Source organism: Zafaria cholistanensis (genome assembly GCF_008580665.1).
Taxonomy (GTDB): domain Bacteria; phylum Actinomycetota; class Actinomycetes; order Actinomycetales; family Micrococcaceae; genus Zafaria; species Zafaria cholistanensis.
Window position 1 is genome coordinate 1 of record NZ_BKDJ01000010.1, and the last position, 109,905, is coordinate 109,905.

Sequence of the window (109,905 nt, forward strand, 5' to 3'; positions counted from 1 at the left end):
CCTTGCGGGCGTTGAGCAGCTCGCGGAAATTGAAGAGGACCTGCACGCGCCGGGCCAGCGAGGTGTCGCGCCAGGCCGGGAAGGCGGCGGCGGCGGCCGCGACGGCCTGACCGACGGTGGCGGTGCTCGCGAAGGCCACGCGTCCGCTCACCTTGCCGGTGGCGGGGTTGGTGATCTCGCCAAAGCGGGAATCCGCGGCCTGCCCGGCCGGGGCGCCGTTGATCCAGTGGGTGACGGTCTGCATGATGTGCGGGGCCTTTCTGCGTATGCGTGCCACCCCATGGCGGCGTTACTGTCCATCCTGAACCCCGGATCCGGCCTCTGGAAGAGACATCTTGTAATGGGTTGCCGACTGATCGATACACTCTGTAAATGACTATGCCGCTCCGGCCCACCACTCCGCCGGAAAATATTCCGAACGGCTTTTCCGGCACCGCCACGCCGGCTCTGACAGTGCGCACGGTCCTGGCGCTGGAGGAGATCCGTTCCGGGGAGCCCGAGCTCCTCTCCGGGGCCGACGCCCTCGACACCCCGGTGCGCTGGGTGCACATCGCCGACGGGGAGCGGGTGGGGGCCATCCTGGAAGGTGGCGAGCTGGTCCTCAGCTCCGGACTGTCCTTCCGTTCGCCCTCCTTCCACTCCGCAACGCAGGCGGCCGCACGGTTCCTCGAAGAGCTCCAGGCCGCGGGGGCGGCCGGCGCCGTCGTCGAACTGGTCGAACCCGACGGAACCCCGGCCACCGCAGCCGCCGCGGCACTGCGGGAGGCGGCCGCGGGCCGGACCCTGCCGGTGGTGCTCCTAAAACGGGCCGTCCGCTTCGTGCGGGTGACCGAGGTGGTGCACCGGATGCTGGTGGGCGAGCAGCTGGCGCGCGTGGAACGTGCCCGCCAGCTGCACGAGGTGTTCACGGAACTGAGCCTGCAAAACGCCAGCGAGCAGCAAATCGTGGACCGGACCGCGGAACTGGTGGCGGCCCCCGTGGTCCTGGAGGACGTGGCGCACCTTGTGCTGGGCTTTGCGGCCGCGGGGCGGGATCCCGAGGCGCTGCTGCGGCAGTGGACCGAACGTTCCCGCCGCGTCGGGTACCGGGAGCAGACCGGGCGGCGCGGGCAGGACGGACAGCGCGGACAGGGCGGGCAGGGCGAGGACTGGCTGCAGACGCCGGTGGGGGTCAGGGGGCGCCGCTGGGGCCGGCTGGTGGTCCCGGCCGTGCTCGAGGACGACGCCGACGCCTCCCAGGTCCTGGACCGCGCCGGGCAGGCGCTGACCATCGCCCGGATGGCCGGGCGCGACGAACGCGACCTCCTGGAAGCGGCCCGGGCCGGGCTGATGCACGAGCTGCGCCAGCCGCTGGCGATGGCCGAACCGGAGGCCCGCACCCGCGCGGTGGCCCTGGGGCTGGACCCGGCGGCGCTCTACGTTCCGGTGGTGATCCGGCTGGACCGGCTGCCCGGGGAGGAACCTACCGGCCTGCAGTTGCGCGAACGGGCCCTGCTGGAGTCCCTGGGTTCCGCCGTTCGATCCGCACGGCGGTCAATGCTTGCCGCGGGGCTGCATTCCGGGTCCTTGGGCGTCCTGCTGGGCGTTCCGGCACGGCAGCTGGAGGACCCGCTGCTGGAGCGGGTGTTCGGGGAACTGGCCGAATCCGCGGCGCCCTCCGGCCCGCACGGCGCCGGTCCGCGGGAACCGGAGGCGCAGTGGTCCGTGGGCGTGGGCCGGTCCCGGGCCTCCCTGGTGGAAGCGGCTGCGGGCCTGGACGAGGCCACGCAGGTGGCGGACATTGCCGCCACCCTGGAGTCCCGCCAGCGCCGGTACTACCGCTTCGCCGACGTGGGGCTGCGGGGCCTGCTGGCGCTGATGCGCTCCGACCCGCGGCTGCGCGCGTTCGCCGAGGCCGAGTTGGGCCCGCTGGTCGATCCCCCGGACCCCGAGGCCCTGGCCCTGTTGGAGCTGTACCTCAAGCACGGCGGAAACAAGTCGGCCCTGGCCCGGACCGGCTATCTCAGCCGTCCGGCGCTGTACGCCCGGCTGGCCCGGCTGCAGGACCGGCTGGGGGTTTCCCTCGATGACGCCGAGGCCCGCACCGCGCTGCACGTGGCCCTGCTGTGGCACCGCCTGCGCGAGGTGGGGCAGGCGGCGGCCCCCCGCTGAAGCGGTGCCGCAGGGCCTTGGAGGACGGAGGCCGGTGCAGGTCAGTACCGTCAGGCCGGAAACACGGTGGCCTGTGCGGGACACCCGGGTCTGCGACCGCCCGGAAGGCGGCCTCGGAGCGCGGGACTGGCGGAGCCCCGGGCAACGGCAACGGCAACTGCAACGGCGGCAAGCATGGGGGCTTCTGGCACGGCTCTGCATCGGGCTCCCGGAAGCGTCCTGCCGCTCCACCCTTAACGCCGTCGGGCGTAGCGCAGCACCATCCGGTCGCCTGAGAACTGGAGCGCCTGCACCAGCAGCACCTGGAGCGCCACGGTGACCACCATGACGTCGGTCTGGAAGCGCTGGTAGCCGTAGCGTATGGCCAGGTCACCCAGGCCCCCGCCGCCGATCACGCCAGCCATCGCGGTGTAGTCCAGCAGGGCAATCGCGGTGACCGTGCCCGCGGCGATGAGTGCGGGCCGCGCTTCGGGCAGCAGGATATGGATGATCGTCTGCCAAGTGGAGGCCGCCATCGCCTGCCCGGACTCGATCAGCCCGTTATCCACCTCGCGCAACGCGATCTCCACCAACCGGGCCAGGAATGGCACCGCGGCGATCACCATCGGGGGCACGGCCCCGCGCACGCCGAGCGTGGTGCCGGTCAGGAACGCCGTCAACGGCAGCACCGTGATCATGAGGATGATGAACGGGACCGAGCGGAGCAGGTTCACCACGAAGGACAGCCCCCGGTAGACGGGTGGGGCCGCCCGCAGGTTTCCGCTGGCGGTCAGATACATGAGCGTGCCCAGCGGCAGGGCCAGCAGCAGCGTGAACAACAGGCCGGCGGACAGCATGATCAGCGTGTCCAGGACCGCCTGGCCGATCTCGGGCCAGCTCACGTTCGGCAGCAGCGTCTCCATTAGGGCTCAGTTCCAGGAGTGGCGGGCCGGGCGCACGCCATTGAGGACGTAGTTCCCGATCAGGTGGAACTTCCAGCGCACCGGGTCGTGGAGGGTGTGGACGCGGGCGTTGCGCCAGAAGCGGTCCAGGCGCTTGCCGCCCACGGCGGAGCGGGTTCCGCCGAGTTCATTCAGCTTCGATCCGGCCGCGAGCGCGGCCTCGGTCGTGAGCACCTTGGCGCGGGCGACGGCGACCGAGGCGGCCGCGACGGAATCCTCCGTCGAGTGGGCCTTGGCCTCGTCCAGCGCGGCGGCGGCACGCTGGACCAGCGCTCCGGCGGCGGCGAGGTCGACATCGAGGCGGCCGAGTTCGGAAAGCGTGAGGGGATCCGCGGTGGCGGCCTCGACGTTCGCGTCGATCCACGGGCGGGAGGCCCGGACGGCCTCCAGCGCGGCGGCGAAGGCGCCGCGGGCAATGCCCAGGTCGATGGCAGCCGTAGTGATCTGCGCGAAGGGGCCCGCGATGGTCGGCTCCTCATATTCGCGGTACATCGGGAAGACGCGGGACGCGGGTACACGCAGGTCCGTGAGCACCACGGACCCGGAGGCAGTGGCACGCTGGCCGAAAGCGTCCCAATCCCCGACCACGTGCAGCCCGTCGGCATCGGCCGGGGCGAAGGCGAGCAGTTCACGGCCTTCCCCGTCGACGCCCAGCACCGGGATCCAGTGTGCGTAGGCGGTGCCGGTGGCGTAGAACTTGCGGCCGTTGACCACGTAGTCGCCACCGTCGCGCAGGATCCGGGTGGAAACGTCGGCGGCGGTCTTGCCACCGGCCTCGGAGAACGCGTTGGCGGTGCGGGCCCCGTCCAGGATCAGGTCGAAGAAGAAACGCTTCTGCTCCGCAGTGCCGGAGAGATTGATGTCCTCGACCAGGCAGAAGTGGTTCTGCGGGATCTGGCCCAGGGAAGGGTCGGCGGCGGAAATCCGGGCAATGACTTCGACCAGGGTGGCGGTGGAGGCACCGAGGCCGCCGTATTCGGCTGGGATGGTGATGGCCCAAAGCCCGGAGCCGGAGAACTCGTCAACCACGTCGGGGGGCAGGATGCCCGTCGCATCGATCTCGGCGCCGAGGGCTGCGAACTTGTCCGCGAGCCGGGCCGCGGTTTCCAGGGCTTCGGCTTCTGAACCGATGCGATGAGCCGGGGCGAGGGGCCCGGCGACAGGATGGGCGGGGGCAGGGGTGGGAAGGGACGGGTTCATGACGCTACTTCGCTTCTTCATCGGAGGGAGGCCGGGACTTCCCGATGATGGCCTCCGCCGGGCCCGCTGCCCGCACCGCCCGTCACATTTGCCGCGTGTGGGTCCTCGCAGGCTTAGCAATCAGTCACAAAATGCCACAAAGGCCTTTCCACATGACGCAATGTTCAGAAATACGCCGTCGCGTGACGCGAGGCCCGAAGGATATTCGATCCCCTCCTACCCTTGACCTCCAGCGGGACCGGGCCTGGTCCGGCCCCCTTCCCGTCCGCGTTCCACTCAGGAGTCCCCGTGTCCACCGACAGCAATTCGCCCGCACCAGGTTCCGCAGGACGCCTCGCCGCAGCAGCCGCGGAGCGCCGTGCCCAAACGAAGAAGCGCAATATCGTGGTCGGCTCGGTCGTCGCCGCCGTCACTGTCGCCGCCTTCGCCGCAGCCGCCATCATCCCCACCCTTGGGGGCAAGGAAACCGCTGCCGCCGCGGCGCAGCGCCAGACGCTGGTGATCGGTGCGACCCCCGTACCGCACGCCGAGATTCTGGAGCAGTTGAAGCCCGCCTTGGCGGAGCAGGGCGTGGACCTGGAGGTCAAGGTGTTCCAGGACTTCATCCAGCCCAACGCACAGCTGGCCAGCGGTGAACTGGACGGGAACTACTACCAGTACCTGCCGTTCCTGGACAACTTCAACAAGGAGAACAACCAGGACCTGGTACCGGTCGTGCCGGTGCATATCGAGCCGTTCGGTGCCTACTCCACCAGGTTCGCCTCGCTGGACGAGGTGTCCAAGGGCGCCAGCATCGCCATTCCGAACGATCCCGTCAACGCCGGCCGCGCCTTGGTGCTCCTGGAGGAGCAGGGCCTGCTCACGCTGAAAAACCCGGGCGACTCCCAGTCCAGCATCCGGGATATTGTCCAAAACCCCCGGGAACTGGATATCAAGGAACTCGAAGGAGCCCAGCTGGCCCGCTCCATCGACCAGGTGGACGTCGCCTTCGTGTTCGCCAACTACGCGCTGGATGCCGGCATCGACGTGAACACCGCCATCTTCACCGACCAGGCCAACCCGAAGTACGCCGAGTACCTGGTCACCCGCCCGGAGCTCAAGGGCGATCCGGGCATCGCGAAGCTGGGCGAGGCCCTGAACTCAGAGGCCACCCGACAGTTCATCCTGGACAAATACCAGGGCGACATCTCGCTGGGCTTCTAGGTGTCCGCCACTGCCGCCCGAGCGCACGCCCCCGCCCGCGGCGCGGTGCGCTTTGAGCACGTGACCAAAACGTACATGCCCAGGAACGGCAGGCCCGGGACCGGCGTCACCGCGCTGGACGACGTCACGCTGGACCTGCCCGCAGGACGCATCACGGGCGTGATCGGACGTTCCGGTGCCGGGAAGTCGACCCTGCTGCGCACTGTGAACCTGCTGGAGCGGCCCACCTCCGGGCGGGTGCTGCTGGACGGCGAGGATATCGCGACGGCGACTGGACCCGCACTGCGGGACCTGCGGCGCCGCATCGGCATGGTGTTCCAGCATTTCTCCCTTATGGCGTCCAAGACGGTGTGGGAGAACGTGCGCCTGCCGCTGCGGCTTGCCGGAGTGGGGGCCGCGGAGGCGGACCGCCGGGTCGCCGAGCTGTTGGAACTGGTGGGGCTGGACCACCGGGCGGATGCCTACCCAGGACAGCTCTCCGGCGGCCAGAAGCAGCGCGTGGGCATCGCCCGGGCGCTGGTCCAGGACCCGGAGATCCTGCTCTGCGACGAGGCAACGTCCGCGCTGGACCCGGAGACCACGCATTCGATCCTGGCCCTGCTGCGCCGGATCAACCGTGAGCGCGGAGTGACGGTGCTGCTGATCACCCACGAGATGGGCGTGATCCAGGAGATCTGCGACGAGGTGGCGGTGATCGACGGCGGCCGCGTGGTGGAGCACGGGCCGGTGTGGCGCGTGCTGAGCGCGCCGGCGCACGGCACCACGCGCGCACTGCTGCATTCTTTCCGCCGCAATTCGGCGGAGGAGCTGGAAGCCGAGGTCGCGGACGTCGAACACGGCGGCGGAGCACGCCTGGTGCTGCGCTTCGATGGCCTGCGTCCGGTCGACGTGGCGGCCGTGGTCGCCCACCTCCAGCACGACGCCGGCTCTCCGGTCCAGCTGCTGGCCTCCAGCGTCTCCCCCGTGCAGGGACGCCCGCAGGGGCATCTGGTCCTGGCCGCCCAGGCGCCCGATGCCGGGGCGCTGCTGGAACGGGCACGGGCGGTCGCGGACCGCGTCGAAGTCCTGTAGGGCCTGGCCCTCCGGCCGCCGCCGGCGGAGAAGAACCGGCGGCGGCCGGAGGATACCTGCGGTCAGAGGTTGCTGACGAACAGCGTCCGGTCGCCGCGGTGGCGGGTGAAGCCAAACTCCACCGGCTCACCGGAGTCGATGCAGTTGACCCGCTCGGTCATCAGCACGGCCGCGTTCTCCGGGATCCCCAGCAGCACGGCGGCGGAGGCGTCGGCGTTCACGGCCTCGAAAAGCATCCGTTTGCAGTGGGTCTCGCTTCCGGTGATCCGGGCGATCAGGTCCGGAATGAAGCAGTCCAGCGGGGCTGCCTCGATCCCCGGCACCCGATCCAGCGGCACCCAACTGGAGCGCAGCCGCTGGCGTTCGTTGTTCAGCGAGATGCCCACCTCCACATAGAGCACGGGATCGCCCGCCTGGATCTCCAGCATCCTGGCCACCGTGTCGGGGCACCCGGTGACCTGCGCGTTGATGCACTGGTAGGTCCCGTCCGGATAGCCCTCGATCCGGGTTTCCGCGTAGGCGGGTGCGGCGGTGCGCTTCTGGTCAGGCTCCAGCGTCACCATCACGCGGGACTCCTTGCGGTCCACGTTGAAGCTCGTCCCCGGGGCCAGCGCGAACGTCCCGGAGCCGGGGATGCGGCGCAGGAGGTTTTGCCCTTGCAGGATCGCCATGGCATCGCGCACCACGTTGCGGGTTGCCCGGTAAATCTCCACCAGGTCCCATTCGTACGGCAGGCTCACAGGGAACCGGTTGTTGACGATGTCCGACCGGATCAGGTCGGCCACCTGCCGGGCCGAATCCGTACGCCGGGTGAAACCGGTGAGCACTTGCGCTTTGGTCTGCACGGGCGGAGCCCCTCCTCAATATGTGCCTTGCGGCCCGGAAACGCCGGGAACTGGAACAGCGTATCGGCCCCGCAGGCCCCCGGTTGCGGGAACCAGGGTGGCGCAACAACAGATTTACCCTCCGCAAGACGGACGGAAACATCGCCGCTATTGCATGGTGTCCCGGGAGCACCCGGGGATCCACCAGGCGCCACGTTACCCCCGGGGCCCGACCAGCCAGCGACGCCGGCGGCGGAATCCGTCTCCGCCCCGCTTCCATCCGCACACCGATTGCCGAGGTTCCCGATGAAAACCACACGCCGCATCGTCCCCGCCCTGGCCGGCATGGCCACCCTTGCCCTGGCCCTGAGCGCCTGCTCCGGCAGCTCCGAGGCTTCCGGAGCCACCGCAACCGACACCGCCGGCGTGCAGCATGCCAGGGACCAGATCGCCGCCTTCTCCCAGGACCCCCAGTTCACCTTCGCCGGCACGCCGTTCGACATGTCCGGGATCAAGGGCAAGACAATCTTCAACATCCCCAACAGCAGCTCCGTTCCGTACATCGAGGTTGTCGACATGGAGGCCAAGCGGCTCGCCGAGTCCTACGGAGCCACCTGGGTGGAGTACTCCACCCAAGGCCTTCCCACCGAGCACACCGCGGGCGTGGACCAGGCGATCAGCCAGAAGGCGGACCTCATCATCCTGGCGCAGGGCATCAACGCGGAACTGATCATCCCCGCCCTCGAGCGCGCCAAGGCCGCGGGCATACCGGTGCTGATCACCCACACCTACCAGAACGGCACCGCGCTTCCGGCCGCCCTGGAGGGCCTGGTCACCGGGTACATCACGGCCCCCTTCAACGAGGCAGCCCGGCTGATGGCCGACTACGCCATCCAGGAGACCGGCGGTGACGGGGACATCCTGCTGGTCAACTCCAGCGAGGTCCCGCCCTCCAACGGCATGATCGAGGCCATGAAGGACGAACTGGCCACCCACTGCAGCGGCTGCGGCGTCAGCGAGGTCGACGTCCCGGTCTCCGCCTGGGCCACCGACATTGCCTCCACCGTGCAGGCCGAATTGCAGACCAACCCGGAGATCGACTTCGTCCTGCCGGTGTACGACTCGATGATGCTCTACGTGGAGTCCGGCGTCCTGTCCGCGGGCAAGACCGGTCAGGTGAAGACGGCCTCCTTCAACGGAACCCCCGCGATCCTCAAGCTCATGCAGGACGGGGACACCGTGGCCATGGACGTGGGCGAGGACGTCACCTGGCTGGCCTGGTCCACGCTGGACGAGGCCGGGCGCATCCTGACCGGTGCCGAACCCACCGCCGACGGCAACCAGCATACCCCGCTGAAGGTCATCACCGACGCCAACGTCGCCGACACCGGGACCCCGCCGGTCTCCGGGCAGGGCTACGGCAACGCCTACGTGGCCGGCTACGAGGCGCTCTGGGGCAAGCCGTGATCAGCCGGCGCCCGGTGGGGTCCGACGGCGAGCTCGTCGGGCTCCCGGGCCGGTCCGAGCCCAACGTGCGGCTGCAGAACGTGTCCATCACGTTCGGCGACAACAAGGCCCTGGATTCGGTCAGCCTGGAGATCCCCGCCGGCGAGGTCGTGGGCCTGGTCGGCGAGAACGGGTCGGGGAAATCGACCCTGATCAAGATCCTCAACGGCGTCTACCGGCCGGACTCAGTCACCCGCCTTTTCATCCGCGGCGAGGAGATCTTCCCCTACGAGGACCCGTCGGCGTTCCGCCGGCACGGCATCAGCTTCGTCCACCAGGACCTCGGCCTGGTGCCCGCCCTGTCCATCACGGAGAACCTGCTCCACGAACGCATCCTGCACGCCCGGGGCGCGTTCATCAACTGGCGTGCGATGCACCGCGAGGCGGCCGGCCTGCTGGCCCGCTTCGGCATCGCCGCCGACCCGCGGCAGCCCATCTCCACGCTGGCGGACACGGATAAGGCACTGGTCGCGATCCTGCGGGCCGTCGAGGAACTGGGGCCGAACAAGACGCTGCTGGTGCTCGACGAACCCACGGTGTTCCTGCCCCGTTCCGGTACCGAACTGCTGTTTGGCGCCGTCCGGAAACTGCTGGACGAGTACGACATGAGCGTGCTGCTGGTGACCCACGACCTCGAGGAGGTCATCGAAAACAGCGACACGATCGTGGTGCTCAAGGGCGGGCGGCTCCAGAGCGTCCTCCCCGCGGAGTCGGCCACCCCGGCCTCGCTCAGCGAACGCATCGTGGGGCGGACCGTGGGCACCGGCCGGCCGGTGCGCGCCGCGGGCCCGGCCGAAACCGTGCTGGACTGCACCGGACTGGTGTCCGGACGGGCCGCCGGGGTGGACTTCGAACTGCGCCGCGGCGAGGTCCTGGGCCTGACCGGCCTGGCCGGCTCGGGGTTCGAGGATGTGCTTCCGGCGATCTACGGCGCCGCGCCGCGGGGGGCGCTGGCCCGGGGCATCGTCTACGTTCCCGCCGACCGCAAGACGGAGGGCGGCATGCTGGAGGTCAGCGTCGCGGAGAATGCGCTCATGCCGCGGCTGGGCGCCCTCTCCGGCCCTTTCGGCCTCTCCCCGCGGACGCTGGCCCGCCACGGGCGCGACTTCGTGGAACGCTACGACGTGCGGCCCTCCGATCCGGGCAAGGACTTCCGGATGCTCAGCGGCGGCAACCAGCAGAAGGTGGTGCTGGGCAAGTGGCTGGACACCAACCCCTCCGTAGTGCTGCTGCAGGACCCCACCCAGGGGGTCGACGTCGGTGCCCGGGAAGGCATCAACCAGCGGCTGCTGGAGGCCGCCGACGACGGGACTGCCGTGCTGTGCGCCACCACCGACTATGAACAGCTGGCCCTGATCTGCGACCGCGTCCTGATTATCGAGGATGGCCGGGTGGTCGGCGAACTTGCCGGCGCCGACGTCGAACGCAACACCATTGCCATGCACGTGATGCAGGGACATCGCGGCACCGACCCGATCCGAAAGGTGGGCTGAACGATGACCGCCACCGCCGACCAGAAATCAACGGACAAGGCAACGCAGCAGGACGCCCCCACCGGCGCCCGGCGGGCGGCCCGGGGGCCGGCCTGGCTGTCCGCCCACAACCTGGAACGCTTCGCCCTGCCGGGGGCGTGGGCCCTGCTGCTGCTGGTCTTCAGCGCCATCCTGCCGGAGAACTTCGCGACCGCCGGAAACTTCCAGAACATCTTCGGCTCCCAGGCCGTCCTGCTCATCATGGCCGCCGGGTCCCTCATCCCGTTCACGGCCGGGGAGTATGACATGTCCATCGCCTCCACTATGTCCCTGTCCGCCATGACGCTCAGCGTCCTGAACGTCCAGCACGGCGTTCCGCTGGGGGCCAGCATCGCGGCCGCGATCGCCGTCGGGCTGGTGGCGGGGGCCGTCAACGGCTTCTTTGTGGTGGTGCTGAAGGTCAGCTCGCTGATCGCCACGCTCGGCTCCGGAACCCTGTTCCTGGGCATCGTGTACTGGATGAGCAACTCCTCCACCGTCACCGGGATAGACCGCGGCCTCTCCACCGCCACCGCGGGGTCCCGCGTGCTGTTCGGCCTGCAGCCGCAGTTCTTCTACGGCCTGGCCGTGGCCGGCATCATCGCCTTCGTCCTCTCCCGCACCCCCTACGGGCGCCGGCTGCTGTTCGTGGGCCAGGGCCGGCAGGTGGCGCACCTGAGCGGGCTCAAGGTGGACCGCATCCGGGCCGGTTCCTTCATCGCCTCCGGGCTGGTCATGTCCCTGGCCGGCATCGTCTACGCGGGCAGCCTGAACGGCGCGGACCCCTCCTCCGGGCAGTCCTTCCTGATGCCGGCGCTGGCCGCCTGCTTCCTGGGCTCCACCGCCTTCGTCCCCGGCCGCTTCAACGCCTGGGGCACCCTGGTCGCGGTGTACTTCCTGTACTCCGGCGTGGTGGGCCTGCAGATGCTCGGGGCCAAGAACTTCGTGCAGGACATCTTTTACGGCGGGGCCCTGGTCGCCGCCGTCGCCCTCTCCCAGGCCATCCGGCACAGGAACGCCGCCACCCGGTCCTGACCCTCACCCAGCCCTCCACTCCTCCCCAGAAAGACGGACCATGACCCACCTGCACCAGAGCAGCTCCGAACAGACCATCCGCACTTCCCAACGGAACATCTGCGCCTCCCAACGGAACATCTGCATTGTCCAGTCCGGTGGAATGGCCGGCGACCTGGCGCAGGACCTGGAGCGCCTGCTCCACCTCTTCGCCGAGGCGGCCGCGCCGGGCACCGGTCCGCGCCCCGACCTGGTGGTCTTCCCCGAACTGTGCAACACCCCCTACTTCGGCGCCACCGGAAACGATGCCTACAAGCTGTGGGCCGAACCCCTCGACGGGCCCACCCTCACCGCCTTCCGGCAGGCCGCCCGGGAGCACGGGACCGCCGTCGTGCTGGGCTTCTACGAGGCCGGTGCGGACGGGGCGCTCTACAACTCCGGGGCCGTGATCGAGGCGGACGGCACCCTGGTCCACGGCACCGGCCTGGACGGCCGGACGGTCCCGGCCTACCGCAAGACCTCGATCCCGCAGAGCCTGCTCGCGGACGTGCCGATCGATGAGAAGCACTTTTTCGCCGAGGGCTCCGGCCCGGCCGTCTTCGAGGTCGCCGGCATGCGGATCGCCCCGTTGATCTGCTATGACCGCACCTTCCCGGAGTACTGGCTGGGCGCCCGGGCGCTCGGCGCGGACGTGGTGGTGCCGCTGGTCAGTTCGCTGGGCAGCCGCGAAAAGCTCTTCCTCCAGGAACTCCAGGTCCGCGCCTTGGAGACCCAAACCTGGGTCCTCGCGGCCAACCGCGGCGGCCCGGAAACCCTGGACGGGCGCACCGTGGACTACTTCGGGCTCTCCTGCGTGGTGGACCCGTTTGGGGACCTGGTGGATCACCTGCCCGCCCACCACCACGACGACCTTCTGCGGACGGACATCGATTTGGATGCCGTTCCCCAGGCCCGCGCCGCGTTCCCGCTGGGCCGGGACCGCCGCCCGGACCTGCTGGAGCAGGCAGCCCGGAGGTTTGCGGCGGAGCCTGTAGGGGCGGCGGCGCTGGCAGGCCCGGCGCTGGCGGACTCGGCGGCGCTGGCATGACCGCAACGGACACCCGGGCTGACGGTTCCAGGGAGGCGATCCGACGCCAGGCAGAGGCCGGCCAGGCGCTGACCCGCAGCCGGGCGCTGCCCGCCTCCCCCGACGCCGGGGAGCTGGACCCGGACGCCTACGCGGCCCGGCTCGCGCGCCTGCGCGGCGCCGCCCGCCCGTCCGGCGTCGCGTCCTCCGGGGCGGTGGCGTCCGACGCCGGCACGCCCGCCACCTGGGAGGGTGCCCAGCGGGAGGGTGCCCAGCGGGAGGGTGCCGGCGGGGACACGGGCCGGCCGGACGTGGCCGGGCTGCTGGGCGTATTCGGCAGCGGCACCGCCACCCCGTCGGCCGTGCTGGAGCGGTACCTGGACCACTGGGCGGGATCCGCGACCACGGCCGCCGCGGTGCTGCACCGCATCGAGGGGGCCCGCGAGGCGGCCGCCGCCTCCGACGCCCGCTGGGCCGCCGGCACCGCGCGGCCGCTGGAAGGGATCCCTTTCGGGGTCAAGGACATCATCGACGTCGCCGGGGCACAGGTCACCTGCGGTTCCCTGCAGACCGGCGACCGGACCGCCACGGAAGATGCCGCCGTCGTGGCCCGGCTGCGGGAGGCAGGCGCCATCCCGGTGGCCATGGTGGCCACCACCGAGTTCGCCATGGGATCGGCGTGGAATGCCCGCTACGGCCCCGTGCCCAACCCGTGGAACCCGGGGCGCTGGACAGGGGGCTCCTCCACCGGTTCCGGTGCCGGGCTGGCCGCGGGCCTGTTTCCGTTCGCGCTGGGGACGGACACCGGCGGATCGATCCGCATCCCGTCCGCCTTCTGCGGAACCACGGGACTGAAGCCCACCTATGGGCGGCTGCCCCGCACGGGCGTGGCCACACTGTCCTGGTCCCTGGACCACGTGGGCCCCATGGGCCTGAGCGCGGCCGACCTGCAACTGCTGCTGCCGGTGCTCGACGGTTCCCCGCCCGCATCCGCCGCCCCGGTTCCCGCGCTCCCCGGCCCCGCCGGCGCCCCGCTGGCCGGTACGGGCCTTGGCGTGCTGGGCGGTTGGCACGGCGAACCCGTGGACGCCGCGGTCGCCGAAGCCTTCGCCAAAGCGCTGGACACGCTGCGCTCCCTGGGCGCGGAAGTGAAGGTCTTCGACGCCCCGGGCTATGACCCGGAACTGTCCCACGTGGAGGCCTGGAACGTCTTCTACGGGGAGATCGCCGCCACCCAGGAGGCCAACCTGCCGCGCCAGGAACTGTTCGACGCCGGCACCCGGGACCGCTTCGAGCAGGGCCGCAGGCTGGCCGCGATCGACTACCTGCGCGGGCTGCGCCGCCGGGCCGGCGTGCTGGAAGCGCTGCTTGAGGGTATGGACGCTTCCGGCGTCGACTACCTGGTGCTGCCCACCGTGCCGGCGGCGGCTCCGCGGCTGGCGGACATGACCATGCTGGTCAACGGGGAGGCCCTGAACATCCACGACGTGCTGCCGCGCAACACCCGCATCTTCGACTACACCGGCATGCCCGCGCTGGCCCTGCCCATGGGGTTCGACGCCGAGGCCATGCCGCTGTCCCTGCAGGTGGCCGGCCGGCCCTGGGACGACGAGGGGGTGCTGGCGGTGGGCGCCGCGTTCCAGTCCGCCACCGGATTCCACCGCCGCGTTCCGGGGACGGAATGCTGAGGCCGGGCCGCCCGGAGCAGCGGCAGCAGCAGCACCAGCGGCAGCAGCAGCACCAGCGGCACCAGCGGCAGGGCGCGCGCCGCTCCGAAGCGGCGCGCGCCTGGTCCGTGCTGGCCGTCACCAGCGTCACGGTGGTGCTGGTGTTCCTGAACTCGTCCAGCCTGAACGTGGCGCTGCCGGCCATGTCCCGGGACCTGGGCGCCTCCCCCACCCAGTCCTCCTGGTTCCTGCTCTCCTACATGCTGGTCACCACGGCGCTGATCCTGGTTTTCGGACGCCTCGCGGACCTGTTCGGGCGGCGCCGGCTCTACATCGGCGGGATCGTGGTCTTCGCCGCCGGCACCCTGGCCTGCGGCCTGGCCCCCACCGCGGATTTCATGATCGCCTTCCGGTTCGTGCAGGGCGTGGGGGCCGCCTCCGTCATCACCAACAACACCGCCATCCTCACGGACGCCTTCCCGCCGCGGCTGCTGAGCACCGGGCTGGGCATCAACGCCACCGCCGCGGCGGTAGGCCAGGTCCTGGGCCCGGTAGCCGGGGGCGTGGTCGTGGAACTGATGGGCTGGCGCTGGATCTTCCTGCTCGGCGTGCCGCTGCTCGCTGCGGGCCTGGCCGCCTCCCTCAAGCTCATCCCGGGGTCGGACGGGGGCGCCCGGACCGAAAAGCTGGACCTGTTCGGCGCGCTGCTGGTCACCTCCGGGCTGGCGGCCCTGGTGGTGGCCGTCAATGAGCTGCCCGGCTCCGGGGGGTGGACCAACCCGTGGATCCTGGGGGCGGGCCTGGGTGCGCTGGCGCTGATCGCGCTCTTCGTGCTGGTCCAGCGCCGCCGCACCGACCCGCTGGTGGACCTGGGGATCTTTGCCGACCGGTCGGTGGCCTACCTCTATGCAGCCGGATTCCTCAGCGCCTTCGCCACCTACGCCGTGGTGCTGCTGGCCTCCCTCTACCTGCAGTCGGCGCGCGGCCTGACGGCGCTGCACGCCGGGTTGATGGTGGTCCCCGCCCCGGCGGGCACTATGCTGGCGGCCCTGGTCGCGGGGCGGCTGACCGGCCGCATCCACCACGGGCTGCTCTCCGCCGCCGGCTGCGTCCTGATCGCCGCCGGAGCCGCCGCCGTCGGCGCCTCCATTTGGCTGGGTATCTCCATCTGGCCGGACAGGGCGACCGCGGGCCTCGCGGCGGGCCTGTTCGTGGTGGGGTTTGGAACCGGGCTGTTCATGACCCCCAATACCAGTGCCCTGATGCTCACCGTCGCCCCCGAACGGCGCGGCATCGCCAATGCCGTGCGCTCCACCCTGCAGAATGCCGGGTACCTGTTCAGCACCTCGGTGTCCCTGGGGCTGGCCACCGTCCTGCTCGGGGACGCGGACCGCTCCCTGGCCTATGCCGGCACGCTGTCCACCTCCGGTGGCGACGTCGGGGCCTTCGTGGGGGGCCTGATGGTTGCCTTGGCCGTGCTGGTCGCGGCGGCGGCGCTCGGGGCCCTGGCCTCGGTCCGCACGCGGCGCTTCCCCGCCGCCCCCTCCCCCCGGCCGGCCGCGGAGGGCGCCCCGGCCCGCTAAAATACCCTCCCGCCTCCCCTTTCGGCGGCGGCCTGCCCGCGACGGCGGGGCCGCACCCTGCACAGGGTGCGGCCCCGCCGTCGTGCGTGGTGCCTGCTCAGGCACCGCCGCGGGCCGTGGCGCGGCGGTGGGACGGCAGGGGCGGTGGGACGGCAGGGGCGGGCGCGGGTTTTTCGGACGCGTGGCGTTTGCCCGTTCGGATCCGCGGCTTTCCGCGGATCTTTCTGGCTTAACTGGGGGGCAATGTGCGCGCAAAAGGAATGTCCGCCGTATTTACACGTGCCTTACACGGGACACACGGGGGCGCAAAACAGCCTCCATAGATTGAAGGCAATCGCAGGACGCAGGTTCCCGTGAATCACCGGCAGCGCCCAGTCCCTGGGTGTGCCGTCCCTGATAGCAGCATGCGAAGGAGTCACATTATGGACATCGGCATCTTCATCCCGATCGGCAACAACGGCTGGCTCATTTCCGAGAACGCGCCGCAGTACAAGCCCTCCTTCGAGCTGAACAAGGAGGTGGTCCAGAAGGCGGAAGGCTACGGCTTCGACTTCGCCCTCTCGATGATCAAGCTGCACGGTTACGGCGGCAAGACCGAATACTGGGACTACAACCTGGAGTCCTTCACCCTGATGGCCGGCCTGGCCGCGGTGACGGAGAAGATCAAGCTGTTCGCCACCACCGCCGTGCTCACCATGCCGCCGGCCATCGTGGCCCGCATGGCCTCGACCATCGATTCGATCTCCAACGGCCGCTTCGGCATCAACATGGTCTCCGGCTGGCAGCGCGCCGAGTACGACCAGATGGGCCTGTGGCCCGGGGACGTGCACTTCGAGCGCCGCTACCGCTACACCACCGAGTACACCCAGGTCATGCAGGAGCTGTGGGCCAACGGGGAATCCAACTTCAAGGGCGAGTTCTTCACCATGGACCACTGCATGATGAAGCCGCAGCCGTCCAAAAAGATCGAACTGGTCACCGCCGGCCAGAGCCCGGCCGGCATCGACTTCGCCGCCAACTACGCCGACTACAACTTCGTGATGGGCCTGGGCATCAACACCCCCACCGCCCACGCCGCCGGCGTCAAGAAGCTTGACGACGCCGCCGCCCAGACCGGCCGCGACGTGGGCAGCTGCGTCCTGTTCATGGTCATTGCGGATGACACCGACGAGGCCGCCTTCGCGAAGTGGGAGCACTACAGGGCCGGCATCGACGTCGAGGCTATCGCGTGGATGACCGGGCAGGCGCTCGAGGACAAGACCGCCGACTCGACCTCCACCGCGAAGACCATCTCGCTGCCCGAAGGTGCCGTGAACATGAACATGGGCACCCTCGTTGGCTCCTACGAGTCCGTGGCGCGCATGCTGGACGAGGCCGCCGCCGTCGAGGGCACCAAGGGCATCATGCTGACCTTCGACGACTTCATCCAGGGCACGGAGAACTTTGGCCAGAAGATCCAGCCGCTCATGGCCTCCCGCGCCCACATCGGCATGGCGGCGGCCGCATGAGCGCGGACGCCACCGCGGAGGCGTTCGCCTCCGCCGGCTACGGCGGCAGCCCCGTCGGCTTCGGACGCAAGGCGGCCATCGTCGTCGTCGACTTCCAGCTCGGGTTCACGGACCCCGCCTACCGGATGGGACGCAGCCCCTACACCCAGGCCGCCGTCGGAACCGCCGCCGGGACCCTGGAACAGGCCCGCGCGCTCGGGGTGCCGGTGCTGCACACCGTGGTGGAATACGGGTCCCTGGCCGACGTCGGTAACTGGAAAACCCGCGGGCTGGAGGACTTCACGCCGGGAAGCGAGATGGTGAAGGTGGATCCGCGCGTCTGGGCCGAAGGCGACGTGCTGGTCAAGAAGCACTTCCCGTCCGCGTTCTTCGGCACGGACACCGCCTCCATCCTGCGCTTCTGGGACGTGGACACGGTGGTGGTCATGGGCTGCACGACCTCCGGGTGTATCCGTGCCACGGTGATCGACTCGTTCTCCCACGGGTTCCGGACAATCGTCGCCGAGGACTGCTGCGGGGACCACGACCCGGCCACGCACGCGTCCAACCTGCAGGACGTGGAGCGCCGCTACGCCGACGTGCTTCCGGCCGCGGAGATCCTGGCGCAGCTGGCGCAGGTCCCGGACGCGGTGGCGGCGATGGATCAGGTCACGGCGCTGGATCAGGTCGCGGCGCTGTAGCGGGCCGGCCGGCCGCGGCGGGGAGTGCACGGTGCCCTGGGGGCACGGTGCACTCCCCGCCGCGCTTTCAGGGGGCGCATTTCCCCTTCAGGCCCGCAGCAGCGGGGCCGCTTCCGGGCTATTTACGGCGCCGCCGGGCCCGGTCTAGGGTCGGGACATGCCAGTGACGATCCGCACCATCAAGACGGCCGTTCCCCCGACGATCCTCCACCAGGAGCAGGCCCGCGACGTGTTTGCCGCGCAGCCGGGACTGACCCGGCTGGGACAGCGGCTGATTGCCACTTCCTTCGACTCGGCTGCCATCTCCACCCGCCGCACCGCCGTCGCGGAACTCACCCTGGACCGCAGCTCCGAGAACCCCGTCTTCTTCGACGCGGCCACCCGGCTGCTGTTGAGCCCCAGCACCCGGGTCCGCAACGAACTCTTCGCGCGGGAGGCGGGACCGCTGTTCGTGGAGGCAGCCCGCCGGGCGCTCGAAGCGTGCCCGGACCTGTCCCCGGAGGACATCACCCACGTGGTGACCGTCTCCTGCACCGGCTTCTACAACCCCGGTCCGGACTACCAGGTGGTGCGCGCGCTCGGGCTGAACCCGCAGACGCGGCGCTACCACCTGGGCTTCATGGGCTGCTACGCCGCCTTCCCGGCCCTGCGCGCGGCCAAGAGCTTCTGCGAGGCGGAGCCGGACGCGGTGGTGCTGGTGGTCTGCGGCGAACTGTGCTCGCTGCACGTGCGCAGCTCCAACAACCCGGACACCATCATGGGCTCGGCCCTATTCGCCGACGGCGCCGCCGCGGCGGTGGTCACGGCCCGTCCGCCGGGCGACGGCGGGGGCGTTGCGCCGCAGCTGCTGCTGGACTTTTTCGAAACCACCCTCACCCCGGTGGGCGAGGAGTCGATGGCCTGGAACATCGGCGACGAGGGGTTCGAGATGGTGCTGGGAACCTACGTCCCCCACATCATCGACGACCACATCGTCGGTGCGCTGGAACCGCTGCTGGACCAGGACCCCACGCTTCCCGACGCATACTCGGAGATCCCGCACTGGGGCATCCATCCCGGCGGCCGGGCCATCCTGGACCGGGTGCAGCACCGGCTGGAACTGGACGACGCGCAGCTGGCCCCGGCCCGGCGCGTGCTGCGCGACTACGGGAACATGTCCAGCGCCACCGTCCTGTTTGTCCTCAAGGACATCCTCGACGGCAGCGGGCCGACGGCGGCCGCGGCCGGCGAGCGGGTCTGCTCCATGGCGTTCGGCCCGGGGCTGACGGTGGAGACCGCACTGATGACCCTGCTTCCCGGCCCCGCCTCCGGGTCCGGGTCTGTCACCGGAGCCGGACCTGTCACCGGGGCCGGACCTGTCCCGGGCCCGGGCCCGGAGGACCGGTAGCGGGGACGGGCGGGCGCCCATGCGACGCGCCGTGGACGCGGTCGAGGAGATGGACCGCCCCGACTGCGACCCGCTGAAGCTGCAGCGGACTTATGCCCAGTTTCCGCTGGTCAACCGCGCGTTCGCGCACTGGCACGGCATCTACCGGGACCTGCTGCGCCCCGTTTTGGCCACCGCCGCACAGACCCCGGCCTCCGGCACCTCCCTGCGGCACGGACGTACTGCCACCGTGCTGGACATCGGCTCCGGGGGCGGGGACATCGCACTGGCGCTTGCGGGCTGGGCCGCACGGGACGGACTCGCCGTACAGGTCACGGGCATCGATCCGGACGCACGCGCCCATGCCTTCGCCTCCGGGGAGGCGGCCCGGATAGCGGCCCGCGCGGGCTCCCGCAGTGCTGCCGCGCCGGGTGGCCCCGGCGTCGTGTTCCGCCGCGCGCACAGCGCGGACCTGGTGGCCGAAGGCGCCCGGTTCGACGCGGTGGTCTCCAACCACGTGCTGCACCACCTGGGGCAGGAGGAACTGGCCGGTCTGCTGGCGGATTCGCAGGCGCTGGCCAGTGGGATCGCGGTGCACGCGGACATCCGCCGTTCGCGCGCAGCGCTGCTGCTGTTCGGGGCCGTGACCCTGCCACTGGCGGGACGGTCCTTCATCCGCCGCGACGGACTCACCTCGATCCGGCGCAGCTACACGGAAGCGGAACTGGCGGCCCTGGCCCCTGCGGGCTGGGAGGTCCGCTCCCGGGCCCCGTTCCGGAACCTGCTCATCCACACAGCCGCACGGCCCGGCCGGCCCGGCACCCCCGGGGGTCCCGGTGCCGCCGGCGGCGCGAAGGACGTCCCATGACCGACGTCGACGTGGCGATTGCCGGGGCCGGACCTTCCGGACTGGCGCTGGCGATCCTGCTGGCGCAGCGGGGCGTCTCGGTGCGGGTGCTGGAGGAGCGGGCGCAGCCGGGGACCCATTCGCGGGCCATCGGGCTGCACCCGCCCGGACTGGAGGTCCTGGACCTGGCAGGCGTGGGGGCCGCGGCGGTGGAGGCGGGCGTGCGGATCACCTCCGGGGTCGCGCTCCATGGGCCGGGGCCGGACGGCGCAGTGGGGTCCGGCACAGTGCGGCCTGGCACCGTGCGGCCTGGCACCGTGCGGCCCGGCACAGTAGGGCCCGGCGTGTCCGCGGTGGCATCGATGGACTTCGGGGTGCTTCCGGGCCCGCACCGCTATGTGCTGGCGCTGCCGCAGACCGCCACGCAGGCCCTGTTGGAGGAGCGGCTGGCGCTGCTGGACCCCGGGGCGCTGCGCCGGGGCATCCGCGTGGAGGCCTTCCATCCGGGGCCGGACGGGGTGTGCGTGCGCACCAGTGCCGGCGGCGCGGGCCCCTTCCGGGAGGGCGGGACACCCCACGGCGAGACACCACACGGCGAGACACCACACGGCAGGCCACCGGTTTCCCCGGTCCTGACGGCAGGGTCCCTGACGGCACGGTTCCTGGTGGGGGCGGACGGGGTGCGTTCCGGAACCCGCGACGCGCTGGGACTGCCGTTCCGCGGCGTGGCCCATCCGGACCGCTACGTGATGGCCGACTACCCAGACACCACGGGCTTCGGCCCCACCGCCGCGCTCTTCCTGCACCCGGAGGGCATTGTCGAGTCCTTTCCCCTGCCGGGCGGGCAGCGGCGCTGGGTGGCACGGCTCCCCGGCGGGCGGGCCACTCCCCCTCCGCCCCGCAACGGCACCGGGGACGGATCCGCGCCGTGGGAGGCGGCGGAGGGACCGGCACCGGACAGGCTGCACGAAGCGCTGGCGGCGACCATTGCCCGGCGCACCGGACATTCCGTGGAGGAAGCCGGCGCCGTCCCCACCGTGTTCGGCACCGCACGGCGCCGCGTGCCGCGGATGGCGGATGGACCGGTGGTGCTCATCGGGGACGCCGCGCACGAGGTCAGCCCCATCGGCGGACAAGGGATGACGCTGGGGCTGCTTGACGCCGCCCAGCTGGCCGGGATCCTCTGCGCAGCGCTGGCCACGACTCGCGGGACGGGACGCGGGGCGGGACGCGGAGCGGTGCCCGATGCGGCGGCCCGGGCGGCGCTGGAGCGGTTTTCGGCGCGGCGGCTGCGGGCAGCGCGGGCCGCGGGCCGGGCGGCGCACCTGAATATGGTGCTGGGCCGGCCGCTGCCGGGTGCGCTGCTGCGCGGAAGGGACAGGGCGATCGGGGCGCTGGTGGGGCGCGGCGCCGTGCACGACGCCGTCGCCCGGCACTTCACGATGCAGGGCTAGCCGACCGGGCAGAACGCTGCTTGGGAAGTGCGCCTTATAGGCCGCCCATGGGGGCGCACTTCCCAAGCAGGCTGGCCCGCGCCCACGGCCCGTTGCCGCAATAAGCAGCAGGCACTAACGGGTACGATGGCGGGAGGCCGGGGCATGCGCCCCGGCCTCCCGCCGTCGTACCCGTCGCGGTGCGTACCCTAGCTGTCGCTGTCCCCGTCGGTGGACTCCGGGTTGCCACTGTCTTCGTTGCCGCTGTCTTCGTCAGTGGACTCGGGGCTGTCGCCCTCCTCCCCGATCGGCTCCAGGTCGGCGCCGTCCTCCTCCGCGGGCTCCAGCACCACCACCAGCGTCTGCCGGTCGGATTCGGTCAGGACCGCGGACCAGACGTTGCGCTTGGTCTTCTTCACCTTGTTGCCCTTGCCCTTGGTCTTGACCACAACCTGCTTGACCAGGGTTTGGTACTTGACCTCGATGGTGACCTGGTAGGTCCCAGCGCCCAGCCGGGCCTTGTGTGCGCCTTCGACCACCACGCGGTCACCCTGCATCACGGTCAGGGTCTTGGAGACCAGTTTGGTCCGCTTCCCGAGCTTGACCTTCGGCTTGACCGTGGCCAGCTCGCCGGCCTCAACGGTCCGGTCCGCGAGGTCCCGGATAACCACGGCCGGCTTGGACTGGGCCTTCGACTTGTGGCTTGCGACGACGATCGGCTGGGGTCCCTGGACGGCGGAGGCCGCCGGAGAAGCCGAGGCAATGACAGCGCTCCCCAAAACCAGCGATGACGCAGCAACAAGGGCCGCGGTGGCGCGGCCAAGGCGGATCAACATATTCCCCACTTTCAGGCCGGGTGCGTGCGGCCGATTGATTTTGACTGGGGGAATCATAGGCATCACTAAGGGGTAAAAACGAGGGGTAAGAGCCCACAAATTAACAGGGTTTGTGTAACCGCATGTCAGGGGCGAAACGGGATTCCGCGCGCCCCCACCGCGCGGTTCCCGGCCCGCGATTCCCGGCGCCGGGTGACGGGGCCCGGGATGCCCCGGCCACCGGGCCGGCAAGCCCCACCGGCCACTTCTGTGCCCGCCCGCTCTTCCCGCGCGGCCGTGGCCGTGCGTCAATGGGGCCGGGAGCACCCGCCCCACGGTCCATCGAACGATCCGAGCCAGCCATGAAAACCACAGCACTCCTTACGCCCCTGGCCGTCCTGGCGGCGGCCGCGGGACTGGTCGCCTCGTCGGCCCCCGCCCACGCCGCCGCCGACGAGGTCCAGTTCATCAACGCCCAACTGCTCGCCAACGGCGCCGCGATCAGCGCAGAGGTCGGCTTCGCATGCCAGAAGGGCTGGCAGAGCACCATCAGCATCGCGGTGTCCCAAGCCAACGGGCGCGAGGCCGCAATCGGCCGCTACTACCCCGGCCACCTCAACGAATGCACCGGGCAGCCGCAGACCCTGGAGGCCGTCATCCTGCCCGAGACCCTGGTCTTCCGGGAAGGCAGCGCCGCCATCTGGGTCACCCTGGACCTGTGTCCGGCCGCGCAGCCCATGGGCCCTGTCCCGGCTCCGGAGGGAACAGCTCCGGACGGAATAGCCCCGCCGGCAACCTGCCGCTCGGGGGACACGCTGGTGCTGGAAACCAACCTGGCCCAATAGCCCGCCCCGCCCACGCAGCCGTCCATCCCTGCCCCATCCCCCCGCTGCCCACGCTGCCGCGGTAGGCTCGGACCGGCCCCGAATCTCCCGCCGAAAGTGACCCATGCGCACCGCCACCATCAACCACACCGCCATCGCCTACCTCGATTCCGCCCCGGGCGCCGGAACGGACAGGGTCCTGTTGCTGCTGCACGGGCACGCCTTCGACAAGTCCATGTGGGACCGGCAGGTTCAGCACTTCGGCGCCCTGGGCTGGCGCGTCCTGGCCCCGGACCTGCGCGGCTTTGGGGAGTCGGAGGTGACCCCCGGGATCGTCTACACGGAGGAGTTCGCGGCCGACGCGGTGGGGCTGCTGGACGCGTTGAAGGTGCCCTCCGCCGTCGTGCTGGGCTATTCGATGGGCGGGCAGGTCGCCATGGAGATCCAGCACTCCCATCCGGAGCGGGTGCGCGCACTGGCGATCGTGGACACCGTGCCGCAGGCCGAGGACGCCGCCGGCAGGCGCCGCCGCAACACCACCGCGGACCGGCTGGTCGCCGAAGGCATGCACGCCTACGCCTCCGACGTACTGGGGGTGATGATTGCCGCCTACAACGTGCAGGCCAAGCCGGAGGTCGCCGCCAAGGTGCTGGAGATGATCCGCCGCTCCCCCGCCGCCGGATCGGCCGCCGCCATGCGCGGGCGCGCCTCCCGCCGCGACTTCGCGGAGACTCTGGCTGCGGTCACCGTCCCCGCGCTGGTGATCGCCGGCGCGGATGACGCGTTCGACGGCGGGGCCGCGGCCCGCATGCACGAACTCATGCCGCACAGCACCTTCGTGCGGATCGACGGCGCCGGGCACACCCCCAGCATGGAGCAGCCCGAGGCGTTCAACGCGGCGCTGGAGGAGTTCCTGGCCAAGCTGTAGGCACTGCGCCGGCCTGCCGGTTGCGCTGGCCTGCCGGTTGCGCTGACCTGCCGGTTGCGCTGACCCGAACCCTGCTGCCCTGTGGCTGCCTGTCGGCAGGCTCGGGGTTACGGGTCAGGACAGCGGCATTCGGGGACTGGACTGGCCCAGGTCCAGGGTGTGGGCGGTGTGGTCGCGCTTGGCGGTGAGGTACTGGATGTTGGCGTCGGAGAGGAACACCCCGGTGGGCACCCGTTCGGCGACCGCCACGCCGTGGAACTCCAGCTGGGCCGCCTTGTCCGGGTTGTTGCTCAGAAGCCGGATCCTGCCGGCCCCCAAGGCAAGCAGCATCTGGGCCGCGGAACGGTAGTCACGCTCGTCCTCCGCGCGGCCCAGCGCCACGTTGGCCGCATAGGTGTCCAGGCCGGCATCCTGCAGGGCGTAGGCGTCGAGCTTGGCGTACAGGCCAATCCCGCGCCCCTCCTGGCGCAGGTACAGCAGGAAGCCGCCGGTGCCGGCGATCCGTTCGACCGCTTCGCGCAGCTGCGGGCCGCAGTCGCACCGCCGGGATCCGAACACGTCGCCGGTCAGGCACTCGCTGTGGGGCCGCACCAGCGGCGCCTCCCCGCCCGCGGCGGAGCGGGCCAGCGCCTCCTCCCAGCCGCCCAGGCCCACCAGCAGATGCTCGCGGCCGTCGGCCAGGCCGTCAAAGGTGAACACGTCGGCGGTGGTGGCGTAGCCGTCGGCAAAACCCAGCGGAACCCGCACCCGCGTGCGCACCAGCGCGCCTGCGGGATCCGGTGCCGGCACGCCGGAGGATTCCGGGGAGGGATGCAGGGCGGGAACAGCTTCGGCGGCAACGGCCCGCCCGGATGCGGATGTGGGGCAGATGGTCGTCATCGTCGCTCCAATGCTCGAAGATTGAAACGACCCTACGGCAGATACGTTGATCCTTCAATAATATTTCGTGATGACCGGACGTGCGGTCTGCTCCGCGGCGCGGCATTCCCGGGACACGGCATTCCCGGGACACGGTTCGACGCCGGCACCCTTTCCCGGGTGCCGGCGTCGAACCGCATCCGCCCCCTACGGGGCCGAAGCGAGCCTTTCGCCGCGCCGGCCGCCGGCCGCGGTGCCGGCCGCGTCGGCCGGCCCATCAGTGCCCGGGGTCCGGCCGTCCAAGTCCTGGATCTCCTCCCCGGAGCGGTCCTTGGCCCTCAGCAGCGCGGCCAGGCTCATCCCCGAGAAGGCCATCCACAGCACGGCCACGAGCCACAGCGATCCGCCGCCGGCTATCACCAGGGCCGTGGCGATCATTGGGGTGAAGCCGGCGCCGAGCGTGGAGGCCAACTGGTAACCGATCGAGGTGCCGGAATAGCGCACGGACGTGGGGAACAGTTCCCCGACGAACGCGCCGTACGGGCCGGCGGTGAAGCCCTGCACCAGGCTCAGGCCCAGGAAGATGGCCAGCAGGAAGGCGGCGGTGGAGCCCATCTCCAGCAGTCCCATGACCGGGAAGGCCAAAAGCATGGCCCCGATGTTGCCCCAGATCAGGATGCGCCGGCGTCCCAGCCGGTCGGAGAGCTTGGAGGCGACGATGATCGCCACGATCGTGCTCACGCCGCCGATCGCCTTCAGGTTGAGCACCTCGGTGGGGGCCATGACGGCCTGCTGAACGGCGTAGGAGATGGCCCATGCCCCCATCAGGCCCTGCGCCATCTGGCCGGAAAGGCCGGAGACCACCGCGATGAGCAGGGATTTGGGATGCTCGCGGAACAGTTCGGCCGCCGGGACGCGGCTCTTCTTCGCCTCGCTCTTGGCGGAGAGTTCCTTGAATACGCGTGATTCGGAGACACGCATGCGGATGAAGATGCCCAGGGCCATCAGCACCGCGGAGAGCACGAAGGGAACACGCCATCCCCAATCAAGAAACTGCTCCTTCGGGAGCGTGGACATGGCCGAGAGCATCAGGGTGCCCAGAATGGTGCCGGCCGGGGCTCCCATGTAGGCGAAAGCGGCCGCGAATCCGCGGGATTCCTTCTTGGAGTTTTCGAAGGCCAGCAGCATGGCCCCGCCCCATTCGCCCCCGACGGCGATCCCCTGGAAGAGCCTCAGGGTCACCAGGAGAATGGGGGCCCAGACGCCGATCTGTTCGCTGGTGGGCAGCAGGCCGATGGCCGTGGAGGCCAGGCCCATCATCAGGACGGTCCCCACGAGGATCGACTTGCGGCCGACCTTGTCCCCCAGGTGCCCGAATATGAACCCGCCCAGCGGACGGGCGATGTAGCCGACGGCGAGGGTGCCGAAGGAGACGAAGATGGCCAGGCTGGGGTCCATCCCGGCGAAGAACACCTGGTTGAAGACGATTCCCGCCGCGGTGGCGTAGAGGATGAAGTCGTAGTACTCCACCGCGGTGCCCAGGAAGCTGGAGAAGAGAATGCGGCGCATCTCCTGCGGGCTCGCGGTGTAACCGGCGGCCGGGCCGGGCTCCGGTCCCGGTGGGTTGGCGCTGTTGGGGTGGGTGCTGTTGGGGTTGGCACTGTTGGGAGTCATGGCGTTCCTTGGGGTGGGTGGTCTACCAGCCGGTGGCGTTGCCGGCGGGAACGGGCTGCTTGGAATCGGCGCCGGCGCCGAAGGCGATGACGTCGAGGTCGTCCGGGATGGACAGCGGGCCGGAAAACGTGGTGCGGGCCTTCTGCCAAGCCTCCGGAGGGGAGTACGTCGGCACCAGGTGGTGCAGGGCAAGGTGGCGCGCACCGGCGTCCGTGGCGATTTGTCCGGCCTGTTCGGCGGTGGTATGGGCGCGGCGGTGGTGGTCCATGGTGGCCTGGAGCATTCGCGCGTCGGAGTATTGCGCGGCCAGGATGTCCAGGTTGATTGCCTCGTGCAGCAACAGGTCCGTGCCGCGGGCCAGGCGCACCATGTTGGAGCAGGGGGCGGTATCCCCCGAGATGGTGACCGAACCCTGCGCGGTGTCGAACCGGAAGGCGTAGGCGGGGGCGGTTGGGTGGTGGGACACCAGGATGGCGCTGACGGTGACGCGGCCGTCCCGGAACACCTCGAACGGCTCCATCTCCGGGGCCACGTTGTGGTCCGGGTCAAACCCGGTCCCTTCCGGCAGGCGGATCTCGCGTGCCTCGAACTGCTCCAGGGGCGAGGTGGCCAGGGAGTCGAAGATGCGGTCGTTGCAGTCGGTTGCGTAGGCGGCGAGCAGGCCCTCGACCAGGCCGGCGACGCCGGGGGTGGGCCGCCCGGGGGCGACCGGCACGGGCACGGAGGCGGCGCGGGGCGAGAGTGGAGGCAGCTTGCCGCGGTCGCCCGGGCCCACGATCGGGATGGGTCCGCGGGTGGTGTCCTTGAGCTCGAAGGCCCCGAAGAGCAGCAGCGAAGGCAGGTCCACGGTGTGGTCCGAGTGCATGTGCGTCACGAAGATCCCGCCGAGGTCCGCCATCTTCAGGCCGGCCGCGTTGGCTTGGCGTCCGGCGCCCTGGCCGCAGTCCACCAGGTACCAGGTCTGGCCGACGACGACGGCGGTGGCGATTCCGAAGCGCGGCGTCCCGGTGTGGTCCTTCCACCACCGCGGGCCGCCGGCGGTCCCCAACGTGACGACGTACGGGGCTCCGCTGGGGGGTACAGCGTTTGGAGGGACGCTTGCATGCGGGATGGCGGCCGCGCGGGGCGTTCCGGTCATGGGGTTTCTCCTTTGGATGCCGCCGCTTTTGGGGAAGGACGGCCAGTCGGGGTGGTGCCTGGACCCAAGTTTGGTGGCGCGCATCACATATGCCAAACTACAATTTCTGGTCAGTGCCATAAGAAAAACTCATGCAAGGGGAGCAGGCTTGAAGGAAATCACGCTGCGCCAATTGGAGTACTTCGCGGCCATCGCCGAAACGCAGTCGGTCACGGAGGCGGCGCGCCGCTGCAGCGTCAGCCAGGCGGCGGTCAGCCTGGCGCTGGGACAGTTGGAGGACGCCCTCGGCGCCACGCTGGTCATCCGCCGCCGCGGCAAGGGCGTGGCGCTGACGGCCGAAGGGCAGGCCATCGCCACGCGGGCCCGGTTGGTCGCCGACCAGGTGGCGGAGATGTCCACCGCGCTCCACCAGGTTCACGGGGAACTCTCCGGCCGCCTGGTGGTGGGGGTCTTCCGCACCCTGGCGATGCACGTGATCCCGCACTTGGTGGAATGGTTCACCACCCGCCATCCCGCCGTCGAACTGGACTTCACGGAGGGCACCGGACCGCAGATCCAGGAGGCCATGCTGGCCGGGCGTGCGCAGCTGTGCGTGGTCTACGAGGCGCAGGTCGAGCCGCAGTGCGCCACGCTGGTGCTCAGCGAAGAGCGCCGGAAGGTGGTGCTGGGGGCGGGGCATCCGCTGGCGGGAAGGGAGTCAATCCGGTTCCGGGACTTGGCCAGGTACCCGGCGGTGCTTATGGACGAGGAGCCCTCCCTGCAGCGGACCATCGCCGAGTTCCAGCGCCAGGGCGTGGAGCCGCTGGTGCGCTGGCGCAGTGCCAGTGTGCAGGCGATCCAGTCGATCGTGGGCCGGGGGCTGGCCTATTCGCTGCTGATGCAGGAAACAGCCCTCTCCCCCGAAGGACGGCCCCTGGTCTTCCGGCCGCTGGCCGACGATGTCCCCACCAACTCCGTGATGGCGTCACTGCCGGCCGGGGTGGCCAGGAGCGCACTGGTCGAGGAAACGCTGGAAGCGCTGCGGGCGCGCTGGCCGCAGAAGCAGGCGGGCCGGCAGGCAGGCAGGCCAGTAGCCGAGCCGGCAAACAGGCACAAAGCCGAAGGACTGACCGCCCCTACGCCGTCCGTTCCACCGCCGTCCGTTCCACCGCCGCCAGGATGGCCGCCGCCAGCTCCGCCGGCTTGGTGAACTGCGGCCAGTGGCCGGTGGGCAGGTCCACGAATTCAACGTCGTGGACGCGGGCCAGTTCGGCCACGTACGGGTGGCCGGAATCGAGCCACTCCTGCAGCAGCGAGGACGGGTAGGTGCAGGCGATGACGGTGGCCGGGACGGCGTACCGGCGCACGTCGTGGAGGTGCTGCGGGTCTTGGGCCACCCCGCGAGGTTCCGGGATGGCCCGGGCCCGCAGCGCCTCCCTGAGCTCCTCGTCCAGGTCCCGCAGGTCCGCCTCCTCGAAGCCGTCCCACGGCGGCAGCGGGACCTCGTCGCCCTCGGCGGGCAGGTCGGCGTTGATGGATTCGCCCTCGCCCAGCGGGCCGCTGTCGACGTAGATGGTGCGGGCGATCCGCTCCGGCCTCGCGTCGGCGGCCGCATGGATGAGGGCGCCCCCGGCGGAGTGCCCCACCAGCACCACGGGACCTTCCAGCCCATCGACCAGCCGCACGACGGCGGCCACGTGGTCCGCCAGCCCGATGCCCGCCCGCGGCGCGTCCACCGATTCCAGGCCGGGCAGCGTCAGCGCGTGCACCCGGTGCCCCGCCGCGGCCAAGGCCGGCACCACCCCGTCCCACGAGGAGGCGTCCAACCAGAACCCGGGAACCAGAACAATGTCCATGGGCCGACCCTACCGCCCGCCTACCCGACGGTGAAGCGGACCTCGTGCCAGCCGCTGGCCCCGTTCGGGATCGGGTCCGCGCGCTCGCCGGTCTGCTGGGCGCCGGTGGCGTCGTAGGCGCGGACCCGCGCGGTGTGGTCTCCGGGCTCGGCGTCCTCCCACCGGTAGGACCACTGGCGCCAGGAGTCCACCGTCGCCTCGGCGGCCAGGACCGCCTCACGCCAGTCGCCGCCGTCGAGCTGGACCTCGACGCGGGAGATGCCAATCCCCTGCGCCCACGCGGTGCCGCCAATATCCACCGTTCCGGCGGGCAGGCGGGCGAACCCCCGCGGGACGTCCACGCGGGAGGCCAGCTTGATGGGCGCCCGCTCGTCCCAGCCGCGGGCCGTCCAGTACGCCTGCTTGTCCGCGAAGCGGGTAACCTCCAGGTCCACCACCCACTTGGTCGCCGAGACGAACCCGTACAGGCCCGGGACCACCATGCGCACCGGGAAGCCGTGCTCCAGCGGCAGCGGTTCGCCGTTCATGCCCACCGCCAGCAGCGCATTGCGCCCGTCCCGCAGCACCTCCAGCGGGGTGGAGGCGCTGAATCCGTCGGCGCTGGTGGACAGCACCATGTCCGCCCCGGGCAGCGGGCGGGCCCGCTCCAGCACCTGCCGCAGCGGCAGCCCCAGCCAGCGCGCGTTGCCGGCCAGGTCCCCGCCGACGGCGTTGGACACGCAGGTCAGCGTCACGTCCGCCTCCACCAGCCCGGACTCCATCAGCTCCGCGTAGGACAGCTCGACCTCCTGCTCCACCATGCCGTGCACCCGCAGCCGCCAGCTGCCGGGGTCCACCTCGGGGACCACCAGGGCGGTGTCGATCCGGTAGAACTGCGCGTTGGGCGTGGTGTACGCCGGCATGCCCGCCACGGGCGCCTGCACCCCGGACGGCAGCGGCGCCGCGGGCCGGGTGGGGGCGGGCAGCCGGATCGCCTCGCGCACCTGCCGGACGCCGCCGCGGACCGCCTCCACCACCCGGCTTCCGGCGCCCAGCACGACGGCGCCCGCCGCCCCGAGCACCGCGGCCCGCAGGAACGAGCGGCGGTCAGCGGCCGGGCGGGTGCGGACCTCCCCGGCGTGGGTTGCCCCCGTGCGGGCCGCACGAGTGGTGAGCCAGCGCAGCGCGGCCAGGCCCAGGACCGTTCCGGCCGCGGTGGGCAGCAGGTCCACCGTGTTAGTGCCGGCCCGGGTTCCCACGGCCGCCATGAGCGCAGCGCCGATCAGCGCCACCATGAGCAGGCCCGCCCGCAGCCAGCGCCGGGACACGATCCCGATCGCGGCGGACCCAATCAGGGCCATGATGCCGATCGACACGCCCAGCGCCAGCTTGTCCGCCGTCCCAAAAAGGCCGATTGCCAGGTCTTTCAGCCACGCCGGGGTGATGTCGATGAACCAGGCTCCCGCCGCCACCAGCGGCGAAGACGCCGGGGCCAGGAACGCGGACACGAACTGCGCGCCGCCGAACATCAGGGCCGCGGCGACGACGCCGGCGAGCGCGTGGCGCCCCGTTCTAGCACTGGCCCGGGCGCCGGATCCGGGGGTGCCGGTTTGTGGAGTGCTCACGGGTGCCTCCTGGCGGGTCTGGCGGCAGCGTCGGCTGGCACCTGCTTCAATGGTCCTGCCTGGGGTTCGGAGCGGAAACGGTTCCGGATGGGTGCGGGGGCCGGTTTTTTGCCGGCGGACCGGCCAGGGTCCTAACAACAAGCAGGCCCAAATGACAGCAGGCACAAAGAACACAGCAGGCCTTAAGAACACAGGGGGAAGCACCGTGGGAAGACTGCGTGCCGTGAGGCGCATCGGGACCGTCGGCGCCGTGGCGCTGGCCGCCGCACTGTCCGCGCTCCCGCTGGGGAACGTACCGCACGCCTCCGCTGCCGGCACCACGGCGCCCAAGGCCTTCACCGCCGCCGGGACAACATCCCAGTACCGCGTGTACGCGGCCGGCACCGGGGATCCCAAGGGCATCCTCTTCTACCTGGACGGGGACGGACAGTGGGCCTTCAACCACCCCGCCAGCCCCTATGCGCTCGGCGGCAGCACCGGCATCGTGGCCAATGCCCGCACCCGCGGGTACATCACCGTTGCCGTGAAGACCCCCGACCGGAAGGGCACGCCCACCTGGTGGGAGGACGGGGCGAAGAACGCCGCGTACTTCGACGCGCTCCGGCGCAAGGTCCAGGGCCAGTACCCCAAGGCCGAACACATCTGGCTCGCCGGCTACTCGGGCGGCGCGGAGTTCCTCACCGAGTCCTACCTGCCCCGGTACCCCTCCGCGATTGCCCGCGGTGGCGGCGCCGTCCTGCTCGGTGGCGGAAGCGCGCCCTACCAGCGGGCCAAGTCCTTCCCTCAATCCAAGGCTGCCAGGTTCGCCATGCACTGGTACACCGGTGCGGCGGACACCGCGGCGAACTCCGGCGCCGGCTTCGACGCGCTCCGCCAGGCCAAGGCCGGCAAGGCCTGGTACGCCAAACGGGGGTTCCGCACCACCTCCCAGTACCCCGCCGGCGTCGGGCACGACCTCTCCGGGCGGTTCGGGCGCGTAATCGGCGCGGCCCTCGACCGCAACGGGCGCTAAGCCGCCCTTCCGGCGCGCGACTGCGCCTCCCCGGGTCCCCTTCCCCGCGCCTCTTCCCCGGGGGAAAAAACGGGATCATAATGGGATCTACCCGAAAAAGCTAGGGAAAGAGGCTTCCCGGCACCTCGGCGACACACGCATCACACATGATCCGGCCACCATGGCACCCCGCCTGGCAACTGGCGGTTCCCCCGCCGGATCAGTGCATCCCGCAATCGCACCAAATCCTCGCACTGTGAAAGACCCCAAGCCATGAAAAAGCTCCAGGCGTGGCTCGCGACCATCCTGCTGGTCGCGGGGCTGGGACTCGTCGCCCCCAGCACCGCCACCGCAGCACCCAGCACCACCACCGCAGTACCCAGCGCAGCCCCCTTCTGCGGCATCACTTGGGGATCCCTGCCCAAGACCTCCTCGACGAAGTACGTCCCGGTGGTCACCAACGTCCGGGCCGGCCGGCATCGCTGCTTCGACCGCCTGGTGATCGACCTCAAGGGCAAGCGCCCCGGCTACGACGTCCGCTACGGCGCGGTCTACACCGAGGGCCAGGGAGCGCGGGTGCACCTGCGTGGCACCGACATGCGCATCACCATCAAGGCCCCGGCCTACAACAGCAAGGGCCAGGCAACGTACACGCCGCGCAACCGGTCCAACATCGTCAACGTCAGCAACTTTGACACCTTCCGCCAGGTCGCCTGGGCCGGAAGCTTCGAGGGCCAGACCACCATCGGCCTGGGCGTCCGCGCCCGCCTGCCGTTCCGCGTATTCACCCTCGCCGGCCCGGGGCCGAACCAGACCATGCTGGTCATCGACGTCGCCCGCCGCTGGTAAACAAGCGCCGGCGTCCGCCCGGGCAAACGCTGCCCGGGCGGCCGCCGCTTGCTGGAGAGGGTCCCTGGCCTAAAGACGTGCAGTCTGGAAGGCATGCAGCCTAGAGGACGTGGGGCCTCATAGCGCGTGGAGCAGGATGGGCTCGGTGGTGGGCTGCGGGGAACATGATGACCCAGGCCGTATCACTGCCGCGCCCAATCCAACTCGCTGCGGCACTAAGCGGTCCGGGAACCAGCTCAGGGACGCACCCTACCCACCCGCTTCCGAGCGGCGGAAGGAAACCTGTGGGTCGTCACTTCTAATCCACGCGGCAAGGTCTTCCGTGACCCTTTCCAGCGACCCCCCCCTGTCCGCGCAGGGCACACTCCCATACAGTGGCGATTCGCCACCCAGCCTCGGTAAGCTGTTTAACAACCCGCTCGTCCCTGGCCTGATTGCCGCCAATCTTTTCTTCCCAGAACTCCTGCCTGGTCTTGGGCCAGCGGAAAAGTGGGCAGTCATGGCCATGCCAGAAGCAGCCATGGACCATGATCACGGCCTGATACCGCGGCAGGACGATGTCAGGTTTCCCCGGCAGCTGCTTCACATTGACGCGGTAGCGGAATCCCCTGCTGTGAAGACTCCGCCTGATGGCTACTTCGATTTTCGTATTGGTTGACCTGACGGCAGCCATGTTCCGGCTGCGGGCCTCTGGAGTGATCTTATCGGCCATACCTTATTGTCCATGCATGAGATTCCGGCTCCGGTCCATCAGGACGGGTACGGTACCGCTCTCTCTGCTGCGCTCATGGTGGGTTCGCGGACTCCAAAACCTTGATGCTGTCGACGAAGTCGGGCTTCCGGTCGGCGTCTTTACGGACGCTGATGTCCATGGCCAGCGTGACGCCCGACCGTTTCCAACAGGCGCCTTTCAGTCAGGGCTTCAGGGCCCGGTGGCCGCCTCGATACAGGATGCTGTGGCTCAGAGGGCATGGAGCAGGATCGGCTCGGTGGTGGGCTGCGGCGAACCCGCCGCCGGTTCCACCGTGATACCCAGGTGCGTGACGCCCTCCATCTGGCCCTCCACCAGCGCGACGCCGCTGCCGGGCATCATCCCGGCCGGGGTTGCCCCGTCCGCGGAGATCAGCCACAGCTCGTAGCCGTGCCCTTCCGGCGCGTCCGGCAGGTCCTCGCCGGAGACCGTCATGAGCCCCTCCGAGGGCGAGTAGGCCAGCACGACGGCGGCGCCGCCGACGGTCTGGGCCTGCGCGGCCCGCAGGTCCGGGGCCTCGAGGAGCCGGCGCATCTGCGCGGCGTCGTTTTGGGCCGCCGCCAGCTGCTGGCGCATCTGCTCCTGCTGGTTCTGCTGCCACAGCACGGTGCCGCCCAGGCCGGCGGTCGCCACCAGCAGCGCGGACGCGGCCAGGGCCAGGCCGCTGAACCAGCGGCGCTTGCCGGCGCGGCGGGAACGGCGGGTGGGGTCAAGCCACACCGGTGCGGCCTCGGGTGCCGGGACGGGTGCGGCCGCCGGAGCCGGTGTGCCGGCGTCGTGCTGGTTCCCCTGGTGCTGGTCCCCGTCCTGCTGGTCCGTGTGGGACCGGGCCGCGTCATCTTCCGCGGGCAACTGAGGAACGGAGCGGATCGCGGCCATGACGTTGCGCTTGAGGGAGGGCGGCGGGGTCTCGGCGACGGCCAGGCCCAGCAGGGCGGAGACGTCGGCGTCGAAGTCCGGCTCCGCGGTCTCCTGCCATTCACTGCCCTGCGAACCGCTGCCCCGCATACTGGGGTCCTGCAGGTTCTGGTCCTTGTTTTCCATCATGCCACCCCCATCCTGTTCCTCAGCTTGGCCAATCCGTCGCGTATCCGTGTCTTCACTGTTCCCAGCGGCACGCCGAGCCGCTCGGAGAGTTCCTGGTGGGTGAGCCCGTCGTAGTAGGCCAGCGCAATCACCTCGCGTTGGGCCTCGGGCAATTCGAGCAGGGCCCGGCGGGCCCGCTGTCCGTCGGCATTGAGGACGGCAAGATCCTCAACGTCGTCCTGCGCCTCCTGGAAGCCGCGAATACCCTCGCGCATATCGCGCGTGCGGCTGGCCTGTGAGGCGCGGACTCGGTCCACCGCGCGCCGGTGGGCGATTGCGGCGATCCAGGACAGCGCGGCCCCCCGGGCGGGGTCGTAGCGGGACGCTGTCTGCCACACCTCCACCAGGACCTCCTGGGCGACCTCCTCGGCTTGGGCCGCGTCGGCAAGAACGCGGCGGGCCAGGCCGTAGACCATGGGGGCGGCGGCGTCGTACAGGGCCTCGAAGGCGGCCTCATCCCCGCGTGCCGTGCGCGCGAGCAGGGCGTTCGGCGAGGTCGGAACGTCCGGCTCCCCGGTGGTCTCCGGTGTCCCGGGCGGCGCGTCCGCCCGGGAGGGCTGTGGCTCGTACATGGTGGTTAGCATCTCACGTCTTCCGCCTCGTGGGGTGTGAAAGCCGCGTGGGGCTGTGGCGTTGGGGCGCGGCCGCCGCCGCGTCCCCGCCCGCGGTCGGGGGCCGGGCCGTGCGGTTTTCCGCCCCGGCCCGGCCCCCGGCCGCACTCCCCTACCGCTCCCCTTGACCTGCCGGACAGGACCACCGGGCCTGGAGCCCTGCCGGTTCCGTGTCCGGCTGGTCCCCTGTCCTGCTGGTTCTGTGCCCGGCTGGTTCTCAGCCGGCTGCTTCCGGGCGGGCTACTTCTTGGCCGACGGCATCAGCACCGAGTCCACCAGGTACACCGTGGCGTTGGCGGTCTGGACGCCGCCGCAGATGACGTTGGCGCCGTTGACCTTGAGGTTGTCGCCGGAACCGGTGACCTCAACGTCCTGGCCCTGGACCGTGGCGTGGGTGCCCTCGACCTGGTCCGGGCTGAGCTGGCCGGAGACCACGTGGTAGGTCAGGATGGAGGTGAGCATGTCCGCGTCGGAAGCGACAGCCTTGAGGTCCTTCTCCGGGATCGCCTTGAAGGCGTCATCCACCGGGGCAAAGACCGTGAACTCGTCGCCATTGAGGGTGTCCACCAGGTTTACGTCCGGGTTCAGCTCGCCGGAGACCGCCGCGGTGAGCGTGGTCAGCAGCGGGTTGTTAGAGGCGGCAACCGCCACCGGGTCCTGGGCCATGCCGGCAACCGAGCCGTCCCCGTCCGGGACCTGCTTTGCGTAGTCCGCACAGCCGGGACCCGCCAGGTTGGCGGCCGGATCCATCATGGACTCGGACGGGCTGACGGAGGCGCTGGTGGGGGCAGCGGCGCTGGCCGGGGCCGAGGCGGCGCCCGTGGAGGAGGTGCCTCCGGAACAGGCGGTGAGTCCGAGGGCTGCGGTGGCTGCGAGTCCGAGCAGGGTGTTGCGGGCGATGGTCTTCATGGCGATCTCCTTCGATCCGCGGACCGGTGTCCGCTTCCCTTCCCGCCGGTCCCGGCGGGCTGTCGAAGGGGGTTCGGAGCGGAGGGGAAGGTGGATTGGAAGATTTTCGAGAGATTTTTTAGGCCTCAGCCCGGGCGGCCCTGAGAGTCGACTTTCGCCCCTCATGACTCCAACAGCCTGCCTGCCTGCCTGCCATCAGGCGCGTTGCATCTGGATACGGCTGCCGTTGCCATAGTCTCAGCGACATGAGCATCCCTCTACGGATCACCCTCACCATGGCCCAACGGCTCGCGGTGATGAGTCCTGCGGACAATATGCTGCGGGATCCCGCACCACTTCCACAGGCCGTGGTTCCGCTAGCTTCCTGGCTTACGGACGCTGTTACCCCGGATCAGCGTTGGGCGAAGCTTTTGATCGCGCAGCCGATGGCGGAACGGGTGGAACTCCAGTTGGGCGGTAAACGGACTGTTTCCGCAGCCGCCATCCCGGGCCTGAATCCGGCTGCCGCCCGAAAACTGGCACAAGTGATCGGGGCCGAGTGGGTGTGGTTGCAATCCAAGGCTGGGCGAACCGATGCCTGCTTCTCGGGTTCCCGGAGTCGCTTCACGCTGGGCAGGGCTGATGTGCTCGCGGCCCAGCACGGAGGGACCTTGGAGAAGACATTGCGCAATCGCGGCTTCGACTTCGCAATACCGCAGTGGACGAATGTCGATCGTCCGGGCTGGCACCTATCAAACCTCGGTGCGACCTGCCATTGCGGACGCAACCTCGTGCTCGTGGACTGGTGGCATGCCGAAGCCCCGCGGCGTGCCAACAGCCACTTCGTGGCCTGCTCTGCCCACGGCATCGTCGGTGCAGTGGAAGGCGCCCCATGGCGAAACCTAGTCCAACTCCGCCGCGAACTCGATGCGGCCTTAGCCGTCCAGGGCCCTGCCGCCCGCCGCTACAGCGTTTACGTGGTTGAGGTCCTTGGTCTTCCGCGCAGCAGCAAGCGTCCGGTGTACGTGGGCATGACCAGTAAGCCGATCCCGGTTCGGCTGGAGGAGCATGCCATAGAGGGTCATCCCCTTCAGGGAAGAGTCTTTAGGAAGGCCAAGGGAGGGCGGGTTGGTCAATTACTTGCCGAGGAGACCAAAAGCCTTCCCGAATTGCGTTCCCAATTGGCTGCCCGAACCGCCGAAGCATGGGTGGCCGAAGTCCTCAGGCTGCGTGGCTTCGACGTGCATGGCGGGCATTAACCACCCCAAGACCACCACGGCAAAACTTGAAGCCGGAGGGGACGCTATCTGCCTGCAGTCTCGGTTGATCAGGGTTGTCGTAAGCTTCTGGCCGCTTCTCCGACTTGCCGGTAAACCTTCCTGGCTTGCTCGCTTGACGCGACTCTATAAATGTCGCTGGCAGTCTTGACTGCCCGCTCAACCAGCAGCCGAGCTTCCGGGTCTTTGGCCAAGCGAGCTACGCGCTGTGCGACCGCGGCTGCCCTCTGCGCGGCCGGTAATGCCGCTCGAGCTGCACCGGTTGCAGCCCTCAATGGATTCTCGCTCATTCCGCATCCTTTTTGGCAGAGACTACAACAAGATTGGGGGTCCTGCAGATACGCTGCCCCACTCCGACATTGGCGCTATCGAAAGAACAGGGATAGTCGAAATCGAGCTTCATCTCGACGAATCGACAGTTATCCTCGACGGCAAAGTGGCGTTGCGTACCCCCTCAGTAGTGACTTCCGCCGATGAGCAAGTACTACGTACTACGGTCTATGGCCTGTGGTTGAATTGGTGCCGCTACCACCGTTTAGAGTGGATATCAGCTTGGGGAGGGGAAGACGTGACCACCGATAACACGGCGTCCGTGCCAGTATGGACACTCGCTACGGAGGCCGTGAGTGTGCCGAACGTGCTTGGCAATGAAAGCATGACACCGGCCCGGCTCGCAGAACTGCGAACTGTCCTCGCAACGCTTGCGGCTTCCCCCATCGCCACGCTGGAAGCGCATCCGATGCCGGCCACGCGCGAGCGCGCCGGTGGCATTGCGCTTCACGCAGCCAGTCCACTTGCCCAGCAGTTGTCGCAGCTCGTGGCCCGGACCGCGAAGTCAGTGCCTGCAGATCTGGACGTCGCCGCGACCGGTGAAGTGCTTTACCGGATGGTAGTACCGGCAAAGGTCGCCGCGCAGGTCGGTGAGGGACTCGTGAAGCCCATGGCTTCGAAGGCCGTGGCGGGAGGCGTATACAGCGCGCTGCGCGACTCCACCGGCATCGTAGCTAAGGCTACGTTTGTGCCCGTTGCAGGCAATACCGCTGTTGCAGGTGCGGCTACAGGTTCGGCTGCCACGGCTGGTGTGGCCGTAGCCAGCGCCGGGGCGTTGACAGTGGCCGCCCCTCTTGTGCTGATGGCCGTCGCGGTCAGCGTCAGTGCCTACGCCGATCACCAACGCCAGCAAGCGATCGAGCGAATCACCGACCTGTTGGAACAGTTGCGCGAAGACAACCTCGAGAAGGAACGCAACGGGTTGGACGGTTGCCGTGACGCGATCGACAAGGCAACATCGGTCCTCCTCGACCAAGGTAAAATCGGCCAATCTTTAGGACTGGATTCAGCCTCGCATGAGATCAGCACCGCGATCGCCGCAGCCAGGAATCGGCTCGCCAAATGGCAGGCTGCCCTAAAGGCGCTGCCCGAGGGCCCGGTTGATCTTGGTGTATTGACGAAATCATTCCCCGGGCTTGCCGAGGAAGGCGGCGAATTCCGCGCCCACTTAGAGCTTGCGCGACTCGCCATTGCTCTCAAACGCCGAGTGCTCGTGCTTCAAGCCGTTGAACACGCTCAGCGGGATACGAACAATCCGTTCAAGAGCTTCATCGGAGAATTGCGCGGCGACGAGCGTCGCGTTGACGAGTTGGAATCGGGCATCAACACGGTTCTCCTTCGACTGTCGGCTCTCGAGGTGAAGCGCCATGGCGGCTTCCGAATTCCCGCATTTACGCCGGGAGAGGTCGACTACCTGCTCCAGGCCGTCTATCGCCTGCGCGCCTTGGGCGATGGCCTCAACGCGGGAACCCAGCAAGCTGACGTAGTGATTGAGATCGAACGTAGCAGCGACGGATCGCTTGTAGTGTTCCCTGGAGTCGCTGCCTGACCGGGCGCCGTTCCCGCGACACAGCATCACGCCGGCGTAGTCGATTGCTTTCGTGCAAGAGGGAGTCATTCCCTGCAGGAAAGCAATCGACTATGCCGCAGTGCCCGCCAGGAATCGCCCGTAGGCCATATCCAAGAGTTCGCGCTTCGGACGTTCTCCGCGGGCTGACGGCAGCTTCATCAGAGGCTTACCGTGGAGTTCCTTAAGTCCATGCTGAAGCATCGGCCCGTCGACCTCTTCCAGTAAGTCAGGACGGATTTGCACGACATGGTCTGGCCGGATTCCCATGAGGAAAGAGTCAAAGGCAGCATGGTGGATCTTGCACAGGGCCATTCCATTCACGACGGAGGCGATGCCCAAGTCATGGGAATCTGGGATGATATGCGCTGCATCGAGGAGTTCCCTATGGCCCAGGTTGCAGACGGCGCATCTATCTTCGTAGGCACGCAAAACGGTCGAACGAAATACAGGCTGGTGCAACCTGACCTTTGTCTCGCGGCTCATGTAACGCTTGATCGTGGCCTGCAGGACGGTGTCTCCGTCGGTTGGCCGCCGTACGAAGGCCTCTTCATCCATGGGTGCAATGACGAATCGTTGGAGCTCGGGTTCTTCTTCGATGATGTAAACAGGACAAACTGCTTGAAACAGGGCGGGCTTCATCCCGACACCGATAAACCAGATCAATGGAAGTTCGAGCTCCATGGCCCGTCTCAGCGCACGGTTTTCCGCTAACGCCGGGTCATCTCCCCGCCACATGTATCGAATGAGACCATCAGCGCCAACGGTGTCATCGTAGGGCCTCTCTTTGCCCGGTGGTCGGTAGACCGTCTGGATCGATAAGGCGGCATCGAAGACCGCCGGCTTGCGAATCCCCTGTTGTGTGGGTTGCAGTCGAAAGGAATCACCCTCGAACTTAAAATCCAGAATTTCGTCCCTAGTCAAGGGAACAGCGCCATCATCGGTTCGAAATTTCAACCAGTCGATTGCCGTCTGCCGGAGCTTTAGTTCGCGAGCAGCTGCCCAAGTTCTTGCCACTGATACCTGCTTCCCTGCTGGGCGCCGCCTGCCCGGAGTCAGGTGACTCAGGGCAGGCGGGATACCGATATTGTCTCGCGGTAATGGATCTTAACTGGTGATTACCGCGCAGGTACGAGGGCCGGTGTCACACCGCGGACCGCGGCATCCAGAACTGGAAGTGCCTGCCGACCAAACTCGAAGAAATCGCTGGGGCACACCCGATAACCCGCTGCGGCCTCGATAGCGGCGCTCTCTGCCTCCAACTGCCTAGCGTCGGGCTCTTGCCGGTCCCGAAGCCACAGCGGATGCCCTACCAAAACGGCGACCTTTTCAGCATCTAGAACCAGCAGCGGTGCTGCGTCCGGCCCCACGAGCTCGACCCGAATCTCATTGTGGATTCCCTTGGCGACTGAACGGATCTCTTCGCTCCGTCCAAACCATCGGGAGAGATCCAACGACCGACCAGAAGACAGGTCGAGCATATCGAGCGCCAACCGCCAGTCCAGGACACCGTGCAATCGCTGGTTATCCCAGGATCGCAGGCAGTCGGGACAGGATGTGGAGCAGCTACTGTGGTCCGAGCCCTCGTATTCCTCCTGCAGGCCTGTTCTCGTTTCCTCGAGCAGCTGCCGGAAGACGTCTGCCTTCGCGATTTGAGCGGCATAGCCGGCCCCGTTGTCCAGGGTGTCTGCGAGGAATACGCGCGCCGTTGCAAGGGCGCCATTCATTCGGTGTTGCAGACCTGCCTGCATCTCCTGCGGATCAATATCCAGCTGCCGTTTTGCGGCTGTCCGCAAGACTTCCGCAAGCGACCAGAGGGCAGAGTGCCCTGCCGGAACGACGTGGCTCGCTGTTGGCATGAAACCACCGGGAGTCTTCAGCCGAGCGAAATCCACGGTCAGAGCGTCCGTAGTGCGGATCTCCCCAATGGCGCTCTTTCCGAGCTCGGTCCCGGTCGATGGCATGCCGTTCCACCCCCCACGGTAGAGGGAGGCGTCCGAAGCGACCACGGAATCGTCGTCGTCCGTCCTCACCAAATTGAACAAGCGTCCCCTATTGTCGTTGTACTGGAGAAGCTTGCCCTGTTCATACAGCCGGAGGTCCACGCTTTCGACTTCCACGAGTGAGGATTCCTCGTGCGCTGACACGAAGGTGGGCAGGCTCTTGGTCTGGGACCTCGACTGGTCGATGCGGTAGGGCCGGGCCTTGTAGGTGGTCCGGAAACCGAGCGGTTCATAGAGCGTGAACTCGTCCATTGCCGCACGGCAGTTTGGACATTCTGACATTGCGGGTCCATCGATCTTTGTGGTTGCGCATTGCGGGCAGCGGACGATCTCGTGCCGCTTGCCGAGCGGGTCAGTGGATGCCATAAACTTCCCCCTCCGCTCATAGTTCACAAAACCCGCGGCAACATGCACCATTCGGTCCCGGACAACTTCTGCTCCTGGTGCATAGTTGGTGATGGCCATGCTGAGGGGACGGTCTGAAACAATGTAGTGGTCCAGGTTCTTCACGCTGGGCTTCTTGTCCTGGTATAGGTTGCGCACCCTTGTGGGAAAACCAAACATCGGAAGCAGGCCGCCGAGCGCCAGCGATTTGCTGAGCTCTGGTTCCGAGATGTCGGGTTGGGCAAGAATCCGGTCGATTTCGGTGACGATGTCCTCCCGGGCCCAGCTCACGACGGCGGCCACGTCATCCGCCGACATCAAGGTATGTGACGCTAGCCGCTCCACGACCACGGAAATCTCGGGAGCTGTCTGCAACCATGCGGCAATTTCCTTGCGGTGACCTAGCCACGCGTCCACGGTCCCAAAGGTTCCGTGCAGGCTCTCCGGACCCCACTCCGGAGGGGCAGACAAGGAGGCGAACGCTCGTTTGAGCACTTCCGCTGCAACCACCCGCTGAAGAATTCGGATACGGCCCAGGTCAAGGAACGGCTGCGGCGGCAAGTCACCCGTCATGCGATAGGCGTGATTGAAGTAATACTCGTCATGGGCAGAGTCTCGGCATGACGTGATAGCGAACGAGAATGCCTGCCCTGCACGGCCCGCACGGCCGACGCGCTGCTGGTAGTTGAACCGCTGCGGCGGCATGTTGGCCATCAGGGTCGCGTTCAGCGAACCGATGTCGACGCCGACTTCCATCGTGGTCGTGACACTGAGAACGTCGAGTTCACAAGTCAGCTTGTTTTCCTTGGGCGCCGGAAGTTGCACGCCCTTGAACCACCGCTGGCGACGGCGCTGCTCCTCGGCAGGTTTCGTCTGGGCCGTCAACTCCGCAACGGCGATGCGGCGCACTTGCTGGTCAGCGAGCCAGCCGTAGTAGTCACTGCCCGCGTCGGCGCGTGTAGCGAGGGCAAGGTCGGTCGAATCACACCCCTTATTAGCGCAGACTCCCGCGGATCCATGTAGATGATTAAAGCCGCATCGAACACAGACCCATACTTCGCTACCGGCCATGGCGAACCGGACGCGACTTGTCCCCCCGTGAATTTGCAGAACCCAGCCGTCCGCCACCCCGGCATCCCGAAGGGTCGAGTAGACCCACAATTGCAGCGCATCCTGGTCCACGTCGTGGTGTTGAGCCACCTTGACCAGGAAGTCCTTGATCGCGGTGGGCGCCTTTGCATCCGGCTTGTCACCCGTCCACGACCCCTGGTAACGCCTTTCCAGTCCGAGCATACGCACGCAGCTCGCCAAGACTTGTGAGCCAATTTGCGACTCCAGGGGGCCAATGTTGCCCGCCGGGATATCTACACGGAACCATGCCAAGTGGGTCGATTCGACATCACGTCGGCCTGAATCGAAAATCTGCCGGGCCAGTTCGTCGTCGAGCATCTTCCTGAACCGGTCCTGCGCCTCGGCTGATGTCGCCGCATCGGCCTGGTCCCAAAGCCCCTTTTGAGGTGGAGTGAAGAATGTGTACCAAGGTTGGCCCGAGAATTGCTGCGCTGCCTGGGAGCTTCCTGCTGGGCTCAATCCCAGCTCGATCATCTGGGTTTCCACCCTCGCTCGAAGGTCGCCCCAGCCGATTCCGTCGGCGGCTTCACCCAGAGCCTTCGCAATCATCGCCTGCTGCTCATGGGAAGCGAATCCCTTGTCTTGAGCCATAACTGCCATCAGCAGAGCCGGGTCGGTAACGACGACATGCTTAGCCTGGGCCTGTTCCTGGGCAGACAGCGCTGATGGATCCTGGGAAAAGCGAGTTAGCAAATCGACGACGTTGAGCTCCGATGCCTCCTGAAGGCCTCGTCGGAGCATCTGGACCAAGATGTCGCCATACTGCCTGGTGGCGAGCGAAGCTGCCGTCCGTGCTGCGGAGTCCCGATTATCGGTGAAGACAATGGTTCTGTAGTCCTCCGGCCGCTCCCCGAGGGTGCGCGGCAACTGACGGAGATAGATCGACGTTGCCTGGGCAGGCGATGTCGCATGACCCTGAAGCGGTGTACTGGCCTGCCCCTGCTTAAATTCCTCGGTTTGCCGGTTGGACTGGCCGCAGTGGGGACATTTCGTGGGAACGGCCGGGGCGGCGCTGGTGTCGCCCTTGCCATCAATCTGGAGTACCCATCCGTTGGGGCGGTCAACCGCACCGATCTCCAACAGGCCCGCGGGACTGAGGCTCGCGGGGATCCAGCCAACCTTAAATCCCTGGATGGTCCACGGCTTGCCGGCACCCACCGGTTGGTCCATGTTCGAAGGCCAGAACCATCTGTAATTCTTCCGTTCCCGACGTGTGGCGAGACCTGGCGCATCAGCGAGGACTCCCGTAGGCGTAGCGCTCAAGGACTCAACGTGGTCCGGCAGGGCGAGGACGTAACCGGCAAGGCTCGCATCGCCGCATTCACTGCACATGATCAGTTCGAGCACGCGCGAGCCGCACTCGTCACACACAGACAGCGGCTGGCCGAAGAGTTTGCCTACCCGGCGGTGTTCGTCGCGCCGGTCGTCGGCGACTCCGGTGCACGTGGCATTGGTGCATGCCCAAAGTCCGGACAACACCCGCGCAAAGATGTGACCACGCAATGGGACAGACGTCGATCTACCGTTCGCGATGGCATTGAAAACCGCCGTCAGCCCAGCGAATCCGGGATCTTCCTGGCCAAACAGTCGTTCAGCGATGGTCCTCAGGTACTGAGCCCGGTACCTGGCCTCGTCGGGGTCGAAACAGGCAACAGCTACGGCCTCTGACAGTTCGTCCGATCGCTCAGCGAGAGTCCCCGCCGCTGTGGCAGCCAGGACCTCATCTCGGTCCAAGGGTAAGTTCGCAACGATTCGCTTCGGCTGCCCGGCGGTCACGGCGAACGTGGAACCAGCGACACCGAAGAATTGCTGGAGGAAGTCCAGCCCTGACTCACTTGCTTCCAAGGACGCGGAGGCAGCGACGATTCGTAGCTGGGGGCTATCAGGCTCCAGGCCCAACCGGTCGAGGATACGCCGCAGTAGGAGGGCCACCTCGCTTCCGGACGCACCGCGGTAAGAGTGCAGTTCGTCGACCGCCAATGTGAAAACGTGGTCCGGTGAAGCCTCCAGCCAGGCCCGGGTCTTCACAAAGACGGGATTCTCGAATTCCCGCATGAGAATGGCATTGATCATCGAAAAGTTGGAGACGAGGACGTCCGGCGGGTCATTGACCATGTCCCACCGGGTGACCATCTCATTGTTTGTTGGATCCGTGAACAGAGCCAGATCCGATTCCTTCACGGTTCCGGATCCACGCAGACTAGCGAACTCCTGTTCAAGCTCCTGGATTTCCTTGGCGACTGCAGTCACCATCGACCTGTCCGCGGAGTTCCTGGGTAGCCGGTTCGCTCCCGGCGTTGCCCCGGTGTAGCGGCCGAACCACAGCCGAGCCTCGGGTCGCTCCTCCGCGATTCGGCGGAAAGCGAGCCGGAGTCGGGTCAGTTGGTCTTCGACCAAGGCATTGGTCGGGTAGAGAATCATGGCTCGAACCGCTGCGGGCCGCTTCTCCCCCGCTCGCATACGCTGATATTTGGGGTCGGTCCCACGCCACCAGCATTCGACGGGTCCCGGTTTATCCCACCGTTCCGATTCCTCCACGAGCCTCAACAAGATCGGAAGCAGGAGTGCCTCGGTCTTGCCGGACCCCGTACCGGACGTGACAACGACGTTGTGCTTTCCTGCTTCGCCCTGCCCGCGGTTAATGAGAACGGATTCGGCCTGGTGATGGCGCAGCCCGAGCCTCTCGCCCTCTCCGACATAATCACGGAAAAAGGCGGAACCCACGCTCTGGGCGACGGCCTCCGAGTAGCCGGCACGTCCGGCGACGTCGAGAAGGTCGTCGGTGGTGGGATAGGGAAGGACCGGCTCTACGAGCGGTTCCCTGAAAATCTGGCCCTCCTTGCCCACGAGGTCTTCGCGGTCGGCGGTCAAACCCGGAGATCGAAGTCGATAGTTGGTATTGAAGTACCGGAGGAATGCTTCGCGCAGGTCGTTCGAAACACTGATTGGCTGTGGTTTAGAGGTCATGAGGTCAGCTTTCGAATCAGAAGGGACGCGGTCTCCGGGGTCAACCCGATGTAGCTCAATGAGTAGGAACGAAGATCTGAAGCGGGCAGCTTGCCCGATGCAAGCACTGCAGCCCGGCCATAGAGGCCTGGAAGGTCCGCGCCAAGCGGTACGCGGAGAACCATGGTTTCCGGGTTGTACGCCAGCAAGTGCCATCCGAGAGCGCTAGCCGCCAGGTGTTTCCCGAGCTCGGCCCAAACGCGTGCTCCGCTGCCTTCACCGATGTCCCTTTGCGTTCGCAAGAAGTAACCGGATCCGTAGACGCGCGGGAGGCGATACAGCCCGGGGACCGTCGCGTCCTCAATTTCCGCCCACGATGCATTTTGCAAGTTGAAGTACTCGTAGTTCGGGGCGGATGGAAACGACTGACGAGGCAATTCGCGGAGCACCTGGCTTAGAGGCGGCAGCACTGCGGCGAGCTTGTGAGCGGCGTGGGGGGTGATGTAGTCCGGCGAGACTAATTCGTCCGCGACAGCCGGCATCGCCTCGATCACGATGCCTTCGATGCGAGTCGTACCTTGCGTCGACGGATCGATCACGCTGATGTCCCCACCGGCGTTCTCCACGGCATCGCGAAGCTGATTCTTCTCCGGTTTTGTCCACGCGCCGGTCAGTATCCAGGACTCCTGCCCCAAGCCCGCGATCCCCTGGATCGCCACTTCCCACGCCAGGACCTCAAGCTCCTCATCCCGCTGCACTTCAATGACCGCGAGAGATTCAAGGGCATGCAGTAGTTGGCGTTCGAAGAGTGCTGAATCTTCGATCTGCCGGGCCAACATTGAAAAATCCCTGCGCGTTCCGCCTCCCATATATACAAGCGCGTCCAGGAAAGCGGTCCAGTTCGGGCCGGAGGCCTCCCTGACAGGAGGCTCCAGCGGCTTCCTCCAAGTGCTTTCCGGATGTTCGGACTTTGCCGCCTTCTTAAACCTGGTCGGCTGCCTCTTGCTCATGCCGCAGCCGAGGCATTCCCCGTACATCCACTCCGTCTTCGGGTACTTGCCGTCGAAGGTTGGAAAGATGAACCGATGTGTTCCAGTCACAATGCAGGAGTCGGCGGCAGGCCCGGGCAGACGCAGCTTTCCCCGCCTGGGCGTCACATTGCTTGGATCAGTCCAGGACAGCTTGGCAGAGACAGCCAGTCCCGACGCGCCGCTTTCGACGGGCTCAGCCTCGACACTGGACCCATCAATCCAGCCAATGGCTTCGTCGCTGTCCTCGACGGATTTCAGAGGCCAGAGCGGCTCCCCCACCGCATGGGCAAGATTGCGTGTTACCCAGGTTGTGTTCGCCTCGCCGGTCCCCGACCCGCGGAGTCGAATCTGCATGTTCTGAAGGTTCTTCGCTCCATGCCGAAGCGACAGAGTGAAATCGGCCAGGCCCGCGCGGAGGTCGTCGACAGGCAGCTCGACGGGGGGTTGTAGACCTTGGCGGACTCTCGTCTCGACATTGCGCAGCGACTCTGGATCACGTTCGATTCGATAAAGGTCAAGGGGAATGTCGTCGTCGGAGGTGACCACGAGCGTGAGTGATGCTGCGGCGCTCCAGCGCTGCATCCTGCCGGGCAATTTCAATCCACCCTGCAGCGACATCTGGGTCGTCAGGCGAGGCTGGAATGCGAAGAGATCGCGGCCCGCCAGGAGTTCGGACGCCGGTGACCGAAGGAAGGTGACGCCGAGATATCCGGTCCAGCCCTCGGGGATTCCCTGCTGTCCGCCGGCTACCTTGCAGAAGCCAGGTTGTGCTGCATCGTCGAGAATGGCATCGACCTTGACCTCAAGCTGGTCTGTTTGCTTAATAAGAATCCGTGCCTCGGAACCAGCGAGTGCACGGTCTACTTCGACGTAGGAGGCCGTTAGGGCGTCACGAACAAAGATGACAACGTTCTTCGGGATACGACGCAAGAGGCGGTCTGTCGCGGTTCTGATCTTGATGTCGCTACCGATCAGCGACAAGGAGTCAACGTCATTGCCTCCGAAGTCGATGCCGAGAGAGCCATTACCTGCCGCACGGAAGGAGACGCCGAGTTCGGCCCCGTCCTGGGTCTCGATGGTTCCGCTGCCGCCGTCTACGGCGCCGTGCATGGCAACGAGCCCGAACTTGGAAATCGATGACAGGAACTTGCGCTCGCTTCTCCATGTCAGGAGGCAGCGCGCCCCCCTGGCGCTCTGATTCCCGCCGGCGGAGAGGCCATCCGGCCCCTCCCACGTGGAGAACTGGGCGAGGGCCAGATCTGTGATTCGGTCACGACTGCTGGCCGTTTCCCACATCTTCCGCAGCGCCTGATTAGCGCTACTGCCCACCGAGCTGACCCACACATCCAACGCAGCGTTCATCTCCGCGGGAGGCACGGCCGTTCCCGCGACGAACCCCTGCTCATCGAAGAACTTCTCGAGATTACGGCGCTCTGTATCGCGAATGAGTGCCTGCGAAATCGGCAGGCCTACATACCGATGCATGAGGGCGTAGGCGCTTGGTAGGCCTCGTTCGCCGCCCTGATCCTCCAGCCAAACGCTCAGCGCCTCCCAATACGCCTCGGTGGATTCCGCGAACGAGAGTCGAAGCCGGGACGATTCACTCTTGGGCACATCCAACAGCGCTTCAAGCTGCGAATAGTATCCCGACGGCGTGGCATCCCCGTTGTTCCCCCGTGCACCCATGCTTTCCGCAGCGATGGACATGGCGGTCAAGAGGGCGATATGTGGTGGCAGCGGCACTTCGCCGTGGTCTCGGAGAGCTCTTCGGCGCTGGAACAGCCAGCATTTGGTCATTATGTCATACTCCGCAAAGGCCGCACGTTGGGTGCGTCGCCAGCAGATCCTGGACCTGACTGCACCGGCCAGCGATGCCAGCGCCTCATCGTCTGCATTTAGACCGAGGACCTCGCACGCTTTGCCGAAGGCATGGTCGTCTCGGTCCAAATACACAAGTTGGCCTGCACGCTCTTCGCTGAAGAACGCTTGGCCAAGCGCCTCATTCCACGATGCGTAGTCGACCGATCGCCGCTGAACCGGCGCCACCCTCAGCGCGGCGCCGGCATATCCCTCCCCCATTACTTCCCCCCGAAAATGACCCTGATCCGAATAGTTGAACGTTACGTCAAGCCACTGACACTTTGGCGGAAGCGGCTGCCAACAGCCCCGACGGTGTCCCACTCCAGCTGACCACCAGTTCGTCGCGGGCACGCGTTGCAGCCACATACAGCAGCGAGCGTTCGCGCAGCAGGGCGTCCTCCCGCTCCGCTTCGGCCAACCCGGCAGTGACGTGCCCTAACGGTACTGATGCATCGTTCACGCCGAACAACAGCACTTTGAAGAACTCCATACCCTTGGCCCGGTGCATGGTCATGTACAGCGGCTTCGACCCGTCCCCTGGCTGGTCGACGCTGCGCACCTCGACCTTGCGTTCGTCCATACCAGTCTGAAGCTTTTGCAGCTGGTTCTTCGTACGGGCAATAATTCCGATGGCGTTCCCCGACACTCCCTCGGCAATCCACTGCCGGATGGTAGCCGCAGCGGTATCGAGTTCCGATGCCAGCGAGTCGTTGCCGGCTTCCTGAGGCACCGGACCGGACCGCATGGAGTGGTATCCGTTTGAGTTTTCGGCGTCCCCTTCGAGCCCTTCGATTTCCTTCCCATCCAGCAGCCGGACGGCGTAGGCGAGGTTTTGCGCCGTGGTCCGGTAGTTCAGGGTCAGGCGCCTCGAGCGGCCGATGATCGCGATCCCGTACCTTGACAGGGGAACTTTCTGGCCGTAGATCCGCTGGTGTGAGTCCTCGGCGATGAACAGATCGTTCGCTCCGGGTGCCACCACAGCGCACGCAAGAACAACCAGTGGGCTGCGCGGAGGTCCTGGGCCTCGTCGATCAGCACATGGTCGACGAGCGAACCGCGGCCCGACGCCTCACGGTGCCGCTGGGCCGCGCCTGCCACGGCTGCCAGCTCCGTGAAGGAGATGCTCTCGGCCACGCGCTCCGTCTGGCGGTATGCCTCGATGACCTTCCAAACGCCAACCCGTTTCGGCCGAGTGAGCAAGGTTCCCCGTCCCACACGCGGCACCTTGAGGTATTCCTCCTTAGATTTCACCGCGTTGGCCAGGACAACAGCTACATATTCCTGTTCCAGGAAGGTCGGGTTGGCGAGCTCCGCTTCCAGGCCGTGGTCAACGGTTCCCAGCGCTACCTTCCACTTGCCAACGGAATCCATGTCGGGGCGGAGTTGGGCATTGGCATGGGCGTCCCCGAGAATCTCGCGCAAAGCAGCCTGCTTTTCGGCGGCACCGGCGCCGTTGAGAACCTGAAGGGCCAGAGAATCGATGCCGCCGACGTAAATACCCGATTCGCCTGGCTTGGCGGCGATGGCCAGTCCCGGATCGAGCCGACTCAGGCTCTGCACCAGGGACAACGCAAGGGTTCGGGTGAAGGTGGTGACAAGGACCCGTGCCGCCGTGTTCCGTTCAGCCAGGACCTTGGCACGGTGCAGCACGACGACGGTCTTCCCCGTTCCGGCTCCTCCGGACAGGTGAAACGGACCATTCCAGGAACCGTCCGCATAGCGATGCTGTTCGGGATGCAGGAAGGTGCGCCAGGCGTCCGCGTCGCCGCCCTCGATCACCTCGCGCAGCGCGTCCGCGGTATCCCCGATGTAGGCAAACTGCAAGCGGGCAGCCGGCTTGGCGAACCCTTCGGCGATCTTCTGGTCTTCGGTCTTCTCTTCAGGGGTGGTTCCGGAGATGGCCGGGCTGCCCTCGGTTTCAGGCTGGCGCCTGGTCAGCCTCAGTTCATCCATGCTCTCCTCCAGCGACTTGCCAGCGGCGAGATTCAGAAGCACCAGCCCTTGCCAGTCGGGGGCCTGGTCGGTGACCTTGTGGAAGGCGGCCTCGGTTGCTGCGGCGAGGGCCTTTTTCGCGATGCCGGGTTTGATGCCAGCCTCCTCCACGAGGTAGGCCGCATCGTAACCACAGCAAATCAGCCCATTGGCCCCCCTTTGGCCCAAAGAGCGGAGGTCGCCGGATTGTTCGTCGGCGCTGCCGGCGGCACCGGCACATCGGGCGATGTCGGCATGACCGTCACGGTCGGTGCTACCGGGGGATGGCCATCATTCACATGTTCGTCCGGCTTGGTCCCTTCGATAATCTTGGGCCCCCACCTGTGATGCCCGCATGCACACAGGGCGTACCAGTTGCCTGGCCTGCAAAGAGATTTTGAGCACTCTTGCGAAAAACAGTTCCCGCCCCTACTCTGGATTTATCGCAGAAGCGCTCAAAATATCCTGACTACTTCCAGGGGGAACCATGAACATCGGACAGCTTCACCTCGGCGCCGGCCACCAAGCCGGGCCACTCACCCTCTTTCCGGTTTGGGCCGAGGGGACGGCCACCACCGGAATCACCACCGGTGCCGCTGCCAATCTGGAGGTCTCCGAGCTCGCTTCCGGCCCGCAGGTTTCCCGCCTTACCGTCACCAACCGCGATACCCGGACTGTCCTCCTGCTTGAGGGAGAACTTCTTGAGGGCGGCCACCAGCACCGCGTCTGCGCCCGGGACACCATCCTGGCCCCCAATGAAACCCGGGATGTGGAAACCTACTGCGTCGAGAAGGGCCGGTGGAGCGGCGCCACCCGGCACAGCCGTTCTGCCCGCCGGGCGCCGTTGAGCGTGCGCACTGAACTGCACCGCCCCAACCGCGGCGCGGACACCCAGTCCCGCATTTGGGACCGGGTGGATCGCTACCAAGGCCTCAATACGCGCTCGGCCACCGGATCCCTCCTCGAGCACCTCGACGCCGGCTCCCGGCGGACCGAGCGCGAGCAGACCCCGCTGCCGGCCCCAATCGATGGCCAGCGCGGCTTCGCGATCGGCTATGGCGGGCAGGCCCTGATGCTGGAACTGTTCGGCAGCCACGAACTGTTCCTGGCACACTATCGCCCGGCGGTGGAGGCCGCGTGGCTGGATTTGCAGCTCCTGACGGGGAAACTGCCGGCTGTCGCCACGCGCGCCCAGTCGGCCCGGGATCTGGCAGTTCGCCTGATGCGCGTGGACCTGCCCCGGGACTCACACGATTTCCAGGGCACCAGCGGGCCGGTAGCCTTTCGCGGCATCACCACCCGTAATTCAGGCCCTGAAGCCATGCTTGCCCACCTCAGCGGCTGGGACGTCCGCCACCCGCTCATGGCTGGATGACCCGCGTTCCGTCCGTGACCCATTCCGTCTTCCCAGGAGCAGCCCTATGAATCTCCCCGTTCGACTCGATTCCGCCCAGCGCGACCGCGCTGCCGGCACCCTTGTAGGCCTTGCCGCGGGCGACGCCCTCGGGGCTGGCTACGAATTCGGAGACCCGCTGCCGGAGGCCGCCCCGGTCGGCATGATTGGTGGCGGCCCGTTCGGCTTCGCTCCTGCCGAATGGACGGATGACACCTCCATGGCCGTCGTCGTCGCCCGCGCCCTGCTTCCGGCGTCATGCTCCAATCCGGCACGTCCGGAGACTGAGGACGACGCCGGCGCGCTCCTTCCGGACGACGCCCGCCTTTCGGCGATGGTCGACGGCTGGCGGGACTGGGCACAGGACGCCAAGGACGTCGGGGCCCAAACCCGTGCGGTGCTGGGACGCGCCGGCCGGCTGGTGGGGACGGCCGGCCCCTCGGGCGAAGTTACGCCGGCGCAGGCGGCCCGCACCGCCGCCCGCGAACACCACGAGGCGAACGGGCGCTCCGCCGGCAATGGCTCGCTGATGCGCACCGCACCCCTGGCTGTGGCCTTCCTGCACGACGAGGCCGCCGCATGGGATGCCGCCATGCACGTCAGCGAACTGACGCACTTCGAGTCCGACGCCGGCGAGGCCTGCGCCCTGTGGACGGTTGCGATCCGCCACGCGGTGCTCACCGGCGAACTCGACGTGCGCCGGGGCCTGCCGCGCCTCGCTAAGGACCGGGCCGCGCTCTGGGCCTCCCGCATTGACGCTGCCGAGCAGTCCGCCCCGCGCGATTTCACCAACAACGGCTGGGTGGTCGAGGCCTTCCAGGGCGCATGGAGCGCGATCGCCTCCATTACCCGCGGGAAGGCGGACGCAAATGCAAGCCCCGGCGTCGAACCCGGAATCGCGGCAACCGCGCCGGACACGACCTCACTGCGCCGCGGGATCGAGGCCGCGGTCCGCGGGGGCCGGGACACAGACACCGTCGCGGCAATTGCTGGATCCCTGCTCGGTGCCGCCCATGGACACTCCGCCATCCCGTCCGGATGGCTGAACGACCTGCACGGCTGGCCTGGGCTCAAGGCCAACGATCTCGCCGAACTGGGTCTGGCACTGGCCACACGGGAAGGAATCAAGCAAGAGTCTTGACCCGCCCGCTCCGCCGTTCGCCACGGCAACTGGGTCAAATGGCTCGCATGCGAAGCGGCTGTTCCCGGCGCCGGTATACCTGCGCCGGGCGGCCGCGCCCGGAGCCTGCACTCCGCAAGTCACTGCGCATCGCTGGATCGCCTTGGAGGCTAAGCAGGCTCTCCGACCCCAGCGGGGCGACCCGCTTGTCGGTGGCTACCAGTTGCGGCTCCATCAGGCGGCGGAAAGTGTCCCGCTGCAGGCGGGAACCGGCGACGGCCTCGTGCACGGCGCGCAACTCGCTCATGGTGAACTCGCTCTCAAGCAGTCCGGCTGGATCGGGGTTGGCCGCATACTCGGCGCGCACCGCCGCCGCGGCGAAACCAATGATCTGCTCATGGTCATAGGGCAGCGGCTCGTGGAGTTCGGCGGACAGGAAGTCGTCGACGGGACGCAACTCCCGATCCCCCGGCGAGAGCACCGGTTCAAGCTCGGCGTACGGGACGACGTCGACGTGCGCCACCGAGAGCACCCAACCGCGGGAATCCCGTCCGGGTTCGTCAAAGACGTGCAACTGCCGCGGCGCCCGCCCCCGGATCCCAACCTTCTCTTGGAGGCAGTCATGGACGGCGTCGACCAGGGTCTGGTGGGGCCGGAGGAACCGGCCCGGGAGGGCGAAGCGGCCCGCTTCGTCCCCCTCGGGGCGCCGGACCAGCAGCACCTGCAGCTCACCCCGGCGCACTGTCAGCAGTGCGACGTCGACGGCGACACTGGGGCGGGGGTAGTCACCCAGGGAATCGGCAGGCTTCTTGGGAGGCATGCCTCCAATTTACGCAGTATTCAGCAAAAAGCGGAAAGGGTGATCGTGGGTACGGTATGGCGTCAGTGGGAGAGGCAGGTTCCCCCCGGCGCGGATCATCAGGATAAATAATTCCACAGTCATTTAAACCAATTTCTAACTTGTCAGGGGCGGGTTTTAGGCTTCCCACCAATCGGTGCGTCGAGCTAGAAGGAGGCACCAAAGCTCGCAGTCCACCCGCGCTTCAGGAGGTCACCGTGCAGTACCCCGTACCCGTTCCGCCGGCTCGCCGTTTCATCCCTGCGGCCGAAGAGGTTCTCGGACGCCAAGGCGTAACCGTGTTGGTTCGGCCCTGGCGCGAAAACCTCGTGTGGGCCGTGGCGCGAACCAACGGTGGAGAAACGCTGGGCACGCTCACCGGGCACATCACGGGTCAGGTCGGCGACTCACTGGGCCGTGGCCCGGCCGCCCACCCAAACCGCGGCAAGCTGCTCGACGCCGTCTGCAAGGCGGTTGTCCAAACCCGCTCCTGCCCCACAGAAGCGATCTATTCCGAGGATGAACTGCTGGGCGAGCAACTGGCGGCCGCCGGCCTCGCGGTCAACCCCGGCTACCCGCCGGCCGTTGGGCTCTCCACCGCCGAGGCTGCCATCATCCGACACCTCAACGGGCTCCAGTCGCGGTTGGAGATCGCTACCGATGCATCCGTCGGACGCCGCACCAAGTGGATGGGATTGGGCTGGATTATGGATTTTGGTCATGGCTTGCCTCCCGTGCTGGGGTCCCGCACCACCCACCGCGGAGGGGTCTTGGAGGGCGAACTGCGCGCCATCCGCCACGCTCTCGCCGCGGCACGGAGCGCGTCCCCGCTGGTCAGTATCGGCAAATGCGCCGTGACGTTGCGTTCCGACAGCAAGTTGGCACTGCGGATGATCACAGCGCCCGGTTGGGAACCGCCCGGCAGCAACGGCCACTGCCGGGTGGAGGTCGAACGCATCCAGCAGCTTTCCCTCCACGTCGACGTGGAGTTCCGCTGGGTCAAGGGCCACGCGGGCGACCATCTCAACGGACTTGCAGACCGCCTCGCAGTATTGGCCCGCCGCAAGGCGGAGGCGGACCTCACCAAAGATCAGGCCGGGCGCCTGCTGAACCACATCCATGAGGCGACCAGGGCAGCCAAGACGCGTGTCGACGTCGCACTGGCTGCCTAGGGTTCCAAGACGATACCTGCAAGACGCGTGCGTCCGCGGCGCAAGAGACCTTCCTTGCTACCCCCCGGAACGTCCACGCCGGTGGCATAAGGTGTTCCCGTGTCTGATCTGCAATCCCTTGTTCTGGACGTGCCAGCCGAAACGGCAGCCCCTGTCACGCCGGCGTCCCCTGCATCCCTCACCCTCGGCCATGTGCTCGCCGGGATGGGCGCGGACCATGACCCGGCAATCGGGCTGGAGGACATTCTCGTTATCCGCCATGCTTTCAGGCCCGGGGATGCCCATGCGTTGCGCGGGCCGGAGGATCTGACGGAGGACAGGGTCCTCGCCTACACCAGGGTGCAGGACGCCTCGTCCCGGCGCTTCCCCCTGGACCCGCCCCGGTACTGGGTGATCCTCATTGCTGACGGCCAGCGCCGGTCCCGTCTCTGGGGCACCTTCGAGAACCACGGCGAGGTGGCCGCGGAGTGCACCGGGACGCGGCGGTCCTTCGACCTGCGCCTGACAGGGTTCCTCGCGCCCCTGACTGAGCGGCTCGTGGTCGAATGGGACAACCCCCGCAGCTGGCACCGCAGGGCCAGCGCCGCCAGCGCCGCGCGCATGTCCGTGCTGGAGATCGCGGACCGGGACAAGGTTCCTTTCCCTGGGTTCGATCGCGTGCTGCTCGCCTATCACCAGCTGCGCGAGATGGTGGAGGACCCGCGCTACGCCGACTGGCGTGCCGCCCTGTCAGAAGTCCAAGGCATCTACCTCATCACCGACGCCACCAACGGCAAGCAGTACGTTGGCAAGGCCGACGGTGCCGAACGCATCCTCGGCCGGTGGACAACCTACGCGCGCGACGGCCACGGCGGTAACGTCGCCTTGCGCGAGCTTGCCTTCCACAGCGGCGTTGGGGATGCGCCGGGGACGAAGACGGATCATGCCAGGCACTTCGTGTTCAGCCTTCTTCGCGTGTTCGGTCCCAGCACCCCCTCCTCAGAGGTGGACGCGGCTGAGTCCCACTACAAGGAGGCGCTGATGACCCGCAAATTCGGCCTCAACAGGAACTGATCTATTCGCCCTGCCACTACCGAACGCCCTATTATCGGAACCGGCCAGCGAGATCCCGGTCCGGTCAAGCCCCAGGGCCACGAATCTTCAGTACATATGCAGCGCGGCCCCGTATCCCAGGGGCAGTCCGCGCCCGGCTGCCCAACTGGTGAGCACCTCGATGGTGCTCGCGGTGTCCAACTCCTGCATCCCTTCGGTTCCCGACGCCGGCGAGTTGCCGGCGTCATCCGCCGCCGAACCGTAGCCGATCCGCCAGTTGTAGGTGCCCTCCGGCCGGCAGGCCGCGGTCTCCACGTGGAAGGCGCCCGCGTCGATCAGCATGACCTGCGCATAGCGGGTAATCGGCTCCTCATCCTCCACCTGCAGCCAGTCGCCCGGTACAGCCAGCGACTTCACCAAACCGGCAAGCTGGCCCAAGCTCTGCAGCTCGCTCCAGTCGGACAGGTCTTCGTTGTACTGCGCCCGCCACCAGAGTTGGCGTTCCCCCACCGTCTGCAGCATCAGATCCAGTCGTTCATCCACGACCATCGAAGTTCCGGCCCCGCCCAAAGCCGCGGCACCAGCCACCACACCATCAACCACAACATCCCCCGATCTGTATTTGCCTACAGTTGCATGCCTTACACGTCGTACCGGTCGTGCAGGACCACCTCATGCAGCTCAATGTCCCCGTCAGGCAGCTTCCAGAAATGGACCCTGCGCGCCGAGGGCACGTTGTTTTCCACCGCCATCCGGAAACACAGGGCGCCGTCTTCCCGGGCCTGCTGCGGGTTGTTCCCGCCCAGGCCTGTCCGCAACGGATGGACTTCCCGGCCGTTGACGTACCCGGCCCGTCCGACCAGCAGGTCAACGAGCGCCTTCGCCGCCTTGGAGCGCACCTCGGCCGGCTGCGCGAAATAGGATTCGACGAACTTCGGTCCCACCCGGTAGGAAGCCAGCGGAAGATCGGCCTTCTCCGCCGGCGAAATCCGGCCCACCCACGCCGAATGCACCTCATGGCGCAGAGCTTCCTCCACGGTTCCAAACAGTTCCAGCGCGCTGCGTTCCGCAGCGGGCCTGGAACGTACCGCTTTGCGGGCCCGCTCCTGGGCATCGTTGCGCTGCTTCGTCAACTGCCGATTGGCTTTCTGCAGCCGGGTGTTCTCCTCGGTCAGTTGGCGGAGCTGGTCCAGCAGCTCCTGTTCCAGCACCGCCCAGTCCTCGCCGGGCTCCGCAACCTCCGTCCTGGCGGGATTGGGGATGCCCACGCCCGAGGTACCACCGGCCGCCCTCAGCTGCGCCTTCAGGGAATCGATTTCCAGCAGCGCCGTCCGCAGCGCCCGGCCCGGATCCACCGTTTCGGCAGGCCCTGAGGGGGCCGCGGATGTTCCGCCCCCAGTCACTGGCACCGCTGCACTTTCAACCGCCGCACTGCCGGAAGGCAAGAACCTGCCGTCGTCCTCCTCCGGCGGCAAGAGATCGCGGCCCAGCTCCAGCCACGGCAGTCCACCCTCAACGAACGCTGGGCAGGGGACGACGGGCTCGTCGTCATCCACGTCTACAAGAACCAGGCGCTTCAGGCCCTTGTTTTGGACCAGGCGCGCGGGCACCACCTGCCCGGGCGACAGCAGCGAGTCCACGTCGTCGAGGTCGTTGGAGCTGATCTCGGCCCGCCCGATCGTTAGGGATTCCCCGGGCAAGGGGGACAGTACGGCCCGGTCCGCTTCGGCGGACTCGACCAGACACAGCACCACCTGGCCCCACGTGTAAGCCTTCGCCAGCCGGGGCCGGCTGACGGAAGCGGAGATGTCCAGGACGCGCGTGTCGGGGTCCAGGAGCCCCGCGACCGGTTGCCCCTTCGCCAGCAGCCAGTCCAGTCGAGCCCCCGGCACAACGTCTGCCTGCCGGATATGGGCCCTGCTCCCGTCCTCGAGTTCCACCCAGGCGCGTTCGCCCTCACCGATGAACCCCGTCACCGTGCCGCTGCGGCGCTGCGGAACGACCGGCAGCGGGCCCGTAACGGCCGCAGGCGCTCCACCCTTGGGCATGGGCAGGCGAAGCACCAGATCGATAAGATCCTCGGTCATCCGGGGCAGGTCCCGCGGGAATCGCGGAGTGAAGTACTTGGTCGGCGTCCCGCGCTGTCCGCCGGTTTCCGCATACCGGTAGGCGCGGGCCGCGTTGCCCCAAACCTCCCAAGTCAGCGGCAGTCCGTCCGCGAAATCCTCTGTCATCTGCCCGTTCTCGATGACGACGACGTCGGCCCAGTCCCCGACTTCACCCGCAACATAGGCCGCATCGAAATGCAGCGGCTCCTCCCCCAGCTTCCGGGAGACCACCACCAGGTGGCGTTCCCTCCCGGACAGCACCAGCTCCGCCAGTTCCCCACCGCTGCGCTCCCACACCGTCACACCCATGTCGTCCCCCTCTCGCAGGCACCCCAAGTGCCCGCCTGTCCCCTTAGGCCACCAGTGTCCGTGGCCCATCTGACAGTTTGGATACGCCCCTGGACGCACAGAGACGCGACCGGGCGGGGGCAGTTCGGCCACCCCACCGGCACCGGCCCGCCAAACTGTCGGTACCGGTTGATGGACTGCAGGTGCCGGACCACACAGTTCGGCAGGGGAACCGCCGTGGGGACGGCAGAAAGCAGGGGGACCATGTCCGACCATTGGGAAATCATCTCTGACTACAAGCCGCTGGGACGGCCCATGCATCCGGCTACGAAGGCCGAGAAAAGGGAGATGCTTCAGGAGCTGCGGGTGTTTGGGAGCACCAGCCGGGAAGAGCTCTTGGACGTGCTCGTCAAGATCCTGGGACGGCCCCTCCTGTCCCTCGATTCGCTGTACTCCTCTGAGGCCCGCAGGGTGATCGAGCACTGCCAGCGCGCCAAGCGCCGCCGTGGAGCCGGCTTGAGTGTTCAACATCCTTGACCAAATGCGCACTCTTTACACATACGCAGTTTTTGCTCATACTCAATCCATGAGCAACACGTCGCACCAACGCATTGCCCGGGCCATGGCCCTGCTGGACAACCTGCCCGAATCCGCGCTGGATCAGGTGGAGGTCCTGGGCGAGGTCCGGGAACTCGTGGATGAGGCACTGAACGAGTCGATGGCCCGGGCCACCCTGGACGGAGCCTCCATCCGCGCCGTCGCACTCCGGGCGGGCCTGTCGCCAAACGCGGTGCCGCCCCGACTGGCGCGCACCGAACCGCTGCAGGCGTACTCCAATCCGGACGGCAAGGTCGTCGCTTCCTCGCTCGAAAGGGCCAGGTACGACGCCGAACTCGACCGCACGCCACCGGCTTCAACCAACCCGCCGCGCTTCCAGAAGCGCCGGCCCACCAGAGGGGGAACACCGTGAGCAAGACCCGTACCGACATCGTGATGCTGCTGGACCGTTCAGGATCGATGGCTTCCATCGCCGACGACATGGCCGGTGGATTCAACGCCTTCATCGATGAGCAGCGCCGGAGCGACCCGGACGGCACCGTCTCCCTGTACCAGTTCGATGACAAGTTCACCGAGGTCTACGTCGAAAAGCCCCTGCCCGAGGTCGGACCCCTGGTCCTGGTCCCGCGCGGAACCACCGCCCTGTTGGATTCAATTGGCCGCTCCATCGCCGAAACCCGGGCCCGCATCCAGGCCAAGCCGGCCGCGGAGCGCCCCGACACCGTGGTGTTCGGCATCATCACCGACGGGCATGAGAACGCCTCCCGGGAGGTCACCCACGCCGCCGCCAGGGCGCTGATCGAACGCCAGGAAGAGAAGGACGGCTGGACGTTCCTTTACTTGGGCGCCAACCAGGACGCCATCGAGGTCGGGGCCGGCCTGGGCATTGCCCGGGAACGCTCCATGACCTACGCCCCGGACCGCGTCGGCGACGCCATGGTGGCCATGAGCGACTCCGTCCATGCGCTGCGCACCGCCCGCGCACAGGGCATGGATATCGACGCCGCCCGCGGTGCGGCCACCTACTCCGAGGCTCACCGTGAGGCAGCCATGTCCGAGTCGCCACGACGCCGGGGCAAGGGCGGCAAGCCGGCCAATCCACGCTAGCCCTGCGGGGATAGGCGGACGGCCCAAGCCTTCAGGGTCCAGCCGAAAAGGTGGGGCGCCGGCTCAGATGCCGACGCCCCACCGAACCGTTTGCTCGGAATGCACCCCTACCGGACGCCCTGCCCGGCCAAGATCCCGTCAATCTGCCCGAGGGCCTGGCCCATGCCCTCCTCCATGCCCATCTTGAGCATCTCCTCCATTTGGTCGAGGCTTTCAAAGGTGGACACCAAGGTCATGCGGGTGCCCCCGCCGGTCTCTTCCAGGGTCACTACGCACGTGGAGGTCCCCAGGAAGCCACTCGGCTCGCCGTCCTCGCCGGCGAACCCGTCCTGGAATTCCAGCCGGTGCGGGGCCTGGACGTCGGTGATGGTCCACCAGCCGCGGGGCGTCTCCCCGTCCGGGCCGGTCATGTAGTAGCGGCAGCTGCCGCCGGGCACGAACTCGTACCGTTCGAAGGTCGCCGGATACGTCGGCGGCCCCCACCAGCGCTCCAGCTGGCGCGGGTCCTCCCACACCTGCCACACGCGCTCCACGGTCGCGTCGAACTCGGTCACGAACGTGAGCGTCAGGTTCTCCAGGTCCTTGTTGCTGCTGACAACGGTCATGGCGCTTCCCCTTCTTCTATGGTCCCGAGAGGATCTCTCCAATACGATCGGCCCGGCCGCGCCAGACGTCCTCATAGGCGTCCAGCAGCCGCGCCGCCCTGCGGAGCGCCTCCGGGTTGGGATGCACCACCTGCTCCCGCCCGCGCCGCTCCTTGATCACCAGCGAAGCCCGCTCCAGCACCGCCACGTGTTTCTGCACCGCGGCGAAACTCATGGCATAGCGCCGTGCCAGCTCCGAAACCGACTGTTCCCGCAGCATCGCCTGTTTGATGATGTCGCGGCGGGTCGCATCGGCCAGTGCCTGGAAGATGCGGTCAACGTCGGCGTCACTCAGCTCATATACAACCATTTGGTTGTAGGTTAGCGCGGCCGGAAGGACCCCGCAAGGGGTGTGCGGGGTCCTTCCGGCCCGCACGAGCCCGGGGTCAGGCGTTAGTAACCGGCACCCCGGGACCGGTTCCGCCTGAGACGCCGCCGGCCACCCCGCCGGGCATCCCTCCAGACACCCCGCCGGGCCTGCCACCTCCCCCGAACATGCCGCCACCGGTGGGCGCGGTGCCGGTGTCCACGCCCACGGCCAGCGCCACCGCGTACCCCTTCTCCACGTTCCCGGTGAGGGTTCCGAGCTGGCTCGCGCCGCCGTCGTCCCCGAAGATGTTGTCGCTGGCCAGGGTGACGCCCGCGAGGCTGCGCACCGAGGACTCGTAGCCGGCGGTCGCGTAGACCGCGGTGCAGGCCTCCTCCGGAAGCGCGACCTGCGAGGTGGCGATCGCGTTCGCCGAATCGGCGATGGAGGCCTGGTCCGGGTAGACCTCAAAGTGGATGTGCGGCCAGCGCCCGGGATAGCAGGCCGGGAAGATGCTGGTGAAGCGCACCTTGCCGGCGGCATCGGCGATCTGCACCCCGCGCAGGTAGTTCTGGTCCTCCACGCCGGAGGAGTACAGCGAGTAGTTCCCGCCGGCGTCGCAGTGCCACACGTACACCGCGACCCCGGCGAAGGGCGCCCCGCCGTTGGCCAGGTCCGTGATGGTCAGTTCCAGCTCCATCGGGACGCCCCCGGCGGTGCCGGAGGAATCCCCGAAGCTGGAGCGGATGTCGCGGCGCACGATCCCGCTTTGCTCCAGCACGTCGGGCCCATTGGAGCCATCCCCCGGGTAGGGCCCGGCGGTCTCGTCCGGGATCTCCCCGGCCGAGGTGCCGGAGGCGCCCGCGGTGGAGGACGACGGCGTCTGTCCGGTCCCGCACGCGGCCAGGCCAAAGGCCATGGCCCCGATCCCGAAGGCCTTCAGCACGTTGCGGCGGCGCAGCAGGGTCTCGACGTCAAAGCCGAGCCCCTGGTCTTCGAGGTCCTCGTCCGGGCGGGGCAGGGGCCGGCCCTGGTAGTGGGTGCCGGGTGCGGGTGAGTCCGCGGCAGGCGTGCGGTCCGCGCCTCTTGAAGGCACGCCCCTTGAAGGCACGGGCCTTGGGGGTACGGGCCTTGGCGGTACGTCTTCTGTGGGCATGTCTAATGTGGGTACGTCTTTCGGGAACACCGTTCCTCCTGTTTGCCGGGTTGGTCCCAGCCTAGGAGGGGTCCCTATGGGATCGCTGTGGCAGGGGGCAGGCCCCGCTGTGGCAACCCGAGCCGCCATCGGGGAGCTGTTGAGGCTCCCGCCCTACCCCAGCCGCCGCTGGCGGAACATGGGGAACTGCCGGCGCACCTCGGCGATCCGTTCCAGCGAAACGTCCGCGGCGGCCACGGAGGGTTCCAGCCCCAGCTCCGTGAGCACCGCGCCCATCGGGTCCACCAGCAGGCTGTGCCCCACCGAGACCGGCGGGGCCTGGCAGGCACCGGCCACGTAGAGCCCATTCTCGATGGCCCGGGCCTGGGCCAGGGCAATCCACTGCCGGGTCTTGTGCTCGCCCGGCACCCAGGAGGAGCACGCCAGCAGCACGTCGGCCCCGGCGTCGGACAGCGCCCGGGCCAGCTCCGGGAAGCGCAGGTCGTAGCAGGTCATCAGGCCAAAGTTCACGCCGCCGAAACCGAACACCACCGGTTCCGCCGAGGGCGCGGGCTTGATGAACCGGGATTCCCCGATCCCCTGGGCGTCGAAGAGGTGGATCTTCCGGTAGCGGGCCAGCAGGGCGCCGTCGGGCCCGAACGCGGCCAGCGTGTTGTAGGCGCGCTCCGGGTCCCCGGAGGCCTCGACGACGCCGGCCACCAGCGCCACCCCGTGCCGGCGCGCGATGCCGGCCAGGGCGGTGCCCACGGGACCGTCCAGGGGCTCGGCCACCGCGGGGAAGGAGGCGTCCACCACCTTCTTCTCATAGCTGGCGTACTCCGGGAAGGCCACCAGCTGTGCGCCGTCGCGGGCGGCCTGCGCGCTGAAGCGCTCGATCGCCGCGAGGTTGGCCTGGATGTCCGTCCCCGATTCCAGCTGCCCCAGCGCAATCCTCACGGCTTAATCCTCACAGCTCAATCCCCACGGCCCCAGCCCCCTTCCGCGCCTGTCCGGACGCCTAGGCCGCAACCTTTTCGGTGGCGGCCATCTCCGGCGGCGCCGCCTTGAAGCCCCGGGTGATCGTGGCCAGCAGCAGGACGCCCGCGGCAAGCCAGCACAGTCCCAGCGTAATCGCGTGGCCGTCCAGCCGGGACAGCAGGTAGGCGCAGACAATTGCCCCGACCGCCGGCACCGCCACGTAGCTGACCGGGTTCAGCCGGTTCCCCTCCCGGCGCTGGCGCACGAAGTGGAAGACCACCGAGAGGTTGACCAGGGTGAACGCGGTGAAGGCGCCGAAGTTGATGAAGGAGGTGGAGGTGGCCACGTCCAGGAAGATCGCGATCAGGCCCACCGCCCCGGTGACCGCCAGGTTCACCACCGGAGTGCGGAACCGCGGATCCAGCCGGCCGAACACCGCCTTGGGCAGCACCGCGTCGCGGCCCATCGCATAGAGCAGCCGGGAGGCGCTGGCCTGCGCGGCCAGGCCGGAGGCGAACTGCGCCACCACCAGGCCCGCCAGGAAGATGGCGCCGAAGAGCTGTCCGCCGATCTGCAGGGCGATGGCGCTGGCCGCCGAGGCGGAGTCCTCGAACACCCCGCCCGGGTGGACCAGCTGCGTCACGTAGGAGACCGCAATGAAGATTCCGCCGCCGATCAGGGCGATCAGCATGATGGCCCGGGGCATGTTCCTGCGCGGCTCGACGGTCTCCTCGGTGAGGGTGGTGACGGCGTCGAACCCCAGGAAGGAGTAGGCGGCGATGGCCGCGCCGGCGGTGATGGTGCCGAAGCTGGAGGTGGCGTTGAAGAACGGCTCGGTGCTGGCCAGGCCGCCGGCCCCGGAGGCGGAGACGACGCTGCCGATGGACAGCGCCACGAACAATACGATCACCAGCAGCTGGAACGCCATCAGGAGGAAGTTGGCCTTGTCCGCGACCTTGATGCCCAGGATGTTCAGGGCGGTGGTGACCAGGATGAACCCCACGATCCACGCCGCGATGGGCACGCCCGGGAACTGGGCGCTGAGGTAGGAGCCGCCGATCAGCCAGATCACCATGGGCAGGAACAGGTAGTCCAGCAGGATCGCCCACCCCACCAGGAAGCCCGCGCGCGGGTCGATGGACTTGCGCACGTAGGTGTAGGCGGATCCGGCCACCGGGTAGGCCGCGGCCATGCGCCCGTAGCTGTGCGCGGTGAACAGCATCGCCACCAGGGCCACCAGGTAGGCGGACGGGGAGGCTCCCCCGGTGGCCTCGGCAATGACGCCGAAGATCCCCAGGACGATCAGCGGGGTGAGGTAGGCCAGCCCGAACAGGACCAGCGAGGGCAGCTTCAGCGTGGGTGCAAGTGTGGGTTGCGTTGTCACCGGTGGGTTCCTTAGCGGTTGGTGGACTGCGGGGTCCAGGTGGCCGGGTCGATCCGGCCTTGGTAGATGGGCAGTTCGATGGCGGGCTCGCCGGCGTGGAACTGGGACCACGGGCGGTTGACGTTTTCGGTTCCGTGCGTGCGGACGCGTTCGACGGCGCCGAGGTCCAGGTCAGCGGCCAGCCGCGCCGGGGCGTCGTCCCCGGCCTCGGCAAGGGTGTTGCCTTCCGGATCGACGATCAGGCTGCGGCCCTGCCCGGTGGGGCCGGCGCAGTTCACGCTGACCATGAACACCTGGTTCACGATCGCGTTCGCCCGGGCCAGCACCAGTTCCTGCCGCCGGTCCGGGGTGGTGGTCTTGACCACGTTGAGGATCACCTCCGCACCCATCCAGGCCAGCTGGCGGGTCACCTCGGGGAACCAGGCGTCATAGCAGATGTTCAGGCCCACCCGGCCGATCCCGTCCAGGTCCACGGTGGTGAAGCGGCTGCCGGGATCGTAGGGCTCGTGCGGGCGCCAGGGGAAGATCTTGCGGTAGTGGCCGGCGAGCTCCCCCTCGGGAGAGAACACCAGCGCGGTGTTGAACAGCTGGCCCTGCGGTCCGCGCTCGCAGACGCTGCCCGGGACCAGCCAGACGCCCAGTTCCGCGGCCAGCTCCCGCAGCCGGCTGACCCGCGGGCCGTCCAAGGGTTCGGCCGATTCCTGCAGCGCCTCGGTCCGCTGGAGGTCCGGACTGCCGTCGCCGAACAGGTGCAGTTCCGGGAAGACCACCAGCCGGGCTTCGGGGTGGTGCTCGACGGCGGCGCGGACCTCGGCGGCGAAGGCGGAGATCGGTTCGCCGATCAGGCGCGGCGGCGCCTGGACGGCGACAAGGGGAAGGGTGCGTGGCACGGGCTCTCTCCAAGCTGGGCGGGTGTGGCTTTCGCCATATTAGATCATAATGAACTAATTATGGAAGCAGGCGTTTTCCGGGCCCGTAAAGTGGAAGGCATGAGCACCCGTCCCGCCCCCGGCGCAGGAGTGCCGGCCATCGATTCCGCAGCGCTGGCCGGTTACGACCGCCGCAGCGCCATCGATGCCGTAAAGCTGCGCATCGGCCTGGCCATCTCCCTGGGACTGCTCAAGCCCGGGGAACGCCTGCCGGACCAGCAGGAGGTCGCCTTGGGCCTGTCGGTGAGCCCGATCACCGCCCGCCGCGCGCTGGCCTCCCTGGCCGAGCAGGGCGTGGTGGTGCGGCGGCGGGGACGGGGAGGCGGAACGTTCGTCGCGGACGAGCCCCCGCACCGGGTGCTGCAGGAGCTGGCCGCCTCGCCGGCCGAATCCCAGGCGGCGCACCGGCTGGTGGACCGCCGCCTGCTGTTCGAATGCGCGGTCACGCACTATGCCGCGGTGAACGCCACCGCGGAGCAGCTGGAGGAGCTGGGGCGCCTCACCGCGGAGATGGCCGCGTCCACCAACTGGTCCGACTACCACCAGGCGGACGAGCGGTTCCACCGGCTGGTTGCCGCGGCCTCCGGGCTGGGTACTGCGGTGGAGGCGTACAACGAGACCCTCACGGAGCTCTACGCCTACTTCATCCCCTATCCGATCGCGCTGCTGCACCAGTCCAACCAGGACCACATTGCGCTGGTAGCTTCCCTGCAGGCCGGTGACGTGGCCGCGGCGGTGGAGGTGTCCCGCCGGCACGTGGACGTGCTGCACCGGACAATGTTCATGGGGCTGGCCGGCGGGACTTCCGCCCCGGAGTAGAGCAGTGGGATAAAGCTGCGGGATAAAGCTGCGAAGCGCAGGGAACACCGCCCTATCCGGGGACGGCCCCACGCTGGGGCCCCGGGCCGTCAGACCGCGGCGGCGCGGGCTGCTGCCGCGCGGGCGTCCTCCTCGGCCAGGTCGGCGTTGATTGCCGCGGCGGCCATGGTTCCGGCCCCGCCGGCGACGGAGACCATGGCGGAGAGGTCGTTCGCGTTGCCCGCCGCCCACACGCCCTCGAGCGGGGTCCGCCCCATGGGACCGGTCTCGATGAAACGGCCCATCGGCTGCTCGGACAGCGTGCCGCCGAGCTGTTCGTACAGTTCCGCGCGGGCGACCATCCGCGGACCCACGGCAAGCGCATCCACGTCCACGCGCGTCCCGTCCTCCAGGACCACCCCCAGCCCCGCCTCCGCGGCGGCACCCGTGCCCGGCCCGGCGTCCGGCGCCGTACCCTGCACCGATCCGGCAGCATCCAGGGACTCCACGCCCACCACCCGGCCGGGCACGGTCCGCACGCCGATTGCCTCCAGCTGCGCGGCCTCCTCCGGTTCGAAGCCGGGCAGCTGGTGCAGCAGGACGGTGACGCGGTCGCTGAGCTGGCGGAAGAGCAGGGCCTGGTGCATGGCCATGGGGGTGGTGGCGAGCACCCCGATCTTCCGCCCGCGGACCTCCCACCCGTGGCAGTACGGGCAGTGCAGCACCCTCCTGCCCCAGTGCTCGCGCAGGCCGGGAACGTCGGGGAGTTCGTCCACCAGGCCGGTGGCAAGCAGCAGGCGGCGGGCGGTGGCGGTGTTGGCCGAACCCAGTTCGACGGCGAATCCGCCGTCTTCACGGCGGACGGAGACGGCCCGGTCCTGGAGGATGCGGGCGCCGTAGGACTCGGCCTCCGCGCGGCCGGCGGTGAGCAGTTCGAGCGGATTGACGCCCTCGCGGCCCAGCAGGTTGTGGGCCGAGTGGGCCGGGGCGTTGCGCGGTTCGCCGGCGTCGACCACCAGCACGTCGCGCAGCGAGCGGGCCAGGGTAGTGGCGGCGCTGAGGCCGGCCGCTCCCCCGCCGATGATCAGGACATCGTGGTGGGTGGTGGTCATGGGATCCTCCTGCTGGGGCGTAGGTAGGGGCGGATGGTGACCGTCCACGCCGGGCAGGTCGCGGAGAGCGTGCACCGGCGGCACCGCTCGTGGAATACGCTCGTGGAAGCCGCTTTTGGAACCCGCCGGTCCTCAGGCGGCGTCGTTGACGTTGCCCAACAGCCCGCCGTCCGCTGCCAGCAGCCGGCGGGCTTCCTTAAGTGCCCACCGCGAATCCTTCGTGTCCAGCTGCGCCAGCTGGAGGAGATTCGCGATGCGCTGTTCCCGGTGCAGCCTGGCGGTCGCTTCCGCCAGCTCGATCATGGCCAGCACGCGGGCATGGGCGCGCCGCCCGCGGGCCTCGTTGCTTGAGTCGTAGGCGTCGGTGGCGTCAACCACATCCAGGGCCTCGGCGAGTAGGTGGCTCATCGTCCTTCCCCTGCTTCTGTATCCGGGTGGCCCGGCTGTGATCCAGGCCACCACATCCACTGCTTGGAGATACTGTACAGGGGGTTGTGGCAACCGGCCTGGAATTATGGCGAAAAGGGTTGCCCCGGCAGGGCGGGGCCCCGCGGGCACGCGGCCCCACGCCCTACGCCAGGTCCTTGTCGTGCACCCCCACGTCATGGAGCTCGATTCCGCCGTCGGGCAGCTTCCAGAAGTGCAGGCGCCTTGCCCCCGGGGTGTTCTCCTCCACGTACATCCGGAAGCCCACGGCCCCGTCGTCGCGGGTATGGGGCGGGTTGTGCCCGCCGCGTCCGGTGCGCCACTCGTGCACCTGGCGTGGAACTGCCTGCCCCGGTTCCGCGGTGAGGAGGTCCACCAGCGCCTTGGCCGCTTTGTGCCGGATGTCCGGCGGCTGCGCGAAGTACGCCTTGGCGAACCCGGCCCCCACCCCGTATTGCCGCAGCGGCCGGTCCGCCTTCTCGAGGGCCGGGATCCGCTCGACCCACGCCAGGTACACCTCGTGCCGCAACGCCTCCTCGCCGGTGGAAAACAGCTCCCGGGCCGGCCTGGCTTCCGCGGACTTCGCGCCCTTGCGGGCCAGCTTCTGCGCCTTGTTGCGCTGCTCGGAGATCCGCAGGTTCTCCATCCGCAGCCGGGCGGCCTCCGCCCGTTCCCGCGCCAGCTCCGCCTCCGCCTGCCCGGCCCGGGCGGCCGCGTCCTGGAGTACGACGGCGGCGGCTTCGGCCCGCTCCACCCTCGCCTTCAATTCGGCCACCTTCAGCAGGGCCTCGGTCAGGGCCGCCCCGCCGCGGGCCTTGGCATCGGAGGCCGGATTCCCGGCAGCGGCGGCATCGGGCGGGAGGGGCCCTCCGGCAGGTCCGGGCAGGGCGGGTCCGCCTGAAGCATCCGCGGCCTGGGCGGGGGCGGGGGGCGGGACGGGGGCACCAGTCATGGCCGCGCCTGCCGGGGGCGTTCCTTTCCCCTGGGCCGGGACGGCTGCGGCCTCCGGAGCACGCACCGCGGCTTCCTCTCCGGCGTCGGACTCCTCTCCCGCGGGCGGCAGCAGGTCCCGGCCCTCCACCAGCCACGGCAGCCCGCCGCGCACCAGCACCGGCGCCGGGGCCACCGGATCGTCATCGTCCACATCCACCAGCCGCAGCCGCCGCCTGCCCGCCTCCAGCACCAGCCGGGCCGCGACCACCTGGCCGGGCGCGAGCAGGGAATCGACCCCGTCCAGCTCATTGGAGGACACGTCGGCCCGCAGGACCTCGATCTCCTCCCCCGGAAGCGGACTGAGCACCGCCCGGTCCACACTGGCGGTGAGCACCAGGCACAACACCACCTGGCCCCAGGTGTAGGCCTCCAGCAGCCGCGGCCGAAGCACGGAGCCGGCAATGTCCAGCGTGTGCCGTTCGGCATCGAACAGGCCCTGGACCTCTTGTTTCGGGGAGAGCAGCCAATCCAGCCGCACCCCCGGAACCACGTCCGGCTGCGCAATCTGGGCCATGCCGCCGTCGTCCAGTTCCACCCAGGCGCAGGCTCCCTCGGCGAAGAATCCCTTGACGGTGCCGGCTTTTTCCACCCGCGCCGGCGCGACGGGCTGCGCGGGGCCGGCTTCGGCGGCGGCCGGCCCGGGAAGGGCGAGCACCTCATCGATCAGCTCCCGCGTGCGCCGCTCCACTTCCCGCGGGTCCCGGGCCATGAAGTAGCGGCCCGGCCCGGGGGCCAGCCCGTCCACCGGCCGCGGATAGACCCGCGCCGCGTTGCCGAACACCTGCCAGTTCTCCGGAAGGTGCCGCTGCAGCTCGCGGGTCGGCGTCCCGTTGCGGACCAGGACGACGTCGGCCCAATCGCCCACCTCTTCCTCAATGCGCGCAGTGTCCAAGTGCAGTTCGCCGCTGCCGGGCACGCGGGAGACGATCACCAGGGGCTTGTCCCGCGGGGACATGACCAGGTCGGCCAGCTCCCGTCCGCTCCCCTGCCACATCGTCACCCCCATGGCATCCGCGCCTTCCCCTGCCGCATTCCGCGGCGGCCGTTTAGCGTCAAACCCGCACAAGTGGTCACGGCCGGCGCACCAGCGCGGCTGCGTCCCCCGAAACCCCGTTCTCCGTATTGTGCCCCACGCGGGCGCGCGACGTGCCGGACGGGTTTTGGGAAGCGGGCGGGAGGACCTTCAAGCGTCGACCTTCAAGCCTCAAGGGCGCGGGCCGGTCCCCGGCGGACCCTCATTCCAATTCGTCGGCAAAGACGTGGGCAATGAGTTTCCACACGTTGCGGCCGGCGTCCCGGAAGGCCGGCTCCAATTCCATGGGATCGCGCTCGCGCCGGTAGAGCGTTGCCCAGTGGTCGATCATGAACTCGACCTGGTCCCGCCGCCGGAACGCCCAGAACCCGCGGGCGGGGTCCCCGGAGGGAACCTCTCCGATGCGCTCGCGCTGCTCCGCCGCGCCAGGGAATTCCTCGAAGAGGTGCCGGCTGGGGCCACGGTCTTCCCCGGGGGCGTCGATGTAGGCGGAGCGCACCTCCCATGGCTGCGCCCCGTTGGCGCTGGCCTCCACCAGTATGGTGATCAACCGGTAGCTGAGGAGATGGCCGGTGGTTGCCAGGCGCTTGCGCGGGGCGGCGAGGCCGGCGTCGGACTCCAAGCGCGTCACCGTCCGCAACGGTTCCGTCGAGAACACCTCCGCCCACCCGAACCCCAGCGCGCCATCCCCACCGTCCTTGCCGTCGCCGGGAAGGTTGACCCCCAGGCTCCCGGCCCGATTGAGGTCGACGAGCGTGCGTCCCGCCGACTCGTCGAAGAGGGCCAGGGAGTCGTGTGGACCGTCCGGGGGATGCCGCTCGATGATCGCCAACTGGGGGTGGCGCCTGCACAGTTCCGTGGCGATCCACCAACTCCGTGCGTTGATGAGGCGAAAATCGAACCTTTTGCCGTCAACCATCCAGGGCGTCATGCGGCCATTTTCCGCCCGGCAGGGCCAAATCACTACACCGGGGCGGTGCGCCGCCCCGACGCGGCTGGTTATCTGTGCTGAGTTATCCGCGCAGGCCCAGCTTCGCCACCTGGTCCCAGGTGGAGGCCGGTGCGGCCTATGCCGGAGTCGCGGCCAGTCCGCCGGCCGCGCCGGTGAGGGCCAGGGCCGCCAGCCCTGCGGCCAGAATGCGGCGAATGCGGCGAATGCGGGCGATGCTGGATAGCGCCCCGGTCATTCGCTCCGGTCCACGCGGCACAGGTGCCCGGTACCGGACGTGAAGCCCCTCACGAATCGAATCCCATCCCCAGCGCGTCGGCGCAGCGCAGCCACGGCCCGCGCTTGCCGGCGTTGCGGTCCTGCCGGACCATCGCCGCCGCCGTCAGCCTCATTCCCGCCCAGGCCAAGGGCTCGGGCGGGAAGGGCACGGGCTTGCGCCGCACCATCTCCAGGCTGGTGCGCTCGGTGCGGGCGCCGTCGAGCAGGTCCAGCATCACGTTCGCGCCAAACCGGGTGGCCGCGACCCCCAGGCCGGTGTAACCGGCCTGGGGGTCGCCGTGGGCGCGCATGAAGAAGGGGAAGAACCGCGAGCAGGTGTCGATCGCCCCGCCCCAGGCGTGCGTGAAAAGCACCCCCTTCAGTTGCGGGAAGGTGGCCTGGAAGTGGGCGGCGAGGCGGCGGTAGGTGGCCTCGGAGTGTTCGTATTCGGGCCTCATCGAGCGGCCGAAGTGGTAGAGCGCGTCATAACCGCCGAACAGGATCCGGTTGTCCGCGGTGAGCCGGTAGTAGTGGAAGCGGTTGTTGAGGTCGGACACGCCCTGCCGGTGCCACCAGCCGACCGATTCCACCTGCCGGGCGGTCAGCGGCTCGGTCACCAGCGCGTAGTCGTAGACCGGGACGGTGAAAAGCCGGGTGCGCCGGAGCAGGGAGGGGAAGGCGTTGGTCCCCAGGGCGGCCTTCGCCGCCCTCACCTCGCCGCCGTCCGTGGAGAGCACGACGCCGGCGCCCTCCCTGCGCAGGCCCCGCACCGGGGTGCCCTCATGGATCCGCACACCGAGGTCCGCACACGCACGGGCCAGGCCCCAGGCGAGCTTGGCCGGGTTGACCATGGCGGTGCCACGCCGGTTCCAGAGGCCGGCGAGGTAGGTCGGGGACCTCACCTCGGCGCGCACCGCATTCCGGCCCAGGAACTCCGCGCCCCCGGGCTCCGCCATCCCCCTCAGCCAGTCGACCTGGTGCGGTTCGGTGGCCACCTCCAGGCTGCCGGTCTCCTCCCAGTCGCAGTCGATCCGGTACCGCTCCAGGGCTTCGCGGATCTCGCGCAGGTTTTCCAGCCCCAGCCGGACCAACTGCTGGTTCTCCCGGGGCAGGTGCTTGAGCCCGTTGGCTTCGCCGTGGGTCAGGCTGGACTGGCAGAATCCGCCGTTACGCCCGGAGGCGGCCCACCCGATGCGGCGGCCCTCCAGCAGCACCACGCGCCGGCGCGGATTGCGTTCCTTCGCCATCAGCGCGGTCCACAACCCCGTGTATCCGCCCCCGACCACGGCTAAGTCGGCGTCCAGGTCCGCGCTCACCGGCGGGCGGGGTTCGGGGCGCTCCGCCGTGTCCAGCCAAAAGCAGGCCGGTGCAGCCCCGGCGAGCGCGGCGGCGACAGCGCCCCGGTCCGCGGCCTTCTCGGCGAGGTCGAACGTCGTGGGGGTCGGGGCCATATCCATCCTTTGTCGGAGGTGGTTCACCTGCACGCTCTACAGCAGAGGATACGGCCGTGCCCGTGGCACACCCCACATCGGCGCACTCCACATCAGCGCGCGCCGGTGCAGGGTGACTGGGCGGGCCTAGGCGTAGGACACCACGGCGTCCCCGAGGGTGGCGAACGCAAAACCCGCGCAGGCGGCCACGACCGCCGCGAACCCGGCCAGCCACACCCCGGAAGGGACCCCCGTGGTCCGGTAGAGGATGTAGGCGTCCGAACTGTGCACGTGGCTGCGCCGCCGGATGTGGACGGAGAGGACCTTGAACCAGTCCTTCACGGAGCCGACCAGCAGTCCGATCCCCAATGCCAGCACCACGTAGGCGACGGCCTCCTTGGGAATGAACATCACCAGCAGTTGGGCCACCGTGGCGCAGGCCACGGCAATGAGGACCCCGGCGGCGTTGCGGATGAACAGCAGTGCCGCCAGCAGGACCAGGGCGCCAAGGGACAGGGCCGCACCGGCCCATCCGGCGCAGGCGGACCATACCAGCGCGGCACCTGCCAGCGCCGGCGCCGGGTAGCCCCAGAAGCCTGCCCACGCGGCTCCCCGCCGGGTCCGGCCGAGGCTGGTCATCTGGCCGGAGTGGTCGAAGTTCAGATGGATCCCCTTGACGATCCGCCCCGTGGTCAGCGCCGCAAAGGCATGGCCCAACTCGTGCACGAAGGTCACGAACAGCCCAAACCAGCGCCAGGTGGGCCGCAGCACGGCAAGGCCCACGGCCACCGCGATAATCAGCATGACGGTCATCGGCTCGGGGTGCAGCAGGGAACCGTGGGCAAACCCGGCAACCACCGCATCCCACCAGTCCCCTACGGCCGGGGGCTCCCCTGCCGCCTGCAGCACCGGAACCCCCGCAAAGTGTGTTTCGTTCATCCGACGAGGCTAGGACACGTTGCTGTGAGCAAATTGGGACCGTCCGATACGCTTTCAATGCCAACCGTTCCCCGCCCGCGGTCCGGTGCGGCGTCCGGGCCCCGCCCGGGAAGGCGGCGGACACGGTTGAGACGCTGCGCAACGCAGGGTGGCGGGAGGCAGCGCCTCAAGCCAGCAGGGTGGCGGGAGGCAGCGCGCCTCAAGCCAGCAGGGCAGCCAGGGCGCAGCACACAAGGCAGCAAAAAAGACAGCGCAGAAAAGACAGCACAGCGAAACGACAGGGAGGTGGTTGGACCGTGGCACGCAGGACAAGGAGCGTGGCTGCGCCCCGTTGCCGCCTGGCCGCCGCCCTGCTGGCTGCCGTGGCCCTGGTCGCCGTGGTGGTGTCCGCCTGCCTGACCTCCAGCGCCGGGCAGTCCTCCCAGGCCCTGGCCTCTCCGGGGACCGGGCACCAGGGGACCCAGCATGCCGTGGACGCGGTGAATCCTGTGGACGGACCAGCCGGCGCCGGACAGCAGCCGGACGCGCCGCTGCCTCTGGAACCTGCCGCCGCGGATGGCCCATGCCCGGACCAGGCCCCGCCCGTTCCGGCGTGCCACAACCAGGCGGACCTCCAACTCACCACCCCTGCCGCAGGTCCGCGCCCGGACGCGGACCTGCGCTGGGACCACCCGCGCTACGCGGCTGAACGGGCCGGGCTGGCCGGCTCCCCGGTGCCGGCTCCCGCCCCGGACCTCATCGCACTCTCCATCAGCCGTACGTAGGGAGCACCGCCACCGCGCCCGGCACCGCTGCCTGCACGGCCGGCGCGCCGCGCCCCCGCAAGACGCGCATCCTACGCGCGCCCCTGACGACCCCGGAGAACACGATGTCCCCCTCCCCCCGAGTACCGGACGGCCCCCGGCCGGGCAGCCTCCAGCCGGCCGCCGTCGTCCCCGAACCACAGGACGCCCCCAACCCGGCCGGCGCCCCCCAACTGCAGGACGCCCCCGAACTGCAGGACGTCCCCGAACTGCAGGGCGCCGGATCCGCGCCCGGGCGCGGACCCCAGCGCGCGCTCCTGGCCGCGATCGCAGCCCTGGTGGTGGCAGTCGGGTTCGGGGGCTGGATGTTGGGGACGCTCAGCCCGCGCACCGGCTACCCGAGCGAACTGTCCGCCGATGCCGGTTTCGCCCGCGACATGCAGACCCACCACAACCAGGCCGTGCAGCTGTCCCTGATCGTGCGGGACAATTCCACCAACGAGGCCGTGCGCTCCATTGCGTACGACATCGCCACCACCCAGGCCCACCAGTCAGGACAGCTGTTCGCCATGCTGCGCACTTGGGGGCTTCCACAGACCGGAGAGCGCCCGGAGATGGCCTGGATGGTGGACATGGCACCGAAGGATGGCGGCCATACCGGGCACGGCGCTGAGACATCGGGGACGCAGGGAACGACCCAGGGGACGCAGGCGCACGGTTGGGAGTCCATGGGCATGGCCGCCCCGGAACAGATCCGCCAGCTTGAGGCTGCCCGCGGCACCGACGCGGACCGGCTCTACCTGACCCTGATGATCCGCCACCACCAGGGCGGGGTGGCCATGGCCGAGGCCGCCCTGGACCGGGCCCACAACCCGCTCATCCTGGACTTCGCGCAGAAGGTCGTCGCCGCGCAGAACGCCGAGGTCCGGGCCCTGGCCGCCCTGCTGGACAGCCTGCCCTAGAACACCTGGCGGCAGGGAACGCCCCAAGGGCCCCCTGCCTCCCCCCCACGCAATTCACCAAACTCCAACAGAAACGGATTCGACCAGAATGGGCAAGAACACCGCCTCCGCCAATTCCAAGCGCGAACAGGCCCAGGCCATGGTGGCCAACCAGCAGAAGAAGGCCAAGCGCACCCGCCTGATCACCATCGGCGTGGCTGCCGCAGCCGCCCTCGCGATCGCCGTGCCAACTGCCGTCGTCCTGTCAGGGGAGGCGAAACAGCGCGCGGAGCTCGAGGCCGCCGCCTCGCAGCCAATCGAGGGCGTGCAGGTCTATACCGACCTGGCCTCCAACCACGTCCAGACCGACGTCGACTATCCCCAGCGCCCCGGTGTGGGCGGGGACCACTACCCGGTGTGGGCGAACTGCGGGATCTACAACAGGGAGATCGACGAGACCCACGCGGTGCACTCGCTGGAACACGGCGCGGTCTGGATCACGTACCGCTCGGACATCTCCGCCGAGGAGAAGGCGGCACTGGAGGAACTGGTGGGTGAGCGCACCTACCTGCTGCTCAGCCCGTTTAACGACCAGGAGGAGCCGATCAAGCTCTCCGCCTGGGGCGTCCAGCTGGCCGTCGACACCGCCTCCGACCCGCGCATCCCCACGTTCATCGCCAAGTACCGCCAGGGCGAGCAGACCCCGGAGCCGGGCGCCGCCTGCACCGGCGGGCTGGACGGCTAGCCCCGGCTGCGCCTCCGGACCGCCTCCGGACCGCCTCCGGACCGCCTCCGGACAAGGGTTTGGGGGCGTCGGGATTGTCGCTGATTCGTGTCCTGTTTCCCCCGGTCAGCGGGGGATTTGGGGGCTACCCTGAAGGCCCTGCACCTTCGGGAGGAGCCGCCATGGGTGACCGCCTGCATCGCACTGCCCGCCAAGGACATCCCGCCCGCCCGGGAGTTTCCACCGGTCAGGGGCATCCCACGCGCCCGGGCCGCCTCGCCGCCGCGGCCGGCGTCCTCGCCGCACTGGTGGCGGCCGCGCTCCTCCTGTGGTTGCGGGACACGGAGCCGCGGATTCCGCAGGCCGCTCCCCCGCCGGGAGCCGGGGCGCTGGCCTTCGCCGTGGCCGGGGATTCCATTACGGCCGACGGCAGCCCCGCGGTCGCCGCGCGCGCGGTCGGTAACCGCTCCTGGGTGCGGTTCGCCCAGGGCGGGGGCGCGGCGTTTGCTGGTGGCTGGGCCCGCGACGGAGCGACGACCGCGGAGATGGCCGCGGCACTGGCCGCCCACGCGCCCCCGCCGGGATCGGTCAATACGCTGGTGATCCTCGCCGGCACCAACGACATTTACCGGGGCGTCCCCTTTACGGCCATCGCGGAAAACCTGAAGTCCATTGCCGCACGCGTGGGCGCCCCACGGGTGGTGGTCTGCTCCATCCCGCCCCGGGACGGTTTCGCCGCGCCCACTGAGGCCTACAACGCCTGGCTTCCGGGGTTCGCCTCCGGGCAGGGCTGGGAGTGGACGGACGCCTCCGCGGGGTTGCGCGACGCGATGGACCCTGGCCGCTTCGGCCCCGGACTCTCCCACGACGGCGTGCATCCCAGCCGGGCCGGTGCGGCGGTCCTGGGCACGGCCATCAGGGCCGCCCTGCTGGCCACCCCCGAAGCAGGCCCGCCCGAACCCCCGCAGGCCCCGGAGGCAACCGGCCAGACTCTCGATAGTTGACAGTTCAACTTGTCTGGGGCATCCTTAAGTGGTTCAATCTTCAAGCTTTACGTGAGGAATCCCGTGACCACCACCACCGCCCCGACGACCGCACAGACGACCGCCCCGGCGACGCCGACCCCCGCGAGCACGGCCACTGCCGGCATCGCCCTGGCCGTGCTCCGGGTGGCGATCGGCTTCCTGTTCCTGGCCCACGGCTGGCAGAAGTTCAGCCAGTTCACCATCCCGGGCACCACCGCCGCGTTCGAACAGATGGGCATTCCGGCGGCCGGACTCGTCGCCCCGCTCATGGCCACCCTCGAGGTCGCCGGCGGCATCGCCCTGATCCTGGGCCTGCTGGCCCGCGTCGCCGGCGCCGCCCTGGCACTGGCCATGGCGGGCGCGATCGCCACTGTCCATGCCCCATTCGGCATCTTCGTCGCGGATAACGGCTTCGAGCTGGTGCTGGCCCTGGCCGCCGGTTCCGCAGCCATTGCCCTGCTCGGTGCGGGACGCTTCTCCCTGGACCGCGTCCTGTTCGCCGGACGCGCCAAGGCCTCCTTCCTGGCCTAGTCCCTGCCCTAACCCCTGGCCTAACCCTCGACCCAGTCCCCCGCGCCCAACTCCCCGGCACGGCAGGGCAGGGCAGTGCAGTGCAGGGCAGGGCAGTGCACGACGGCGGGGGCCGCTCCTATGGGGCGGCCCCCGCCGTCGCCTGTTCCTCCGGCACTTTGCCGCTGCCGTCCGCAGGCTGTGGGGGGACTTGGGGCCGTCGGGACCTCTAGGCTGGGGACAGTCCGCTGAGTCCGCTCGTTAAGGAGTCCCCATGGGTCCGCTCATCTCTTCCCTGCTCGCCTCCGCCGGCCTGATCGGCGGCTACAAGACCGCGCGGGACACCGGCAACCGCAAGCTCGGCGGCGCCGTGCTCGCCGCCGCCGGCGCCGGCGCCTTCGTGCTGTGGAGGAAGAATGCCGGCACCGGCCGCGCGGCCGCGCTGACCGGCGCCTACATTGCCGCGTTCGGGCTCTCCCACCCGCTGTCCAAGAAGATCGGCGCCTGGCCGTCGGTCTACACGGTCACCGCCGCCACGGCACTGGCCTCGCTGCTGTTCGGCCGAAGGCGCTGATTGACCCGGCCGCAGGCGCTGGTTGGTTCGGCCGCAGGCGCTGGTTAGTTTGGCCGCAGGCGCTGGTAACGCCCGGTTGAGGCCGCGGCCCGGAACCGGGCGCGGCAGCGAAATCCGGGGCGGCGTGCCCGCCTTCAGGAATGCGCGCGCGGATCCCGCGGTTGGCAGGGGTGGATGGCCCCTTCGGCCGTTGCACCGTTTCCCGAAAGGACCTTCACTATGACTTTTGCCGTCACCGGCGCCACCGGCCACTTGGGCCGCCTGGCCATCGAGAGCCTCCTGGCCTCCGGAATACCGGCGGCGGAAATCACCGCCATCGGACGCAATCCGGAGAAGCTGGCGCAGCTCGCAGCCCTGGGCGTGCGGACCGCGCGGGCCTCCTTCGATGATCCGTCCGCGCTGGAAGCCGCCTTCGCCGGCGCCGACGCCGTGCTGCTGGTCTCCGGAACCGAGGTGGGCCAGCGCGTGCGCCAGCACACCAACGCAATCGACGCCGCCGTGAAGGCCGGCGCCGGCCGGATCGTCTACACCAGCGTGCTCGGCGGCGACCCGGAGAAACTGGTCCTGGCCCCCGAGCACGTGGCCACCGAGCAGGCCATCCTCGCCTCGGGACTGCCGTACACGATCCTGCGCAACGGCTGGTACAACGAGAACTACGCGCAAACCCTCGCCCAGGCCGCCCAGACCGGCGTGGTCATCGGCAGCGCCGGAGACGGCCGGGTGGCCAGCGCCGCCCGGCGCGACTACGCCGAGGCCGCCGCCGCGGTACTGGCCGGGACCGGGCACCAGAACAAGACCTACGAACTGTCCGGGGACACGGCCTGGGACTACCGGACACTCGCCGCGGTCCTCACGCAGATCACCGGCCGCGAGGTTGTCTACCGGGACCTGTCCCCCGAGGAACACCGCGCGGCGCTCCTTGAGGCGGGCCTGGACGAAGGCACGGCCGGGTTCCTGACCGCCCTCGACGCCGGCATCCGCGCCGGGGCCCTGGAGCTGGCAACCGGCGACCTGTCCCGCCTGATCGGCCGCCCGACCACGCCGCTGGCCGACACCCTGCGCGAACTCTCCTAGCGCGCCTTCCCGGCACCGGGCCGTGGCCGCGCTCTGGCGTCCGGGCGGCTCCCGCCCCCTAGACTGGGGGCATGAGCGCAACCCTCGTCGCCAAGGACCTTTCGGGCGGCCACGGCCACCGCACCCTCTTCCACGACCTGAGCTTCACCGTCGCCCCCGGCGACGTGGTCGGCGTCGTCGGCCAGAACGGGGCGGGCAAGACCACGCTGCTGCGCCTGCTGGCCGGCGTCGACACCCCGCAGGCCGGCTCCGTAAGCACCGCCCCGGCGGACGCGTTCGTGGGCTGGCTCCCGCAGGAGCACGAGCGCGTGCCCGGGGAAACCGTCGCCGCGTACATCGCCCGGCGCACCGGCGCCGCCGCGGCCACCCGGGCGATGGAGGCCGCCGCAAAGGCCCTGGCCGACGGCACGGACGCGTCCGCCGAGGCCTACTCCGCCGCCTTCGACCGCTGGATGGCTTCCGGCGCGGCCGACCTGGAGGACCGCATGCCCGCGGTGCTCGCCGACCTGGGCCTGGAGATCGGACCCGACGCGGAAATGACCGGGCTCTCCGGCGGGCAGGCCGCCCGCGTGGGCCTGGCTGCACTGCTGCTGAGCCGCTTCGACATTGTGCTGTTGGACGAGCCCACCAACGACCTGGACCTGGATGGGCTGGACCGGCTGGAGAAGTTCGTGCAGGGCCTGCGCGGCGGCGCCGTGCTGGTCTCCCACGACCGCGAATTCCTCTCCCGCTGCGTGACCACCGTCGTCGAGCTGGACCTCGCCCAAAACAGGACGTCCGTCTACGACGGCGGCTACGACGCCTTCCTGGAGGAGCGCGAGGTGGCGCGCCGGCACGCGCGGGAGGCCTACGACGAATTCTCGGAAAAGAAGTCCGAGCTGATCGGCCGCGCCCGCACCATGCGCGAGTGGAGCTCCCAAGGCGTGCGCAACGCCATGAAGAAGAACCCGGACAATGACAAGATCCGGCGCAAGGCCTCCACCGAATCCAGCGAAAAGCAGGCGCAGAAGGTGCGCCAGATGGAATCGCGCATTGCCCGCCTCGATGAGGTGGAGGAGCCGCGCAAGGAGTGGCAGCTGCAGTTCAGCATTGGCGAGGCGCCGCGCTCCTCCTCGGTGGTGGCCACGCTGAACCAGGCCGTGGCGAAGCAGGGCGACTTCACGCTCGGCCCCGTGTCCCTGCAGGTCGCCGCGGGCGAGCGGATTGGCATCACCGGTCCCAACGGGGCGGGCAAGTCCACCCTGCTGCGGCTGCTGCTGGGGCACCAGGCTCCGGATGCGGGCACCGCGTCGCTGGGGTCCTCGGTGGCCATCGGGGAGATCGACCAGGCCCGCGGGCTGCTGGGCAACGAGGAACTGCTCGGCGAATCCTTCGAGGCGCTGGTCCCGGAGATGAACCATGCCGAGGTGCGCACGCTGCTGGCGAAGTTCGGGCTGAAGGCGGACCAGGTGGGCCGCCGCGTCATCAGCCTCTCCCCCGGCGAGCGCACGCGCGCGGCGCTGGCGCTGCTGCAGGCCCGCGGCGTGAACCTGCTGGTGCTGGACGAGCCGACCAACCACCTGGACCTGCCGGCGATCGAACAGCTCGAGGAGGCACTGGAGTCCTACGACGGCGCGCTGCTGCTGGTTTCCCACGACCGGCGCCTGTTGCAGAACGTGCGGCTGGACACGCGCTGGGTGGTCGAAGGCGGCACGGTCACGGTGCGCTGAGCCGGAAGTGTCGGCCGGACCGTATAGGTTCGTGGGTGGGCCCGCCGCGACGGCGGAGGTTCCCGCCGCCGCCGAGACACGGCAGCCGCAGCACACCATGGGGGTAGCGTGTTTTTTCTCGAGTCCGCCGTTGGCCCTGCCGACCTGGTCTTTTCCGCCTCGGACCTGGTCGGCGCCAGTGAATGCGAATACCGGACGCTGCGGATCCTGGACGAAAAGCTGGGCCGCACCGCCACGCCGGAGTTTGCGGCGGACCACATGCTCGCCCGCGCCGGGGAGCTCGGCGACGCCCACGAGCGCAAGGTCCTGGAAGCGCTCATCGGAGAACACGGGCCGTGGGACCCGCAGGCCGGAACGGGCGTCTACCGGGTCGAACGTCCCGCAACCATGGCGCCGGCGCCCCTGCGGGAGCGCCACGACGAAACGTGGCGGGCGCTGGAGGCCGGCGCCGACGTCGTCTTCCAGGCCACGTTCTTCGACGGCGAGTTCCTCGGGTTCGCGGACTTCATTGTCCGCCAGCCGGATGGCAGCCACGCGGTGTGGGACACCAAGCTGGCCCGGCACGCCAAGGTCGGGGCACTGCTGCAGCTGGCCGCCTACGGGGAGCAGTTGGGCAAGGCCGGGTTCGCCGCGCATCCGGACCTGACCCTGGTCCTGGGGGACATGAGCCGCAGCGTGCACCCGCTGCCGGACCTGCTGCCGGTCTTCCGCGAGCGCCGCCAGCGCTTCCGCGCGCTCACCGCTTCCCACCGGGCGGGCGCCGCGCCGGTGGAATGGGGACAGGACGGGCTGGCCCACTGCGGCCGCTGCGACTACTGCGCCGAGCAGGTGAGCCTGAGCCGCGACCTGCTGCTGGTCTCCGGCATGAGCATGGCGCGGCGGGCGAAGCTGCGGGAGGCGGGGGTGCGCACCATCGACGACCTCGCGCTGCTGCCCGAGGCGGCGGCGACGGGTCCGCTGGCGCGGCTGCGGGACCAGGCCCGGATGCAGACCGGCCGGGAAACCCCGGACGGCTCATGCACCTACCAGGGAACGGACGGGCGCCAGCGCACGGTCTCCTACCGGCTGCTGCCGGGCGGAACCATCGGCAAACTGCCCCCGGCCAGCCCCGGGGACATCTTCTTCGACTTCGAGGGCGATCCGCTGTGGCAGGACCCGCACGGCGGTTGGGGCCTGGAGTACCTGTTCGGCGTCGTCGAGGCGGACGGGCCCCAGCCCGTGTTCCGCCCGTTCTGGGCGCACTCGCGCGGCGGGGAGAAGCGGGCGTTCCTGGACTTCCTGGACTACGTGGAGAAGCGCCGGGCCACCTGGCCGGACCTGCACGTCTACCACTATGCGCCCTACGAGAAGTCCGCGCTGCGCCACCTCGCCTCGGCGCACACCGCCGGGGAGGACACCATCGACGCCTGGCTGCGCGAGGGCCTGCTGGTGGACCTCTACGACACGGTCCGCCATTCGCTGCGGATCTCCGAGTCCTCCTACTCGATCAAGAAGCTCGAGCCGCTGTACATGGGCGGGACTCCGCGCTCCGGGGACGTGGTCGACGCCGGGGCCTCGGTGGTGGCGTACGCCGACTACTGCGCGGCCCGCGACGCCGGGGAGGCGGAGAAGGCGGCGGCGGCCCTGCAGGCGATCGCCGCCTACAACGAGTACGACTGCCTCTCCACGCTGCGCCTGCGCGACTGGCTGGTGGGCCTGGTTCCGGCCGGGCCCGCACCGCAGGCTCCCCGGCAGGGCGTCCTTGAACCGGACGGGGGCCCCGAGGTTCCGCAGGAGGAGCCGTCCCCGGAGGAGCTGCGCCTGCGCGCGTTCCTGGAAGCGCTGCCGGCGGACCGGGACCTGACCGCGGACGAACGGGCGGTCGCGATGGTCGCCGCCGCCACCGGCTACCACCGGCGCGAGGAGAAGCAGTTCTGGTGGGGCCACTACGACCGGCTGGACAAGCCCGTGGACGAGTGGGCCGAGACCCGCAACGTCTTCGTGGTGGAGGAAGCCGAGGTCCTGGACGACTGGGCCAAGTCCACCCCGCGGGCCCGTACCGAGACCCGCACCGTGCGCCTGCGCGGGACCATGCCTCCCGGTTCCGACTTCCGGCCCGGAACCACCTGGTTCCGCATGTTTGGCGGTTCCCTGCCCGAGGGGATCGAGCCCTCGCGCGGCTCGGCCCTGGGCCGGGGCGGGATGTTTTCCACCGAGGTCCTGGAGGCCGAGCTGGACGAGGAAAACGGCGGGGCTGTGCTGACCATCGCGGAAAAGTCCAGCGGCAAGGTGGAGCCGTACCCGCACCTGCCGATCGTGCTGGCTCCGGACCAGCCCATCCGCACCACCCCGATCCGCGAGGCCCTGGCCGAGCTCGCCCGCACCGTGGGCGGAACGCTGCCCGCGCTGCCCCGCCACCCGGGGCTGGAGATCCTGCGCAAGGCCGCACCGCGGTTCCGGACGCTGCAGGCGCCCCCCGCGGTGGGGCCGGACGGCCACGGCCAATTGGACTACATTGGGGCCATCACCGAGGCGGTGGCGGACCTGGACCATTCCTACCTGGCGGTGCAGGGCCCTCCGGGCACCGGCAAGACGCACGTGGGCTCGCACGTGATCGCGAACCTGGTGGCGCGCGGCTGGAAGGTCGGCGTAGTGGGGCAGTCCCACGCCGTGGTCGAAAACATGCTGGCCGCCGCCGTGGAAAAGGCGGGGGTGGACCCGGAGCGCGTGGGCAAAAAGCCCAAGGACCCCGCAGCCCAAAAAGACGGGGCCAGGGTGCCGTGGAAAGTCACCGGCGACAAGGCGCTCGCCGGGCTGCTGGAGGGGCCGGAGGGGGCGCTGGTGGGCGGCACCGCGTGGACCATGACGGGCAAGAACATTCCCGCCGGCGCGCTGGACCTGCTGGTGGTCGACGAGGCGGGGCAGTACTCGCTGGCGAACACGCTGGCCGTGTCCCGGGCCGCGCGCCGCCTCCTGCTGCTGGGCGACCCGCAGCAGCTTCCGCAGGTCACCCAAGGCACGCATCCCGAGCCGGTGGACGAGTCCGCCCTCGGCTGGCTCTCCGCCGGGCACGCGACGCTTCCTCCGGAGCTGGGGTACTTCCTGGCCGACTCGTGGCGGATGCACCCGGCGCTGTGCGAGGCCGTGTCCCGGCTGAGCTACGACGGGCAGTTGAAGTCCGCACCTGCCGCGGCCCTGCGGCACCTGGAGCGCGAACCGGCCGGGGTGGAGACCGTCTGCGTGGAGCACACCGGCAACGCGACCTCCTCCACCGAGGAGGCCGGGGAGGTCCTGCGCCAGGTCCGCCGGCACCTGGGGCTGGCCTGGGACGACGGCAGGGGCTCGGGGGCCCGGGGGCTGGGCCAGGAGGACATCCTGGTGGTCGCCGCATACAACGCGCAGGTCAACGTGGTGCGCGACGTGTTGGAAGCCGCCGGGCTCTCCGGAGTGCGGGTCGGGACCGTGGACAAGTTCCAGGGCCAGGAGGCCCCGGTGGTGATCGTGACCATGGCGTGCTCCAATGCGGCCGAGGCCCCGCGCGGCATGGAGTTCCTGCTCAACCGCAACCGCATCAACGTGGCGGTGTCGCGGGGGCAATGGCGTGCGGTGATCGTCCGCTCTCCGGAGCTGACCAGCCATATGCCCAACCGCCCGGCCGCTCTGGCCGAGCTGGGGGCGTTCGTGGGGCTCTGCTCAGGAGGGGCCTAGCTGTTGGTCCCACGGTGCTGTTGTTCCCACGGTGCTGTTGTTCCCACGGTCGTCGCGGGAACCGGCGGGCAGGGCGGGACCGCGCGCCCAAAACTGCGGGGCCGCGGCCAGGCGCGGCCCCGCTCCACGGCTTTCTGCGTTATCTCTTTCCCGGCTATTGACCAAGTCAGAGGCGATATATATGTTTTATGAGAACTGATATATCAAACTCCGGGCCGTATTCATGAGCCTCGGATGAACCTCCGAAAGAAGAGCACCATGGCACAGTTGACGTCCACCGGCACACGGGCGGACACCCCCGGAAAGGGCAGCCTTTCCCGCATCCTCGCCTACGCCGGTGCCATTGTGGCGTTCCTGATCGGCTCCGGATTCGCCACCGGACAGGAGATCCTGCAGTACTTCACGTCCTACGGGTACTGGGGCGTCTTCGGCACCGGACTCCTGGTCCTGGTGCTCATGACCTACGTCGCCGTCGAATTCTTCCTGGTGGGCCAGGCCAAGAAGTATGACCGGCCCTCGCAGATCTTCCACTACTACTGCGGCAAGCACCTGGGGACGTTCTTCGACTTCTTCTCGATCCTCTTCGTCTTCCTGAGCTTCACCGTGATGGTCTCCGGCGCCGGCGCCGTCCTGGAGGAGCATTACGGGGTCTCGAAGTACCTTGGCGGCATCGCGCTGGCCCTGGCCGTCAGTGCCAGCGTCTGGTTCGGCCTGAAGAGCCTGGTGGACGTCATCGGCAAGATCGGCCCGCTGATCGTCGTGGTCGCGATCGCCCTCGGGCTTGTGGGCATCCTCCGCAACCCGGGCGGGATCGCCGAGGGCAACGCCCTGCTGCCCTCCCTGGAACTCACCCAGGCCTCCACGAACTGGTTCATGTCCGGCCTGTCCTACGTGGGCTTCTGCATGCTGTGGCTGGCCGCGTTCCTGACTGCGCTCGGCAAGACGGCGAAGAGCCGCAAGGAAGCTTCCTCCGGCGCGCTGCTCGGGGCGATCGTCTTCTCGGCGGCCTGCATCATCGTCGGCCTGGGCCTGCTCGCCAACATCACGCGGGTTGGCGGAACCGAAATCCCGATGCTGGTCCTGGCCGGCGACGTGAATGTCCTGCTCGCCTCCGGGATCTCGGTCATGATCCTCGCCGGCATCTACACCACCGCCGTCCCGCTGCTGTGGACCGTCTCCTCGCGCTTCTTCACCGACAAGACCCCCCGCTTCAAGTACCTGACCATCGCCCTGGCCGCCGTGGGGACCGTCATCGGCCTGCTCCTGCCGTTTTCCCAGATGGTCAACCTCGTGTACGTGGTCAACGGCTACGTGGGCATCCTGCTGCTGGTCCTGATGCTGGTCAAGACCGGCACCCGGCTGGTCCGGCGCCAGCCGATGTAGCGGGTTCGGCCGGCACCCCACGGGCCCGGAGCGCGCCGGAGATCCACCGGCGCCCGGGCCCGTTCCCGTCCCGCGGCGGGCCCGGCCGCCCCTGCTGCGGGTCGGCCCGCCGCCGGACCAGGAAACGTGTTAGGAAAGTCCTATGGAAAAGCGCACCCTCGCGGGTACCACCGTCCGCCCGGTAGGACTTGGCTGCATGAACCTCAGCCACGGCTATTCGAACTTCCCCACCGCACAGGAGGGGGCCCGGCTGCTGCAGCACGCGCTGGATGCGGGCGTCGACCACTTCGACACCGCCACGCTCTACGGCGGCGGGCGGAACGAGGAGCTGCTCGGGTCTGCGCTGCTGGGCCGGCGGGACGAATACTTCCTGGCCAGCAAGTGCGGGCTGGCCATGGTGAACGGGCGCGGAGCCACCGACGGGCGCCCGGCAACCATCAAGGCGCAGGCGGAGGCCTCGCTGCGCAAGCTGAACACGGACCGGATCGACCTCTACTACCTGCACCGCCTGGACAGGTCGGTGCCGGTGGAGGACAGCGTCGGCGCGCTGGCGGAGCTGGTGGCGGAGGGGAAGATCGGCGGCATCGGCCTGTCCGAGGTCTCGGCCGCGACGCTGCGCCGGGCCCACGCGGTCCACCCGGTCGCGGCCGTGCAGAACGAATACTCGCTGTGGACCCGCAACCCGGAGCTGGGCCTCTCTCAGGCCTGCCGCGAGCTGGGCACCACCCTGGTGGCCTTCAGCCCTCTGGCCCGCGCGTTCCTCACCGGAAAGCTGGCCGATCCGGCCGCGCTGCCCAAGGGCGACATGCGCCACCACATGCCACGCTTCAATGCAGACAACTATCCGCGGAACCTGGAACTGCTCGCCGGGTTCAGCGCCATCGCCGGGCGCCTCGGCACGACGCCGGCGGCACTGGCCATCGCCTGGGTGCTGGCCCAGGGCGACCACATCGTCGCCATCCCCGGGACCACCCGGAAGGAGCACCTGGACGAGAACCTCACCGCCGAGGACGTGGTGCTCGACGCCGCGACGCTCGCCGAACTGGACGCCCTGATCAACCACGGAACCGTCCACGGCCCCCGCTACAGCCCGGCCCAGCAGGCGGCCATCGACACGGAGACGTTCCCGGACGAGACGTTCCCGGACGAGACGTCCCAGGCGTAACGCCCGTCCCGTCCCGTGCGCCCGCGCGGGACGGGACGGGAAAACGGAACAGGACAGGAAAGCGGGACGGGAAAACGGCGCAGCACGGTGGCCTAGAATTGGAAGTCCACCCCGCCTCCGGATGCCCTCCGGTGACCTGCCGTGCTGCCGTGCCCCGCGCCCTGCCCGGTGAAGTGCGGCACCGCCGGCCAGAAAGGACGCGACCTCGATGCGGCCCACCGAGCACGCTGCCGCCCTGTGGGCCGACCAGCTGGATTTCCGCTCCTCCCCCGCCTGGAAACTGCTCTCGGCGGCGCCGTGGACTGTTGCGTTCCTGCGCGCGGAGTTCACCCAGGCCCGCCCGCGGATCACCCTGGATGCCTTCCATGCGGCCCTGGACGCCTTCCTCAAGCACCTGCGCGCCAACGGCGCCGGCCTGAACGAGCAGTGGCAGGCCGCCCAGTACGCGGACTCCTGGGTCAGGTCCCGTTTCCTGGCCCGCCCGCTGGTGGACGGCCAGTTCCACTACGAGCCCACCGCGCAGACCGCCCGCGTGCTGACCTTCCTGGAGGACTTCACCGGCGCCCGCACCAACCTCAACTCTTCCCGGCTGAACACCCTGCTGACCAGCATCGAGGCGCTGGCCCACGAAACCGACCCGGACCCGCAGGCCCGCATCCGCCAGCTCGAGGCGGAGATCGCCGAGCGCCAGGACCGCATCCGCCAGCTCCAGGCCGGCGAGGGCCCGGCGGTAATGCCGCGCGAGGGCGCCGTCGCCGCGGCCCGGTCCGTGCTGGACCTGGCCGCGAACCTGCCCGCCGACTTCAAGCGCATGCGCGACGGCGTCCAGGAGATGCTGCATGCCGTCCGCCAGGAAATCATGGAGTCCTCGGTGACCAAGGGCGTCGCCGTGGGCCAGGTCCTTGAGGGCGACCGGCAGCTGCGCAGCACCCCCGAGGGCGAGACCTTCCGCGGTTTCACCGAGTTCCTCAACGATCCCGCCCAGCAGGCCCGCTTCCGCCAGGCGGTCACCGAGGTCCTCGAACGCGACTTCATCGACGAGCTCGCCCCCACCGAGCGCCACACCCTCGCCAACCTGGTCCGGGAGCTGCGCCGGCAGGCCGGCGAGGTCCATTCCAGCTACGGCAAACTCAGCGAAAGCCTGCACGCCTACGTGCAGTCGGACGCGTTCCGCGAGTCGCAGCTGCTGCGCAAGGCCGTGCGCGCGGCCGAACTGGCCGTCGCCAATTCCACCGCCCTGAAGGCCCGTACCCCGGTGGCCGGCGTCGGGCTGTTCGCCCCCGAGTTCGCCACGCTGGCCACCTTGGGCATCTTCGATCCGGCCGAGCACGTCGCCCCACCCCGGCTGGCCGATCCGCCGGCACTCTCCGGCGCCGACGTCGTGCGCACCCCCAGCACGCCCAAGGCCGACCCCGAGCGGCTGCGCGCCGCCGTCGTGCGCGCCCGCCGCGCCGCCGGCGGAACCGCCACGGTGGGGCAGGCCTTCGCCGCGCTCGAGCCGGCCGACCGCCACCTGAACTCCGTCCGCCACCTGGTCCTGGCCGCGCGCACCGCCGGGGGGACCGTGGACGCCACCGCCTTCGAACCGCTCGCCTACACCCAGGTCGACGGGACCGAACGCACCGCCTACCTGCCCGTGATCACCTTCGCGAAGGATCCCGCATGACCGCCATCGACGACGCCCACGACCCGGTCCTGCCGGACCAGCATGAACGGCAGGACCGGCACGACGACGGCGCGGGCCTGCGCGCCGAACGCCGCCTCTTCGACGGGGACACCGGAAGGTTCCCGCTGCCGCTGCGCCAGGTGCTGGTGCGCCTGCTGCGCGGGCCCTACCTGGACGGGTCCGCGGAACCGAAGGTCTGGCAGCTGGTGCTGGACCGGCGCGCGGAGATCTCCGCGTACGTCGCCGAACTGTTCCTGCGCCTGTCCCTGGACACCGAACGCAAGATCGCGCTGCTGGTCCCGGTGGACGTGGAGGCCCCGCACACCACCACGATCGTGCCCCGCAAGCCGCTGCGCCGCGAGGAGACGCTGATCGCGCTGCGCCTGCGCCTGCTGCTGGACCGGCACGCCGGTACCGGGACCGAGGCGGTCATCTCCCGCACCGGTGCCCGCGAGATCCTCGAGGAGCACCGCCAGCCCGGGGCGGTGGATGACAAGCGCCTGGAGGAGCTCACCGATTCCTCGCTGGCCCGCCTGCTGGCACTGAAACTGATCCTGCCCACCGAGCTGGAGGACGAGTACCGGGTCTCCGGTGCCCTGGCACTGGCCCTGCCGTTCGAAACCATCGACGAGATCCCCGCCTACATCGCGGCGATCGACCGCTCCGCCGGCGAGACCCTGCTGGACGCGGACACCGAGGAGGAACTGTGAGCATCGAGTTCACCCTGCCGTTTGGCGAGGCCGTCAACCCCGGCCAGCACCGCCTGAGCCGGATCCAGGTCATCAACTGGGGCACCTTCCACGGACGCCACAGCCTGTACGTGGACCGGTTGGGGACGCTGCTCACCGGCCAGCCGGGCGTGGGCAAGTCCACGCTCTTCGACGGCATCGGCCACATCTTCCACGCGGCCCCGCGGCTGAACGAGTCCGCCCACGAGGCCTCCACCCGCAAGGACCGCCGCACCACCTACTCCTACATGCGCGGGCGCCGCTTCAAGACCGAGGCCGGCACCCTGTACCAGCGCCCGGGCGCCACCTGGAGCGCGATCGCGCTGGTCTACGAGGACGGGCTGGGCGGTCAGGTCTGCCTGGCCGCGCTGTTCGACCTGCCCGCCAACGGGCTCGAGGGCCAGGTCGGCAAGCACTACGTGATGGGCGACGGGCCGCTGGACACCGAGGCGCTGGAGACCCACGGCTCCCGCCGCTTCTCCCCCTCCTCGCTGCAGAAGGTGCTGCCCGGTTTCGAGGCCTTCGACGTGCACCGCGCCTTCGCCGAGCGCTTCCGCCGCCGCCTGGGCATCGACAATGACAAAGCCTTCCAGCTGCTGCGCACGCTGCAGAACGGCAAGGGCCTGGACAAGGGCGTCAACCAGTTCTTCCGCTACGAGGTGCTGGAGGTCCCGGCCACCCTCAAGGCCGCCGCCGGCGCCGTGGAGGACTTTTCCCACCTGCGCGGCATCCACCGCCAGCTGGAGGAGGCCCGCGCCCAGCGCGACGCCCTGGAACTGGTTCCGGACCAGTACGCCCGCCACTGCGAACTGGCCGCCGCGCTGGAGCGCAACGCCGGGCTGGCCTCCGTCCAGCTGCCGCTGCTGCGTGAGCACCTGGCCGCGCAGCTGCTCGGTACCGAGTCCGCCCGGCTGGCCGCGGAACTGGGGCAGAACTACGCTGACATCGCCGCCGCCGCCGAAGACAAGGCTGCGCTGGAGGAGCGCGTGCGCTCGCTGCAGGAACAGCACGACTCGCACGGCGGGCAGGCCGTCCAGGCGCTGGAGCGGGAACTGGAGACCGCCCGCGCCCGCTACGCCGAGCGGGAGAACACCGCCGCCGCGCTGCGCGCCCAAATGGAGGGCGTGGGGGTGCCGCTGACGTGGTCCGCTTCCGGGCTGGAGGCGGCCCGGCGGCAGGCCGCGGTGTCCGCCGAGACGCTCGAGGGCGTCGCCAAGGACGCCAGGACCATGGAGTACGAGGCCATGGCCTCGTCCATGGAAGCCCGCGAACGCGGGCGCAAGCTGCGCGCGGAGATTGAGTCCTACGCCAAGCGCGGCTCCAACATCGACGGCGCCTCCGCCGCCGCGCGCCGGCACATTGCCGCCGAAACCGGCATCGACGTCGAACACCTGCCCTTCGGGGGCGAACTGGTGGACATCGCCCCCGGCCACGGCCCGTGGCGTCCGGCCGCGGAGAAGGCGCTGCGCACCCTGGCCACCACGCTGCTGGTGCGCGGGGAGGACCTCAAGGCCGTCACCCGGGCCATCGACGGGCTGGAGGGCTTCGGCCGGCTGCGCTGGATGGACATCTCCCGCGTCCCGCGCGCGGTGGAACCCGGACCGGCGGATTTGGTCACGAAGCTGGAGTTCAAGAAGTCCGACGCCGGCGCCTGGCTGCGCGCGAAGATCGCCGCCGACTACGGGTTCGCCTGCGTCGAGTCCGACTCCGGCCTGCACATCCACGACAAGGCCATCTCGCTGGCCGGCACCATCAAGGCCGGCCGCGGCACGTACGAGCGCGACACCCGCGCGATCGCCGCCTCCGACTACCTGCTGGGCTTCACCAACCAGGAGAAGATCAACGAACTGCAGGCCCGGGCCGCCGCGCTGGCGGCCGAGGAGCGGGACGCGGAGGAGCTGGCCCTCGAGCGCAGCCGCGCCAAGGAGAACCTGGCCGAACGCCTGGCCTCCCTGCGCTTCCTTGCCGCGGACAAGCGCCCCTTCTCCACCCTGGATTCGACCGCGCAGGCGGCCGCGGTGGCCGACCTGGAGCAGCGCATCGCCGAGGCCATGGACTCCAGCACCGACCTCGCCGCGCTGCGCGCCACCCTGGCCGAGGCGCGCACCCGGCTGGAGGCCGCCGTCGGGCGCCTGGCGGTCCTGCGCAGCGAGACTTCCGCGCTGGAGCGCCGCTCCGGCGCCGCCGAGTCCCAGCTCAAGGCGGCCCTGCAGCGCAGCGCCGCCGGCGCGCCCGAGGCATCCGCCACCGAGGAGCTGCACCGCCACCCGGCGCTGGCCGGGGTGGTGGAGCGGATCCAGGCCGCCGAGCCCATCACCGTGGCGGAGTTGGACGCGGCCGTGGCCGCCGCCGCGCTGGCCTTCGGCGAGGAGGCCGCCGGGCTGCGCCAGGCCCAGTTCGCCACCGAGACCGCGCTGACGGACACCTTCAAGCAGTTCGCCCGCGACTTCGGCCCCGCCGCATCCGCGTCCTTCGGAACCGGCGTCGAGGCGGCCCCGCACTTCGTGGCCCTCTACCGGGGCATCCTCCAGGAGGGCCTGCCCCAGCGCGAGGAGGAGTTCCGCGAGTACTTCTCCAACCGCTCCTACGAGCGCTTCTCCGACCTGCTGCAGCTGCTGGAGGAGGAACGCCGGGCCATCGGCGAGCGCATCCTGCCGCTGAACCAGATCCTCGCCGACGTGCCCTTCGAGCACGGCTCCCGGCTGGCCCTGGAGGTGCGCACCACCGTTCCGGACGAGGCCCGCGACTTCCGTGCCGCGCTGAAGAGCGCCCTTGGCAACGCGTACACCCGACGCGGTGCCGACCACATGAGCGCCAGCTACCGCGAACTGGAGAAGCTGGTGGACGCCCTGGACGACTCCTCCCGCCAGTCCTGGCGGGACACCGTGCTGGATGTGCGCCAGCACGTGACCATCTCCTGCAACGAGCACAAACCCGGCGGCGAGGTGGAGACCGGACTGGAGCCGGGCACGCTCTCCGGCGGTGAAGGCCAGCGCTTCACCTCCTTCATCATGGGCGCGGCCCTGGCCTACCAGCTGGGCTTTGCGGCGCAGGGGTTCACCACCTACGGCACCGTGATGATTGACGAGGCGTTCATCCAGGCCAACTCCGAGTACGCGGCCGCCGGCATCAACGCGCTGCAGGAGTTCGGGTTCCAGCTGCTCCTGGCCGCCCCGGAGGACAAGATCGACCTCTCCCGGCACCTGGGATCGGTGACGGACATCGTCAAGCACCCGGGCTCCAACGTGTCCGGATTCGTCGAGACCGGCCTCTCCCCCGCCATCGCCACCGACATCGTGCTGCGCTGATGCCCTCCCGGCGCGCGTTCCTGGCGCTGGCCGGCGGGGCGGTCCTGGCGGGCGGCGGCGCCGCGCTGTCCGCGGGGGCGCTGTCCGCCGGCGGGTTGGACCACGCCGGGGACGGCGGCGGCGGCGAGGCCTTCGCGACGCCCCTGGCCATCCCTCCGCTGGCGGAGGGGCGGGTCGCCGGAGGGGTGCGCTCTTTCCGGCTGGAGGCCCGGTCCGGGCTCACCGAACTGGTGCCCGGGGTCCGCTTCCGGACCATGGGCTACAACGGCACCTTCCTGGGGCCCACGCTGCGCGCCGCGCGCGGGGAAAGGGTGCGCGTGGCGGTGTCCAACGGGCTCACCCTCCCCACCACCGCGCACTGGCACGGGATGTGCCTGCCCGCGGCGCAGGACGGGACACCGCACCAGCCGATTTCCCGCGGGCGGACCTGGACCGCGGAATGGACCATCGACCAGCCCGCGGCGACCCTCTGGTACCACCCGCACCCGCACGGGCAGACCGAGGGGCAGGTGGTGCGCGGCCTGGCCGGGCTGTTCCTGGTCGAGGAAGCGCCCGGCGGCGCCGGTTCGGCCGGGCTGCCGTCCGAGTATGGGGTGGACGACGTCCCGCTCATCCTGCAGGACGTGGCCGTGGCCTCCGGAGGCAGGGCAGAGGGCGGACGCGTGCAGGCGCCGGTGGGGCGGTTGGGCAACACGGTGCTGGTGAACGGCACGCACCAGGCGCACTTTTCCGCCTCGACGCCGCTGGTGCGCCTGCGGGTGCTCAATGCCTCCTCCGCCCGCTGCTACAACCTGGGGCTGAAGGGCGGCGGACGGCTCTGGCTGGTGGGCACCGACGGCGGCCTGGTGCCGGAGCCGGCCGCGCTGGAGCGGGTGCTGCTGTCCCCCGGCGAGCGCGCGGAAGTCCTGGTGGAACTGGCCTCCGGCACCGACGTGGTGCTGCGGTCCTTCGCGCACGACCTCGGCATGGCCACCGGCGATGAGCGGCTCGGGGGCGCCCGGGACGAGTTCGACCTGCTGCGGATCAGCGCCCCGGCCGGCGCCCCCGCCGGAGCGGAGGTTCCGGCGTCGCTGCCTGCCCCGGAGGCGGCCGCGCTGATGGCGGCGGGCCTGGCGGTGGGCACCACCGTGCGCACCTTTGACCTGGGCGGGAGGTCCATCAACGGCGCTGTCCTGGCGATGGACCGGATCGACCTGGCCGTCCCGGCCGGAGCCGTGGAGCTGTGGCGGGTCGCCAACGGCTCGGACCGCGCCCACAACTTCCACGTCCACGGCGTGCAGTTCCTGGTGCGGCCGGCCGCCGGGGACCATGACGGCGCGGGAATAACCGCCCGGCTGGGCTGGAAGGACACCGTCCTGGTGCGCCCGGGCGAGAGTGTGGACCTGGTGGTTCCTTTCGGGAAGCACGCCGATGCGGACGTGCCCTACATGTACCACTGCCACCTGCTCTGGCATGAGGACCAGGGCATGATGGGCCAGTTCACGGTCGTGGAGCCGGGCACCGGGGCGGCGGCCCCCGCCCCGCCGGCTGCGGCCCCGCACCACTAGCCGCCCCGCATCACTAACTGCCCGCACCACTAGCCGCCCCGCATCACTAACTGCCCGCACCACTAACCGCCCACGCTCTGCCGGACCCCGTGTTTGGATGGGCCGGTGGGTCTAGGCTGTGGTGGTAAGGGACTGCGGATGGCAGGTCCGCGGATCGCAGGGGGACCCGCGGAGATACAGCGGAGACGGGCACCGGGAAGGGTTGGACATGAGGAAACCATTCGAGGCGGCCGGCCCGGCGCCTGGCCTTCCCGCCGGGACGCCCGCCTCCCTGCCCGCCTCCTTGCACGCGCCGCTGGAGGACGCCGCGGCCGGCGCCGGGATCCCGGACATCGCCTACACCACCGTCTCTACCCCGATCGGGGACCTGCTGCTGGCCGCAACCGGCCGCGGGCTCCTCCGGGTCGCTTTCCCCGGGGAGGACCACGACGCCGTCCTGCACCGCCTGGCCGAACGGGCCGGTCCGCGCATCCTGCGCTCCCCGCGCCGCCTGGAGGAGGCCGCGCGCCAACTCGACGAGTACTTCACCGGCCGCCGCCGCCACTTCGACCTGCCGCTGGACCGTTCCCTGTCCGCGGGGTTCCGGCTCACCGTGCTGGAACACCTCTCCGGGATCGGCTTCGGCCGCACGGAGTCCTATGCGGAGGTCGCGCGCCGGGTGGGCCACGCCAGGGCCGTGCGCGCGGTCGGCTCCGCCTGCGCCACCAACCCGCTGCCCGTCGTCGTCCCCTGCCACCGGGTGCTGCGCACGGACGGAAGCCTGGGCGGATACCTGGGCGGGCTCGCGGCCAAGACCGCCCTGCTGGAGCTGGAGGCTGCGGCGTGAGCGCACTCTTCGGGGACGAGCTGCTGGCCCGGCCGCGCCGGGAGCTTGCCCCGGGGGCGGTGCATGTGCCCGGCTGGCTCACCCTGCGGCAGCAGGCCTGGATCGTGGACCGCTTCCGCGAATGGTCGGCCGGTCCGGTCCCGGCGCGGGCGGCCCGGATCGGTGGTCACCCGATGTCCGTGCGCACCGTCTGCCTGGGCTGGCACTGGCAGCCCTACCGGTACACCCGCGAGGCCACCGACGTGAACGGTGCCCGCGTGCTGCCGGTCCCGGAGTGGCTGGTGCGGCTGGGCCGCCGGGCCGTGGCGGAGGCGTACGGCGGCGACGCCGCCGGCTACGTGCCGGACGCCGCACTGGTGAACCACTACGGTGTGGACCGCAACGGCGATATGGCGAAGATGGGCATGCACCAGGACAAGGACGAGCTCTCCCGGGAGCCGGTGGTGTCCCTCTCCATCGGAGACTCCTGCCTGTTCCGCTTCGGGAACACCGAAACCCGGACCCGCCCGTACACCGACGTGGAACTTCGCTCCGGAGACCTGTTCGTGTTCGGCGGACCCTCGCGGCTCGCGTACCACGCGGTGCCCAAGGTGTTTCCCGGCACCGCGCCGGAAGGGTGCGGACTGGAAGGACCTAATCCGTTCGAAGGCGGAGGCAGGATCAACATCACGCTGCGCACCACCGGACTGGAGGCCTCCCCGGCCCCCGGGGGCACCCCGTGAGCGGGGCATCTGTGCCCGCGGAAGAGGCCTCCGGCGTCGTGCCCCGGGAGGAGGACTCCGGCATCGTGCTCGGGGAGGACGGGCTCGCCCGGCCGGCGTGGGCCAGCCGGGACCCGCTGCTGCGCGAGTACTACGACACCGAGTGGGGCATGCCCGTGCGCGACGAGCGGGGCATGTACGAGCGCCTGAGCCTCGAGGCGTTCCAGGCCGGCCTGTCCTGGGTGACCATCCTGCGCAAGCGGCCGGCGTTCCGCGCCGCGTTCGGCGGCTTCCGCCCCGAAACCGTGGCCGCGTTCGGCGAGGAGGACGTGGAGCGGCTGATGGCAGACCCGGGGATCGTGCGCAACCGGGCCAAGATCCGGGCCGCGATCACCAATGCCCGGGCGACGATCGCGTTGCGGGACGAGGGCGGGCTGGCGGATTTCGTGTGGTCCTTCCGGCCCGAATCGACGCCCGCGCCCCGAAGCATGGCCGAGGTGCCCACCACCTCGCCCGAATCGGTGGCCCTTTCCAAGGCGCTGCGCGGAAAAGGCTTCGCGTTCGTGGGCCCCACGACGATGTTCGCCCTTATGGAGGCCACCGGCATCGTGGACACCCACCTGGTGGGCAGCCACCGCCGCGGAACCTCCGGAGTCTGGCCCCGGTGACCCGCAGGGGCCGGGAGCGGCCGGTGCCCGGGCGCTTCCGGCCCTCAGAACCCAGCCCTCAGAACTCAGCCCTCAGGGAAGATCTGCCCGACCACCTCGCGCTTTTCCGCCTGGAACTCGTCCTCGGCCCGGCCGTAGGCCCAGTAGGCGGACAGTGACAGCTGCCTGCGGTCCACCGCGCGCTCCTCGGTGAGGTACCGGCGCAGGGTCTTCATGACCTCGCGCTCGCCGTGGGCGAAGACCTGCACCCGTCCCCCGCGCCAGGTGCCGGCCCGGACCGCGGCGGCGAGCACGGTGGATTCCGGGCTGAACTTTCCGCGGTGCAGCCAGCGCAGGTCGATGCCGGCGGGAGCGGCAAGCTCCAGCTCGTCCTCCGGCCCCGACACCTCCAGGTAGGCGACGCCCACGGCATCCTCCGGCAGGGCCTCCAGCACGGCGCCAATCGCCGGCAGCGCGGACTCGTCGCCGGCCAGCAGGTGCCAGTCGGCGTCCGGGTCCGGCGCGTACATGCCGCCGGGCCCGCTGAAGCAGACCTTCTCCCCCGGCTGGGCGGCCGCGGCCCACGGCCCGGCGATGCCCTCGTCGCCATGGACCACGAAGTCGATCTGCAGGGTGCGGGCGGCCTGGTCGACGCGGCGCACGGTGTAGGTGCGGCGGACCGGCACGGCCTCCGGCCCCAGTGACCCGCGCAGCGCCTCGAGGTCGTAGGGCGGCTCCAGCCCCAGCGCGGGGTCGGCGAAGAGAAGCTTGATGTACTTGTCGGTGGCGGCCTTGTCCTGGAACCCCGCGAAGCCTTCCCCGCCCAGGGTCAGCCGGACCATGTGGGCGCTGAGGCGTTCGGTGGCCAGCACCTCAAGCACCACCTGCGGGCGGGCGGGGCGGGGCGTGCGGGCGGTGGGTGCTGCGGTCATGGCGGGTCCTGTTCGCGGGCGGCGGGCGGGGATGCTTGGGAAACGGGGGTAAGGGTTGCCTAAAGCGTTGCTCCCCAGCCAATCCCACTCCGGCCCGCGAAGCAACTTGCGCGACGCCGGCGCAGGACCCGCACGCAACAGGATCCGCACGCCAGCCCCTGCCACCCGGAGCCCGCAAACCGGGGCCCGCGAACCGGACCCGGCAGGGTGCCGGCTCAGCCCGGCGGCTCCGCCCGCCGGCCGGCCAGCGCCGCGAGGACCGGCACCAGCAGGCAACAGGCCAGCCCCAGCCCGAACACCAGGGTGAATGCGGTCCCGGACGGGTACCTGCCGGCCCCCGGGCCGCCCGCAATCGGCAGGGCGGCGAGGACGGTCGCGGTGAGGGCGGCGGACGTGGCCGTGCCCAGCGTCCGGACCAGGTTGTTCACCCCGTTGACCTGCCCCAGGTCCTTGGAGGGCACATGCCCGGACAGCATCGCGGGGGCGGCGCCGAAACAGAACGCGAGCCCCACGTGCAGCAGGGCGGTCTGGACGGTCACCTCCACCAGCGAACTGTGGGATACCAGGATGTAGGCGTAGGCGGAAGCCATGATCCCCGCCCCGGTGAGCATCACCGCGCGCGGGCCCCAGCGGCCGCTGATCCGCGCCGCCAGGGGCGGCATGAACAGCGACACCACCCCGCCGGGCACGATCACCAGGCCGGAGGCCAGCAGCGTCGATCCGATGCCGTGTCCGGTACCGGCCGGGACCTGTACCAGTTGCGGGACGGCGAGCAGCATCGGATACATGCCGATGCCCACCATCGTGCTGGCCAGGTTGGTGAAAAGCACCGGCCGGTGCACGGCCATCCGCAGGTTGACCAGCGGCTGCCGGGTGCGCCACTGACGGCCAGCCCAGAGGGCCAGCACGACGCCGGCCCCGGCCAAGGTGCCCAGGGTCGCAGTGGAGGTCCAGCCCCACCCCCGGGCATTGGTCACCGCGGTCAGCAGGGCCACCAGGCCCGCCACCAGCAGGCCGGCGCCGGGCACGTCGACCCGGTCGCGGGTGCCGGGGAGGGCGCGGCGGTCCGCGGGAACGGCGAGCCGGATGCCCGCCAGGGTGAGGGCCCCCAGCATCGCCGAACCCCAGAACAGCCAGTGCCAGTCCAGGTACGTTCCCACCACGGCCGAGGCCCCGAAACCCAACGCGCCGCCCACCCCAATCAGGGCGGAGATGAGCGCCACGCCGCGGACGTAGCGGGCGGGCGGAAGGATCTCGCGCAGCATGGCCATGCCCAGCGGGACCACCCCCATCGAAAGGCCCTGGAGCACGCGCACCGCCACCAGGACCCACACGTTGTGGGTCAGTCCGCCGGCGAGCGACCCCAGGGTGAGGACCCAGAGGGCAATCACCATCAGCCGGCGACGGCCGAAGATGTCGCCGAGGCGCCCCAGGAGGACATTGGAGACGGCCCCGGCGAGCAGGGTGGCGGTGACCAGCCAGGACGTCGCCGCTGGGGGCGCGTCCAGCAGTTCGGGCCACAGCGGGGCCATGGGCACGACGAGCGTCTGCATCAGGGTGGCGACCAGCCCGGCGAAGGCGAGCACGGCCGGGGCCGCGGAGGGACCGAAGCGTGGCTGGGGGGCGGGTGATGCGGATTTCACCTGTCGATCCTAGTGCGGCCGGAAGCGCCGGCGCTGGCTCCGGCCCGGCGGGCATGGGATACCATGGGAAAAGCTTCACGAGCTGCGGCCATGTTTGGGCTCCGACCCGGCCGCACACCAACCCCATGCTTCACGGGTGGTTCGGATGACGAAGTGGCCTGGCGCAACACCGCACCGGGCAAGAGCAACGAAAGGTCCCCCATGGGCTATCCGATCCCCTCCGCCGGCGCCGAAGCCAACTGCACCCTGTTCGGACGCGGGCACCGCCTCCACATCCGGACCGTCGCCAATGCCCTGGCCGACGCAACGGCGTGGGAACGGATCACGGACGTGCACGTCGATGTGGCCGAACAGGCCGTGCGGCTGGTGGGGTTCAGCGGGGAGCAGGTCCGGGCTTACACCCACGATGCCCTGGCGCTGGACCGGCACGCCCGGCTCCTAAACACGCTCGGGCGGACCGGCCGCGGCGCCGAGCCCATGTGGAACCCCCGGGCGGGGATCCTGGGGCTGCCCGCGGATCCGTGCCGCCAGGCGGGGCGGAGCTACCTCAGCCTGTCGCTGGCACCCCTGGTGCTGTGTCCGCTGAACCACGACCCCGGCCTGGAGCGCTCCTTCAGGACCGTGACCGCCCACTTCGCCGAGTCCGACGCACTCTAGGGGCAGCGGCCCACCCGCGCTCCCCTCCCGGATCGCCCACCGCCGGCATGGGCATCCCTCCACCAGGGGACGGTGGCCGCCAAGGGACAGTGGCGAAGGGATGCTCCTGCCCGGCTGCGGGTGCCGCCCGGCCCTGTGTTCCCCTACCTGCCGGAGGCGGCAGCCGAAGGTTCGGTCTGGGCGGAGCCCGAGGACGGATGTGCCGCGACGGCGGCGGCGTGCTCGGCCAGCACGCCCGTTTGGTGGCGGATCTTCAGGCGGTAGAGGAGCGTACCGCCCACCGTGACGGCACCGACGAACAGCACGCCGCCCCACTGCAGGTACCACTCGAACGGCGGTACGGAGTTGTAGATCTCCTGCCGTGGCCAGATGAGGTTCAGCGTCATGGCCCCGCCCCAGAGCACCGCCAGGATGTTCACCGGAAGGCCCCACTTGCCGAGGCTGAAGCCGGCCTCTCCGGCCTCTTCCTCCTTGAGCGGCCACTTCCCCAGGAACCTGTTCCGCAGCAGGGGCACGGTGACCAGCAGGTAGGACAGGTAGATCAGGACGATGCTGATGCTGGACACGATGGTGAAAATGGCGGGCTGCATCACGTTGACGATCAGCGGAATCACCGCGATCACACCGATGACGATCGCTGCTGAGGCAGGCGTCCTGCGGACGGGGTCGACCTTGCTGAGCTGCCGGCTGAAAGGCAGGTTGTTGTCCCGGGCCATGGCGAACATCATCCGGATGGCGGCGGCGTGCACCGCAAGGGTGCACACGACCACGGCCACGACGATGCACACCAGGAAGGCCTTGCCGAAGGGGCCGCCCAGCACCGAGAGCACGATGTACTGCAGGCCGCCATCGGCCTGGCCCAGCTTGGGGTCATTGAGGTCCGGAGCCGCCAGCAGGCCGCCGAGCAGGATCAGGCCGCCCAGCACGAAGGAGGCGGTGACGGCGCGCAGGATGGCCTTGGGCGCGGTGCGCTTGGGATCCTTCGTTTCCTCGCCCAGGGAGCTTGCGGTGTCAAAGCCATACATGACGTAGCCCGAGGCCATGGCCCCGATCAGGAAGACGCCGAAAAACCCCAGCGTGTGCCCTTCGCCGTATCCGGAGGTGTCGAAGAGGACCCCCGGGCCACGGACCGCGTGCCAGCCCAGTGCCAGGATCAGCAGCACGGCCGCCACCAGTTCAACGAACACGCCGACGCTGTTGATGAGGGTCATGAGCCTGACGCCGAACGCGTTGATCAGCGTGGAGATGGCGATCATGATGCTGGCCAGCAGCACGCCATTGCCCGCGAAGTCGTACTGGCCGGTGCCGTCACCGACGATCTGGAAACCGGACCAGATCTGCGGCAGCGTGAGTTGGAGGGCCAGCGCGACGGCTCCCAGGGCCACGATCGAGGAAATCAGCAGGAGCCAGCCTGCCAGCCAGGCGAACGTGCCCGAGGAAAGACGCTTGGCCCAGTTGTAGACGGAACCGGCCACCGGGTAGCGGCCGGCGAGTTCGGCAAAACAGAGTGCGACCATCAGCTGCCCGGCAAAAACGATGGGCCACGACCACGCGTAGGCCGGTCCGGCCATGGAAAAACCAAAATAGAAGAGCTGGAATATGCCGGTGAGGATGGAAATGTAGCTGACTCCGGCGGCAAAACTGGCGAACTTGCCGATACTGCGGTCCAGGGTCTGGGCGTAGCCGAACTCGTCCATGCCGCCTGAATCACTACTCTTGCTGGGCTCCAACATCTGAACTCCTAAGTCAGAAAAGCACAATGGTGATTACCCGCGGCCTCCATTGGACGCGGAGCAAATCACGCTGCTGAAATCGACGGCCCGGGCGCCGCATTGCAGTGCCCGCTGTCTTCCCCACTCCTGATGACTAGCCGCCGCATCCGCTCCGCTGCCCCCGGGAAGATGGACTTCCCGGGAAAGACGGGGCAGCCGGCTGGCGGATGCGGTCCAAAAGTTACGGACGCCCGCCGCCGGGCCGCGTATTGCGCGGTGTGGCGTGCGTCACAGTCGAGAGGCTAGCCGATGCTGAACATGTGTTCAAGAGTTGCGGATGAACAGATGTTCAATGATGCTCGGACCCGGTGCACGTAAAGCACTGCCGGTCAGGCCAGGGCCGCGCTCAGCTCCGCCGCAGGCGCGCTGCTCCGGCTGGCACGGATAAGGTCCGCGCACCGTTCGCCGATCATCATGACGGTGATGTTGGGGTTGACCGTGACGTGCTCAGGCATCACCGAGGCATCGGCAACGCGCAGGCCGGTGACGCCCTTGACCCTCAACTCGGGATCGAGCGGAGACATGTCGTCATCGGCCGGCCCCATGCGGACGGTTCCCACGGGGTGGTACACGGTGTTGTGGGTCTTGCGGATGTAGTCCTGCAGTTCCTCGTCGGTCTGCGCGCCGGCGCCGGGGGAGAGCTCGCGGCCGGTCCATTCAGCCATGGCGGGCTGGGCGGCAATTTCGCGCGCCTTGCGGATCCCGGCAACCATGACGCGCATGTCATGGCCTTCCGGATCGGTGAAGTACCGCGGGTCCACCGCGGGCCTGTCGCGGAAGTCGCGGCTGCGCAACCGGACGGTGCCGCGGGAGCGGGCATGGGTGACGTTCGGAGTGAGGCTGAATCCGTTCTCCGTGGTGGGGTAGCCGTGCCGCAGGGTGTTCATGTCGAACGGGACGGAGCCGTAGTGCATCATCAGGTCAGGGCGGTCCAGGCCGTCCTCGGTGGCGGTGAAGATGCCAATTTCCCACCACTGCGTCGACGTCTGCACCATGGGCTGCCTGGCTTCGAACTGCACAACGCCTTCGGGGTGGTCCTGAAGGTGCTCCCCGACTCCCGGAGAGTCGACCAGGACCTCGATGCCGTGCTCTGCCAGGTGTGCGGCCGGGCCGATGCCGGAGAGCATGAGCAGCTTGGGCGAGTCGATCGCGCCAGTGGACAGGACCACCTCGCACCGCGCAGAGAGCCGGTGGGTCCGGCCGAATGCCGAGTCCACGACGTCCACGCCGGTGCAGCGCCTGTCCGCGTCGAACGCCAGCCGGCGGGCGCGCAGGCCGGTCAGCAGGGTGAAGTTCGCCCGCTCGATGATCGGGTGGATGTAGGAGACCGAACTGGAGGAGCGGGTGCCGTCCGCGCGGCGGTTGATCTGGAAAAAGTTGGCGCCATTGATCACGGTGTTGCCGGCATTGAACTTCGCGCGGGGAATGCCCGCCTGTTCGCAGGCGTCCAGGAGCGCGACGCCGGCGGGGTCCACCGGCGGCACGTTCATGATGTGCACGGGGCCTGAGTCACCGTGGTGCGGGGCGTCCGGGCCGGCGTCCTCGTTGGTCTCCAGCCGCCGGTACAGCGGCCAGGCAGCCCCGGCGTTCCAGCCGGTGGCGCCGTATTTGGACTCCCACTCGTCCAGGTCTTCGCGCGGAGCCCAGAAGGCGATGCAGGAGTTGTGGCTGGAGCAGCCACCCATGACCTTGGCCCGGGCATGCCGCATGAAGGAGTTGCCGTTCTCCTGCGGTTCGATCGGGTAGTCCCAGTCATAGCCCGATTCCAGCAGCTCCATCCAGCGGTCCAGCTGCAGTATTTCGGGTATTCCGCGGTCGTCCGGGCCGGCCTCCACCAGCGCCACGGACACGGCCGGGTCCTCGCTCAGCCGGGCGGCGACGGCGGCGCCGGCGGATCCGCCGCCGATGACGATGTAGTCGAACTCCCGGTCTTTGAGATTCTCGACGCTGTCGGTGTGCATCTAGTTCTCCTTGCTGTGGTCGGCGAACCAGCCGGTCGCCTGCGGGCTGGTGTTCTGGTAAATGTGTTTGGCCTCCTGATACTCGGCGAGGCCGCTGGGGCCGAGTTCACGGCCGACGCCGGACTGGCCGAAACCGCCCCATTCCGCCTGGGGAAGGTAGGGGTGGTAGTCGTTGATCCAGACGGTGCCGTGCCTCAGCCGGCCGGCGACGCGCTGCGCCCTGCCGGCATCCTGGGTCCAGACAGCGCCGGCCAGCCCATAGACCGTGTCGTTGGCGATCGCCACGGCCTCGTCTTCGGTACGGAAGGTCTCGACCGTTACCACCGGGCCGAACGCTTCGTCCACGACGACGGACATTCCTTGGCGCACGCGGTCCAGGACGGTGGGCCGGTAGTAGAAACCGGCGTCGTACTTCTGCCCGACAGGTGCCGCGCCGCCGCAGCGCAGCCGCGCACCCTCCGCCACGCCGCGCTGCACGTAGGCGTGGACCTTCTCGCGGTGGGCCGCGGAAATCAGCGGCCCAGTTTCGGCGTCCCCGTCGAACGGGCCGCCAAGGCGGATGTCCTGCGCGCGGCGGACCAGCTCGTCGACGAAGCGTTCGGCGATCGATTCCTCGACCACCAGCCGTGCCCCGGCGGAACAGACCTGTCCGGAATGCACAAAGGCCCCGTTGAGCGCATTGTCGACGGCAGCGCCGAAATCCGCGTCGGCGAACACCACATTGGGGTTCTTGCCACCGAGCTCCAGCGCCACTTTCTTCACGGTGCCGGCCGCAGCGGCGGCGATGCGCTTACCGGTCTCCAGCCCGCCGGTGAAGGAGACCAGGTCGACGTCGGGATGCTCCGACAGCGGCGCCCCGGCCTCCGCGCCGGCCCCGGTGACGAGGTTGGCGACGCCGTCCGGCAGGCCCAGGTCCTGCAGCAGCTGCATGGCCAGGATGGCGGTGGACGGGGTCAGTTCGGAGGGCTTGAGCACGAAGGTGCAGCCGGCGGCCAGGGCGGGCGCAATCTTCCAGGCCGCCTGAAGCAGCGGGTAGTTCCACGGAGTGATCAAACCGCAGACGCCCACCGGCTCGTAGGCGATCCTGCTGAGGACGCCGGGATCGCCGGCGTCGACGATGCGCCCCGCCTGCTGCCCGGCGAGCTTTCCGAAGTACTCGAAGCAGGCGGCGATGTCGTCCATGTCGATCCGGCTCTCGACAATCCGCTTTCCGGTGTCCAGCGACTCGGCGCGGGCGAACTTCTCGCGGCGTTCGCGCAGTTCCGCAGCCGCCTTGAGCAGGAAGGCGCCGCGCTCGGGCGCCGGGACCGCGGCCCAGACACCGGAATCGAAGGCCGCGCGCGCCGCGGCGATGGCGCGCTCGGCATCCTCCCGACCGGCTTCGGACACGGTGGCGACCAGTTCGCCGTCGGCCGGGTTGCGGATGTGGCGCACCGCGCCGGTTCTGGCCGGCTCCCATGAGCCATTGATGAACAGGGTGGATGCGGTATCGGTCATAGTGTCTCCTGCAGTAGTACGGCGGGGACGTGCAGTCGTCTTCCCGCCCGGGCGTGGACGGGCCGCTGTGGACGGATCAGGCGGATCCGGAGGTTGGTGATGCGATGACCCCCGGGCTGCAGGCGCAGGGATGCTCGGGCATCCCGGCCGGCGCCGGAACCTCCGTCCCGGCCAGGATGTGCCGGTTCGGTGTGGCGCAGGTCATGGATGCAGGCTAGTAGGAGTTGAACAAGCGTTCAAGACCCTGCATGAACAAATGTTCAAAGAGGCTTGCGGGCGCCGCCGGGCATGGACGTGTTTCAGCAACAGCGTGGCACCGGGAACAGCGCGGTGCAGGGTCCGCTGACCGGTTTATGGCGCCAGCCGGCTTACGACGCCGGCTGAATTAAGACGTTGACTGATTTAGGATGCAGCAGCGAAAGCGATTTGCTCCGTCCGGGCGATGCTCCGCTGGATGGATGCCCTGTCCACGCCCAAGAGGGCCGTCAGCCACATGCCGTTTTGCACGACGACGATGTCGGCTGCCCGCTGCCGGCACTCTTCCCCGGAAAGCTCGGGGTTGGCGTTCCCGATCAACGTCGCGAGCCCTTGGAGATACCGCTCGAACGCCGCCGCGTTGATCAGCGCAAAGCCTTCGTCGGCCTGGGCGAGCGCCCACAGATGAAGGCGCAGGGACAAATACTGCGTGGTCAGGTATTCCGGACCCGCGACGCGCCGGAGGGCCTGGCGGAGCTGTTCGTCGGGGGGCAGCGCCGGGTCGGGGGTAACCAGCATGAGGTCGTCCTCGTCGATGCGGCGCAACGCTGCCCGGATCAACGTCGACTTGTCTTCGTAGTAGTAGTTCACCAACCCCAGCGCGACGCCGGCTTCGCGCGCCACGGCCCGCATATTGACCCCTGAGATGCCGTGGCGGGACAGCAGGTCCAGCGCGGCCTGGAGGATGCGCGACTGCCTGTCGAGCTGTTTGCCGGGGTTCACGGTGCCTGTATCCACCCGGCCAGCCTAGGGTGAAACCCGCCCTGAGTGAATCAGGCCCAAGACCGCCGCCTGGCCGCGGCAGCTGTTCCGGGTCCTCAGGCGGGCCAGGGGCCGATGCTTTCGCGGGTCTTCCTGCCCTCAAGCCGTCCGCCGGCGTCGGACAGGTCCCCGACGCGGTGGACCCTGAGCAGGTTGGTCGTTCCGGCCTGGCCGGCCGGGGAGCCGGCGGTGATGACCACCGTGTCGTCGGGTTCCACCAGCCCGGCCTCGAAGAGCATGCGGTCCACCTGGGCGGTCATCTCGTCGGTGTGCGGGGCCGGTTGCGCCAGCACCGGGATAATGCCCCAGGCCAGGGCCAGTTGGGAGCTGACCTGCTCAGTGGGGGTGAACGCGAAAACCGGGCGGACCGGGCGCAGCCGGGAGAGCCTGCGGGCCGAGTCCCCGGACCCGGTGAACGTGCACAGGTACTTCACTTCCAGCTTCCCGGCGATTTCCACGGCGGCCCAGGTGACCGCCCCGCCCCGGGTGCGCGGCTTGGAGCCCAGCGCCGGGCCAGTTCGATGGCGCGCTTCTGCACCACCGGCACGTCCTCCAGCGGCAGTTCCACGCCCAGGTTCCCGCGGGCAACCATGATCGCGTCGAACGCGTCCACGATCTCCTCCAGCGCCTCCACCGCCTGGGGTTTTTCGACCTTGGCGATCACCGGCACCCGCCGGCCCTCCCCGTCCATGATCTGGTGCACGCGGGCGATGTGGGCGGCCGAGCGCACGTAAGGACAGCGCGATGAAGTCCACGCCGCGGCGCAGGGCCCAGCGCAGGTCCTGCTCGTCCTTCCCGCTCAGAGTCGACACGTTCACGGCCACTTGGGGGAGGTTGATGCCCTTGCTGTTTGAGACAGCCCCGGCCACGACGGCCTCGGTGACGACGTCGGAGTCGGTGACTTTGAGAGCCCGCAGGGCGACCCTGCCGTCGTCGATCAGCAGGGTGTCCCCCACGTTCACGTCCCCGGGCAGGCCCTGGTGGGTGCTGGAACAGACAGTTGCGGTGCCTTCCACGTCCTGAACGGTGATCGTGAACCTCTCCCCCATTGCCACGTCCACCCCGGCTCCAGCACCGCCAGCGTCTTGGCATAAGTGCTGATGGCCGGCCCGAAGGTGGCCACGATCTTCGCGCGTCTCATGTGGAGTCTGCCTGCCGTCAATGGTGGCGGGGATGGTTTCGGGGGTGCGCTCAGCCGAAGAGCACGGCCGCTTCCTCGTAGCGGCCCCCGGGTACGGTCTTGAGCTTTCCGAGGGCCTCGGCAAAGCCGGTGCGCACGATGTGGGTGCCCCTCAGGGCCACCATGGTGTCCCATGCGCCGGCGTCGACGGCGTCGGCGGCGGCCATGCCCAGCCGGGTGGCCAGCACCCCGTCATAGGCGGTGGGAACGCCGCCGCGCTGGATGTGGCCCAGGACCGTGGCGCGGGTTTCCAGGCCGGTGCGCGCTTCGATCTCCGGAGCGAGCACGTCGGCGATGCCGCCCAGGCGGGGACGGCCGAAGGTGTCCAGGCCGCGCTCGGAGTGTGCGCTTTCCCGGCCTTCGGGGACGAAGCCCTCGGCCACCACCACCAGCGGGGCGCGGCCGCGCTTGTGGGCGTCGGTGACCCATTCGGTGATCTGGTCCATGCAAACCCTCTGTTCCGGGATCAGGATGGCGTGAGCTCCCGAGGCCATGCCCGCGTGCAGCGCGATCCAGCCCGTGTGCCGGCCCATGACCTCGGCCACCATGCACCGGTGGTGGGACTCTCCGGTGGTGCGCAGCCGGTCGATCGCCTCGGTGGCGATCTGGACAGCGGTGTCGAAACCGAAGGTGTAGTCGGTGGCGTCCAGGTCGTTGTCCACCGTCTTGGGAACCCCGACGATCCTCAGGCCTTCCTGCGCCAAAAGCTGCGCGGCGGCCAGCGTCCCCTCCCCGCCAATGGCGATCAAACCCCCAACCCCCAAGCGCTCCATGGTGTCCCTGACCACGCCCGCCCCGCCGTCCGGGCCGAGCGGATTGGTCCGGGAGGTTCCCAGGATGGTCCCGCCCTGCTTGGAAATGCCCCGGACGCTGTGCCGGGACAACTCCATCACGTCGCCCTGGAGCAGGCCCCGCCAGCCGTCCCGGAACCCCACAAACTCATCACCGTGGGACTTCAGGCCCTTCAGCACCGCACCGCGGATTACCGCGTTCAGGCCGGGGCAGTCCCCTCCACTGGTCAAAATGCCGATCTTCACAGTTACGGATTCCTTCATCTGTTCGCGGCGGGACAGGCTTCCCGCTCCCTGGACTGCGTTTCGGACCCGTACCGACGGCTGCCTGGGGCTCGCCGCCCCGCTCACGTGCGAGCTCTTGGGAGCTCTTGGGAGCGCCGGTGGGCCGACGCCTGAAAGCGGATGTTCAGGGAGTTTATTTAGCCCCTAAATTTATACTTCCCTTCGATCATGCAGGCCGTCGGGGAAGCGGTCAAGGCATGGCCGCCGGTTCCGTTAGGCGCGGAGGGCCGGGTGGGCCCGGTGAGTGAGGTGCTCCCGCAGGAAGGCTGCCGCCTGCCGGGCCACTTCGGCGGGGTCGTGCCAGGGGTTGCGCCACAGGCCGATGTCGTCGCGCGTAGCCGGGGAGACGATGTCCGAAGAGAAAGACTCGAACGTCAGCGGACCCTGGTAGCCTGTCGCGTCCAAGGCTTCGAACAGTCCCGGCCAGTCGATGGTTCCGGTTCCGAGCCGGCCGCGGTGGCTTTCGGCCATGTGGAGATAGCCGAGCAGCGCTCCGGCGTCTTTCACGGCATCGGCCTGGGACAGTTCCTCGAGGTTGGCGTGGTAGGTGTCGATGTGCAGCAGGACGTTGGAAGCGCCCCGCTGCTTCAGGTCGGTGATGAACGCTGCCGTCTGGGCGGCCGTGTTCAGCAGGTTGCTTTCATAGCGGTTGACGTATTCAAGGCCGATCCGGACGTCCACCTTGCAGGCGGCCGCGGCGACCCGGGTCAGGACATCGAGCGAATTCGCGCGGGACGCTGCGGTGGCAGGATGCGCGTACTTGGTCATCGCGGAGAACGTCACGCCGCCAACGTAGGACGCGCCGATGTCGCGGGCGAAGGCCACGGCATCGAGGAGCTTCTCCTCCCCGCGGGCCGATACGGCGGGGTCCTCGGTGTTGATGTCCGTTTCGGTGCCCAGGGCGAGGGACACGACGGCGTCGATCCCGTTGTCCTCGAGCAGCGCCCGGGTCAGGGAGTCACTGGCCGCCGTGCCGCGGGAGCCCGGCAACGGGATCTCGATCAGGTCGAATCCGGCGCCGGCGCTGCCCTCGATCGCCTTTCGGGCCGAAAGGGGCGACCAGTCATTCACCCAGACCCCGGCGTGGACGCCGATGGGGCACACCGTGGAGGCCGCAGCGCGGCGGAATGGAATGCGGGGTTCGAACGGTGAAGTCACTCAGGAAGCCTTTCGTGCGCCGGCGAGGGCGCCTTCGACGTCGGCCAGCAGTTCGTTCCAGCTGGCGACGAATTTGGCCAGGCCTTCTTCTTCCAGCAGGGCGACGACTTCGTTGTAGTCGATGCCCTGGGCGGCGAGGGCATCGAGGACGGCCTGGGAGGCTTGGTAGGTTCCGGCGATGGTGTTGCCGGTGACCTGTC

91 protein-coding genes, 2 pseudogenes and 1 riboswitch are annotated in these 109,905 nt (G+C 69.2%); of the genes and pseudogenes, 49 read left to right on the forward strand and 44 right to left on the reverse strand.

Annotation, left to right across the window (positions count from 1 at the left end):
• On the reverse strand, positions 1–244 hold a 244-nt coding region (locus NCCP_RS10185; RefSeq protein ID WP_149957142.1), incomplete at its 3' end, for an aldehyde dehydrogenase family protein.
• 128 nt (positions 245–372) lie between these two features.
• Between NCCP_RS10185 and NCCP_RS10190 the strand changes: the two genes are divergently transcribed.
• Complete coding sequence (locus tag NCCP_RS10190) at positions 373–2,151, forward strand: PucR family transcriptional regulator ligand-binding domain-containing protein (RefSeq protein ID WP_225873786.1); 1,779 nt, start codon at positions 373–375, stop codon at positions 2,149–2,151.
• A gap of 233 nt (positions 2,152–2,384) precedes the next feature.
• Here the strand turns inward: NCCP_RS10190 and NCCP_RS10195 are convergent, their stop codons facing one another.
• Both NCCP_RS10195 and NCCP_RS10200 read right to left on the reverse strand, forming a co-directional pair.
• On the reverse strand, positions 2,385–3,053 hold the full coding sequence (locus NCCP_RS10195) for a methionine ABC transporter permease (RefSeq protein WP_149957143.1): 669 nt from the start codon (positions 3,051–3,053) through the stop codon (positions 2,385–2,387).
• 6 nt (positions 3,054–3,059) lie between these two features.
• Positions 3,060–4,292 (reverse strand): SfnB family sulfur acquisition oxidoreductase, encoded by a 1,233-nt coding sequence (locus NCCP_RS10200; RefSeq protein WP_172627365.1) that lies wholly within the window; start codon positions 4,290–4,292, stop codon positions 3,060–3,062.
• 288 nt (positions 4,293–4,580) lie between these two features.
• Here NCCP_RS10200 and NCCP_RS10205 point away from each other — a divergent pair, with 288 nt between their 5' ends.
• Both NCCP_RS10205 and NCCP_RS15525 read left to right on the forward strand, forming a co-directional pair.
• On the forward strand, positions 4,581–5,495 hold the full coding sequence (locus NCCP_RS10205) for a MetQ/NlpA family ABC transporter substrate-binding protein (protein WP_216364700.1): 915 nt from the start codon (positions 4,581–4,583) through the stop codon (positions 5,493–5,495).
• Entirely contained in the window at positions 5,496–6,566 is a 1,071-nt protein-coding gene (locus NCCP_RS15525) for a methionine ABC transporter ATP-binding protein (protein WP_308655504.1), read from the forward strand. It abuts the gene before it with no gap.
• Between the two features lie 62 nt (positions 6,567–6,628).
• On the opposite strand, the gene NCCP_RS10215 is transcribed toward NCCP_RS15525, so the two are convergent.
• The gene (locus tag NCCP_RS10215; RefSeq protein WP_149957145.1) at positions 6,629–7,411 is read right to left on the reverse strand and encodes a GntR family transcriptional regulator; all 783 of its coding nucleotides are present in this window, start codon (positions 7,409–7,411) and stop codon (positions 6,629–6,631) included.
• Positions 7,412–7,696: 285 nt separating this feature from the next.
• On the opposite strand from NCCP_RS10215, the gene NCCP_RS10220 reads away from it, so the two are divergent.
• The 11 genes from NCCP_RS10220 to NCCP_RS10270 all read left to right on the forward strand — a co-directional run bounded on the left by NCCP_RS10220 (position 7,697) and on the right by NCCP_RS10270 (position 21,592).
• Entirely contained in the window at positions 7,697–8,857 is a 1,161-nt protein-coding gene (locus NCCP_RS10220; RefSeq protein ID WP_149957146.1) for a sugar ABC transporter substrate-binding protein, read from the forward strand.
• The gene (locus NCCP_RS10225; protein WP_149957147.1) at positions 8,854–10,389 is read left to right on the forward strand and encodes a sugar ABC transporter ATP-binding protein; all 1,536 of its coding nucleotides are present in this window, start codon (positions 8,854–8,856) and stop codon (positions 10,387–10,389) included. The genes NCCP_RS10220 and NCCP_RS10225 overlap by 4 nt, the downstream gene beginning before the upstream one ends.
• A gap of 3 nt (positions 10,390–10,392) precedes the next feature.
• On the forward strand, positions 10,393–11,442 hold the full coding sequence (locus tag NCCP_RS10230; RefSeq protein ID WP_149957148.1) for an ABC transporter permease: 1,050 nt from the start codon (positions 10,393–10,395) through the stop codon (positions 11,440–11,442).
• A gap of 40 nt (positions 11,443–11,482) precedes the next feature.
• Positions 11,483–12,508 carry a carbon-nitrogen hydrolase family protein gene (locus NCCP_RS10235; protein ID WP_149957149.1) on the forward strand — a complete coding sequence of 342 codons (1,026 nt, stop codon included), beginning with the start codon at positions 11,483–11,485 and terminating at the stop codon, positions 12,506–12,508.
• On the forward strand, positions 12,505–14,175 hold the full coding sequence (locus NCCP_RS10240; RefSeq protein ID WP_149957150.1) for an amidase: 1,671 nt from the start codon (positions 12,505–12,507) through the stop codon (positions 14,173–14,175). Before NCCP_RS10235 ends, NCCP_RS10240 begins: the two co-directional genes overlap by 4 nt.
• Positions 14,169–15,737: an MFS transporter gene (locus NCCP_RS10245; RefSeq protein WP_149957151.1), complete on the forward strand. Its 1,569-nt coding sequence runs from the start codon at positions 14,169–14,171 to the stop codon at positions 15,735–15,737. The genes NCCP_RS10240 and NCCP_RS10245 overlap by 7 nt, the downstream gene beginning before the upstream one ends.
• A 422-nt stretch (positions 15,738–16,159) precedes the next feature.
• Positions 16,160–17,245 (forward strand): pyrimidine utilization protein A, encoded by a 1,086-nt coding sequence (gene rutA / locus NCCP_RS10250; RefSeq protein ID WP_149957152.1) that lies wholly within the window; start codon positions 16,160–16,162, stop codon positions 17,243–17,245.
• Positions 17,242–17,925 (forward strand): isochorismatase family protein, encoded by a 684-nt coding sequence (locus NCCP_RS10255; protein ID WP_149957153.1) that lies wholly within the window; start codon positions 17,242–17,244, stop codon positions 17,923–17,925. The genes rutA and NCCP_RS10255 overlap by 4 nt, the downstream gene beginning before the upstream one ends.
• Before the next feature lie 157 nt (positions 17,926–18,082).
• A complete protein-coding gene (locus NCCP_RS10260) occupies positions 18,083–19,312 on the forward strand; it encodes a type III polyketide synthase (protein WP_149957154.1) in 1,230 nt (409 codons plus the stop codon).
• A 19-nt stretch (positions 19,313–19,331) separates the two neighbouring features.
• Entirely contained in the window at positions 19,332–20,159 is an 828-nt protein-coding gene (locus NCCP_RS10265; RefSeq protein ID WP_149957155.1) for a methyltransferase domain-containing protein, read from the forward strand.
• The gene (locus tag NCCP_RS10270) at positions 20,156–21,592 is read left to right on the forward strand and encodes an FAD-dependent oxidoreductase (protein ID WP_149957156.1); all 1,437 of its coding nucleotides are present in this window, start codon (positions 20,156–20,158) and stop codon (positions 21,590–21,592) included. Before NCCP_RS10265 ends, NCCP_RS10270 begins: the two co-directional genes overlap by 4 nt.
• Positions 21,593–21,780: 188 nt before the next feature.
• On the opposite strand, the gene NCCP_RS10275 is transcribed toward NCCP_RS10270, so the two are convergent.
• Positions 21,781–22,407 carry a hypothetical protein gene (locus NCCP_RS10275; RefSeq protein WP_149957157.1) on the reverse strand — a complete coding sequence of 209 codons (627 nt, stop codon included), beginning with the start codon at positions 22,405–22,407 and terminating at the stop codon, positions 21,781–21,783.
• Between the two features lie 341 nt (positions 22,408–22,748).
• Here NCCP_RS10275 and NCCP_RS10280 point away from each other — a divergent pair, with 341 nt between their 5' ends.
• Complete coding sequence (locus NCCP_RS10280; RefSeq protein ID WP_149957158.1) at positions 22,749–23,231, forward strand: hypothetical protein; 483 nt, start codon at positions 22,749–22,751, stop codon at positions 23,229–23,231.
• A gap of 103 nt (positions 23,232–23,334) precedes the next feature.
• Positions 23,335–24,138 carry an alpha/beta fold hydrolase gene (locus NCCP_RS10285; protein WP_149957159.1) on the forward strand — a complete coding sequence of 268 codons (804 nt, stop codon included), beginning with the start codon at positions 23,335–23,337 and terminating at the stop codon, positions 24,136–24,138.
• Between the two features lie 114 nt (positions 24,139–24,252).
• Here the strand turns inward: NCCP_RS10285 and NCCP_RS10290 are convergent, their stop codons facing one another.
• The 3 genes from NCCP_RS10290 to NCCP_RS10300 all read right to left on the reverse strand — a co-directional run bounded on the left by NCCP_RS10290 (position 24,253) and on the right by NCCP_RS10300 (position 27,808).
• Complete coding sequence (locus NCCP_RS10290; RefSeq protein WP_149957160.1) at positions 24,253–25,017, reverse strand: GTP cyclohydrolase II; 765 nt, start codon at positions 25,015–25,017, stop codon at positions 24,253–24,255.
• 186 nt (positions 25,018–25,203) lie between these two features.
• Entirely contained in the window at positions 25,204–26,670 is a 1,467-nt protein-coding gene (locus NCCP_RS10295; RefSeq protein WP_149957161.1) for an MFS transporter, read from the reverse strand.
• Positions 26,671–26,692: 22 nt separating this feature from the next.
• On the reverse strand, positions 26,693–27,808 hold the full coding sequence (locus tag NCCP_RS10300) for an MBL fold metallo-hydrolase (protein ID WP_149957162.1): 1,116 nt from the start codon (positions 27,806–27,808) through the stop codon (positions 26,693–26,695).
• A 148-nt stretch (positions 27,809–27,956) separates the two neighbouring features.
• On the opposite strand from NCCP_RS10300, the gene NCCP_RS10305 reads away from it, so the two are divergent.
• On the forward strand, positions 27,957–28,997 hold the full coding sequence (locus NCCP_RS10305) for a LysR family transcriptional regulator (RefSeq protein WP_149957163.1): 1,041 nt from the start codon (positions 27,957–27,959) through the stop codon (positions 28,995–28,997).
• Here NCCP_RS10305 and NCCP_RS10310 read toward each other — a convergent pair.
• A complete protein-coding gene (locus NCCP_RS10310) occupies positions 28,924–29,643 on the reverse strand; it encodes an alpha/beta fold hydrolase (RefSeq protein ID WP_149957164.1) in 720 nt (239 codons plus the stop codon). The genes NCCP_RS10305 and NCCP_RS10310 overlap by 74 nt on opposite strands.
• Positions 29,644–29,663: 20 nt before the next feature.
• Entirely contained in the window at positions 29,664–31,151 is a 1,488-nt protein-coding gene (locus NCCP_RS10315; RefSeq protein ID WP_149957241.1) for a molybdopterin-dependent oxidoreductase, read from the reverse strand.
• Positions 31,152–31,470: 319 nt separating this feature from the next.
• Here NCCP_RS10315 and NCCP_RS10320 point away from each other — a divergent pair, with 319 nt between their 5' ends.
• The gene (locus tag NCCP_RS10320) at positions 31,471–32,259 is read left to right on the forward strand and encodes a hypothetical protein (RefSeq protein ID WP_149957165.1); all 789 of its coding nucleotides are present in this window, start codon (positions 31,471–31,473) and stop codon (positions 32,257–32,259) included.
• Between the two features lie 252 nt (positions 32,260–32,511).
• Positions 32,512–33,087, forward strand: coding sequence for an AMIN-like domain-containing (lipo)protein (locus NCCP_RS10325; protein WP_149957166.1), 576 nt, complete (start codon positions 32,512–32,514; stop codon positions 33,085–33,087).
• Positions 33,088–33,385: 298 nt separating this feature from the next.
• Here the strand turns inward: NCCP_RS10325 and NCCP_RS15595 are convergent, their stop codons facing one another.
• The 4 genes from NCCP_RS15595 to NCCP_RS10345 all read right to left on the reverse strand — a co-directional run bounded on the left by NCCP_RS15595 (position 33,386) and on the right by NCCP_RS10345 (position 36,444).
• A complete protein-coding gene (locus tag NCCP_RS15595) occupies positions 33,386–33,799 on the reverse strand; it encodes a very short patch repair endonuclease (RefSeq protein ID WP_149957167.1) in 414 nt (137 codons plus the stop codon).
• Between the two features lie 249 nt (positions 33,800–34,048).
• The gene (locus NCCP_RS10335) at positions 34,049–34,885 is read right to left on the reverse strand and encodes an anti-sigma factor (protein ID WP_149957168.1); all 837 of its coding nucleotides are present in this window, start codon (positions 34,883–34,885) and stop codon (positions 34,049–34,051) included.
• Positions 34,882–35,496 (reverse strand): ECF RNA polymerase sigma factor SigK, encoded by a 615-nt coding sequence (sigK, locus tag NCCP_RS10340; RefSeq protein WP_149957169.1) that lies wholly within the window; start codon positions 35,494–35,496, stop codon positions 34,882–34,884. Before sigK ends, NCCP_RS10335 begins: the two co-directional genes overlap by 4 nt.
• A 279-nt stretch (positions 35,497–35,775) precedes the next feature.
• On the reverse strand, positions 35,776–36,444 hold the full coding sequence (locus NCCP_RS10345; protein ID WP_149957170.1) for a fasciclin domain-containing protein: 669 nt from the start codon (positions 36,442–36,444) through the stop codon (positions 35,776–35,778).
• A gap of 245 nt (positions 36,445–36,689) precedes the next feature.
• On the opposite strand from NCCP_RS10345, the gene NCCP_RS10350 reads away from it, so the two are divergent.
• Entirely contained in the window at positions 36,690–37,682 is a 993-nt protein-coding gene (locus NCCP_RS10350) for a hypothetical protein (RefSeq protein WP_149957171.1), read from the forward strand.
• 586 nt (positions 37,683–38,268) lie between these two features.
• Positions 38,269–39,579, forward strand: coding sequence for a hypothetical protein (locus NCCP_RS10355; protein ID WP_149957242.1), 1,311 nt, complete (start codon positions 38,269–38,271; stop codon positions 39,577–39,579).
• A gap of 90 nt (positions 39,580–39,669) precedes the next feature.
• On the opposite strand, the gene NCCP_RS10360 is transcribed toward NCCP_RS10355, so the two are convergent.
• From NCCP_RS10360 to NCCP_RS10375, 5 genes are all read right to left on the reverse strand, one after another.
• On the reverse strand, positions 39,670–40,614 hold the full coding sequence (locus NCCP_RS10360; RefSeq protein WP_216364701.1) for an HNH endonuclease: 945 nt from the start codon (positions 40,612–40,614) through the stop codon (positions 39,670–39,672).
• Between the two features lie 101 nt (positions 40,615–40,715).
• On the reverse strand, positions 40,716–46,082 hold the full coding sequence (locus NCCP_RS10365; protein ID WP_172627366.1) for a DEAD/DEAH box helicase: 5,367 nt from the start codon (positions 46,080–46,082) through the stop codon (positions 40,716–40,718).
• Positions 46,079–49,171 carry a hypothetical protein gene (locus NCCP_RS15010; RefSeq protein ID WP_172627367.1) on the reverse strand — a complete coding sequence of 1,031 codons (3,093 nt, stop codon included), beginning with the start codon at positions 49,169–49,171 and terminating at the stop codon, positions 46,079–46,081. The genes NCCP_RS10365 and NCCP_RS15010 overlap by 4 nt, the downstream gene beginning before the upstream one ends.
• A gap of 46 nt (positions 49,172–49,217) precedes the next feature.
• Entirely contained in the window at positions 49,218–49,928 is a 711-nt protein-coding gene (locus tag NCCP_RS10370) for a 3'-5' exonuclease (RefSeq protein ID WP_149957173.1), read from the reverse strand.
• On the reverse strand, positions 49,811–51,055 hold the full coding sequence (locus tag NCCP_RS10375) for a UvrD-helicase domain-containing protein (protein WP_149957175.1): 1,245 nt from the start codon (positions 51,053–51,055) through the stop codon (positions 49,811–49,813). Before NCCP_RS10375 ends, NCCP_RS10370 begins: the two co-directional genes overlap by 118 nt.
• Before the next feature lie 355 nt (positions 51,056–51,410).
• Here NCCP_RS10375 and NCCP_RS10380 point away from each other — a divergent pair, with 355 nt between their 5' ends.
• Together NCCP_RS10380 and NCCP_RS10385 are read left to right on the forward strand one after the other, a co-directional pair.
• The gene (locus tag NCCP_RS10380; RefSeq protein ID WP_149957176.1) at positions 51,411–52,298 is read left to right on the forward strand and encodes an ARPP-1 family domain-containing protein; all 888 of its coding nucleotides are present in this window, start codon (positions 51,411–51,413) and stop codon (positions 52,296–52,298) included.
• A 46-nt stretch (positions 52,299–52,344) separates the two neighbouring features.
• Positions 52,345–53,457: an ADP-ribosylglycohydrolase family protein gene (locus NCCP_RS10385; RefSeq protein ID WP_149957177.1), complete on the forward strand. Its 1,113-nt coding sequence runs from the start codon at positions 52,345–52,347 to the stop codon at positions 53,455–53,457.
• 34 nt (positions 53,458–53,491) lie between these two features.
• Here NCCP_RS10385 and NCCP_RS10390 read toward each other — a convergent pair whose 3' ends face one another.
• Complete coding sequence (locus tag NCCP_RS10390) at positions 53,492–54,256, reverse strand: NrtR DNA-binding winged helix domain-containing protein (protein ID WP_216364702.1); 765 nt, start codon at positions 54,254–54,256, stop codon at positions 53,492–53,494.
• Positions 54,257–54,573: 317 nt separating this feature from the next.
• Here NCCP_RS10390 and NCCP_RS10395 point away from each other — a divergent pair, with 317 nt between their 5' ends.
• Together NCCP_RS10395 and NCCP_RS10400 are read left to right on the forward strand one after the other, a co-directional pair.
• Positions 54,574–55,446, forward strand: a complete 873-nt coding sequence (locus NCCP_RS10395; RefSeq protein ID WP_149957178.1) for a ribonuclease HI — start codon at positions 54,574–54,576, stop codon at positions 55,444–55,446.
• Between the two features lie 99 nt (positions 55,447–55,545).
• Positions 55,546–56,499, forward strand: a complete 954-nt coding sequence (locus NCCP_RS10400) for a GIY-YIG nuclease family protein (RefSeq protein ID WP_225873787.1) — start codon at positions 55,546–55,548, stop codon at positions 56,497–56,499.
• An 87-nt stretch (positions 56,500–56,586) separates the two neighbouring features.
• Here the strand turns inward: NCCP_RS10400 and NCCP_RS10405 are convergent, their stop codons facing one another.
• Entirely contained in the window at positions 56,587–57,021 is a 435-nt protein-coding gene (locus tag NCCP_RS10405; protein WP_149957179.1) for a hypothetical protein, read from the reverse strand.
• Positions 57,022–57,119: 98 nt separating this feature from the next.
• Positions 57,120–58,895, reverse strand: coding sequence for a hypothetical protein (locus tag NCCP_RS10410; protein ID WP_149957181.1), 1,776 nt, complete (start codon positions 58,893–58,895; stop codon positions 57,120–57,122).
• A gap of 243 nt (positions 58,896–59,138) precedes the next feature.
• Between NCCP_RS10410 and NCCP_RS10415 the strand changes: the two genes are divergently transcribed.
• Genes NCCP_RS10415 through NCCP_RS10425 form a run of 3 tightly spaced genes read left to right on the forward strand, consistent with a single transcriptional unit; the run spans position 59,139 to position 60,539 of the window.
• Positions 59,139–59,411 (forward strand): hypothetical protein, encoded by a 273-nt coding sequence (locus NCCP_RS10415; protein WP_149957182.1) that lies wholly within the window; start codon positions 59,139–59,141, stop codon positions 59,409–59,411.
• 49 nt (positions 59,412–59,460) lie between these two features.
• Positions 59,461–59,844 (forward strand): hypothetical protein, encoded by a 384-nt coding sequence (locus NCCP_RS10420; protein ID WP_149957184.1) that lies wholly within the window; start codon positions 59,461–59,463, stop codon positions 59,842–59,844.
• Positions 59,841–60,539 (forward strand): vWA domain-containing protein, encoded by a 699-nt coding sequence (locus NCCP_RS10425; protein WP_216364703.1) that lies wholly within the window; start codon positions 59,841–59,843, stop codon positions 60,537–60,539. The genes NCCP_RS10420 and NCCP_RS10425 overlap by 4 nt, the downstream gene beginning before the upstream one ends.
• Before the next feature lie 107 nt (positions 60,540–60,646).
• Here the strand turns inward: NCCP_RS10425 and NCCP_RS10430 are convergent, their stop codons facing one another.
• The 6 genes from NCCP_RS10430 to NCCP_RS10455 form a co-directional block, all read right to left on the reverse strand.
• Entirely contained in the window at positions 60,647–61,144 is a 498-nt protein-coding gene (locus NCCP_RS10430) for an SRPBCC family protein (protein WP_149957186.1), read from the reverse strand.
• A 16-nt stretch (positions 61,145–61,160) separates the two neighbouring features.
• The gene (locus tag NCCP_RS10435) at positions 61,161–61,493 is read right to left on the reverse strand and encodes an ArsR/SmtB family transcription factor (protein ID WP_149957187.1); all 333 of its coding nucleotides are present in this window, start codon (positions 61,491–61,493) and stop codon (positions 61,161–61,163) included.
• 76 nt (positions 61,494–61,569) lie between these two features.
• Entirely contained in the window at positions 61,570–62,586 is a 1,017-nt protein-coding gene (locus tag NCCP_RS10440) for an intradiol ring-cleavage dioxygenase (protein WP_225873788.1), read from the reverse strand.
• A gap of 213 nt (positions 62,587–62,799) precedes the next feature.
• On the reverse strand, positions 62,800–63,582 hold the full coding sequence (locus NCCP_RS10445) for a carbon-nitrogen hydrolase family protein (RefSeq protein ID WP_149957190.1): 783 nt from the start codon (positions 63,580–63,582) through the stop codon (positions 62,800–62,802).
• Positions 63,583–63,643: 61 nt separating this feature from the next.
• Positions 63,644–64,987 (reverse strand): APC family permease, encoded by a 1,344-nt coding sequence (locus NCCP_RS10450; RefSeq protein WP_149957192.1) that lies wholly within the window; start codon positions 64,985–64,987, stop codon positions 63,644–63,646.
• An 11-nt stretch (positions 64,988–64,998) separates the two neighbouring features.
• Complete coding sequence (locus NCCP_RS10455) at positions 64,999–65,877, reverse strand: carbon-nitrogen hydrolase family protein (RefSeq protein WP_149957194.1); 879 nt, start codon at positions 65,875–65,877, stop codon at positions 64,999–65,001.
• 99 nt (positions 65,878–65,976) lie between these two features.
• Between NCCP_RS10455 and NCCP_RS10460 the strand changes: the two genes are divergently transcribed.
• Positions 65,977–66,735 carry a FadR/GntR family transcriptional regulator gene (locus NCCP_RS10460; RefSeq protein WP_149957196.1) on the forward strand — a complete coding sequence of 253 codons (759 nt, stop codon included), beginning with the start codon at positions 65,977–65,979 and terminating at the stop codon, positions 66,733–66,735.
• Positions 66,736–66,824: 89 nt separating this feature from the next.
• Here the strand turns inward: NCCP_RS10460 and NCCP_RS10465 are convergent, their stop codons facing one another.
• From NCCP_RS10465 to NCCP_RS10490, 6 genes are all read right to left on the reverse strand, one after another.
• Positions 66,825–67,826 (reverse strand): NAD(P)/FAD-dependent oxidoreductase, encoded by a 1,002-nt coding sequence (locus NCCP_RS10465; RefSeq protein ID WP_149957198.1) that lies wholly within the window; start codon positions 67,824–67,826, stop codon positions 66,825–66,827.
• Between the two features lie 132 nt (positions 67,827–67,958).
• Positions 67,959–68,234, reverse strand: a complete 276-nt coding sequence (locus NCCP_RS10470; protein WP_149957201.1) for a hypothetical protein — start codon at positions 68,232–68,234, stop codon at positions 67,959–67,961.
• A gap of 163 nt (positions 68,235–68,397) precedes the next feature.
• Entirely contained in the window at positions 68,398–70,251 is a 1,854-nt protein-coding gene (locus tag NCCP_RS15455; RefSeq protein ID WP_149957203.1) for a hypothetical protein, read from the reverse strand.
• A gap of 229 nt (positions 70,252–70,480) precedes the next feature.
• On the reverse strand, positions 70,481–71,209 hold the full coding sequence (locus NCCP_RS10480) for a TY-Chap2 family putative peptide chaperone (protein WP_149957205.1): 729 nt from the start codon (positions 71,207–71,209) through the stop codon (positions 70,481–70,483).
• 305 nt (positions 71,210–71,514) lie between these two features.
• Positions 71,515–72,936, reverse strand: a complete 1,422-nt coding sequence (locus NCCP_RS10485) for an NAD(P)/FAD-dependent oxidoreductase (protein WP_149957207.1) — start codon at positions 72,934–72,936, stop codon at positions 71,515–71,517.
• 126 nt (positions 72,937–73,062) lie between these two features.
• Positions 73,063–73,854, reverse strand: coding sequence for a M50 family metallopeptidase (locus NCCP_RS10490; protein WP_149957209.1), 792 nt, complete (start codon positions 73,852–73,854; stop codon positions 73,063–73,065).
• Positions 73,855–74,171: 317 nt separating this feature from the next.
• On the opposite strand from NCCP_RS10490, the gene NCCP_RS10495 reads away from it, so the two are divergent.
• From NCCP_RS10495 to NCCP_RS10580, 18 genes are all read left to right on the forward strand, one after another.
• Positions 74,172–74,618 (forward strand): hypothetical protein, encoded by a 447-nt coding sequence (locus NCCP_RS10495; protein ID WP_149957211.1) that lies wholly within the window; start codon positions 74,172–74,174, stop codon positions 74,616–74,618.
• A 104-nt stretch (positions 74,619–74,722) separates the two neighbouring features.
• On the forward strand, positions 74,723–75,559 hold the full coding sequence (locus NCCP_RS10500) for a DUF305 domain-containing protein (protein WP_149957213.1): 837 nt from the start codon (positions 74,723–74,725) through the stop codon (positions 75,557–75,559).
• Positions 75,560–75,647: 88 nt separating this feature from the next.
• A complete protein-coding gene (locus tag NCCP_RS10505) occupies positions 75,648–76,283 on the forward strand; it encodes a DUF3105 domain-containing protein (protein WP_149957214.1) in 636 nt (211 codons plus the stop codon).
• Positions 76,284–76,444: 161 nt separating this feature from the next.
• Positions 76,445–77,266 carry an SGNH/GDSL hydrolase family protein gene (locus tag NCCP_RS10510; protein ID WP_149957215.1) on the forward strand — a complete coding sequence of 274 codons (822 nt, stop codon included), beginning with the start codon at positions 76,445–76,447 and terminating at the stop codon, positions 77,264–77,266.
• A gap of 144 nt (positions 77,267–77,410) precedes the next feature.
• Positions 77,411–77,818, forward strand: coding sequence for a DoxX family protein (locus NCCP_RS10515; protein WP_149957246.1), 408 nt, complete (start codon positions 77,411–77,413; stop codon positions 77,816–77,818).
• Between the two features lie 253 nt (positions 77,819–78,071).
• A complete protein-coding gene (locus NCCP_RS10520; RefSeq protein ID WP_149957216.1) occupies positions 78,072–78,371 on the forward strand; it encodes a hypothetical protein in 300 nt (99 codons plus the stop codon).
• Positions 78,372–78,590: 219 nt separating this feature from the next.
• Complete coding sequence (locus tag NCCP_RS10525) at positions 78,591–79,445, forward strand: SDR family oxidoreductase (protein ID WP_149957217.1); 855 nt, start codon at positions 78,591–78,593, stop codon at positions 79,443–79,445.
• 71 nt (positions 79,446–79,516) lie between these two features.
• On the forward strand, positions 79,517–81,154 hold the full coding sequence (locus NCCP_RS10530; RefSeq protein ID WP_149957218.1) for an ABC-F family ATP-binding cassette domain-containing protein: 1,638 nt from the start codon (positions 79,517–79,519) through the stop codon (positions 81,152–81,154).
• Positions 81,155–81,262: 108 nt separating this feature from the next.
• Positions 81,263–84,841, forward strand: coding sequence for a TM0106 family RecB-like putative nuclease (locus NCCP_RS10535; RefSeq protein WP_149957219.1), 3,579 nt, complete (start codon positions 81,263–81,265; stop codon positions 84,839–84,841).
• 258 nt (positions 84,842–85,099) lie between these two features.
• A complete protein-coding gene (locus NCCP_RS10540; protein WP_149957220.1) occupies positions 85,100–86,224 on the forward strand; it encodes a YkvI family membrane protein in 1,125 nt (374 codons plus the stop codon).
• 142 nt (positions 86,225–86,366) lie between these two features.
• Positions 86,367–87,389: an aldo/keto reductase gene (locus NCCP_RS10545; RefSeq protein WP_149957221.1), complete on the forward strand. Its 1,023-nt coding sequence runs from the start codon at positions 86,367–86,369 to the stop codon at positions 87,387–87,389.
• A 208-nt stretch (positions 87,390–87,597) separates the two neighbouring features.
• Positions 87,598–89,055: a DUF3375 domain-containing protein gene (locus NCCP_RS10550; protein ID WP_149957222.1), complete on the forward strand. Its 1,458-nt coding sequence runs from the start codon at positions 87,598–87,600 to the stop codon at positions 89,053–89,055.
• Complete coding sequence (locus NCCP_RS10555) at positions 89,052–89,765, forward strand: DUF4194 domain-containing protein (RefSeq protein WP_149957223.1); 714 nt, start codon at positions 89,052–89,054, stop codon at positions 89,763–89,765. Before NCCP_RS10550 ends, NCCP_RS10555 begins: the two co-directional genes overlap by 4 nt.
• A complete protein-coding gene (locus NCCP_RS10560) occupies positions 89,762–93,091 on the forward strand; it encodes an ATP-binding protein (protein WP_149957224.1) in 3,330 nt (1,109 codons plus the stop codon). The genes NCCP_RS10555 and NCCP_RS10560 overlap by 4 nt, the downstream gene beginning before the upstream one ends.
• Positions 93,091–94,638 (forward strand): multicopper oxidase family protein, encoded by a 1,548-nt coding sequence (locus tag NCCP_RS10565; protein WP_149957225.1) that lies wholly within the window; start codon positions 93,091–93,093, stop codon positions 94,636–94,638. Before NCCP_RS10560 ends, NCCP_RS10565 begins: the two co-directional genes overlap by 1 nt.
• A 208-nt stretch (positions 94,639–94,846) precedes the next feature.
• Positions 94,847–95,464 (forward strand): methylated-DNA--[protein]-cysteine S-methyltransferase, encoded by a 618-nt coding sequence (locus tag NCCP_RS10570; protein WP_149957226.1) that lies wholly within the window; start codon positions 94,847–94,849, stop codon positions 95,462–95,464.
• A complete protein-coding gene (locus tag NCCP_RS10575; protein WP_149957227.1) occupies positions 95,461–96,186 on the forward strand; it encodes an alpha-ketoglutarate-dependent dioxygenase AlkB family protein in 726 nt (241 codons plus the stop codon). Before NCCP_RS10570 ends, NCCP_RS10575 begins: the two co-directional genes overlap by 4 nt.
• 11 nt (positions 96,187–96,197) lie before the next feature.
• A complete protein-coding gene (locus tag NCCP_RS10580) occupies positions 96,198–96,833 on the forward strand; it encodes a DNA-3-methyladenine glycosylase I (RefSeq protein WP_414727720.1) in 636 nt (211 codons plus the stop codon).
• A gap of 65 nt (positions 96,834–96,898) precedes the next feature.
• Here NCCP_RS10580 and NCCP_RS10585 read toward each other — a convergent pair whose 3' ends face one another.
• Positions 96,899–97,744, reverse strand: coding sequence for a siderophore-interacting protein (locus NCCP_RS10585; protein ID WP_149957228.1), 846 nt, complete (start codon positions 97,742–97,744; stop codon positions 96,899–96,901).
• A 215-nt stretch (positions 97,745–97,959) separates the two neighbouring features.
• On the reverse strand, positions 97,960–99,387 hold the full coding sequence (locus NCCP_RS10590; RefSeq protein ID WP_149957229.1) for an MFS transporter: 1,428 nt from the start codon (positions 99,385–99,387) through the stop codon (positions 97,960–97,962).
• A gap of 73 nt (positions 99,388–99,460) precedes the next feature.
• Positions 99,461–99,578: riboswitch (SAM riboswitch) on the forward strand.
• Positions 99,579–99,588: 10 nt separating this feature from the next.
• On the opposite strand from NCCP_RS10590, the gene NCCP_RS10595 reads away from it, so the two are divergent.
• A complete protein-coding gene (locus NCCP_RS10595) occupies positions 99,589–100,044 on the forward strand; it encodes a hypothetical protein (protein ID WP_149957230.1) in 456 nt (151 codons plus the stop codon).
• Positions 100,045–100,187: 143 nt separating this feature from the next.
• Here NCCP_RS10595 and NCCP_RS10600 read toward each other — a convergent pair whose 3' ends face one another.
• From NCCP_RS10600 to NCCP_RS10610, 3 genes are all read right to left on the reverse strand, one after another.
• On the reverse strand, positions 100,188–101,777 hold the full coding sequence (locus NCCP_RS10600) for an APC family permease (RefSeq protein WP_149957231.1): 1,590 nt from the start codon (positions 101,775–101,777) through the stop codon (positions 100,188–100,190).
• A 368-nt stretch (positions 101,778–102,145) separates the two neighbouring features.
• The gene (locus NCCP_RS10605; RefSeq protein WP_149957232.1) at positions 102,146–103,777 is read right to left on the reverse strand and encodes a GMC family oxidoreductase; all 1,632 of its coding nucleotides are present in this window, start codon (positions 103,775–103,777) and stop codon (positions 102,146–102,148) included.
• A complete protein-coding gene (locus NCCP_RS10610; protein ID WP_149957233.1) occupies positions 103,778–105,274 on the reverse strand; it encodes an aldehyde dehydrogenase family protein in 1,497 nt (498 codons plus the stop codon).
• A 29-nt stretch (positions 105,275–105,303) separates the two neighbouring features.
• On the opposite strand from NCCP_RS10610, the gene NCCP_RS10615 reads away from it, so the two are divergent.
• Entirely contained in the window at positions 105,304–105,492 is a 189-nt protein-coding gene (locus NCCP_RS10615) for a hypothetical protein (RefSeq protein WP_149957234.1), read from the forward strand.
• Positions 105,493–105,676: 184 nt separating this feature from the next.
• Here the strand turns inward: NCCP_RS10615 and NCCP_RS10620 are convergent, their stop codons facing one another.
• The 5 genes and pseudogenes from NCCP_RS10620 to NCCP_RS10640 all read right to left on the reverse strand — a co-directional run.
• On the reverse strand, positions 105,677–106,267 hold the full coding sequence (locus NCCP_RS10620; RefSeq protein ID WP_149957235.1) for a TetR/AcrR family transcriptional regulator: 591 nt from the start codon (positions 106,265–106,267) through the stop codon (positions 105,677–105,679).
• 80 nt (positions 106,268–106,347) lie between these two features.
• Positions 106,348–107,432, reverse strand: a pseudogene (locus NCCP_RS10625) (pyruvate kinase).
• A 50-nt stretch (positions 107,433–107,482) separates the two neighbouring features.
• Positions 107,483–108,508 carry an ATP-dependent 6-phosphofructokinase gene (locus NCCP_RS10630; protein WP_149957236.1) on the reverse strand — a complete coding sequence of 342 codons (1,026 nt, stop codon included), beginning with the start codon at positions 108,506–108,508 and terminating at the stop codon, positions 107,483–107,485.
• A 252-nt stretch (positions 108,509–108,760) separates the two neighbouring features.
• Positions 108,761–109,705 carry a sugar phosphate isomerase/epimerase family protein gene (locus NCCP_RS10635; RefSeq protein ID WP_149957237.1) on the reverse strand — a complete coding sequence of 315 codons (945 nt, stop codon included), beginning with the start codon at positions 109,703–109,705 and terminating at the stop codon, positions 108,761–108,763.
• Positions 109,706–109,905: pseudogene (locus NCCP_RS10640) on the reverse strand (transaldolase); the annotation flags it as partial.

What these genes read in the sequence shown, in the direction of transcription:
- NCCP_RS10190 (WP_225873786.1), top strand. Translation starts at nt 373, where the DNA reads ATGACTATGCCGCTCCGGCCCACCACTCCGCCGGAAAATATTCCGAAC.
- NCCP_RS10195 (WP_149957143.1), bottom strand. Translation starts at nt 3,053, where the DNA reads ATGGAGACGCTGCTGCCGAACGTGAGCTGGCCCGAGATCGGCCAGGCG.
- NCCP_RS10200 (WP_172627365.1), bottom strand. Translation starts at nt 4,292, where the DNA reads ATGAACCCGTCCCTTCCCACCCCTGCCCCCGCCCATCCTGTCGCCGGG.
- NCCP_RS10220 (WP_149957146.1), top strand. Translation starts at nt 7,697, where the DNA reads ATGAAAACCACACGCCGCATCGTCCCCGCCCTGGCCGGCATGGCCACC.
- NCCP_RS10230 (WP_149957148.1), top strand. Translation starts at nt 10,393, where the DNA reads ATGACCGCCACCGCCGACCAGAAATCAACGGACAAGGCAACGCAGCAG.
- NCCP_RS10235 (WP_149957149.1), top strand. Translation starts at nt 11,483, where the DNA reads ATGACCCACCTGCACCAGAGCAGCTCCGAACAGACCATCCGCACTTCC.
- NCCP_RS10240 (WP_149957150.1), top strand. Translation starts at nt 12,505, where the DNA reads ATGACCGCAACGGACACCCGGGCTGACGGTTCCAGGGAGGCGATCCGA.
- NCCP_RS10245 (WP_149957151.1), top strand. Translation starts at nt 14,169, where the DNA reads ATGCTGAGGCCGGGCCGCCCGGAGCAGCGGCAGCAGCAGCACCAGCGG.
- rutA (WP_149957152.1), top strand. Translation starts at nt 16,160, where the DNA reads ATGGACATCGGCATCTTCATCCCGATCGGCAACAACGGCTGGCTCATT.
- NCCP_RS10255 (WP_149957153.1), top strand. Translation starts at nt 17,242, where the DNA reads ATGAGCGCGGACGCCACCGCGGAGGCGTTCGCCTCCGCCGGCTACGGC.
- NCCP_RS10260 (WP_149957154.1), top strand. Translation starts at nt 18,083, where the DNA reads ATGCCAGTGACGATCCGCACCATCAAGACGGCCGTTCCCCCGACGATC.
- NCCP_RS10265 (WP_149957155.1), top strand. Translation starts at nt 19,332, where the DNA reads ATGCGACGCGCCGTGGACGCGGTCGAGGAGATGGACCGCCCCGACTGC.
- NCCP_RS10270 (WP_149957156.1), top strand. Translation starts at nt 20,156, where the DNA reads ATGACCGACGTCGACGTGGCGATTGCCGGGGCCGGACCTTCCGGACTG.
- NCCP_RS10275 (WP_149957157.1), bottom strand. Translation starts at nt 22,407, where the DNA reads ATGTTGATCCGCCTTGGCCGCGCCACCGCGGCCCTTGTTGCTGCGTCA.
- NCCP_RS10280 (WP_149957158.1), top strand. Translation starts at nt 22,749, where the DNA reads ATGAAAACCACAGCACTCCTTACGCCCCTGGCCGTCCTGGCGGCGGCC.
- NCCP_RS10285 (WP_149957159.1), top strand. Translation starts at nt 23,335, where the DNA reads ATGCGCACCGCCACCATCAACCACACCGCCATCGCCTACCTCGATTCC.
- NCCP_RS10290 (WP_149957160.1), bottom strand. Translation starts at nt 25,017, where the DNA reads ATGACGACCATCTGCCCCACATCCGCATCCGGGCGGGCCGTTGCCGCC.
- NCCP_RS10295 (WP_149957161.1), bottom strand. Translation starts at nt 26,670, where the DNA reads ATGACTCCCAACAGTGCCAACCCCAACAGCACCCACCCCAACAGCGCC.
- NCCP_RS10300 (WP_149957162.1), bottom strand. Translation starts at nt 27,808, where the DNA reads ATGACCGGAACGCCCCGCGCGGCCGCCATCCCGCATGCAAGCGTCCCT.
- NCCP_RS10310 (WP_149957164.1), bottom strand. Translation starts at nt 29,643, where the DNA reads ATGGACATTGTTCTGGTTCCCGGGTTCTGGTTGGACGCCTCCTCGTGG.
- NCCP_RS10315 (WP_149957241.1), bottom strand. Translation starts at nt 31,151, where the DNA reads ATGTTCGGCGGCGCGCAGTTCGTGTCCGCGTTCCTGGCCCCGGCGTCT.
- NCCP_RS10325 (WP_149957166.1), top strand. Translation starts at nt 32,512, where the DNA reads ATGAAAAAGCTCCAGGCGTGGCTCGCGACCATCCTGCTGGTCGCGGGG.
- NCCP_RS15595 (WP_149957167.1), bottom strand. Translation starts at nt 33,799, where the DNA reads ATGGCCGATAAGATCACTCCAGAGGCCCGCAGCCGGAACATGGCTGCC.
- NCCP_RS10335 (WP_149957168.1), bottom strand. Translation starts at nt 34,885, where the DNA reads ATGATGGAAAACAAGGACCAGAACCTGCAGGACCCCAGTATGCGGGGC.
- sigK (WP_149957169.1), bottom strand. Translation starts at nt 35,496, where the DNA reads ATGTACGAGCCACAGCCCTCCCGGGCGGACGCGCCGCCCGGGACACCG.
- NCCP_RS10345 (WP_149957170.1), bottom strand. Translation starts at nt 36,444, where the DNA reads ATGAAGACCATCGCCCGCAACACCCTGCTCGGACTCGCAGCCACCGCA.
- NCCP_RS10350 (WP_149957171.1), top strand. Translation starts at nt 36,690, where the DNA reads ATGAGCATCCCTCTACGGATCACCCTCACCATGGCCCAACGGCTCGCG.
- NCCP_RS10365 (WP_172627366.1), bottom strand. Translation starts at nt 46,082, where the DNA reads ATGACCTCTAAACCACAGCCAATCAGTGTTTCGAACGACCTGCGCGAA.
- NCCP_RS15010 (WP_172627367.1), bottom strand. Translation starts at nt 49,171, where the DNA reads ATGGGGGAGGGATATGCCGGCGCCGCGCTGAGGGTGGCGCCGGTTCAG.
- NCCP_RS10380 (WP_149957176.1), top strand. Translation starts at nt 51,411, where the DNA reads ATGAACATCGGACAGCTTCACCTCGGCGCCGGCCACCAAGCCGGGCCA.
- NCCP_RS10385 (WP_149957177.1), top strand. Translation starts at nt 52,345, where the DNA reads ATGAATCTCCCCGTTCGACTCGATTCCGCCCAGCGCGACCGCGCTGCC.
- NCCP_RS10390 (WP_216364702.1), bottom strand. Translation starts at nt 54,256, where the DNA reads ATGCCTCCCAAGAAGCCTGCCGATTCCCTGGGTGACTACCCCCGCCCC.
- NCCP_RS10410 (WP_149957181.1), bottom strand. Translation starts at nt 58,895, where the DNA reads ATGGGTGTGACGGTGTGGGAGCGCAGCGGTGGGGAACTGGCGGAGCTG.
- NCCP_RS10415 (WP_149957182.1), top strand. Translation starts at nt 59,139, where the DNA reads ATGTCCGACCATTGGGAAATCATCTCTGACTACAAGCCGCTGGGACGG.
- NCCP_RS10420 (WP_149957184.1), top strand. Translation starts at nt 59,461, where the DNA reads ATGAGCAACACGTCGCACCAACGCATTGCCCGGGCCATGGCCCTGCTG.
- NCCP_RS10430 (WP_149957186.1), bottom strand. Translation starts at nt 61,144, where the DNA reads ATGACCGTTGTCAGCAGCAACAAGGACCTGGAGAACCTGACGCTCACG.
- NCCP_RS10435 (WP_149957187.1), bottom strand. Translation starts at nt 61,493, where the DNA reads ATGGTTGTATATGAGCTGAGTGACGCCGACGTTGACCGCATCTTCCAG.
- NCCP_RS10460 (WP_149957196.1), top strand. Translation starts at nt 65,977, where the DNA reads ATGAGCACCCGTCCCGCCCCCGGCGCAGGAGTGCCGGCCATCGATTCC.
- NCCP_RS10465 (WP_149957198.1), bottom strand. Translation starts at nt 67,826, where the DNA reads ATGACCACCACCCACCACGATGTCCTGATCATCGGCGGGGGAGCGGCC.
- NCCP_RS10470 (WP_149957201.1), bottom strand. Translation starts at nt 68,234, where the DNA reads ATGAGCCACCTACTCGCCGAGGCCCTGGATGTGGTTGACGCCACCGAC.
- NCCP_RS15455 (WP_149957203.1), bottom strand. Translation starts at nt 70,251, where the DNA reads ATGGGGGTGACGATGTGGCAGGGGAGCGGACGGGAGCTGGCCGACCTG.
- NCCP_RS10480 (WP_149957205.1), bottom strand. Translation starts at nt 71,209, where the DNA reads ATGACGCCCTGGATGGTTGACGGCAAAAGGTTCGATTTTCGCCTCATC.
- NCCP_RS10485 (WP_149957207.1), bottom strand. Translation starts at nt 72,936, where the DNA reads ATGGCCCCGACCCCCACGACGTTCGACCTCGCCGAGAAGGCCGCGGAC.
- NCCP_RS10490 (WP_149957209.1), bottom strand. Translation starts at nt 73,854, where the DNA reads ATGAACGAAACACACTTTGCGGGGGTTCCGGTGCTGCAGGCGGCAGGG.
- NCCP_RS10500 (WP_149957213.1), top strand. Translation starts at nt 74,723, where the DNA reads ATGTCCCCCTCCCCCCGAGTACCGGACGGCCCCCGGCCGGGCAGCCTC.
- NCCP_RS10505 (WP_149957214.1), top strand. Translation starts at nt 75,648, where the DNA reads ATGGGCAAGAACACCGCCTCCGCCAATTCCAAGCGCGAACAGGCCCAG.
- NCCP_RS10510 (WP_149957215.1), top strand. Translation starts at nt 76,445, where the DNA reads ATGGGTGACCGCCTGCATCGCACTGCCCGCCAAGGACATCCCGCCCGC.
- NCCP_RS10520 (WP_149957216.1), top strand. Translation starts at nt 78,072, where the DNA reads ATGGGTCCGCTCATCTCTTCCCTGCTCGCCTCCGCCGGCCTGATCGGC.
- NCCP_RS10525 (WP_149957217.1), top strand. Translation starts at nt 78,591, where the DNA reads ATGACTTTTGCCGTCACCGGCGCCACCGGCCACTTGGGCCGCCTGGCC.
- NCCP_RS10530 (WP_149957218.1), top strand. Translation starts at nt 79,517, where the DNA reads ATGAGCGCAACCCTCGTCGCCAAGGACCTTTCGGGCGGCCACGGCCAC.
- NCCP_RS10540 (WP_149957220.1), top strand. Translation starts at nt 85,100, where the DNA reads ATGGCACAGTTGACGTCCACCGGCACACGGGCGGACACCCCCGGAAAG.
- NCCP_RS10545 (WP_149957221.1), top strand. Translation starts at nt 86,367, where the DNA reads ATGGAAAAGCGCACCCTCGCGGGTACCACCGTCCGCCCGGTAGGACTT.
- NCCP_RS10550 (WP_149957222.1), top strand. Translation starts at nt 87,598, where the DNA reads ATGCGGCCCACCGAGCACGCTGCCGCCCTGTGGGCCGACCAGCTGGAT.
- NCCP_RS10555 (WP_149957223.1), top strand. Translation starts at nt 89,052, where the DNA reads ATGACCGCCATCGACGACGCCCACGACCCGGTCCTGCCGGACCAGCAT.
- NCCP_RS10565 (WP_149957225.1), top strand. Translation starts at nt 93,091, where the DNA reads ATGCCCTCCCGGCGCGCGTTCCTGGCGCTGGCCGGCGGGGCGGTCCTG.
- NCCP_RS10570 (WP_149957226.1), top strand. Translation starts at nt 94,847, where the DNA reads ATGAGGAAACCATTCGAGGCGGCCGGCCCGGCGCCTGGCCTTCCCGCC.
- NCCP_RS10585 (WP_149957228.1), bottom strand. Translation starts at nt 97,744, where the DNA reads ATGACCGCAGCACCCACCGCCCGCACGCCCCGCCCCGCCCGCCCGCAG.
- NCCP_RS10595 (WP_149957230.1), top strand. Translation starts at nt 99,589, where the DNA reads ATGGGCTATCCGATCCCCTCCGCCGGCGCCGAAGCCAACTGCACCCTG.
- NCCP_RS10600 (WP_149957231.1), bottom strand. Translation starts at nt 101,777, where the DNA reads ATGTTGGAGCCCAGCAAGAGTAGTGATTCAGGCGGCATGGACGAGTTC.
- NCCP_RS10605 (WP_149957232.1), bottom strand. Translation starts at nt 103,777, where the DNA reads ATGCACACCGACAGCGTCGAGAATCTCAAAGACCGGGAGTTCGACTAC.
- NCCP_RS10610 (WP_149957233.1), bottom strand. Translation starts at nt 105,274, where the DNA reads ATGACCGATACCGCATCCACCCTGTTCATCAATGGCTCATGGGAGCCG.